At 73.3% G+C, this 114,205-nt stretch carries 101 protein-coding genes and 2 pseudogenes (2 of these 103 running past the window's edge); 51 read left to right on the plus strand and 52 right to left on the minus strand.

Annotated features, from left to right (window positions below; genetic code table 11):
- A protein-coding gene (locus OHA72_RS34310) for a beta-N-acetylhexosaminidase (protein WP_327000190.1) crosses the window boundary here: on the plus strand, positions 1 to 761 show its 3' portion. It extends 697 nt beyond the left edge of the window; the window shows 761 of its 1,458 coding nt (coding positions 698-1,458); its start codon lies off the left edge, out of view; its stop codon occupies positions 759 to 761.
- A 25-nt stretch (positions 762 to 786) separates the two neighbouring features.
- On the opposite strand, the gene OHA72_RS34315 is transcribed toward OHA72_RS34310, so the two are convergent.
- Positions 787 to 1,464, minus strand: coding sequence for a TetR/AcrR family transcriptional regulator C-terminal domain-containing protein (locus tag OHA72_RS34315; RefSeq protein WP_327000191.1), 678 nt, complete (start codon positions 1,462 to 1,464; stop codon positions 787 to 789).
- A gap of 91 nt (positions 1,465 to 1,555) precedes the next feature.
- Here OHA72_RS34315 and OHA72_RS34320 point away from each other — a divergent pair, with 91 nt between their 5' ends.
- The 4 genes from OHA72_RS34320 to OHA72_RS34335 all read left to right on the plus strand — a co-directional run bounded on the left by OHA72_RS34320 (position 1,556) and on the right by OHA72_RS34335 (position 10,775).
- The gene (locus OHA72_RS34320; RefSeq protein WP_327000192.1) at positions 1,556 to 2,026 is read left to right on the plus strand and encodes a hypothetical protein; all 471 of its coding nucleotides are present in this window, start codon (positions 1,556 to 1,558) and stop codon (positions 2,024 to 2,026) included.
- A gap of 117 nt (positions 2,027 to 2,143) precedes the next feature.
- On the plus strand, positions 2,144 to 8,215 hold the full coding sequence (locus OHA72_RS34325) for a hypothetical protein (RefSeq protein ID WP_327000193.1): 6,072 nt from the start codon (positions 2,144 to 2,146) through the stop codon (positions 8,213 to 8,215).
- Entirely contained in the window at positions 8,208 to 10,328 is a 2,121-nt protein-coding gene (locus OHA72_RS34330; RefSeq protein WP_327000194.1) for an MBL fold metallo-hydrolase, read from the plus strand. The genes OHA72_RS34325 and OHA72_RS34330 overlap by 8 nt, the downstream gene beginning before the upstream one ends.
- A 48-nt stretch (positions 10,329 to 10,376) precedes the next feature.
- Entirely contained in the window at positions 10,377 to 10,775 is a 399-nt protein-coding gene (locus OHA72_RS34335; RefSeq protein ID WP_327000195.1) for a hypothetical protein, read from the plus strand.
- A 37-nt stretch (positions 10,776 to 10,812) separates the two neighbouring features.
- Here the strand turns inward: OHA72_RS34335 and OHA72_RS34340 are convergent, their stop codons facing one another.
- From OHA72_RS34340 to OHA72_RS34360, 5 genes are all read right to left on the minus strand, one after another.
- Positions 10,813 to 12,354 carry a DUF7402 domain-containing protein gene (locus OHA72_RS34340; RefSeq protein WP_327000196.1) on the minus strand — a complete coding sequence of 514 codons (1,542 nt, stop codon included), beginning with the start codon at positions 12,352 to 12,354 and terminating at the stop codon, positions 10,813 to 10,815.
- Positions 12,355 to 12,562: 208 nt separating this feature from the next.
- A complete protein-coding gene (locus tag OHA72_RS34345; RefSeq protein ID WP_327000197.1) occupies positions 12,563 to 13,420 on the minus strand; it encodes a S41 family peptidase in 858 nt (285 codons plus the stop codon).
- Between the two features lie 17 nt (positions 13,421 to 13,437).
- Positions 13,438 to 14,178 carry an ABC transporter permease gene (locus OHA72_RS34350; RefSeq protein ID WP_327000198.1) on the minus strand — a complete coding sequence of 247 codons (741 nt, stop codon included), beginning with the start codon at positions 14,176 to 14,178 and terminating at the stop codon, positions 13,438 to 13,440.
- A complete protein-coding gene (locus tag OHA72_RS34355) occupies positions 14,175 to 15,671 on the minus strand; it encodes a DUF1349 domain-containing protein (protein ID WP_327000199.1) in 1,497 nt (498 codons plus the stop codon). Before OHA72_RS34355 ends, OHA72_RS34350 begins: the two co-directional genes overlap by 4 nt.
- Positions 15,671 to 16,597: an ATP-binding cassette domain-containing protein gene (locus OHA72_RS34360; protein ID WP_327000200.1), complete on the minus strand. Its 927-nt coding sequence runs from the start codon at positions 16,595 to 16,597 to the stop codon at positions 15,671 to 15,673. Before OHA72_RS34360 ends, OHA72_RS34355 begins: the two co-directional genes overlap by 1 nt.
- An 89-nt stretch (positions 16,598 to 16,686) precedes the next feature.
- On the opposite strand from OHA72_RS34360, the gene OHA72_RS34365 reads away from it, so the two are divergent.
- From OHA72_RS34365 to OHA72_RS34375, 3 genes are read left to right on the plus strand one after another with little or no spacing between them, the layout of a single operon-like run.
- Positions 16,687 to 17,352 (plus strand): response regulator transcription factor, encoded by a 666-nt coding sequence (locus tag OHA72_RS34365; RefSeq protein WP_327000201.1) that lies wholly within the window; start codon positions 16,687 to 16,689, stop codon positions 17,350 to 17,352.
- Complete coding sequence (locus tag OHA72_RS34370; RefSeq protein WP_327000202.1) at positions 17,349 to 18,452, plus strand: HAMP domain-containing sensor histidine kinase; 1,104 nt, start codon at positions 17,349 to 17,351, stop codon at positions 18,450 to 18,452. Before OHA72_RS34365 ends, OHA72_RS34370 begins: the two co-directional genes overlap by 4 nt.
- Positions 18,449 to 18,682 (plus strand): hypothetical protein, encoded by a 234-nt coding sequence (locus OHA72_RS34375; RefSeq protein ID WP_327000203.1) that lies wholly within the window; start codon positions 18,449 to 18,451, stop codon positions 18,680 to 18,682. Before OHA72_RS34370 ends, OHA72_RS34375 begins: the two co-directional genes overlap by 4 nt.
- A 136-nt stretch (positions 18,683 to 18,818) precedes the next feature.
- On the opposite strand, the gene OHA72_RS34380 is transcribed toward OHA72_RS34375, so the two are convergent.
- Complete coding sequence (locus OHA72_RS34380; protein WP_327000204.1) at positions 18,819 to 19,259, minus strand: universal stress protein; 441 nt, start codon at positions 19,257 to 19,259, stop codon at positions 18,819 to 18,821.
- A 136-nt stretch (positions 19,260 to 19,395) separates the two neighbouring features.
- On the opposite strand from OHA72_RS34380, the gene OHA72_RS34385 reads away from it, so the two are divergent.
- Entirely contained in the window at positions 19,396 to 20,799 is a 1,404-nt protein-coding gene (locus OHA72_RS34385) for an APC family permease (RefSeq protein WP_327000205.1), read from the plus strand.
- A gap of 53 nt (positions 20,800 to 20,852) precedes the next feature.
- On the opposite strand, the gene OHA72_RS34390 is transcribed toward OHA72_RS34385, so the two are convergent.
- Complete coding sequence (locus OHA72_RS34390) at positions 20,853 to 21,830, minus strand: GntR family transcriptional regulator (protein WP_327000206.1); 978 nt, start codon at positions 21,828 to 21,830, stop codon at positions 20,853 to 20,855.
- Between the two features lie 126 nt (positions 21,831 to 21,956).
- On the opposite strand from OHA72_RS34390, the gene OHA72_RS34395 reads away from it, so the two are divergent.
- The gene (locus tag OHA72_RS34395; RefSeq protein WP_327000207.1) at positions 21,957 to 23,066 is read left to right on the plus strand and encodes an FAD-dependent monooxygenase; all 1,110 of its coding nucleotides are present in this window, start codon (positions 21,957 to 21,959) and stop codon (positions 23,064 to 23,066) included.
- A gap of 91 nt (positions 23,067 to 23,157) precedes the next feature.
- On the opposite strand, the gene OHA72_RS34400 is transcribed toward OHA72_RS34395, so the two are convergent.
- Entirely contained in the window at positions 23,158 to 23,280 is a 123-nt protein-coding gene (locus OHA72_RS34400) for a hypothetical protein (RefSeq protein ID WP_327000208.1), read from the minus strand.
- 157 nt (positions 23,281 to 23,437) lie between these two features.
- Here OHA72_RS34400 and OHA72_RS34405 point away from each other — a divergent pair, with 157 nt between their 5' ends.
- Together OHA72_RS34405 and OHA72_RS34410 are read left to right on the plus strand one after the other, a co-directional pair.
- Entirely contained in the window at positions 23,438 to 23,992 is a 555-nt protein-coding gene (locus OHA72_RS34405) for a TIGR03086 family metal-binding protein (RefSeq protein ID WP_327000209.1), read from the plus strand.
- Positions 23,993 to 24,244: 252 nt separating this feature from the next.
- Positions 24,245 to 25,123 (plus strand): hypothetical protein, encoded by an 879-nt coding sequence (locus OHA72_RS34410; protein ID WP_327000210.1) that lies wholly within the window; start codon positions 24,245 to 24,247, stop codon positions 25,121 to 25,123.
- A 274-nt stretch (positions 25,124 to 25,397) separates the two neighbouring features.
- Here OHA72_RS34410 and OHA72_RS34415 read toward each other — a convergent pair whose 3' ends face one another.
- The gene (locus tag OHA72_RS34415) at positions 25,398 to 25,817 is read right to left on the minus strand and encodes a hypothetical protein (RefSeq protein ID WP_327000211.1); all 420 of its coding nucleotides are present in this window, start codon (positions 25,815 to 25,817) and stop codon (positions 25,398 to 25,400) included.
- 16 nt (positions 25,818 to 25,833) lie between these two features.
- Positions 25,834 to 26,088, minus strand: a complete 255-nt coding sequence (locus OHA72_RS34420) for a hypothetical protein (protein WP_327000212.1) — start codon at positions 26,086 to 26,088, stop codon at positions 25,834 to 25,836.
- A gap of 97 nt (positions 26,089 to 26,185) precedes the next feature.
- Between OHA72_RS34420 and OHA72_RS34425 the strand changes: the two genes are divergently transcribed.
- Both OHA72_RS34425 and OHA72_RS34430 read left to right on the plus strand, forming a co-directional pair.
- Complete coding sequence (locus tag OHA72_RS34425; RefSeq protein WP_327000213.1) at positions 26,186 to 27,343, plus strand: endonuclease; 1,158 nt, start codon at positions 26,186 to 26,188, stop codon at positions 27,341 to 27,343.
- Between the two features lie 330 nt (positions 27,344 to 27,673).
- Positions 27,674 to 28,498 carry an alpha/beta fold hydrolase gene (locus OHA72_RS34430; protein ID WP_327000214.1) on the plus strand — a complete coding sequence of 275 codons (825 nt, stop codon included), beginning with the start codon at positions 27,674 to 27,676 and terminating at the stop codon, positions 28,496 to 28,498.
- 6 nt (positions 28,499 to 28,504) lie between these two features.
- On the opposite strand, the gene OHA72_RS34435 is transcribed toward OHA72_RS34430, so the two are convergent.
- Entirely contained in the window at positions 28,505 to 28,852 is a 348-nt protein-coding gene (locus tag OHA72_RS34435) for a DUF6223 family protein (RefSeq protein ID WP_327000215.1), read from the minus strand.
- A 164-nt stretch (positions 28,853 to 29,016) separates the two neighbouring features.
- Here OHA72_RS34435 and def point away from each other — a divergent pair, with 164 nt between their 5' ends.
- On the plus strand, positions 29,017 to 29,538 hold the full coding sequence (def, locus tag OHA72_RS34440) for a peptide deformylase (protein ID WP_327000216.1): 522 nt from the start codon (positions 29,017 to 29,019) through the stop codon (positions 29,536 to 29,538).
- Between the two features lie 13 nt (positions 29,539 to 29,551).
- On the opposite strand, the gene OHA72_RS34445 is transcribed toward def, so the two are convergent.
- From OHA72_RS34445 to OHA72_RS34460, 4 genes are all read right to left on the minus strand, one after another.
- Positions 29,552 to 30,742, minus strand: coding sequence for an MFS transporter (locus tag OHA72_RS34445; protein WP_327000217.1), 1,191 nt, complete (start codon positions 30,740 to 30,742; stop codon positions 29,552 to 29,554).
- Positions 30,739 to 31,422, minus strand: a complete 684-nt coding sequence (locus OHA72_RS34450) for a FadR/GntR family transcriptional regulator (protein ID WP_327000218.1) — start codon at positions 31,420 to 31,422, stop codon at positions 30,739 to 30,741. Before OHA72_RS34450 ends, OHA72_RS34445 begins: the two co-directional genes overlap by 4 nt.
- An 82-nt stretch (positions 31,423 to 31,504) precedes the next feature.
- Positions 31,505 to 31,900: a cupredoxin domain-containing protein gene (locus tag OHA72_RS34455; RefSeq protein ID WP_327000219.1), complete on the minus strand. Its 396-nt coding sequence runs from the start codon at positions 31,898 to 31,900 to the stop codon at positions 31,505 to 31,507.
- A 138-nt stretch (positions 31,901 to 32,038) separates the two neighbouring features.
- Positions 32,039 to 32,755 (minus strand): YcnI family protein, encoded by a 717-nt coding sequence (locus OHA72_RS34460; RefSeq protein WP_327000220.1) that lies wholly within the window; start codon positions 32,753 to 32,755, stop codon positions 32,039 to 32,041.
- Between the two features lie 178 nt (positions 32,756 to 32,933).
- Here OHA72_RS34460 and OHA72_RS34465 point away from each other — a divergent pair, with 178 nt between their 5' ends.
- Positions 32,934 to 34,391, plus strand: coding sequence for a PepSY-associated TM helix domain-containing protein (locus OHA72_RS34465; RefSeq protein WP_327000221.1), 1,458 nt, complete (start codon positions 32,934 to 32,936; stop codon positions 34,389 to 34,391).
- A gap of 74 nt (positions 34,392 to 34,465) precedes the next feature.
- Entirely contained in the window at positions 34,466 to 35,158 is a 693-nt protein-coding gene (locus tag OHA72_RS34470; protein ID WP_327000222.1) for a type 1 glutamine amidotransferase domain-containing protein, read from the plus strand.
- On the opposite strand, the gene OHA72_RS34475 is transcribed toward OHA72_RS34470, so the two are convergent.
- Positions 35,159 to 35,743, minus strand: coding sequence for a copper resistance CopC family protein (locus OHA72_RS34475; RefSeq protein ID WP_327000223.1), 585 nt, complete (start codon positions 35,741 to 35,743; stop codon positions 35,159 to 35,161).
- Positions 35,744 to 35,859: 116 nt separating this feature from the next.
- On the opposite strand from OHA72_RS34475, the gene OHA72_RS34480 reads away from it, so the two are divergent.
- Positions 35,860 to 36,384, plus strand: coding sequence for a copper chaperone PCu(A)C (locus OHA72_RS34480; RefSeq protein ID WP_327000224.1), 525 nt, complete (start codon positions 35,860 to 35,862; stop codon positions 36,382 to 36,384).
- A gap of 1 nt (position 36,385) precedes the next feature.
- The gene (locus tag OHA72_RS34485) at positions 36,386 to 37,612 is read left to right on the plus strand and encodes a Dyp-type peroxidase (RefSeq protein WP_327000225.1); all 1,227 of its coding nucleotides are present in this window, start codon (positions 36,386 to 36,388) and stop codon (positions 37,610 to 37,612) included.
- A 5-nt stretch (positions 37,613 to 37,617) separates the two neighbouring features.
- Here OHA72_RS34485 and OHA72_RS34490 read toward each other — a convergent pair whose 3' ends face one another.
- The gene (locus tag OHA72_RS34490) at positions 37,618 to 37,776 is read right to left on the minus strand and encodes a hypothetical protein (protein WP_327000226.1); all 159 of its coding nucleotides are present in this window, start codon (positions 37,774 to 37,776) and stop codon (positions 37,618 to 37,620) included.
- A 61-nt stretch (positions 37,777 to 37,837) separates the two neighbouring features.
- Entirely contained in the window at positions 37,838 to 39,262 is a 1,425-nt protein-coding gene (locus tag OHA72_RS34495; protein ID WP_327000227.1) for a glycoside hydrolase family 16 protein, read from the minus strand.
- 331 nt (positions 39,263 to 39,593) lie between these two features.
- Here OHA72_RS34495 and OHA72_RS34500 point away from each other — a divergent pair, with 331 nt between their 5' ends.
- Entirely contained in the window at positions 39,594 to 41,723 is a 2,130-nt protein-coding gene (locus tag OHA72_RS34500; protein WP_327000228.1) for a diguanylate cyclase domain-containing protein, read from the plus strand.
- Positions 41,724 to 41,730: 7 nt separating this feature from the next.
- Here the strand turns inward: OHA72_RS34500 and OHA72_RS34505 are convergent, their stop codons facing one another.
- Positions 41,731 to 42,636: an EamA family transporter gene (locus tag OHA72_RS34505; RefSeq protein ID WP_327000229.1), complete on the minus strand. Its 906-nt coding sequence runs from the start codon at positions 42,634 to 42,636 to the stop codon at positions 41,731 to 41,733.
- 73 nt (positions 42,637 to 42,709) lie between these two features.
- Here OHA72_RS34505 and OHA72_RS34510 point away from each other — a divergent pair, with 73 nt between their 5' ends.
- Positions 42,710 to 43,684, plus strand: coding sequence for a LysR family transcriptional regulator (locus OHA72_RS34510; protein ID WP_327000230.1), 975 nt, complete (start codon positions 42,710 to 42,712; stop codon positions 43,682 to 43,684).
- On the opposite strand, the gene OHA72_RS34515 is transcribed toward OHA72_RS34510, so the two are convergent.
- Positions 43,644 to 44,525: a bile acid:sodium symporter family protein gene (locus tag OHA72_RS34515; protein WP_327000231.1), complete on the minus strand. Its 882-nt coding sequence runs from the start codon at positions 44,523 to 44,525 to the stop codon at positions 43,644 to 43,646. The two genes, OHA72_RS34510 and OHA72_RS34515, sit on opposite strands and share 41 nt — an antisense overlap.
- 110 nt (positions 44,526 to 44,635) lie before the next feature.
- Positions 44,636 to 48,103, minus strand: coding sequence for a CHAT domain-containing protein (locus tag OHA72_RS34520; RefSeq protein WP_327000232.1), 3,468 nt, complete (start codon positions 48,101 to 48,103; stop codon positions 44,636 to 44,638).
- Between the two features lie 90 nt (positions 48,104 to 48,193).
- Here OHA72_RS34520 and OHA72_RS34525 point away from each other — a divergent pair, with 90 nt between their 5' ends.
- On the plus strand, positions 48,194 to 49,030 hold the full coding sequence (locus OHA72_RS34525; protein ID WP_327000233.1) for an NAD-binding protein: 837 nt from the start codon (positions 48,194 to 48,196) through the stop codon (positions 49,028 to 49,030).
- On the opposite strand, the gene OHA72_RS34530 is transcribed toward OHA72_RS34525, so the two are convergent.
- Positions 49,008 to 50,441, minus strand: coding sequence for an FAD-dependent oxidoreductase (locus OHA72_RS34530; RefSeq protein ID WP_327000234.1), 1,434 nt, complete (start codon positions 50,439 to 50,441; stop codon positions 49,008 to 49,010). The genes OHA72_RS34525 and OHA72_RS34530 overlap by 23 nt on opposite strands.
- Before the next feature lie 57 nt (positions 50,442 to 50,498).
- Entirely contained in the window at positions 50,499 to 52,862 is a 2,364-nt protein-coding gene (locus tag OHA72_RS34535) for a glycoside hydrolase family 3 C-terminal domain-containing protein (protein ID WP_327000235.1), read from the minus strand.
- 251 nt (positions 52,863 to 53,113) lie between these two features.
- On the opposite strand from OHA72_RS34535, the gene OHA72_RS34540 reads away from it, so the two are divergent.
- The 5 genes from OHA72_RS34540 to OHA72_RS34560 are packed head-to-tail and all read left to right on the plus strand — an operon-like array spanning position 53,114 to position 60,948.
- The gene (locus tag OHA72_RS34540; RefSeq protein ID WP_327000236.1) at positions 53,114 to 54,814 is read left to right on the plus strand and encodes a type 2 periplasmic-binding domain-containing protein; all 1,701 of its coding nucleotides are present in this window, start codon (positions 53,114 to 53,116) and stop codon (positions 54,812 to 54,814) included.
- Positions 54,815 to 54,827: 13 nt separating this feature from the next.
- Entirely contained in the window at positions 54,828 to 55,793 is a 966-nt protein-coding gene (locus tag OHA72_RS34545; RefSeq protein WP_327000237.1) for an ABC transporter permease, read from the plus strand.
- Positions 55,790 to 56,713 carry a carbohydrate ABC transporter permease gene (locus OHA72_RS34550; protein ID WP_327000238.1) on the plus strand — a complete coding sequence of 308 codons (924 nt, stop codon included), beginning with the start codon at positions 55,790 to 55,792 and terminating at the stop codon, positions 56,711 to 56,713. The genes OHA72_RS34545 and OHA72_RS34550 overlap by 4 nt, the downstream gene beginning before the upstream one ends.
- 4 nt (positions 56,714 to 56,717) lie before the next feature.
- Positions 56,718 to 58,646 (plus strand): beta-galactosidase, encoded by a 1,929-nt coding sequence (locus OHA72_RS34555; protein ID WP_327000239.1) that lies wholly within the window; start codon positions 56,718 to 56,720, stop codon positions 58,644 to 58,646.
- Positions 58,627 to 60,948, plus strand: coding sequence for a glycosyl hydrolase family 95 catalytic domain-containing protein (locus OHA72_RS34560; protein WP_327000240.1), 2,322 nt, complete (start codon positions 58,627 to 58,629; stop codon positions 60,946 to 60,948). The genes OHA72_RS34555 and OHA72_RS34560 overlap by 20 nt, the downstream gene beginning before the upstream one ends.
- Positions 60,949 to 60,959: 11 nt before the next feature.
- Here the strand turns inward: OHA72_RS34560 and OHA72_RS34565 are convergent, their stop codons facing one another.
- Entirely contained in the window at positions 60,960 to 61,694 is a 735-nt protein-coding gene (locus tag OHA72_RS34565) for an Rv0361 family membrane protein (protein ID WP_327000241.1), read from the minus strand.
- Between the two features lie 66 nt (positions 61,695 to 61,760).
- Here OHA72_RS34565 and OHA72_RS34570 point away from each other — a divergent pair, with 66 nt between their 5' ends.
- Positions 61,761 to 62,867 (plus strand): sensor histidine kinase, encoded by a 1,107-nt coding sequence (locus OHA72_RS34570; protein ID WP_327000242.1) that lies wholly within the window; start codon positions 61,761 to 61,763, stop codon positions 62,865 to 62,867.
- On the plus strand, positions 62,864 to 63,526 hold the full coding sequence (locus OHA72_RS34575; RefSeq protein ID WP_327000243.1) for a response regulator: 663 nt from the start codon (positions 62,864 to 62,866) through the stop codon (positions 63,524 to 63,526). The genes OHA72_RS34570 and OHA72_RS34575 overlap by 4 nt, the downstream gene beginning before the upstream one ends.
- Here OHA72_RS34575 and OHA72_RS34580 read toward each other — a convergent pair.
- Positions 63,456 to 63,857 carry a hypothetical protein gene (locus OHA72_RS34580; RefSeq protein WP_327000244.1) on the minus strand — a complete coding sequence of 134 codons (402 nt, stop codon included), beginning with the start codon at positions 63,855 to 63,857 and terminating at the stop codon, positions 63,456 to 63,458. The two genes, OHA72_RS34575 and OHA72_RS34580, sit on opposite strands and share 71 nt — an antisense overlap.
- Before the next feature lie 132 nt (positions 63,858 to 63,989).
- Here OHA72_RS34580 and OHA72_RS34585 point away from each other — a divergent pair, with 132 nt between their 5' ends.
- Positions 63,990 to 64,634, plus strand: a complete 645-nt coding sequence (locus OHA72_RS34585) for a DUF2306 domain-containing protein (RefSeq protein ID WP_327000245.1) — start codon at positions 63,990 to 63,992, stop codon at positions 64,632 to 64,634.
- On the opposite strand, the gene OHA72_RS34590 is transcribed toward OHA72_RS34585, so the two are convergent.
- Positions 64,605 to 64,946, minus strand: coding sequence for a hypothetical protein (locus tag OHA72_RS34590; protein ID WP_327000246.1), 342 nt, complete (start codon positions 64,944 to 64,946; stop codon positions 64,605 to 64,607). The two genes, OHA72_RS34585 and OHA72_RS34590, sit on opposite strands and share 30 nt — an antisense overlap.
- Between OHA72_RS34590 and OHA72_RS34595 the strand changes: the two genes are divergently transcribed.
- Complete coding sequence (locus tag OHA72_RS34595; RefSeq protein ID WP_327000247.1) at positions 64,936 to 65,382, plus strand: hypothetical protein; 447 nt, start codon at positions 64,936 to 64,938, stop codon at positions 65,380 to 65,382. The genes OHA72_RS34590 and OHA72_RS34595 overlap by 11 nt on opposite strands.
- 8 nt (positions 65,383 to 65,390) lie before the next feature.
- Here OHA72_RS34595 and OHA72_RS34600 read toward each other — a convergent pair whose 3' ends face one another.
- Genes OHA72_RS34600 through OHA72_RS34620 form a run of 5 tightly spaced genes read right to left on the minus strand, consistent with a single transcriptional unit; the run spans position 65,391 to position 70,210 of the window.
- Complete coding sequence (locus OHA72_RS34600; protein ID WP_327000248.1) at positions 65,391 to 66,359, minus strand: nitroreductase family protein; 969 nt, start codon at positions 66,357 to 66,359, stop codon at positions 65,391 to 65,393.
- Positions 66,356 to 67,423, minus strand: a complete 1,068-nt coding sequence (locus tag OHA72_RS34605) for a GNAT family N-acetyltransferase (protein ID WP_327000249.1) — start codon at positions 67,421 to 67,423, stop codon at positions 66,356 to 66,358. The genes OHA72_RS34600 and OHA72_RS34605 overlap by 4 nt, the downstream gene beginning before the upstream one ends.
- Before the next feature lie 17 nt (positions 67,424 to 67,440).
- Positions 67,441 to 67,893 (minus strand): DUF4188 domain-containing protein, encoded by a 453-nt coding sequence (locus tag OHA72_RS34610; RefSeq protein ID WP_327000250.1) that lies wholly within the window; start codon positions 67,891 to 67,893, stop codon positions 67,441 to 67,443.
- Positions 67,890 to 69,431, minus strand: a complete 1,542-nt coding sequence (locus OHA72_RS34615) for a phenylacetate--CoA ligase family protein (protein ID WP_327000251.1) — start codon at positions 69,429 to 69,431, stop codon at positions 67,890 to 67,892. The genes OHA72_RS34610 and OHA72_RS34615 overlap by 4 nt, the downstream gene beginning before the upstream one ends.
- Positions 69,428 to 70,210, minus strand: a complete 783-nt coding sequence (locus OHA72_RS34620) for a hypothetical protein (RefSeq protein WP_327000252.1) — start codon at positions 70,208 to 70,210, stop codon at positions 69,428 to 69,430. The genes OHA72_RS34615 and OHA72_RS34620 overlap by 4 nt, the downstream gene beginning before the upstream one ends.
- A 169-nt stretch (positions 70,211 to 70,379) precedes the next feature.
- On the opposite strand from OHA72_RS34620, the gene OHA72_RS34625 reads away from it, so the two are divergent.
- The 3 genes from OHA72_RS34625 to OHA72_RS34635 all read left to right on the plus strand — a co-directional run bounded on the left by OHA72_RS34625 (position 70,380) and on the right by OHA72_RS34635 (position 76,165).
- Entirely contained in the window at positions 70,380 to 71,120 is a 741-nt protein-coding gene (locus OHA72_RS34625; protein WP_327000253.1) for an amidohydrolase family protein, read from the plus strand.
- Between the two features lie 834 nt (positions 71,121 to 71,954).
- Entirely contained in the window at positions 71,955 to 72,740 is a 786-nt protein-coding gene (locus OHA72_RS34630; protein ID WP_327000254.1) for a hypothetical protein, read from the plus strand.
- Positions 72,737 to 76,165, plus strand: a complete 3,429-nt coding sequence (locus OHA72_RS34635; protein WP_327000255.1) for a hypothetical protein — start codon at positions 72,737 to 72,739, stop codon at positions 76,163 to 76,165. Before OHA72_RS34630 ends, OHA72_RS34635 begins: the two co-directional genes overlap by 4 nt.
- Before the next feature lie 25 nt (positions 76,166 to 76,190).
- Here the strand turns inward: OHA72_RS34635 and OHA72_RS34640 are convergent, their stop codons facing one another.
- Positions 76,191 to 76,994, minus strand: coding sequence for an SDR family oxidoreductase (locus OHA72_RS34640; RefSeq protein ID WP_327000256.1), 804 nt, complete (start codon positions 76,992 to 76,994; stop codon positions 76,191 to 76,193).
- A 43-nt stretch (positions 76,995 to 77,037) separates the two neighbouring features.
- Positions 77,038 to 77,826 (minus strand): phosphotransferase, encoded by a 789-nt coding sequence (locus OHA72_RS34645; protein ID WP_327000257.1) that lies wholly within the window; start codon positions 77,824 to 77,826, stop codon positions 77,038 to 77,040.
- 33 nt (positions 77,827 to 77,859) lie between these two features.
- On the opposite strand from OHA72_RS34645, the gene OHA72_RS34650 reads away from it, so the two are divergent.
- The gene (locus OHA72_RS34650; RefSeq protein WP_327000258.1) at positions 77,860 to 78,552 is read left to right on the plus strand and encodes a tyrosine-protein phosphatase; all 693 of its coding nucleotides are present in this window, start codon (positions 77,860 to 77,862) and stop codon (positions 78,550 to 78,552) included.
- On the opposite strand, the gene OHA72_RS34655 is transcribed toward OHA72_RS34650, so the two are convergent.
- From OHA72_RS34655 to OHA72_RS34665, 3 genes are all read right to left on the minus strand, one after another.
- A complete protein-coding gene (locus tag OHA72_RS34655) occupies positions 78,456 to 78,752 on the minus strand; it encodes a hypothetical protein (protein ID WP_327000259.1) in 297 nt (98 codons plus the stop codon). The two genes, OHA72_RS34650 and OHA72_RS34655, sit on opposite strands and share 97 nt — an antisense overlap.
- 63 nt (positions 78,753 to 78,815) lie before the next feature.
- Positions 78,816 to 82,571 carry a tetratricopeptide repeat protein gene (locus OHA72_RS34660; protein ID WP_327000260.1) on the minus strand — a complete coding sequence of 1,252 codons (3,756 nt, stop codon included), beginning with the start codon at positions 82,569 to 82,571 and terminating at the stop codon, positions 78,816 to 78,818.
- A gap of 137 nt (positions 82,572 to 82,708) precedes the next feature.
- Positions 82,709 to 83,422: a tyrosine-protein phosphatase gene (locus OHA72_RS34665; RefSeq protein ID WP_327000261.1), complete on the minus strand. Its 714-nt coding sequence runs from the start codon at positions 83,420 to 83,422 to the stop codon at positions 82,709 to 82,711.
- Positions 83,423 to 83,628: 206 nt separating this feature from the next.
- On the opposite strand from OHA72_RS34665, the gene OHA72_RS34670 reads away from it, so the two are divergent.
- Positions 83,629 to 84,081, plus strand: a complete 453-nt coding sequence (locus tag OHA72_RS34670; protein ID WP_327000262.1) for a winged helix DNA-binding protein — start codon at positions 83,629 to 83,631, stop codon at positions 84,079 to 84,081.
- 27 nt (positions 84,082 to 84,108) lie between these two features.
- Positions 84,109 to 84,663: an SUKH-4 family immunity protein gene (locus OHA72_RS34675; RefSeq protein ID WP_327000263.1), complete on the plus strand. Its 555-nt coding sequence runs from the start codon at positions 84,109 to 84,111 to the stop codon at positions 84,661 to 84,663.
- Between the two features lie 12 nt (positions 84,664 to 84,675).
- Here OHA72_RS34675 and OHA72_RS34680 read toward each other — a convergent pair whose 3' ends face one another.
- Positions 84,676 to 85,350: a DUF6518 family protein gene (locus tag OHA72_RS34680; protein ID WP_327000264.1), complete on the minus strand. Its 675-nt coding sequence runs from the start codon at positions 85,348 to 85,350 to the stop codon at positions 84,676 to 84,678.
- Between the two features lie 111 nt (positions 85,351 to 85,461).
- On the opposite strand from OHA72_RS34680, the gene OHA72_RS34685 reads away from it, so the two are divergent.
- Entirely contained in the window at positions 85,462 to 86,421 is a 960-nt protein-coding gene (locus OHA72_RS34685; protein WP_327000265.1) for a hypothetical protein, read from the plus strand.
- Positions 86,422 to 86,475: 54 nt separating this feature from the next.
- Here the strand turns inward: OHA72_RS34685 and OHA72_RS34690 are convergent, their stop codons facing one another.
- From OHA72_RS34690 to OHA72_RS34735, 10 genes and pseudogenes are all read right to left on the minus strand, one after another.
- Complete coding sequence (locus OHA72_RS34690; protein WP_327000266.1) at positions 86,476 to 86,727, minus strand: hypothetical protein; 252 nt, start codon at positions 86,725 to 86,727, stop codon at positions 86,476 to 86,478.
- Between the two features lie 158 nt (positions 86,728 to 86,885).
- Entirely contained in the window at positions 86,886 to 88,715 is a 1,830-nt protein-coding gene (locus tag OHA72_RS34695; RefSeq protein ID WP_327000267.1) for an AMP-dependent synthetase/ligase, read from the minus strand.
- 54 nt (positions 88,716 to 88,769) lie between these two features.
- Positions 88,770 to 89,981 carry a TetR/AcrR family transcriptional regulator gene (locus OHA72_RS34700; protein ID WP_327000268.1) on the minus strand — a complete coding sequence of 404 codons (1,212 nt, stop codon included), beginning with the start codon at positions 89,979 to 89,981 and terminating at the stop codon, positions 88,770 to 88,772.
- A gap of 24 nt (positions 89,982 to 90,005) precedes the next feature.
- Positions 90,006 to 91,952, minus strand: a complete 1,947-nt coding sequence (locus OHA72_RS34705) for a GMC family oxidoreductase N-terminal domain-containing protein (protein ID WP_327000269.1) — start codon at positions 91,950 to 91,952, stop codon at positions 90,006 to 90,008.
- Positions 91,943 to 92,692, minus strand: a complete 750-nt coding sequence (locus tag OHA72_RS34710) for an ABC transporter ATP-binding protein (protein ID WP_327000270.1) — start codon at positions 92,690 to 92,692, stop codon at positions 91,943 to 91,945. Before OHA72_RS34710 ends, OHA72_RS34705 begins: the two co-directional genes overlap by 10 nt.
- The gene (locus tag OHA72_RS34715) at positions 92,689 to 93,432 is read right to left on the minus strand and encodes an ABC transporter ATP-binding protein (RefSeq protein WP_327011725.1); all 744 of its coding nucleotides are present in this window, start codon (positions 93,430 to 93,432) and stop codon (positions 92,689 to 92,691) included. Before OHA72_RS34715 ends, OHA72_RS34710 begins: the two co-directional genes overlap by 4 nt.
- The gene (locus OHA72_RS34720; RefSeq protein ID WP_327000271.1) at positions 93,429 to 94,301 is read right to left on the minus strand and encodes a branched-chain amino acid ABC transporter permease; all 873 of its coding nucleotides are present in this window, start codon (positions 94,299 to 94,301) and stop codon (positions 93,429 to 93,431) included. Before OHA72_RS34720 ends, OHA72_RS34715 begins: the two co-directional genes overlap by 4 nt.
- A 235-nt stretch (positions 94,302 to 94,536) precedes the next feature.
- Positions 94,537 to 95,367, minus strand: a pseudogene (locus tag OHA72_RS34725) (branched-chain amino acid ABC transporter permease); the annotation flags it as partial.
- A gap of 8 nt (positions 95,368 to 95,375) precedes the next feature.
- Complete coding sequence (locus OHA72_RS34730) at positions 95,376 to 96,620, minus strand: ABC transporter substrate-binding protein (protein WP_327000272.1); 1,245 nt, start codon at positions 96,618 to 96,620, stop codon at positions 95,376 to 95,378.
- 339 nt (positions 96,621 to 96,959) lie between these two features.
- Complete coding sequence (locus tag OHA72_RS34735; RefSeq protein ID WP_327000273.1) at positions 96,960 to 98,111, minus strand: acyl-CoA dehydrogenase family protein; 1,152 nt, start codon at positions 98,109 to 98,111, stop codon at positions 96,960 to 96,962.
- A gap of 76 nt (positions 98,112 to 98,187) precedes the next feature.
- On the opposite strand from OHA72_RS34735, the gene OHA72_RS34740 reads away from it, so the two are divergent.
- Complete coding sequence (locus OHA72_RS34740) at positions 98,188 to 99,678, plus strand: aldehyde dehydrogenase family protein (protein ID WP_327000274.1); 1,491 nt, start codon at positions 98,188 to 98,190, stop codon at positions 99,676 to 99,678.
- Between the two features lie 2 nt (positions 99,679 to 99,680).
- Here OHA72_RS34740 and OHA72_RS34745 read toward each other — a convergent pair whose 3' ends face one another.
- Entirely contained in the window at positions 99,681 to 100,361 is a 681-nt protein-coding gene (locus OHA72_RS34745) for a GntR family transcriptional regulator (RefSeq protein WP_327000275.1), read from the minus strand.
- A gap of 66 nt (positions 100,362 to 100,427) precedes the next feature.
- On the opposite strand from OHA72_RS34745, the gene OHA72_RS34750 reads away from it, so the two are divergent.
- The 8 genes from OHA72_RS34750 to OHA72_RS34785 all read left to right on the plus strand — a co-directional run bounded on the left by OHA72_RS34750 (position 100,428) and on the right by OHA72_RS34785 (position 108,304).
- Positions 100,428 to 101,249 carry an enoyl-CoA hydratase-related protein gene (locus tag OHA72_RS34750; RefSeq protein WP_327000276.1) on the plus strand — a complete coding sequence of 274 codons (822 nt, stop codon included), beginning with the start codon at positions 100,428 to 100,430 and terminating at the stop codon, positions 101,247 to 101,249.
- Positions 101,246 to 102,403: a CaiB/BaiF CoA transferase family protein gene (locus OHA72_RS34755; RefSeq protein WP_327000277.1), complete on the plus strand. Its 1,158-nt coding sequence runs from the start codon at positions 101,246 to 101,248 to the stop codon at positions 102,401 to 102,403. The genes OHA72_RS34750 and OHA72_RS34755 overlap by 4 nt, the downstream gene beginning before the upstream one ends.
- Entirely contained in the window at positions 102,403 to 103,431 is a 1,029-nt protein-coding gene (locus OHA72_RS34760; protein ID WP_327000278.1) for an LLM class F420-dependent oxidoreductase, read from the plus strand. The genes OHA72_RS34755 and OHA72_RS34760 overlap by 1 nt, the downstream gene beginning before the upstream one ends.
- Before the next feature lie 14 nt (positions 103,432 to 103,445).
- Positions 103,446 to 104,579, plus strand: coding sequence for an acyl-CoA dehydrogenase family protein (locus OHA72_RS34765; RefSeq protein WP_327000279.1), 1,134 nt, complete (start codon positions 103,446 to 103,448; stop codon positions 104,577 to 104,579).
- 55 nt (positions 104,580 to 104,634) lie between these two features.
- Positions 104,635 to 105,849: an NAD(P)/FAD-dependent oxidoreductase gene (locus OHA72_RS34770; RefSeq protein ID WP_327000280.1), complete on the plus strand. Its 1,215-nt coding sequence runs from the start codon at positions 104,635 to 104,637 to the stop codon at positions 105,847 to 105,849.
- A 10-nt stretch (positions 105,850 to 105,859) separates the two neighbouring features.
- Entirely contained in the window at positions 105,860 to 106,795 is a 936-nt protein-coding gene (locus OHA72_RS34775) for a sigma-70 family RNA polymerase sigma factor (protein ID WP_327000281.1), read from the plus strand.
- 90 nt (positions 106,796 to 106,885) lie between these two features.
- The gene (locus tag OHA72_RS34780) at positions 106,886 to 107,512 is read left to right on the plus strand and encodes a ClpP family protease (RefSeq protein ID WP_327000282.1); all 627 of its coding nucleotides are present in this window, start codon (positions 106,886 to 106,888) and stop codon (positions 107,510 to 107,512) included.
- 174 nt (positions 107,513 to 107,686) lie between these two features.
- The gene (locus tag OHA72_RS34785; protein WP_327000283.1) at positions 107,687 to 108,304 is read left to right on the plus strand and encodes a ClpP family protease; all 618 of its coding nucleotides are present in this window, start codon (positions 107,687 to 107,689) and stop codon (positions 108,302 to 108,304) included.
- Positions 108,305 to 108,421: 117 nt separating this feature from the next.
- On the opposite strand, the pseudogene OHA72_RS34790 reads toward OHA72_RS34785, so the two are convergent.
- Positions 108,422 to 108,685, minus strand: a pseudogene (locus OHA72_RS34790) (helix-turn-helix domain-containing protein); the annotation flags it as partial.
- Positions 108,686 to 108,910: 225 nt separating this feature from the next.
- Between OHA72_RS34790 and OHA72_RS34795 the strand changes: the two are divergent.
- From OHA72_RS34795 to OHA72_RS34805, 3 genes are all read left to right on the plus strand, one after another.
- Positions 108,911 to 111,256 carry a putative bifunctional diguanylate cyclase/phosphodiesterase gene (locus OHA72_RS34795; protein WP_327000284.1) on the plus strand — a complete coding sequence of 782 codons (2,346 nt, stop codon included), beginning with the start codon at positions 108,911 to 108,913 and terminating at the stop codon, positions 111,254 to 111,256.
- Positions 111,257 to 111,331: 75 nt separating this feature from the next.
- Positions 111,332 to 112,216: an NmrA family NAD(P)-binding protein gene (locus tag OHA72_RS34800; RefSeq protein ID WP_327000285.1), complete on the plus strand. Its 885-nt coding sequence runs from the start codon at positions 111,332 to 111,334 to the stop codon at positions 112,214 to 112,216.
- Between the two features lie 201 nt (positions 112,217 to 112,417).
- Positions 112,418 to 113,281 (plus strand): formate/nitrite transporter family protein, encoded by an 864-nt coding sequence (locus tag OHA72_RS34805; RefSeq protein ID WP_327000286.1) that lies wholly within the window; start codon positions 112,418 to 112,420, stop codon positions 113,279 to 113,281.
- Positions 113,282 to 113,330: 49 nt separating this feature from the next.
- On the opposite strand, the gene OHA72_RS34810 is transcribed toward OHA72_RS34805, so the two are convergent.
- The gene (locus OHA72_RS34810; RefSeq protein WP_327000287.1) at positions 113,331 to 113,534 is read right to left on the minus strand and encodes a substrate-binding domain-containing protein; all 204 of its coding nucleotides are present in this window, start codon (positions 113,532 to 113,534) and stop codon (positions 113,331 to 113,333) included.
- On the opposite strand from OHA72_RS34810, the gene OHA72_RS34815 reads away from it, so the two are divergent.
- On the plus strand, positions 113,527 to 113,967 hold the full coding sequence (locus OHA72_RS34815; RefSeq protein WP_327000288.1) for a glycoside hydrolase family 95-like protein: 441 nt from the start codon (positions 113,527 to 113,529) through the stop codon (positions 113,965 to 113,967). The genes OHA72_RS34810 and OHA72_RS34815 overlap by 8 nt on opposite strands.
- A gap of 33 nt (positions 113,968 to 114,000) precedes the next feature.
- On the opposite strand, the gene OHA72_RS34820 is transcribed toward OHA72_RS34815, so the two are convergent.
- Positions 114,001 to 114,205: the final stretch of a DUF1772 domain-containing protein gene (locus tag OHA72_RS34820; protein ID WP_327000289.1), read on the minus strand. Its footprint extends 275 nt past the window's final position; the window shows 205 of its 480 coding nt (coding positions 276-480); the start codon falls outside the window, past its right edge — the gene reads right to left on this strand; it ends in the stop codon at positions 114,001 to 114,003.

Below are 114,205 nucleotides of genomic sequence, written 5' to 3' on the forward strand. Positions count from 1 at the left end.
CGCTCGCGTCGTACCCGGAGCTCAACGCCGACGGGGTGGCACCCGAGCTGTTCACGGCCCGGGGCAACGCGACCGGGTTCAGCTCGCTGGCCACCGGCAAGGAGGTCACCTACCGGTTCGTCGAGGACGTGCTGCGGGAGGTGGCCGCGCTGACCCCGGGGGAGTACCTGCACCTGGGCACCGACGAGACGCACGCGACGCCCGAGGAGGGGCGCCTGGAGTTCATCGACCGGGTGCTGCCGATCGTCGCCCGGCTCGGCAAGTCGGTCATCGGCTGGCACGAGCTCCTCCGCTCGCCCGGGCTGCCGGTGTCCGCGGTCCCGCAGTACTGGGGCCGGGAGTCCAGCGACCCGCTGATGGCCGCCGCCGTCGCCCGCGGCAACCGGGTCCTGCTGTCCCCGGCGCACAAGGTGTACCTCGACATGAAGTACGACCTGAGCACGCCGATCGGCTACAAGTGGGCCGGCTGCATCGACGTCGCCGACATCTACGACTGGGACCCCGGCACCTACATGGACGGCGTGCCCGAGACGGCGGTGCTGGGCGTCGAGGGTCCACTGTGGTCGGAGACGCTCACGTCGTACGCCGACGTCGAATACATGGCGTTCCCGCGGCTCGCGGCCCTCGCCGAGGTGACCTGGTCGCCGTGGTCCACGCACGACTGGCCCGGGTTCGCCGCGCGGCTCGCGGCGCACGGCCCGCGCTGGGAGGCGCAGGAGGTCAACTTCTGCCGGTCGCCGCAGATCGCCTGGAGCACCTGAGCCGCGCGGCGGTGATGCCGGGCCGTCACGCCACCGGGGCGGGCGGCGCCGGGGGCAGGGCGGCGTAGCCGGCGAGCAGGATGTCGATCGCCTCCGTGAAGCGGGTGTCGAAGTCGAGGCCGGCCCTGGTGGCGATGACCTCGGTCAGGTTCGGGAACAGCGCCGGGTCCAGGTCGCCGGCGTGCTCGTCGAGGTCCGGCTCGGTGCCCTCGTGGCCCGGGGTCCGGCCGACCTCGGCGAGGGTGTGCCCGATCGTGAACGTCGCCACCACGTTGACCACGTCCATCGCCCGGCCCAGCGGCAGCCCGGCGGCGCGCATCGAGCCCAGCCAGCGCTCCGACATCTGCAACGCCTCCGGTGAGTTCACCGGGCGGGTCGCCGCGAGGGGCAGCACCCCGGGGTGCGCGCGCAGGGCCGCCCGCAGCGAGTGCGCGAACCGCCGCATCCACGGCACCCAGAGGTCCTGCGGCGGGTCCTGCAGGCCGGCGAACGCGAGCTCCATCACCCTGTCGACGAGCCCGTCGAGCAGCGCGGCCTTGTTCGGCACGTGCCGGTACAGCGACATCGCCTCGACGCCCAGGTGCGTGCCGAGCCTGCGCATCGACAGCGCGGGCAGCCCGTACGCGTCCAGGTACTCCAGCGCGCCGTCGAGGACGCGCTCGCGGCTCAACCCGGCCTTGGCGCCACCGCGGCGATCCGTCACCCGTGCCCCCTTGACCATGCTTACGGCGTAAGCCACGATAGCAGCATCCCCGATGCTTACAGCGTAAGCATCGCTTGTCGTGGAGGCAGACATGCTCGCGCTCGCCCTGACCCTGCTCCTGGCCGCCGTGGCCTACTTCCTGCTCGTCACGCTCGTCGACCTGTACCCGCTGAACAACGTCCGCGACGCCAAACGCTCCGAGCAGCGCACCGAGGTCGCCGTGAACGCGCCGATGATGACGCTGCCCGCCGTGCTGCTGGCCCTCGCGGCCGCGCTGTCATGGCCGGTCCTGGGCTACGTCGCCGGCGCACTGGAGCTGCTCTTTGCCGCCGGCGGTCTCGTGCTGTGGTGGATGCCGTACCTCATCGGCGTCACCGCACCGTGGGCGACCGCCGGCACCGGCACCACCTGGGCCGAGCTGCACGCCCGCACCTACGCGCAGACCCTGATCGTCCTGCCGCGCATCGGTGGGCGCCCCCGCCCGAACGTCGAGCACATGATCCTGCACGGCCTGATGCTGGCCGGCGCCGCCTGCGCCCTCGCCGCGTCCGCCCACCTGTGAGCCCGCGCCGTCCGTCAGGAGATCACGTCAGCCCCGCGTCGTGCTCAGGCCGGCGCGGTGACCGTACGTGACCTACTCCTGGAGGTGGCAATGCGCGGGCGACGCAGCGGATCGCGGGTGCAGGTCGACGACGAGGCACAGGCCTCGACACCGGCGGGCTGGCCGACGGGTGGTGACGTGCTGGCCGTCGTCGACCCGCACGCCATCGCGCAGCAACTGCTGGAGAAGGTGTCGAACGACGACATGCTGGCACTGCTCAAGCGGGTCGGCCCGGAGGTGTCCCGGGTCGTCCTGCACGTCATCAACCTGAACCTGTCGGGCAAGGTCAACGCGGGGATGGCCGGGCAGCTGCTGGTCCGGCTGCGGCACGACAAGGTCACCGCCTCCTCGCACGCGCTGCGGGCGTTGCTGTTCCCGGTGGTCGAGGTGTTCCGGCGGCTGGAGCTCGACGCCGACGAGTGGAGGACGCTCGTCGAGTCGGCGGACCAGCGGATCGACTACGAGTTCGACGAGTACCTGTTCCGGGCCGTCCAGCAGGTCCCGGCGAGCCTGCGCCCGGTCGGCTTCGCCGTCGCGATCGCCCATCGCAGTTCCGCCGCGGCCGCCGCTCTCGGCTTTCTGGCCCGGCAACGCCCGGACCTCGCGGAGCGGTACGCGGCGCTGCGCGCGGCGTACCCGGCGCTGCCGTCCACCTACGGCGTCGACGTGGCCGACGTCGTCGACCCGGCGCGGGGCGCCGCGACGGCCGGCGAGTCACCCGGTCACGACGCCGGCCCGTTCGATCCGGCCGCCGAGCTCGAACGCGTCGAACGTGACTGGGCGCTCGCCCGCAGTGCCGCCGAGCGGGCCGGCAGCGCCCTGACGGCCGGGACCCTGCCGGCGGAGGAGGATCTCGTCGCCATCGTCGACCTCGGACCGCAGGTGCAGCGATCCGCCCGCCGGTTCGCCGCCCAGGTCGGCGGGGACGTGGCACCCGACCTGGACGCGCTACGAGCGGCAGCCACGACGATCGAGCGGACCCGCAGCCGGTCCTGGCTGCGACGACTGTCCGGATTGAGCGTCCCGGAGCAGCTCGGCGATGTGCTGGACGACGTGCGGGCGGCCGTGTCGCGCGCCGCGACGGCCCCGGAGGACGACGCGGAGCTGCGCAATCTGCGCTCCCTCTACGACTTCCTGGTCGCCGCGGCAGTGTCGGCCGAGCACGCCCGCGAGCACGCCGACCGGCTCGCGCTCGACGAGACGCTGCCGGCGCCGCTGTCGACGCTGGTGTTCAAGGAACTGATCAAACCCGGACTGCTGGTGCTGCCGGCCGGCGCGGGCGAGGCCGAGACCTCCGTGGGCCACCCCGCGCCCGCGGAGCCCGCCGATGACGACCGGGACGCCGGCGGTGCGCCGGACGCCGAGCCGGTCGAGCCGGTCGCGACCGCGCCCGCGGACGCGACGGCACCGGCCGGACCTCAAGGCCCGCCGCCGGCGTCCGAGGACCCCATGGACACGCTCGACGCGGAGCTGGGGGAGCTGCTCGACGAGCGGTTCGACCGGTTGCTCACGCCGCCGGCACCGCCGGACACCACCGTCGCCCCCGGCCCCGCCGCGCTCCCGGATCCGTCCGGGAAGGCCGTAGAGCAGCACGCGCATCAGGTGGCCGCGCGATCGGCGGCGGCGCCACCACCGCAGTCCCAGCCGCCCGCACCGGCGATGCCGGCGGCATCCACCCCCGCCGGCGACGGCGAGCGGCACCGGGACGCCCCGCCGGCCGCCATGACGACGATCACCGAGGCGCAGGCGACCCTCATCGAGGCCAGCCGGTTCGGTCTGGCGGCCCGTATCGCGGAGGCCACCGGACGGCCACCGGCCGTCGTCGCGGCCCGGCAGGCCATGGCCTACGCGGCGAACCTGCGCGGGTCTGCCGGCTCGCTCGCCGCCGCGTTCGCCGCGGGCGCCGAACACCTCACCCGCGCCAGCCTCGCCGACGACCGCGCCGGGCAGTTGCTGGGCTGGGGCGCGACGATCAGCGTGGCGGCCTCGGTCCACCTGCCGCAGCTGGCACCGGTGCTGGAGGACCTGCAACCGGCCATCGACGACTACGCGGGGCTGACGGCGCTGGGCCGGGCCCTGTCCGACGCGACCCGCAGCGGCATCGTCGTCGCGCAGGAGACCGGCGCGACCATGGCCGCCACGCTGGACCTGGAGCAGGTGGCGCAGCGGCACGCGGACCGGGCGGCGCACCTGATCGACATCGCGCGGTCGAGAAGCATCAAGTACGCGCCGGCCAACGCGGTGTACCTGGCGTGGATGAGCGAGCGGGGGATGCTGGGGACGCTGCTGCGCCTCGTCCTGCGCAACGACGTGACACGCCTGGCCGAGGTGCGTGGGCAGATCCTGCACGCGCAGGGCCAGGAGGACCGCCGGATCGACGACCAGTACGCCAGGCAGCGTGGACGGCGCAACTCGAGGATCGAGGCCGGGGCCCGGCAGAAGCTGCGGGCGCAGTACCGCGACGCGTTGCAGGTCGCGTCCGACTGGGTCTCCACGGTGGAGCGGCTCCGCCAGCTGCAGGAGCAGCACGCGGACCCGTCCGCCGAACGGGTCGACCGCATCCGCCGGGAGATCCTGCGCTGCCGGGACGACGTGCGCCGCGACATCGAACGGTTGCGGACGGAGGAACGCGCCCGCGGGCGCATCGAGGTGATCGCCGCCGCCGGTGCGGTCGGCGACCTCATCCAGCGCATCTTCGACGGCTTCGGCGGCCAGGCGGCGGAGCTGACGGGGCCGGAGCCGTCGGCGGACTACGTCGCCAACGGCGAGCTCGCCGCGACCGACCTCCTGCTCGACCCGCACCGGCTGCGGTTCGAGCCCCGGCTCGGCGAGGCGCACCTCGATCAGCTGGTGCGGGTCGCGTCGGGCCCGCCGATGGCACTCGACGAGCTCTACACCCACCGGGCGCGGCTCGGCGACCACGACGTCACCCAGCGGCTCATCGACGAGGCCCGGGTGGTCGATCCGCCCCTGGCCGGTGAGCTCGCGGAGCGGCGGGCGGCCGACGAGGCGGAGTGCGGCGCGCACCTCCGCCCGGCGCTCGAGGCGATCAAGCTCAAGGTCGAGCAGGACCGCATGGCCGGCGTCCTCGACGAGCGCCAGTGGTCCTTCTACGCGTTGGACGTGGAACGGCTGGAGGCCCACGGACGCCGCGACTACCGCAGGATCGCGGAAGAGATCGCGACCCTGGACCACGTCCTCGTCGAGACCAGAGCCGCCGTCGTCGACCAGCTGCTGGCCGAGATCGACCGGGAGGCGTTCGACAACGAGAAGGTCGCCGCGCATCAGGAGCGGCTCAAGGCGATGGCGCGTCAAGGTGAGATCGCCGGCGCCGAGGAGTATCTGGAGCAGATCCGCGCCGGTCGTGACCTGCCGGCGCCGGACCGGTCCGCGCGGCATCTGAGCCGGTTCTTCCCGGCGGTGCCCGAGCTGTTCGCGACCTGGCCGGAGCTGCTGGAGTCGCTGCTTGACGGGTTGCGCCGCGACGCGGTCGACGACGGTCTCGACGCCCTGCACCAGGCGACCGAGCTGTCGGTCAGGAACCTCGACGAGCGCCGCCGCCGGGCCGGCGAGCTGTCGGTGAAGTCCTGGCTGGGCCTGTCGGCCCGCAAGCTGCGCGCCCACGGCCTCGACACGCAACGCGCGCTGATCGAGGTGCTGAGCCAGGCGGGTATCGAACTCAAGAGCGCCACCCCCGACTCACCCGAGACGAAGGAGAGCCGCTGGTGGGTGCTCACCGACGTCGGCGTCATCGGCCGCGCGGCGAACCCGGCCCTCGGCTCCCGGATGAGTCCTGACGGCGCGACGCTGCGGGTCCTGATCGTGCACGCGGCACAGTCCGTCACCAGGCTGGTCGAGTCGTTGCGCGACCAGAGCGAGGAACACACCGTGCTCGTCGTGTGGCTGGGTGCGCCGTTGCGGGCGGCGGAGCGGCGCACGCTCATGGAGGCGACCCGCGGCCGCCCCCGCCCGTCCCTGCTGCTCATCGACGCCGCGGTGCTGGCCTACCTGGTGCTGCAGCCGGAGGCGTTGCGTGGCCCGTTCCTCGACGTCGCGGTCCCGTTCAGCGCGGCCAACCCGTATCAGGACAAGGCCGGCGACGCGGCGGAGGAGATGTTCTTCGGGCGGAGCCGGGAGCTGCGCGAGGTCCAGGCGATGGACGGCTCCTCGATCGTCTACGGCGGACGGCAGCTGGGCAAGTCCGCCCTGCTGCGGGCGGCGCAGCGCGAGTTCGTCCGGCGCAACCGGAGCAGCGTCGCCGCCTACCTCAGTATCTTCTCCATCGGCAGCGACGGCCAGGCCGCGAAGATCTGGCCGGAGCTGTGGCACAAGCTCGCCGAGCACGGGATCCTGCCCGACACGCCGCCACAACAGGACCCTGCGCGCGGGGTCTACGACGGCATCCGGGCCTGGCTGCGCAAGGACTCCACCCGGACGCTGCTGGTGCTCCTCGACGAGGCGGACGCGTTCCTCGAGGCCGACTCCAGGCAGCAGTTCGTGGAGATCGACTGGTTCCGCCGGATCATGCAGGACCCCGGCAGCGCGGGCCGGGTCAAGCTCGTCCTCGCGGGCCTGCACCGCACGGCGCGGTTCAGCGCGGTGCCCAACCAGCCGCTGTCGCACTTCGGCCAGCCGATCCTGATCGGGCCGCTGGGCCCACAGCAGGCGTACGACATGATCATCCAGCCGCTGGCGACCCTCGGCCTGCGGTTCGCCAACCCGCAGACGGCACCGGCGCACATCATGGCCTACACCAACAACATCCCGGCGTTGCTGCAGATCCTCGGCCAGGCGCTGGTGACGCAGGCGTTCAGCCGCGTCGTCGGCGACGACGAGCCGCCCGGCGTCATCACCGACGATGACGTGGCCGCGGTCATCCACAACGCCGGCCTGCGCGGGCAGCTGGTCCAGAAGTACAACCTGACCCTGGACCTCGATCACCGGTACCGGGTCATCGCGCTGGTCCTCGCGCTCGCCGCCCACGAGGAGGAGACGGGTTCGTCCGGCCTGTCGGTGGAGGAGATCGCCCTGCGCTGCCGGATGTACTGGCCGGCCGGCTTCCAGGACAGCCCGAGTGACCAGGTGCCGAGTCTCGTCGACGAGTGCGTCGACCTCGGCGTGCTGGCCCGCGACGGCAACCGCTACCGAGTCCGGACGCCAACGGTGCTGCGGCTGCTCGGCGACCACGAGAGCGTCCTGCAGAAGCTCTTCTCCGCACCGGAACAACTCGAGGTGCCCCGCGTGTCCCGCCGCCTGCACTTCCGGCGCGACCTCGGCGAAGGCAAGCCCTGGCGCTCGCCCCTGACGGAGCTGCAGGTCGACCGGATCGCCAAGGCGAGTGGCCCGCTCATCATCGTCGGCACCAGAGCGCACGGCATCCATTTCGTGGTGCGCGCCCTCGAGGCGGTGCGCGGCAGGCTCTCCGTCGACGAGGTCCGCCGGATCCCCAGGACCGGCATCGATCAGGTCCGTCACGCCGTCGCCACGCATCCACGCTCGCTGGTCGTCGTCGACGCCACCAGGTCCACGCCGGACGAACTGGCCGCCCTGTACCACGGGATCGAACCCACCGCCCGCGTGGTCATCCTGGCGTCGCTCGCCACGGCGCCGGCATGGGTCCGCATCGAGCACCGCATGGCCCTGAGCCGCCTGGGTCGCGACGGGCTGCGCCTGTGGTCCGAAGAGGAGAACCTGCCCTTCCACGACGCCGCCGGCCAGCACACGCTCGACTCGAAGGTCGGCGGGTGGCCGTCGCTGCTCGCCCGCGTCACCGAGAAGGCCCACTCCGACGGCAACCTCACCGGTGAACAGCTGCTGGCGTGGTTCGACGAGTGGTGGGCCGAGCGGGGCGCGGCGGCCCTGCTCGCCGACATCGGCCTCGACGACCGGCAGGACCCGGTCGCGCGGCTCGCGGTCGCCGCACTGGACGTCGCGACGACCATCGGGGCGGTGGCGGTGCAGGACCAGGCCGTGCTGGTCCAGATGCTCGGCGAGCACCTGCCGGTCGAGGCGCTGGCCTGCTTCACCGGCCCCGAGGAGCTGTTCGACGTGCTCTGCGTGCTGGGCCTGTTCGACATCGACAAGAACGGCATCCAGCTCGACCCGGTCCATCTGGACGCAATGCGCCGCACCGGCGTGATCGATGGATGATCCGGGCGGCCCGCTGGCGGATCCGGCGGTTGCGGCGGTGCTGTCCACGGCGGTGGACGTCGTCCGCCGCCGCCGCCCGCGGCTCGGCTCCACAGCGTCGGTGCTCGGCAGCCGCTCCGGTGTCGACGTGGTGCTCGACCTGCTGGCCCGCAGCCCGGCGCTGCGATCGGTGACGGCCGCGGCCATCGCCGGCGGCGACCGGTCCGCGACGGTCGCGTCGGCGCCGATCGCGCGGCTGCTGCTGTGCGCCGACCCGGCCCAGGCGACGGCCGGCGTGGCCTGGCTGCGTGAGCGGCTCGACGCGCGTGAGGCGGACCTGCGCCGGCAGGAGCGTGAACGGGTCCGGCGGGAACGTGAGCAGCGCAAGGCCGACGAGCTGCGCCAGAAACGGGACCGGGCCGTCACCAGGGCCGCGACGCTCGGCGCCGAGCTGGCCGAGGTCCAGGCGCGGGCGGCCGAGCTCGGCGACGAGGTCACCAGGCTGCACGGTCAACTCGTCGCGGGTCGCGCCCAGCTCGAACGCGCCCGCGCCGAGGCGGAGCAGCCGCAGTCGCTCGCCGAGCGGCTCCTGCGGCTCATCGCCGCGCCGGCGCGTGACACGCGGGACGTGCAGTCCGGCGAACCGCAGCGGCGGACCGGTGCGCTGTCACCCGCGGCCCTGGCGGCGGCCGGCCGGCAGGTCGGCGTCCCCGACGCCGCCGGATGGCTCCCCGCGCTGCTCGGCGCCCTGGCCCGGCCCCGCCCCGCCGAGGTGCTCGTCGGCGTCGAGCGGACGCTGCAGGTCGAGGTGCTCGGCGGCGGCGACGAGATCGGCGGCTCCTGCGTCCTGGTCACGGCGGGCGGCACCCGCCTGCTGATCGACGCCGGCATCCGGCCCGGCGGCCGCACCGCGCAGGAGTGCGCGCCACCGCGCATCGGTCACGCGCTGCGCCGGCGGATCGACGCCGTCGTGGTCACCCACGCGCACAACGACCATGCGGGCTGGGTGCCGGTGGTGCTGCGGGAGCAGCCCCAGACGCCGGTGTACGCGACCAGCGCCACCATCGACCTGCTCGGTGTGCTGTGGCCGGACTCGCTGCGCACGCAGCACCGTGACCTGGACGCGGCAGGCACCTCCGGGCGCCGGCACTACGAGCCGCGTGACGTGACCGTGGCGCTGGAGGCGCTCACCGCCGTCGAGCACGGCACGACCCGCCGCGTCGGCGAGCTGACGGTCGAGCTGTTCCCGGCCGGGCACATCCTCGGTGCGTCCGGTGTCGTCGTGCACGCGGGCACCCGGCGCGTGGTGGTGTCCGGGGACGTGTCGAAGACCGCCCAGTACACCGTCGGCGGGATCGATCTGCCCGACAGTGCCAAACGCGCCGACCTGCTGCTGATCGAGTCGACCTACGCGGGGCAGGGCCGGAAGCGGCCGAGATCCGTCGCCGTCGGCGAGGTCGTCGAGGCGGCGTCCGCGGTGGCGGCCGTGGGCGGCCGGTTGCTGGTGCCCGCCTTCGCCTTCGGCCGGGCGCAGGAGCTCGCCATGCTGTTCGCCACCGAACTGCCCGGCGTCGACGTGCTCGTCGACGGGCTTGCCCGTGACGTGGCCGAGGTGTACGAGCAGCACCTCAGCCCGTCCGGCACGCCGATACGGATCTTCGGCGCCTCGGTCAGCCCGGTGCCCCGCGGCAGAACCGCCCAGTACATCCAGCAGATGACGAGCGGCATCGTCATCGCCACGTCGGGCATGCTCACCGGCGGACCCGTGGTGAGCTGGGCCCGCACGGTCCTTCCCGACCCGGCCTCGGCCGTCATGCTGGTGGGTTTCCAGCCCCGCGACTCCGTCGGATTCCAGCTCCGCGAGATCGCCGCCGCCGGCGCCGGCAAGATCGATCTTCCGGCGGGCCATGGGAGCAACGGCCCGGTGGAGGTCAACGCCCGCGTCGTGGACCACCAGCTCGGCGCGCACGCCTCCGAGGATGAACTGATCGAGGTGATCCGGGACGTGACCCCGGACGCCGTCATGCCCGTGCACGGGACACGGCAGGCGCAGCGGGCCCTCGCGGAGCGGCTGGCCCGGCGGGGACAGGTCACCGTGTCACCGACGTCCGTCTGGCGTGCCGAGCCCTCCTGAGCCCGCTACGCCGCCCCGGAGCCGGTGGTACGGGCCTAGGGTGGCCGGATGGACGACGACAACGGCTCGGTCATCGGCGGTGACCCTCTCCGCGACGGGATGCACCTGTCGCTGCGATACCGGCGCGACTTCGTGGTCACCGACGCGGCGCGGCTGCTCGCCGCCGCCCGGCGGGTCTTCCTCGAGCTCAACCCGGACGCCGCACCGCAGGACGCCGACGTGGCGGTGACGTGCGCCGCCGACGCCATCTTCACCATCCTGGAGGGCGCCGGCCTCTTCGGCGACGCCCTCGAGTCCCGCCTCGCCGCGCACGAGGCCGACGGCCTGCGGGCCGGCGGCTCCCGCGCCCAGGTCGTCATCGACGAGCCGGACCCGCTGCGCGCCGGCTGGGACTGTTTCCGCACCGGCGACGTGTACGCGCTGCCGCCGTCGGCCGTCGACCCGTGACCTGCGCGCCGGGGGAACGGCGCGCAGGTCGCAGGGGTCAGCTCGCGTAGGCCTTGACCTCCAGCAGGCCGACCGAGCTGGTGCCGTTGGACTGCAGCACGACCCGCAGGCGGGCGGTGCTGACCTGGGTGAACGTGACGGTGATGTACGCGTTGGCGGTCACCGGGTACCCGCTGGCGCCAGGCACGTCGGCGTAGGCGCTGCCGGTCCAGTACTGCAGCTTCCAGCTCGACGGCACGTCGATGCCCTGGTTGTCGTCGAACAGGTACACCTGCGCCCGCTTCAGCGTCTGGTTCGCCGGCCAGGTGAGCTCGGCCCACTGCTGGCCGCTGTTGGGCCAGGTGCCCCAGCGCGGGTTCACGGTGTCGTTGGACGACGGCGGGTCGATGCCGTCGTTGATCGCCGCGACCGACTCCCACGCCGAGGTGTAGGACGCCGACGCGGTCGCCGAGCGGGCGAGGTTGCTGTCGGGCTGCGGGTTGCCGCCGCCGGGACCCTTGATGAGGAACAGGTTGTCCGCGACGTTGTAGTACTGCGACAGGTACGACCCGGCGGGCGGGTTGGTGCTGTAGTAGTCGTCGTGGTTGCAGTCGAGCCGGTCGTCGTGGGACCGGTTGGTGCACACGGTGCGGATGACGACGTCGTCGCCGTCCTTGTAGCACATGACGTCCCACTCGTCGACGCAGTGGCCGTAGCCGGACGCGTTGGGCGCGTTGTTGTTGACGGCGCCGAGCGTGTGCCCGAGCTCGTGCGCGGCGACCCCGGCGGACCAGCAGCCGTTGTCGGCGCGGGCGTACTCGGGGCCGCTGTTGGAGCGGTTCGCGTCGCTCTTGCGGGTGTCGCCGGCCAGGCCGCCGATGCCGCAGTACACATTGGCGTCGACGAACTGCAGGTACTTGCGGTCGGTGCGGGTGTAGCCGGCGGCCTTCACGGCGTTGAGCAGCGGCGCCCAGTCGTTGGCGTTCAACGCCGAGTCGGCGATCTGCACGTTGCGCACGACCGGCCGGCACGCGCCGTTGACGGTCTCGGTGACGTACCGGACGTGCCGCTCGCCGCCGGTCTCCTTCGCGCTCTCGTTGAAGATCGTGTCGACGCTCTCGGCGAGGGTGCGGAACGTCTCCAGGTACTGCGTGTACCGGCTGGTCGAACCATGGATGTACAGGACCTCGACCCGGCGGCCGCTGGTCCCGTCGCCCTCGCAGACCGCCAGTGACTGCGCGGCGGCCGCGCTCGGCGCGGCGGCGGTGAGCGCCGGCACGCTCGACCGCACCGACAGTCCCGCGGGCACGGCGTCCGGCCCGTGCGTGCACATGACCGGGCTGGTGCCCTTGACCTCCAGCAGTCCCGGCCCGCAGGGCCCGCCGGGGCGGCGCTGCAGCCCGTCGTAGACGAGCCCCCTGGCGGCGTCGTTGGCGGGGACGGCGGTCAGGTCGGCGCTGCGGCCCGCCCGGTCGCCGGCGAGCGCCTCACCGGCGAAGGCGTTGACACCGACGAGTCCGAGCGCGGCGATCACCGCGACGGCGATCCGGGTGGTGCTGCCACGGGCGGGTCTGCGCCGGGCCGATACGGATTCGGGCATGGTGCTGGCTCCCTTCATGAGGGGTGTCGGGGAATCGATGCGATCACCGGCAGCGGTGCACGACCCGGGGCGGCGGGCCCGTCACATCGACGAAAACCTTTTCGAACTGTGGCAGGACAAATCGTCGGATGTCAATCATGTGACAACTTGTGCCAAGACTTAAGCAGCACCAAAAGCCAGCACCGGCAACCGAAAACCTTTCGGCGCGTCACCGCTCCCGGCGGACCCAGGCGACGGCCGCGGCCAGGGGGTCGGTGCCGCCGTCCTCGTCGGGTGGCAGCGGGCCGCGGTGGACGGTGCGGTGGCGGTCGGCGAAGTAGGCGACCGTCACGTTCAACCTGGTGCCGCCGCGCAGCGGATGCGTCTCGTTGGCGCTGGTCATGCCCATCGTCGCGGAGCCGAACGTGCGGACCTCGGGCCGGGCCCGGAACGCCACCGCGACCGCCTCGCCGGAGCTTGCGGTCCGGCCGTCGGTGAGGACCGCCACCGGCGCCGGCGGGACCGGGCCGGTCGTGCGCGCCAGTGTCCGGCCGCCGAGCAGGACCCGGCCCCGTCGCAGCTCCCACGTCTGGTCCGGTCCGTCCGGCGGCACGAAGTGGCCCAGGACGCCGTCGGGCAGCAGCGGCGCGACGACGGCCAGCATCGGCCACATGCTGCCGCCCAGGTTGCCGCGCAGGTCCACGACCCACCCGGCGGGCCCGGCGGCGGCGAGGTCCCGCACCAGCCGGTGGCCGGTGTCGCGGTACCGTCGGTTCGCGCCGCCGCAGGCGGGCAGCCGCACGTGGGCGACGCCGTCGACGAGCCCGCCGGTGGGCCGGTCGACGGCGCGCCACGCGCTCGCGCCCGGCGGGCGGAGGCCGCTGTGCGGACCGCCAGCCTGTCGCAGCACGCCGGCGAGGGTCTCGTGGGTGTCGGCGTAGGCGACGGCCCCGGCGCAGGCGAGCAGCGCCGCCGCCCGGACCTCGGGCCAGTCCACCGTGGCGCTGTACAGCGCGCGGGTTTCGATGACGGTGAGCGCGTCCGTCAGGTACCGCCGGACCCGCCGCCGCGCAAGCCTCCGCCACATGCCGCCAAGATAGACGGTCACGTGCCCCGTCGATGGAGCAGGAGCGCGCCGGCGAGCAGCGCGCCGGCCGCCCACGCCGCGAGGACCGCGAGCCCGGACCATCCAGCGTCGGTGGTGGACTGCACGGCGAGCCCGGCGTTCATCGGCGCGGCCCGCTGCAAGAGCCGTTGCCAGTGCGCGTTGCCCACGGACAGGGCGAGGATCGCCGGCAGGTAGAGCAGGCCGAGGACGGCACCCACGGCCGCCGCCGAGTCCCGGACCGCGGCGCCGGCACCGAGGCCGAGCAGCGCGACGAGGACGAGGTACAGCACGGAGCCGGCGTAGGCACGCACGGTCGGCCCGTCGGCGAACGACGGCGGCGGGTACCCGTTGCCGGGCAGGACGGCCCGCGCGACCAGCAGCGAGGCGAGGAACGCGGCACCGCCGGCGGCCGCCACCGCCAGGGCGAGGACGCTCGCCTTGGCGGCGAGGACCACGGCCCGGCGGGGGACGGCGGTCAGGGTGGTGCGGATCAGGCCGCTGCTGTGCTCGCCGCTGATGACGAGGACGGCCAGGATCGCCACCGGCGCCTGGCCGAGGTAGACGCCGGCGAGACTGAGCCGCACGGCGTCCAGGCCGCAGCCGTTGCCCGGGCAGGACATCGCCGCGGTCACCGCGGCACCGAGCGCCACGGTGACGGCGACGCAGGCGAGCAGCAGCCGCGCGGGCCCGGCCGTGGTGCGCAGCTTCGTGAACTCGGCGTGCACCGCATGCCTCATGCGTCCCTCCGCCGCAGCAGGACCGCGGCCAGGCCGAGGGCGACGGCGGCGTATCCGCACAGGACGGCGAGCCCGGGCAGCGGCCCGAGCGGGTAGTAGCCGTTGGCTGGGGTGTAGACGCCGTCGACGTGCGGGTACGCGACGACCGTCTGCTGCACGGCGAAGGCCGCGTCGGGGGTGACGAGCGTCAGCCACCGCTGCACGGCCGCGGGCAGGATCGGGGTGAGCACCAGCAGGTGCGGCAGGACGAGCGCCACGACGACCGTGGTGACGGCGCTCGCGCTGCGTCGCAGGACCGTGCCGACGCCGAGGGCGAACACGGCGGTGAGCGCCAGCAGCGCGGCGAGGCCGACCGCGACGCGCACGGCGGTGGCCGTGGTGACGGGGAACAGGTACAGCCCCTGGGCGCGGGCGATCCGCGCGCCGACCGGCAGGGCGAGCGCGATGGCCGGCAGGCTGGTGAGGAACGTGACGACGCCGAGCACGATGGCCTTGGCGGCCAGGACCGGGGTGCGGTGCGGGAAGGCGGTCAGGGTGGTGCCGATCAGCGCGTGGCGGTACTCGGTGGTGATGAACAGCGCGCCGATGACGCACAGCGCGATCAGGGCCGGGAACGCGCCGAACAGCAGGTCGCCCGCGACGCCGCCGGCGGGGATCTCGGACCGGGTGGCCGGCGCGATGTCACCGGCGCCGGTCACGGTGAAGCCGTCCCCGGTCGGCGTGGACGCGCCGGTCATGCGCGGCCCGTGCACGTCCACGGCACCACCGGTCGGCACCGGCGGGTACCCGCCGAACGTGGCGGTGTCGGCGCCGACCTGCTCGGCGTCCCAGCTGCCCTGCGGCCACTGCCCCCGCAGCTCGGGCCGGCCGAACACGGCGGTGGCGGCCGCGGGCACGGTGCCGTTGCCGTCCACGGCGTTCGGGCAGGCGACGAACAGCCCGGCCTGCACCGTGGCCGGGAGGCCGGCGAGCCGGACGGTGGCCACCGGGGTCCAGCGGGTGCCGTCGGTGGACACCTCGCCGGTGATCGTATCGCCGGAGCGGGTCAGCCGCAGCCGGCGCGGCCCGGCCGCGGAGACCGGCCCGGCGTGGTCGTGGATGTAGTCGTGCTGCATCCGTACCCCGTGCCCGCCGGTGACCATGACCGCCGCGTAGCTGGACCCCGGCCCGGCGCCTGCCCTGATGATCAGCCCTGCCTTCGCCCACGGGACGGTCCCGCCGCGCTCCGCGGCGATCACGGTGGTCAGTGAGGTGACGTCGACGGTGATGCTGCCGTCACCGTCCAGCGGCTGGTGCACGAAGTAGAAGCCGTCGCTGACCGGCCCGCCGTGCGGCCCGACCGGGACCGCCCTGGCACCGTCGGCGGTGGCGCCGGCGCCGGTGAGCACGGCGAACAGCACGATCATCGCCGCGGCGACCGCGGAGCCGCCCAGCCAGCCGCGCACCGACCTGAACTTGGTCCACTCAGCGTGTACCAGCTGCGCGAACGCCATCACAGCGCCTCCCTCGGCGTGACGGCGGGACGGAACTCGACCGCCTCGCGGGTGAGTCGCAGATACGCCTCCTCGAGGGTGGCCCGGTGCGCCGTGACCTCGGAGAACGGCACCGCGCCGGCGGTCAGCGCGGCCACCACGCGTTCGGCCGGCAGCCCGTGCACGGCGAGCGCGCCGTCGCCCGCACCTTCCACGGCGGCACCCGCCCGGGTCAGCACCCGTGCCGCCGCCTCGCCCGCGTGGGTGCGCACGATGAGCCGGTCCCCGGCGACCAGGTCGGCGACGCCGGCGTCGGCGATGACCCGGCCGCGGCCGACGACGACCACGTGGCCGGCGGTGTCCTGCAGCTCGCCCATCAGGTGGCTGGAGACCAGGACGGCGCGGCCCTGACCGGCGAGGTGCCGCAGGAAGCCGCGCATCCACACGATGCCCTCCGGGTCCATGCCGTTGAACGGTTCGTCCAGCAGCAGCACCGGCGGGTCACCGAGCAGCGCCGCCGCGATGCCCAGCCGTTGCAGCATCCCCAGCGAGTAGCCGCCGGCGCCCCGGCCGATCACCGGGCCCAGGCCGACCTGCCCGGCGACCTCGTCGACCCGCCGCCGCCCCAGCCCCTGGGCGCGCGCCAGCCACAGCAGGTGGTCGCGGCCGGACCGGGCCGGGTGCACCGCGGAGGCGTCCAGCAGCGCGCCGACCCGGCTGAGCGGGCGGTGCAGGCGGCGGTACGGCCGGCCGCCGATCAGCGCCCGGCCCGCGTCCGCGGTGTGCAGGCCGAGGACGATCCGCATGGTGGTGGACTTGCCGGCGCCGTTCGGGCCGACGAAACCGGTGACCCTGCCCGGCGCGACGGTGAACGTCATCCCGTCCAGGGCCGTGGCCGACCCGTACCGCTTGCGCAGCCCGGCGACCTCGATGGTGGCTTCACTCATGGCAACGGTTTGTACGCCCCGGCCGGTGACAGCACGGAACGTCGCGCTGTCACCGTGCTGTCACCTGTGATTTGGCAGAGTGGGCCGCCATGACGAGACTGCTGGTGGTCGAGGACCATCCGGTGATGAGCGAGGCGATCGCCGCCGGTCTGCGCCGCGAGGGCATGGCCGTCGACGTGGCCCGCGACGGCCACGCCGCCCTGGAGCACCTGACCGTCACCCGGTACGACGTCGTCGTGCTGGACCGCGACCTGCCCGGCGTGCACGGCGACGAGATCTGCCGGCGGATCGTGGCCGGCGGCTCGGGCAGCCGGGTGCTGATGCTCACCGCGTCCGGCACCGTCCAGGACCGGGTCGAGGGCCTGGACCTCGGCGCCGACGACTACCTGTCCAAGCCCTTCAACTTCGCCGAACTGGCCGCCCGCGTCCGCGCGCTGAACCGCCGCCCCGCGGTCGTGCTCGCACCGGTGCTGGACAACGGCGACCTGCACGTCGACCCCAACCGCCGGGTCGCGTTGCGCGCCGGGCGCCGCCTGGACCTCGGCCCGAAGGAGTTCGCGGTCCTCGCGTACCTGCTCGCCAACGCCGGCCGGGTCGTGCCGGCCGAGGAACTGCTGGACCGCATCTGGGACGAGGCCACCGACCCGTTCACCACCACCGTGAAGACCACGATCGGCCGGCTGCGCGCCAAGCTCGGCGAACCGCCGGCCGTCCACACCGTCCGCGAGGCCGGATACCGCATCGGCGAGCCGTGACCGGCCCGGCACCCCGGCTGGTCACCCGGCTCGCGCTGCTGCACACGGGGCTCTTCCTCGCCTCCGGTGTCGTCCTGCTGGCCGTCGTCGACCTGCCGCTGCTCACCGCCGACCACGTGCGCCCAGCTCCTGGATCCCCACCGTCGGCCGATGTCCATACCAGCAACGTGCCGGAGGTGCTGCGGTACTCGGCGGTCGCGCTGGCCGTCCTCGTCCTGCTGTCCGCGGTGCTCGGCTGGCTGACCGCTCACCGGGCGCTGCGCCCCCTGCGTGCCCTCACCGCCTCGGCCCGGGCCATCTCCGCCAGCAACCTCCCCGGCCGCGTGCCGGTCGACGCCTCCTACCGCGAGTTCACCGAGCTCGCCGCCACCCTCGACGGCCTCACCCGCCGGCTCGCCGCGTCGTTCGCCGCGCAGCGGCACTTCGTCGCCAACGCCTCCCACGAGCTGCGCACCCCGGTCGCCGCACAGCGGACCCTGCTGGAGGTCACCCTCGCCGACCCCGACGCCACGGCCGCCGTCCTGCGCGCCGCGTGCCTGCAGGCGCTGACCCTCGGCGAGGAGCAGGAGCACCTCATCGGCGCGCTGCTGACCCTGGCGCACGGCCAGCGCGGCCTCGACCGCCGGGAACCCGTCGATCTCGCCGACGTCGCCCGCGCCGTGGTACGAGCACGCGCCGCCGCCGAACTCCGCCTGCACACCGCGCTGGCCTCCGCGCCGGTCGCGGGGGACCCGCACCTCATCGCCAGCCTGGTCACCAACCTGGTCGACAACGCCCTGCGGCACAACGTCGCCGGCGGCACCGCCGAGGTCACCACCGCCGCCGACCGCATCTCGGTCGGCAACACCGGCCCCGTGATCCACCCCCAGGAGCTCGCCCGCCTCTTCCAGCCGTTCCAGCGCCACGGCACCGACCGCACCCGGCACACCGGCGGCCACGGCCTGGGCCTGGCCATCGTCGCCGCCATCGCCGACGCCCACGGCGCCACCATCACCGCCCACCCCCGCCCCCACGGCGGCCTCGACATCACGGTCCGCTTCCCACCTGCCCCCGCGGCGGCGTGGGAGGACCGGCCCGAACTGGGTACCACCACGGCATGAGCGACGACGAGCAGTACACGATGGGCACCACCGCCACGCCGTCCACCGCGGGCGCCGACGCCATCGACGACGCCGACACCCCGAACGGCGCGGCCACCGGCGTCACCAACCCGCTGGGCCTCGGCGGCCAGGCCGACGCTCCGGGCCTCCCGTTCGACCGCAAACCGGACTCCGCCGACCCCGTCCACAGCCCCCAGATCGCCACAGAGAACGGCGAAGGCGGCTCCTGAGCCGCGCCCATCACTCCGGCGACGCGACCCGGTACGCGTCGTAAACGTCGTCGATGCCACGGATCGCCGCCAGCAGCCGGTCGAGGCGCGTGACGTTGAGGTCGGCCGACGGGGGGCGTGAGTCCATTGACCGAGGTCATTTGGTGCCCGCTCGTTCGGCTGGGTGCGCCGGGTGGGTGACGACCAGGACCGGGCGCGGGGATCTGGTGATCAGGTCCAGCGGCACGCTGCCCAGCAGCCGCTGCGCCACCGGCGGGCGGGTGCTGGAGCCGACCACGATGAGGTCGGCGGCCTCACGCTCGGCGAACTCCAGGATCCGTTCGAGGGGCCGGCCGGACAGCACCGTCATCGTGGCCTCGATGCCGGCGTCGGCGAGGTGGGTCACGGCGGCGGAGGCGGCCTCCGAGGCACGCTCGACGTAGACGCTGCGGGGCAGGGGCGCGAGGCGTTCGAGCTCGACCTCGTCGACGGCGACCACGGCGATCGTGCCGCCGGTCTGCTTGGCGAGCGCGGCGGCGGTGTCGGCCACCCACGGCTGGTGAGGCGCCTCGGGGTTGGCTGCCAGCACGATGTGCATCGCTGTCCTCCTTGCGGATCCGGCGACCGGTGTGGCTCGCTGCCTCGATCCTGGCGGCCGGTACGGGATTCGACAAGTGGATGCCAAGCCCACTGCCTGGCTATATCGTCGGATGTATATCACCGGGAGGTGCCCGATGGCGGACGAGAGCGCGACCGCGAGCGGCCAGCCCGCCCTGCGCCGGGTGATGGGGCCGTGGCTGCTGCTGCTGTTCGTGGTCGGGGACATCCTCGGCACGGGGGTGTACGCGCTGACCGGCAAGGTCGCGGCCGAGGTGGGCGGGGCGGTCTGGCTGCCGTTCCTGTGCGCGTTCGTGGTCGCGGTGCTCACCGCGTTCAGCTACCTCGAACTGGTCACCAAGTATCCGCGGGCGGCAGGCGCGGCGCTGTACACGCACAAGGCCTTCGGCATCCACTTCCTGACGTTCATGGTCACGTTCACGGTGATGTCGTCCGGGCTCACGTCGGCGTCGAGTGCGTCGAAGGCGTTCGCCGGCAACTTCGTCGAGGCGTTCGACCTGTCGATCGGCGAGGGCATCGGGCTGACGGCGCTCGCGCTGGGGTTCATGACGCTGATCGCGCTGGTCAACTTCCGGGGCGTCGGCGAGAGCGTGAAGATCAACCTGCTGCTCACGTGCGTGGAGCTGACCGGGCTGCTGATCGTCATCTGCATCGGGGCGTGGGCGCTGGGTGGCGGGGAGGGTGATCTCTCGCGGCTGACGGACTTCAAGGCGCCGGAGGGTGAGAGCCCGTTCTTCTCCGTGACCGCGGCGACGGCGCTGGCGTTCTTCGCGATGGTCGGCTTCGAGGACTCGGTGAACATGGCCGAGGAGACCAGGGATCCGGTGCGGATCTTCCCGAAGGTCATGCTCGCCGGGCTGTGCGTCACCGGGCTGATCTACCTGCTGGTGTCGATCTCGTCGGTGGCGCTGGTGTCGCCGGAGGACCTCAGCGAGGGCGACGCGCCGCTGTTGAAGGTGGTGGCGGCCGGCGCGCCGGCGTTCCCGGTCAGCATCTTCGCGTTCATCACCATGTTCGCGGTGGCCAACTCCGCGCTCATCAACATGCTCATGGCCAGTCGCCTGCTGTACGGGATGGCCAACGAGCGCGTGCTGCCGCGCTTCCTGGGGCTGGTGCACCGGGCGCGGCGGACCCCGTGGGCGGGGATCCTGTTCACCACGCTCGTCGCGTTCGGCCTGATCTGGTTCGCCGACCTCACCGCGCTGGGCGGCACGACCGCACTGCTGCTGCTGTGCGTGTTCACGGTCGTCAACGTGGCGGTCCTGGTGCTGCGCCGTGACCGGGTCGAGCACCGGCACTTCCGGGCGCCGACGGTGATCCCGGTCATCGGCGCGGTCGCCTGCGCGTATCTGGCGAGCCCGCTGTCCGGTCGTTCGGGTGAGGACTACCGCATCGCGGGGGTACTGCTGGTGATCGGCGTGGTGCTGTGGGCGGTGACGTACGCGGTGAACCGGTTCGTGCTGCACCAGGACACCCGGCTCGACCCGGAGCACCTCGCCGACGACCCGGCGGACCGGTAGGTGGTGCCCGCCGGCCGGGGCTTCGGTCGGACAGCGACGCCGTTGCCGGGCCGTTATGTGGCAAAGGTCCTGCCGCCGGTCTCGCGTTCGATCAGCCGCTCGAAGCCGTCCAGCAGCGCCCGCAGGCCGGTCTCGAACAGCACGTCGAGGTCGAAGGCGTAGCCGTCGGCGAGGCCGCCAGTGACGCCGGCGAAGTTCGGATACCGGCCGGAGCGCGCGAATGCGTGGAGGTCGGCTGCCTGGGCGTCCACCCACTGCTCGTCCGACAGGCCGGTCTCCGCCTGCGCCCGCGCCTCCCGGTCGAGGTTGACCGCCAGGCCCTGTCCGTGGCTGTACAGCACGATGTACAGGTCGAAGACCCGGGTCGCGGGCAGGCCGAGGCCGCCGAGCGCGCCGAGCATCCACTCGCCGTGCCGCAGCAGGTTGGGCAGCAGCAGCGGCCTGGCAAGCGGGCCCAGGTGCGCCAGCCATGGGTGCCGGACGTACAGCCGCCACAGCGTGCGGGCGCCGAGCTCGAGCCTGGCCCGCCACCCGCCGGTCGGGGCCGCCGGGTAACCGGCCTCGCCGTACGCCGCGTCCGCCATCAGCAGCACCAGCTCGTCCTTGCCGGCGACGTGCCGGTACAGCGACATGGTGCCCACGCCGAGACGCGCCGCGACGGTGCGCATCGACAGCGCCTCCAGGCCCTGGGCGTCGGCGATCGCCACGGCGGCGCGCACCACGCGGTCACGGTCCAGATCCGCCTCCGGCACGTCGACGGTCCGGGGCGGCGCCGGTCGAGGCGTTCGGGCGCCGCGCGCACCCGCCCGTGCCGCCGGCGGCGCCACGACGGTGCCCACCCGCTGCTGGGTGCGCACCACGCCGGACTGCCGCAGCTCGTGCAGCGCCTTCGCGGCGGTGGCCAGCGCCACTCCCCACTGCGTGGCGAGCGCACGGGTGGACGGCAGCCGGTCTCCGGGCCGCAGCTCCCCGGCGGCGATGCGGCGGCTGAGATCGGCGGCGATGCGCTGGTACGGCGGTTGCGCGGGCACCGGGCGCCTCCCGTTCTGTGCTAGGACACGGCCTCACCTGTGCTAGGCCAGTGTCGGCGTGATTCGTTGCTGTGTCAGATGCGTACACCGTACCGTCGAAGCGCGTACAGCGTACAAGGAGGAATCGTGAAAACTGTGCTGATCTCCGGTGCCGGTGTGGCAGGGCCGGCGCTGGCGTACTGGCTGCACCGCCACGGCTTCGCGCCCACGGTGGTGGAGCGGGCGCCCACGCTGCGGGCCGGCGGGCACGCAGTGGACGTGCGGGGCGTGGCGCTCGACGTGATCGAGCGGATGGGGCTGACCGGCCCGCTGCGCCGGGCCCGCACCGAGATGCGCGGCATGTCGATGGTCGACCAGGACGGCACCGAGATCATGCGGTCGACCGAGATGGCGCTGAGCAGCGGCCGGCTCGACAGCGCCGACGTCGAGGCGCTGCGGGAGGATCTGGTCGGCCTGCTGTACGACGCCACCCGGGCCGGCGTGCGGTACTGCTTCGGCGACTCCGTGACCGCACTCGACCAGGACCGCGACGGCGTCCGGGCGACCTTCGACCGGGCCGCGCCGGAGACCTTCGACCTCGTCGTCGGCGCCGACGGCCTGCACTCCACGGTGCGGCGCCTCGCGTTCGGCCCGGAGGAGCCCTATCTGCACCACCTCGGCGCCTACGTCGGCGTGTTCACCGCCCCCAACTTCCTCGACCTGGACCGCTGGCAGGTCTGGCTGCGCGCCGATGGCGTCGGCTACGGGATCTACTCCGCCCGGGACAACACGCAGCTGCGCGTCAACCTCGGCTTCGAGTCCGGCCCCCTGGACTACGACCGCCGCGACGCCGACGCCCAGCGCAAGCTCATCGAGGAGCGGCTGCACGGCGTCGGGTGGGAGACCGAGCGGCTGCTCGCCGCGATGTGGCAGTCCACCGACTTCTACTTCGACGCGATGGCCCAGATCCGTATGGATTCCTGGTCCGCCGGCCGCGTGACGCTGCTCGGCGACGCGGGCTACTGCCCGTCGCCGCTGTCGGGGCAGGGCACGAGCCTCGCGCTGGTCGGCGCGTACGTCCTCGCCGACGCCCTGGCCCGCCACGGCGGCGATTACGTGGCCGGGTTCGAGGACTACGAGCGGCGGATGCGGCAGTTCGTCACGCTCAACCAGGCGCTCGCCACCGAGAACCCGGGCGGCCCGCCGTCGGACGAGTCGGCGGAGCGGGCAAAGTCCGCCATCGACCTGGACGCGTGACAAGACCGGCGCCGCGGTGGCGGCGCCGGTCTCCCGCTCAGCGGATCAGCAGGTGCATCACGGCTCAGCGGGTCGGCAGGTGCATCACGGCTCAGCGGGTCAGCAGGTAGATCACGATGAAGATGATGAGCGCGATGCCGAGAATCGCGCCGACGCCGAGCGGTGACCGGCCGTTGCGCGGCGGCCTGGCATAGTGTCCTCGGACCCAGGGCATGGCGTCTCCTTCGATTCACGTGCGTCGTCATCGGCTCGTCGCCCGGGTTCCAGCGACATCCATTACGCTGCATGGTTTCCCAACCACCCCGCGATCAAACGGCGCCCATTCGGCCAAGGGTCGGCCATCGACCGCCCGCACGCGTTAGCGTGACCGGATGAATCCAGCTGAGGAGCATCGCAACATCGCCGGCACGTTCACCGACCGCGTCCGTGGCGTGCCCGCCGACGGCTGGGACCGTCCCGCCCCGTGCGAGGGCTGGGTCGCCCGCGACGTCGTCGGCCACCTCGTCGAATGGTTCCCGGGTTTCCTGCGCGCCGGCACCGGCATCGAGCTGCCCCAGGGCCCGCCCGTCAGCACCGACCCCGTCGCCGCCTGGCAGGCACACACCGACGCCGTGCAGGCCGTCCTCGACGACCCGTCCTGCGCCGACCGCAAGCTCAGCAACCCGCACATCGGCGAACTCCCGCTCGACACCGCGATCAGCCAGTTCTACACCGCAGACGTCTTCCTGCACACCTGGGACCTGGCCCGCGCCACCGGCCAGGACGAACACCTCGACCCCGACCGCTGCGCCGTCATGCTCGCCGGCATGCTGCCGATGGACGAGATCCTGCGCAGCAGCGGCCACTACGGCCCCCGCGTCGACGTCCCCGAAGACTCCGACGCCCAGACCCGCCTGCTCGCCTTCATCGGCCGCAACCCGTTGTAGGACAACACCATCGGGCGTCCTGTCACGCCGATCGAAACGCCTCGATCGCCCACCGACCCACAGCGGTGACGCGCCCGAATGGGGGACGACTGAACGACGGCGGCAGCGAGACAGCTCCCCCGTTGGCCCGACGACCACGCTGCGGTCGATCCCATGCATAAGCTAGCGGGTAACCGGAAGCCGAATACAAACCTGTACCCGGGCGATCCTGGCTACGATGACTAGGAGCGAGGATTGTCCGGACGATATCGGTTGATCACGGATTTCGACGATGACGTCCTGCCGACTGCCAGCGACGATCTCTACATCGTAATGGACTCGTTGCCGGAGTCGGACAGCTTCACGACGACGATCCAGTCGGTTGACGTAGACGGCCGGTTTATCCAGGTGATTGCGCGTGATCCTGCCGAGGCTCTGGTGATTCGCTACCGGCAGCAGCGGGCCGACGGCATCGGGCAGGTTGCGAAGGTTGACATTCTTGCCGCGTATCAGGCGGTCTTGGAATGCGTCCGCCAGGACGATGTCGACTGGCGGCGGGTGTTCGAGGCCGTCGACGGCGGCCGCGACTCGGCTGCCGTCGAGTGGGCGCAGCGCAGTGTGGACTACGAGCCGACGGGGCTGTCGGTCGCCATGGCGATGCTCGACCTCGCCAAGCGGCGGCAGCGGGCGGGATTGCCGGGGTTGGTGCCGTTGCCGATGCGGTGGGGGCACCACGAGGTCATCACGGGTGACACCATCCGGGGGATTCCGGCCGAGGGACGGCTGCTGCTGCGAGCCTTGACCATCGACCGCCGGCATCGCCACGGCGTGGAGATCCGGCTGCCGGAGGGTGCGGTGCTCGAGGGCAGCGAGTGGCTGCCGACCGGAGGCTACTTCTGGCCCGACGCGGCTGGCGAGGAGCTCGATCTGACGTACCGGTCCCCGCGAGGACTCCTGCAGCTCAGCAACGTCTACACCCAGGTCGCCGGCAACGGGCAGGAGCGGGTGGTCCGGTGGGACGGGTACGCCGGCATGTGGTCGGAGCGGGCGGACGAGGTGACCCGCGTCTACCACTGCAATCACTCCTCCACCGTGCCGCCGACGTTTGATGATCTGGTGTTCTCCGTGCACGTGGGGGGTCAGTTGCATTGAGCGTTCCCTGGTGGGGTCATGCCCGGGGTGCGGCGACGATCTTCGGTGAGATCGGCGTGACCCGGCTGGCGTGCCGGGCGCCCCGTACCGGGCGCCCTGGTCGCCGAACCTGTACCCGGCCGACGCCGTGTTGAGCCTGCCTGCGGAGAAGTACTCGTTCGGGCTGCGCAGGCCGGCAGCGCTGGAGGCCGACACCGCGACCCCGACCCCGCCCGCCCCGCCGCGCCGTCGACGCCGCTCGTTCCTCGCCCGGGTGGGCGTGGCCCCGGCGGCGTCAGGCGATGTCGATGAGCAGTGCGTGGTCCTCGGTGAGGGCGGCGACCTGGTCGCGCAGCACGGTCAGCGTCTCCTCGGCCGCGATCGGGGCCTCGTCGAAGTCGTCCCAGCCCATCCCGGACAGGTACTCGTCGAACGCCGCCTGGTCGAAGGTTGCCGGGTCCAGCTGTGGCAGGTAGGGCTGATGTTCCGTGGTGAGCAGGAAGTACGTGGCCTCCACGTCCGTGAGGGTCGTGTCGTGCCGTGACTGTGACACCGGCACGCCCTGCTCGTCCAGGAACAGCAGCAGGTACATCCAGAAGTAGCCGGACCAGAAGACGGTGTCCTGCAGCCGGAGGTGGTCCGGCGCGCGACCCGAGGTGGCGAAGGCCTGGATGTCCGGCCCGCGGAGCAGGTACAGCGAAGCAATCGATGACACGCCCGTAGCCTATGCGTCAGCGGGTGTCGCGGAAACGGCGCAGCAGGCCGCCCAGGAGGCGGCGTTCGGCGCGCGGGGCCGGGATCGCGGCGGGTGCGACGATCTGGTCGCGGACGGCGGCGAGGGTGTCGGCGACGCGGAAGATGATGTCGGTGTCGACGTCGAGCTTCCACAGCAGGCCGATCCGCTGACCTGGGCGGGGCGCGAGGGGTACCGGTGAAGAACAGCCGAACGGACGAGCCGCCCGTCCGGCGACCGGCGTCTCACGCACCGTGGCAAGTTAAGTGAAATTCACGCGCTGGGAGCGAACGTATAGGCGATCTACGATATTCGCAGGTTGTGATGCACGGCTGAGGCGAGGATCGACCATGTGGAGAACCCGGCGGATCGCGGTGGCGCTCGCCCTGACCCTGACCACGGCGGGCGCCGCGGTCGTGATGACCTCGACGGCGGCGGTGGCCGCCGACCTGTCGGTGAGCCAGGCGCTCGCGGCGCAGGACGGCCGGTCCGCATCCGTCGTCGGATACGTGGTCGGGCAGCCGACCGCCACGAGCACCGTGCTGCGGTCCGGGTTCACCGGTGACACCGCCCTGGCGCTGGCGGACTCCGCGAGCGAGACCGGCACGACGCGGATGCTGTACGTGCAGATCACCGCCTCCTATCGGGCCTCGTTCGGGTTGCAGTCCAACCCGTCGCTGATGGGCCGGCGCCTCGTCGTGGCAGGGCAGCTGACGGCGTACTTCTCCCACGGCGGCCTGAAGTCACCGACCTCGATGAGCCTGGCCGGCACCACGCCGACCACCACGCCGACGGGCGGCCCGACCCCGACCGGCCCGGTCGAGACCTACTACGCCGCGGCGGCCGGCAAGACCGGCACCGCGCTGCGCACGGCGCTGCACACCATCATCAAGGTGCAGTCCAAGATCACGTACGACCAGGTGTGGGACGCGCTGAAGGACACCGATCAGGACCCGAACAACAGCAGCAACGTCATCCTGTTGTACTCCGGCCGTTCGCAGAGCAAGACGACGAACGGCGGCGGCGCCAACGACTGGAACCGCGAGCACGTCTGGGCGAAGTCGCACGGCGACTTCGGCACCGCGACCGGCCCGGGCACCGACGTACACCATCTGCGCCCGGAGGACGTCTCGGTGAACGCCGCCCGCGGCAACAAGGACTTCGACCTCGGCGGCTCCGCCGTCAGCGAGGCGCCCGGCTGCCTCACCGACAGCGACTCCTTCGAGCCGCGCGCCGCCGTGAAGGGCGACGTCGCCCGCATGATCATGTACATGGCCATCCGGTACGAGGGCGACGACGGCTGGGCCGACCTGGAAATCAACAACTCGGTCGGCAACGGATCCGCCCCGCGCATCGGCAAGCTGTCGGTGCTGCTGCAGTGGCACCAGCAGGACCCGCCGGACGCCTTCGAGAAGCGCCGCAACGAGCGGATCTACGCCGCCTGGCAGCACAACCGTAACCCCTTCATCGACCACCCTGAGTGGGCCGCCGCCATCTGGGGCTCCTGAGCACGACAGCGACGGCGCCGGGTCGAGACGGGCGCCGTCGCCGGGGGACGGGCCGCGATGGTGGCGGTCTTCGGGATGCCGGCGGTGGGAAGACCGGCGGCTGGGGGCCGCGGGTCTGGGCCCGGCGCCGACGGCGGTGCTGGTGTCCCCGGAACGGTCACCGACGTCGGTCACCGAATCGCGCTCGCCGGCGGTTGCGTGGCTGTCCCCGGTGCTCATCGTGATGCTGTGCGCGCCGGCGATCTGCCGCCGGCAGCCGCACCGACCGCGGCGCACCACGGATGGGTAGGCTGCCGTGATGCAAGCGGAGTGCAGAAGGCGGGGCGGCTCGTGCCGTTCGTGAATGTCGGTGCCGTGCGGCTGCACTACGAGGAGTCCGGCAGCGGTGAGGCCGTGGTGCTGGTGGCCGGCACCGGCGCCGCGGGGCGGACCTGGCGGCTGCATCAGGTGCCGGCGCTGGTGGCGGCCGGATACCGGGCGATCACCGTCGACAACCGCGGCGTGGCGCCCAGCGACCCGGCGAAGCCCGGGCTGACCGTCGCGGACCTGGTCGCCGACACCGCCGGGCTCATCGAGCGGCTGGCCGGCGGGGCGTGCCGGCTCGTCGGCTCCTCGATGGGAGCGCAGGTCGTGCAGGAGCTGCTGCTGGCCCGGCCCGACCTGGCGACCCAGGCGGTGCTGATGGCGGGCAGGGGCCGGCCAGACGCGTTCTCCAGGGCCCTCGCCGCCGCCGAACGGTCGCTGTACGACGAGCGCGTCCGGCTCCCGTCCGCCTACGACGCCGCCGTGCGCGCGCTGCAGAACCTGTCGCCGCGCACGCTGCAGGACGAGCAGGCGGTGCAGGACTGGCTCGACATCTTCGAGATGTCCGCGCCGGACGTGACCGACACCGGCGTCCGCCCGCAGCTCGACGTCGACGTGGACACCGACCGGCTCGGCGCGTACCGGCGGATCAGCACCCCGACGCTCGTGATCGCGTTCGCCGACGACCTGGTCGCGCCGCCCGCCCGGGGGCGGGAGCTCGCCGCGGCGATCCCGGGCGCGCGCTACACCGAGATCCGCGACGCCGGCCACTACGGCTACCTGGAGCAGCCCGAGGCGGTCAACGCCGCGATGCTCGAGTTCTTCGTGGACGGTGCTGAGAGCAATCAGTAAGGCGGGCTACGCGTGGCGGCGGGCGCGGGCCATTGCCACCAGGGCCAGCGCCACGGCGACCAGCCCGAGGACCACCGCCACGACGGCCCCGGCGAGCCCGTTGCCGGTGCCGACACCGCCACCGGCGTTGGCCGCGTGCAGGCCACCGACGACGGCGCTGATCAGACCCGCCACCAGCGCCGCGACCGCCAGGGTCTGGACGGCGGCGCCACGGGCGGAGCGGGCGAGCGCGAGCCCGCCGATCACCACGCCGGCCAGGCCGATCACGGCGGCGACGGTCGGCACGAGCCGCCCGGAGCCGAGCTCGTACCCGGCGGCCTGAACGGGCCCGGCAAGCAACTGCAGTGCGGACATGAGCGTTCCCTTCGGTTGCGTCGACGCGGTCCATCGTCGCGTTCCCGGGGTGGCGATGTCCTCTGCCGGCGGGCGGCAGCGGATACGCGGTTCGGCGTGGAAGGGCCGTGCGGAACCGCGCCGCTCGACGTAGGAGCGGTGCGGCAGGCCGATACAGTGCAACGATGCCGATCACCAAGGGCGCGGCCCGACCGATCACGTATTACGGCGAGCCGGTCCTGCACCGCCGCTGCGCCGACGTCACCGCCTTCGACCAGGCGCTCAGCGACCTGATCGACGACATGTTCGCCTCGATGTACGCGGCGGAGGGCGTCGGCCTGGCCGCCAACCAGATCGGCGTGGACCTGCGGGTGTTCGTCTATGACTGCCCGGGCGAGGACGGCACCCGGTACCGCGGCCACGTCGTCAACCCGCAGCTGCAGGCCGCGTCCGCGCTCGCCGGGACCGTCACCGACACCGAGGGCTGCCTGTCGGTGCCCGGTCCGCGCGCCGAGGTGCCCCGCGCCGCGCTCGCCACGGTCACCGGGTTCGACCTGACCGGCGCGCCGATCACCGTGACCGGCACCGGCTACTTCGCCCGCTGCCTGCAGCACGAGTGCGACCACCTCGACGGCACCGTCTACGTCGACCGGCTCCCCGCGCAGCGCCGCGAGGAGCTGCTGCGCGAGGCCGGCCTGCGGGTCTGAGCAACGGTGCGGGTCAGCCGATCACCCGGTCCCGGCCGGACTGGACGGCGAAGGCGCCCATCACCGCGATCACGACGCACAGCACCGTCAGCGGCAGCGTCCACCCGCCGCTGGCGTCGTGCAGCGCGCCGATGAGGACGGGCCCGCAGGCCGCCAGCAGGTAGCCGACGGACTGCGCCATCCCGGACAGTGACGCGGCCTGGCGGTGGTCGACGGCGCGGAGGCTGAACAGGGACAGGCACAGCACCAGCGACATGCCTGCCCCGAAGCCGGCGCTGACGAGCCACACCAGCACGGCGCCGGGAGCCAGGAGCAGGCCGCCGACGCCGAGCAGGATCAGCGCGGCGCACAGCAGGCCGACGAGGCGCTGGTCCGGCAGGCGGCGCATGAGGTGCGGCGCGACCAGGTTGGCCACGACCGCGGAGATCAGGTAGACGAACAGGTGCCAGCCGGCGGTGGCCGCGGCGATGCCGTGGTCCTGCTCGATGGTGGGCAGCCACGCGATCATCACGTAGAAGACCAGTGACTGCAGGCCCATGAACAGGGTGACCTGCCAGCCGATGGCGCTGCGCCACGGCGAACGGTGGGTGGCCGCACCGGCGGCGGCGCCCGGCCCGGCCGCGGGCGTGCGCAGCTGCGGCAGCCAGAACGCCGCGGCGATGACCGTCAGCCCGACCCAGCAGCCCAGCGCGATCCGCCAGCCCGCGGGGTCGTCGCCGGCGATCGGCACCGCTACGCCGGAGGCGATGGCCGCCACGACGCTCTGCGTGGCGGAGTACGCCCCGGACAGCTGCGCCACCCGGTCCGGGAAGTCGCGCTTGACCACGCCGGGCAGGAGCACGTTGAAGAACGCGATCGACGCGCCGATCGCGACGGTGCCGGCCCAGATCACGCCGGTGACCGGCAGGGACCGCAGCACGATGCCCGCGGCGAGCACGGCGAGCGCGACGCCGATGGTGCGCTCCAGCCCGAGCCGCCGCGCGACCATCGGCGCGACCGGTGAGAAGCCGGCGAACGCGAGCAGCGGCAGGGCGGTGAGCACGCCCGCCGCGGTGGCCGTGAGGCCGAGGTCGGCCCGCACGTCGTCGAGGACCGGGCCGACCGAGGTCAGCGCCGCCCGCAGGTTCGTGGCGATGAGCAGGATGCCGACCACCAGCAGGCCGGAGCGCCGGATGACGGCGGGGTGCGGCGCGGTGGTGGTCATGCGCCACCGCGCAGGATGTCGCGGCCCTCGTCGACCAGCGCGACGCTGCACGCCTCGGCGGCGGCGGGGTCTCCGGCGGCGATCGCGTCCACCAGGCGGTGGTGCAGGTCGTGGACGGCGCGGTCCTCGTGCAGCGCGGCGGTGTCGGTGATGGTCTGCGTGATGACCGGCCCCAGGTGCTGATACAGCTCGGCGAGCAGCGGGTTGCCGCCGGCGATGACGACCGCGCGGTGGAACGCGAAGTCGGCCTCCACGAAGGCGGGCAGGTCGCCGGCGGCGCGGAAGGCGTCGCGCTGCTCCAGCAGCTCGCGCAGCCGGGTGACGTCCTCGGCGGTGGCGTGCGTCGCGGCCCGGCGGGAGCCGTGGTGCTCCAGCAGCGCACGGACCTCGAACGCGTCCTCGGGATCCGCGACGGCGACGCGACGGCTCAGCGACACCTGCAGCTCGCTGTCGGCACGCACGTAGGTGCCGTCACCGGGTCGTGCCTCAAGCAGGCCGAGGTGTACCAGCGCGCTCAAGGCCTCACGGACGGTGTTGCGGCTGACGCCGAGCTCCTCGGTGAGCCGGTGCTCGGGTGGGATGCGGGTGCCGACCGGCCAGTCACCGGCGGCGATCAGCGCCCTGAACTGATCGGCGACCTGTGTGGCGAGCGGCGCACCCCGGCGGGGGGTCGACAGCATGCGGGACCTCCAAATGTTGGACATTTGGATTGTAGGACATTTGCGGGACCTGTCCAGGGCCCTGATGCGCGCCGGGCCGGGCTCAGCGCACGACGAGCTGGACCAGCAGCAGGTGGTTGCCGTGGGTCTCGATCTCGAACATGCCGGTGACGTCGGCGCGGAACTCCAGCGTCGCCGCGCGGCCCGGCTCCAGGGCGAGGCGGCGGTCGTAGCCGTGGACGTGCAGCTCGTCCGGCACGTCGGAGGTGACGGTCAGCCGGATCGTGCTGCCCTTGCCGACCTCGACCCGGCCGACCGGCGGGTCGACCCTGCCGCCCGCGATCGAGACACTGATCGATCTGTCCTGGACCGCTGCGCCGCCGGTACCCCCGCGGAACAGGAACGCGACGAGCACGCCGGCGGCGACGAGGATGGCGACGGCGACCAGCCGGTAGACGGCGTCGCGGGACCGGGCGGGGGCGGCGGTGGTGGAGGGCACGGCGGTTTCCTAACGCGAGCACGACAAGGGCGCAGGCCCCGGTGCGCCGCACACCGAACGCCGATCGTCCACCCCGGCCGCCGTGCCGGGAACGCGGACGGGCACAGCCTAACGGCCCGTCCGCACCGGAGCGAGGGGTCAGCCGGTACGACCGGCGCGCCGGTACGCGAGCACCCCGGCGACCAGTCCGGCGAGGCCCAGCAGCAGCCCGAGGGTCGCGAGGGTGATGGTGAGGCCGTCGCCGTCCCCGTCGTCGTTCATGGCGGCGGCGGCGTCCAGCGCGGCCGTGGCGCTCGCGGGCGCGCTCGCCGCGGCGCCGGCCTTCGTCAGCTTCAGCACCGGCGCCGGGTGCTCGGCCTCCACGCCCGCGGCCGGCTCGTCGATCCAGCGGACCACCTCGCCGTCGGAATACGTCTGCAGCGCCTTGAACACGATCTGGTCCGTGGCCGGCAGCGGGCCCAGGGAGACGTCGAACTCCTGGAACTGGTGCGGCTTGATCACCGAGGCGGCGTCGGACGTCCAGGTGATCTTCGAGACGCCCTCGGTGATCTCGCCGTCGTCGGTCTTGACCGGGGTGGCGAGCTTGCTGGTCTCCGTCACCGCGGTCCACCCGGGGACCGGTTTGATCGACACCGACGCGATCGGCTTGTCGGTCGGGATGGCGATCTCCAGCTTGACGGTGTTCGCGTCGTCCTTCTCGTTCGGCACGCGGAAGCTGACCTTCGTGTAGCCGCCCTGCGTGGCGGTGCCGGGGTTGACGGTGACGTGGGCTGACGCGGCCGCGGGCAGTGCCAGGGCCGCGACCGAGGCGGCGACGAGGGCCGTGGCGGCACGGGTGGCGAGGGTGAGACGCATCGGTGAGGTCCTCTCGGGAACTTCGGCGGCGCTGCCAACGACCAACAGAGTGAGCTACAAACTAGACCATACGAAATCACGATTTTTCATGACGTAGCGCTGGAACTTTCCGGGCGTGCGCGACGACAACCGGTGTCGAACCCCCAGTCGTCCGCCCACACCGCCCGGAGGTCCCGCCGTGTCCGTCGACACCGACGTCTCACCCCCCGCCGAGGACGAGGCCCACAGACCAGGACCGGCCGCCGGCCGGTCCTGGTCGATCGTGCCGCTGCTCACCCGGCTGCACTTCTACGCCGGCGTCCTCGTCGCCCCGCTGCTCGTCCTCGCCGCGGTCACCGGCCTGCTGTTCGTGCTCACCCCGCAGCTCGACGGCATCGTCTACGACAAGGAGCTGCACGTCGCGAAGGTCGGGCCCGGCCTGCCGAAACCGCTGTCGGAGCAGGTCGCCGCCGCGGTCGCCGCGCACCCGGCCGGCACGCTGTCGGTCGTGCAGCCGGCGGCGGCGCGGGACGCGACCACAAAGGTCGTGTTCAGCGTGCCGGAGCTGGGGGAGAAGCAGCACACGGTCTACGTCGACCCGTACACCGGCGAGATCCGCGGGCAGCTGACCACCTGGTGGAGCTCGACGCCGCTGACGACGTGGCTGGACGACCTGCACCGCAACCTGCACCTCGGCGACGTGGGCCGCGCCTACTCCGAGACCGCCGCCAGCTGGCTGTGGGTCCTGGTGCTCGGCGGGCTGATCCTGTGGTGCAACCGGCAGTGGCGCCGCCGCGCCGAGACCCGCCGCGCCCGCGGCCGGACCGAGGCGACCCTGCTCTACGACCTCGGCGCCGCGAAGGGCGTGCGCCGCACGCGCAGCATGCACGCCGCCACCGGCATCTGGCTCGTCGTCGGGCTGCTGTTCCTGTCCGCGACCGGCCTGACCTGGTCGCGCTGGGCGGGTGAGCACTTCGGGCTGGCGCTGGACGGCCTGGACTCCCGTACCCCATCGGTGAATACGACGGGCGCGGCACCGGTTCCGGCCGGCCACCACAGCGAAGCCTCGGCAGGCGCGGGCGACCCGGCGCAGATCGACGCGGTCCTGCACATCGCCCGCGACGCCGGGCTGACCGGCCCGACCGAGATCGCCCTGCCGGCCGAGGAGGGCGCGGCGTGGACGGTGAGCCAGATCGACTACGTGTGGCCGGTCCGCCTCAACCGGATCGCCGTCGAGCCGGTCGCAGGCACCGTCACCGACCGGTCCGACTTCGCGGACTGGCCTGTGCTCGCGCAGCTCACCAAGCTCGGCGTCCAGGCCCACATGGGCAAGCTGTTCGGCCCGGCCAACCAGCTCCTGCTCGCGGCGCTCGCCGTCGGGCTGCTCTGCGTCATCGTGTGGGGCTACCGGATGTGGTGGCAGCGGCGCCCCACCCGTGCGGCCCGCCGCGCCGTCGCCGGCCCGCCGCCCGCCCGCGGTGCCTGGCCTGCTGCGGCTGCCGCTGCTGGTCGCCGGGGTCGTGGTGGTCGCCGCGATCGGCTGGGCGCTGCCCGCGTTCGGCGTCACCCTGGTCGCGTTCCTGCTCCTCGACGCCGCGGCGGGGGCGGTGCAGCGGTCGCGCCGGAAGGCCGCTCCGGCAGGTTCCTGACCGGGTGACCCGGGCCGTGGCGGCGGCCCGGGTCACCCTCGCCGGATCTGGCGGCCGGCCCGCCAGCGGGGACGCTTTGCTCATGGCGAAGATCCTGTTCGTGGTTACCGGTGCCAGCTACTGGACGCTCAAGGACGGCACCAGGCACCCGACCGGCTACTGGGCCGAGGAGTTCGCGGCGCCGTACAGCACGCTCGTGCGCACCGGTCACGAGGTGGTGGTGGCGACCCCGGGCGGGGTGGTGCCGCACGTCGACGTCATGAGCCTGCGCCCGTCGATGGCGGGCAGCGAGCAGGCGGCCCTGGAGCTGGAGGGCGTCCTGCGCTCCGCCGACGAGCTGCGCAGGCCGATCGTGCTGGCGGGCGCCCGCCTGGAGGACTACGACGCGGTCTACTACCCCGGCGGTCACGGGCCGATGGAGGACCTGTCGGCCGACGCCGACTCGGGGCGGCTGCTGACCGCCGCCCTCGACTCGGGCATGCCCCTGGCGGTCGTCTGCCATGCGCCGGCGGCCATGCTCGCCACCCGGCGCAAGGGTGTCTCACCCTTCGTGGGGTACCGGGTCACGGCCTTCACGAACGACGAGGAGGAGGCCGTCGGGCTGGCCGCCGGGGCACGGTGGCTGCTGGAGGACGAGCTGAACAGGCTGGGCGTCCAGTTCACCCGCGGCGAGGTCTGGAAGCCGTACACGGTCGTGGATCGCAACCTGTACACCGGGCAGAACCCCGCGTCCGCCGGCCCGCTGGCGCAGCAGCTCCTGGAGGTGCTCAAGTAGCTACGGGGTGCGGCGGCGCCACCAGAGGGTGCCGCCCGCCAGGGCCAGCACGACCGCGATGCCGCCGAGGGCAAGCCACAGCACCGTGCGGTCGTCGCCGTCGTCCACGGTCGGGTCGGCGGCGGCGGTCAGCGCGGTGCTCGACGGCGCCGCCGGCGCGGTGCTCGTCGCGGGCGGAGGGCTGGACGGGGCCGCGCTCGTCGGTGCCGGGGCCGCATTGGTGAACGTGAACTGGCCCTCGATCGGGTGACCGTCGACGGAGACGGTCCGCCACACCACCTTGATCGCCCCGCCGGGCAGCGGCTTCACCGGCTGGGTGAGGGTCTTGTCGACCGATTTCGGCGTGCCGTCGCTGTAGGACGCGCCGTCGGCACCCGTGACGACGACGGTGCTGAACTGCTGCTTCACCATCTCGTTGAAGGTGAACGTCACCGCCGTGAGCGGGGCGCTGACGGTGGCGCCGCCGGCGGGGTCGCTCTTGACCAGCTTCGCGTGCGCCCAGGCGGGCTGGGCCGGCAGCAGCATCACCAGGAGGGCGGCCGCGGTGGCGGCGAGGGGCGCGCGGAGCGTCACGTGCAGTCGCATGGGCCAATCCTGAACCCTGTGCCGCACCGGCCGTCGCACGGGGTCCGCCCGGGAACTTTTCCACTGCCTCCCTCGACTATCCCGTGGCAGGATCTCCGTCGAGGTGAGGATCGCTGATGTCGTTGCGCAACCATGGACTGCTCGCCGCCGGAGCGCTGCTGGTGCTTGCCCTGGCCGCGTGCGGGTCGAAGGAGTCGCCGACCGCCCCGGCGTCCGGCGCGGCCCAGGCCTCGCTGGTGGTGAAGGACCCGTGGGTGAAGACGGCGAAGTCGGGCATGTCCGCCGCGTACGGCACGGTGGTGAATCCGACCGGCAAGGACGTCGTGGTCGTGTCGGCGGCGTCGGCGGTGTCGGCGATGATCGAGCTGCACGAGACCACGACCGTCGATGGCAAGATGGCGATGCGGCCCAAGGAGGGCGGTTTCGTCATCCCCGCCAACGGCTCCAACGAGTTCAAGCCCGGCGGCGACCACTTCATGCTGATGGACGTCACGACCGAGGTGAAGGCGGGCGACCAGGTGACGTTCACGCTGACGTTGCAGGACGGCGGCACGGTGCGGTTCACCGCGCTGGGCAAGGACTTCGCCGGCGGCAACGAGTCCTACCGGCCGGGCGCGCCGAGCTCGATGACGATGGGCTGACATGTCCGATCGTGTCCTGGGTCCGTTCAGCAGGCGGACGTTGCTGGCCGGCGGCGCGGTGACGGTGGCCGGTGCGGTCGCCGTCGGCGCCACCGTCCGCGGCGACGACGGCACCGTCGTGCTGCCGCAGTCCACAGTGGACTTCGGCGGGCTGATGGTGCCGTTCCACGGCCCGCACCAGGCGGGGATCGCGACCCCCGCGCAGGCGCACGGCGTGTTCGTCGCCCTCGACCTCGCCGCCGGCGTCGACCGGGCCGCGCTGCGCCGGCTCATGCTGCTGCTGTCCGACGACGCGGCCCGCCTCACCCAGGGCCGCGCGCCGCTCGCCGACGCGCAGCCCGAACTGGCGCACGTGCCCGCCCGGCTGACCGTGACGTTCGGGTTCGGGCCGCGGCTGTTCGACGTCGCCGGCCTGGCCGACCAGCGGCCGGCGACGCTGCAGCAATTGCCGGCGTTCCCGATCGACAAGCTGCAGCCACGGTGGTGCGGCGGGGACCTGCTGCTGCAGATCTGCGCCGACGACCCGCTCACCGTCGCGCACGCCCAGCGGATGCTGGTCAAGGACAGCCGGTCGTTCGCCACCGTACGGTGGGTGCAGCGCGGCTTCCGCCGCGGCCGCGGCATGCAGGACGACGGGGTGACCCAGCGCAACGTCCTGGGCCAGCTCGACGGCACCGGCAACCCGGCACCGGGCGGCGCCGTGTTCGACGGTGCGGTGTGGCGTTCCGCGACCGACGGCGGGCCGCAGTGGCTGCACGGCGGGACGACGCTGGTGCTGCGCCGCATCCGCGCCGAACTGGAGACGTGGGACGCCGCCGACACCACCGGCAAGGAGTTCGCGGTCGGCCGCCGCCTGTCCGACGGCGCGCCGCTGACCGGCCGGCACGAGCAGGACCCGCCGGACTTCGCCGCGAAGAACGCCCTCGGGCTGCCCGTCATCTCCGAGTTCTCGCACGTCGCCCGGGCACACGTGGCCGGCGACCGGCAGCGGATCTTCCGCCGCCCGTACAACTACGACGAGGCACCCGGCCCGGACGGCACCGCCGACTGCGGTCTGATCTTCGCCGCGTACCAGCGCGACGTCGGCGGCCAGTTCCTGCCGATCCAGCGCAATCTCGCCGAGGCCGACCTGCTCAACGAGTGGGTCACCCCGATCGGCTCGGCGGTCTTCGCGATCCCGCCGGGCTGCGGGTCCGGCGGCTGGATCGGCGAGGGCCTGCTCGGCTGAGCGGGTCAGCGAACGGCGGCGACGGCGGCGTCCGGGCCGCCGCGCCAGACCGTGCCGACCTCGGCGAAGCCGGCGCCGCGCAACGCGTCCAGGTGCCAGGCGATCGCCAGCAGCCACTCCGCGGCGTGGCCGTTGAGACTACTTACGCATCCATCGATGGGCAAGATGGAAACCGGTGGTCACAGCGGGCCGCATCCACTGTGACCACCGGTGCTCGTGGCGGTGTTACCGGCGGAAGACGAACCAGTCGACGTTGACGAAGTCGGCCGGCTGGCCGCTGCTGAAGCGCAGGTACACGGTGTGCCTGCCGGTGACCTGTGCGGTCAGGTTGCCGGGGATCTCGCGGAAGCTGGCCCAGCCGCCGGTGTTGGCGAGGGAGAAACTGGCGACCGGGGCGTTGCCGACGCTGTCGACGCGGACCTCGACGGTGCCGCTGACGCCGCCGGCGGCGCCGGAGGAGACGCGGGCGAGGAAGTCCCTCGGCGAGGTGCTGCCGAAGTCGACGTCGTTGTACTGGGCCCAGTCGCCGTTGGCGAGGTAGCCGATCTGGTCGCTGCCGGGCACGACGCCGGACTGCGCGTTGTAGGACTCGGCCTGGATGGTGCTGTAGGCGCTGCGGGTGCCGCCGGTGGCGGTCGGCGTCGGGTTGCCCGTGGTGGTCGTGGCGGTCGGGGTGGAGCCGCCGCCCTTGGTGTAGACGGCGACGTAGTCCACCAGCATCGGCACGCCGGAGGCGGTGCTGCCGGTCGGGGTGGAGTATCCAGCCACGCCGTTCGGGAACGAACCACCCATGGCCAGGTTGAGCAGGATGAAGTAGCCCTCGTGGCTGGTCATGTTCGACCAGTACGAGCCGACCTGGTTCTGGTTGACGGAGAAGAACTGCACGCCGTCGACGTACCAGCGCAGCACCGGGGGGGTGACGCTCGTGTCCCACTCGATCGCGTAGGTGTGGAAGTTGCCCTGGCAGTTGCTGTTCGGGCAGGCTCGGGTCGAGCCGAGGCCGGTGGTCTCGTTGCAGGGGCCGCCGGGGTTGACGCCGCAGTGCAGGGTGCCCCAGACCTGGTTCACGCCGTTGACGTTCTCCATGATGTCCAGCTCGCCGATGCCGGGCCAGTTCCAGTAGTTGCCCCGGTAGGGCGAGCCGAGGGCCCAGAACGCCGGCCAGTAGCCCGCGGCCGCGGCGCCGGTCACGTTGGGCATCTGCAGCCGGCCCTCGATGCGCAGCACGCCACCGGACGGCGGCTTGAAGTTGGTCCGTTTGGTCTCGATGCGGCCCGAGGTCCACTGCCCGGAGCCGTTTCTGATCGGGGTGATCTTCAGGTTGCCCGAGCCGTCCAGGCTGATGTTCTGGGTGCTGGTGGTGTAACTCTGGATCTCACCGGTGCCGAAGTTGGCCGGCCCGTTCGGGTACTGGGTGCCGGTGGTGAAGATCCAGTTGTTCGAGGACGGCAGCGTGTTCGCCGACCCGGTGAAGTCGTCACTCCATTGCAGCGACCAGCCCGACGGCGTCGAGGGGATGGAGGCGTACGCGTTGACGGTGACCGCCGCGGTGCCGGCGAGCACGGTGGCGGCGGCGGTGGCGAGGATGAGGCGGCGGCGCTGCCGTGGGCGGGTCGGCGCGGTGTCGCGCGTGGTGTCGGTGGGGGTCATCGGGGGAACCTCCAAGAGCGGACTGCGATCCGAGGCGACCAGGCGGGGCCGCGCCGTGAGAGCGCTCTCAAGTTTCTAGCGAGTTACAAAATCTCTGTCAATCGTTGGCAGAGGAGTATTTTTACTGGTCAGAGTGTTAACAGGTTCAAGTCGCCCATGGCGGAGCCTTCGAGCGAGAGAGCGCTCTCTCTACTGGTCGGCGACCCGTGGGGGTTTGATCATCTTCATGGCGCAACCGGTACCGCAACCGGTTCCGGAGCACGGCGACGGCGACCGCGCGGAACACGAATCCGGCCGTGATTCGTGCCGATACGACAGGCTGGAGGTGCGCATGGGCAACGGTCCGGTGGTGGGTGTGCTGTCACCGTTCGTCGGCGGCGCCTACTACGGCACGATCCTCGCGGGGATCAGCGCCGCCGCTGCGGCGGCCGGCAGCCGGACCGTCGCGGTGCAGACCCTCGACGCGGCCGCGGACATGGCGGTCAACGGCGGCACGCCGACGTTCACCGCCCCGGTCGCGTGGGAGCACATCGACGGCTTCGTGGTGCTCGCCGACGCGATCACCGATGCGTACCTCGACCGCCTGCGCGCCGCCGGGAAGCCCGTGGTGCTCCTCGGGCACAACGCCGGCCGCCCCGACCTCCCGGCCGTCGTCGCCGACAACGGCGCCGGGACCCGCGCGACGGTCGAGCACCTGATCGGGCACGGGCACCGCAGGATCGCCTTCACCGGGTACGTCGCCGTCTCCGACGTGGCCGAGCGGCACCGCGCCTACACCGCGACCCTGCGCGCCCACGGCATCGAACCGGAGCCCGCGCTGTTCCTGCCCGCGGTGGACAACCTGGAGAGCGGCGTCGCCTGGGCCACCCCGGACGCGCTGCGCGACCTGGACGCGACCGCGATCGTCGCGGCCACCGACCGCAACGCCATCGGGCTGCTGCGCGCCATGGCCGCGGCCGGGCTGAGCTGCCCGGGCGACGTCGCGCTCACCGGCTTCGACGACATGGAGGTCGCCACGTACCTCGCCCCGAGCCTCGCCAGCGTCCGGCAACCCCTCGAGGTGATGGCGGCGAAGGCGGTGGAACTGTTGCTGCAGGCCGTCGCCGGCGTCCCGGTCCCGCCCGGCGACCGCCGCGTCCCCACGGTCTTCGTCGCGCGTGGCTCGTGCGGCTGCTCCGAAGCGGCGCTGCGGCTGCCGCCGGCCCTGGCCGCCGCCGGGCCGGACCTGCTCACCGAACGCCTCGCCGGGCTGCTGCCGCCCGGCGCGGCGCGCACCGGCGAGCACCTGGCGCTCCTGGCCAAGGCGGTCGACGCCGTGGTCGACGTCGCCGAGGCCGCCGTCGCCGGCCGCACCCCGGACCACAGCGGGGCGACCGCGGCCCTGCTGACCCTGTACGCCCTGCAGGCGCAGCCGGAGGGCCTGCGGATCGTGGCCCGCGCCGTGCAGGAGTACACCCAGCAGATCCCGGCCGGCGACGTCGCGGCCGCCCGGCGCCTCGACGGTTGCGTGCAGGAGCTCATCCTCGCCGTCGTGCGGGTCCGTCAGGTGGCCAACTTCGGCGACCGGTGGCGGCTGCGCTCCACCATCAGCGCGCACTACGACCTGTCGATGGCGCTGCTGTACAACCGGCGCTCCGACCCGCGGGACCTCAGCTGGCTCGCGGTCACCCCGGCCAACGCCGGGTCGCTCGGACTGTGGACCGGCGACGGCTGCCGCCTCGAGGTCCCCGCCGGGTGGCGACGCCTGCCGGGGCCACCGATCGCCGCCGGTGACCTGGCGGTGAGCGCCTTCCCGCCGCCCGAGCTCATCGCCGCCGTCGGGCCGGGGGAGACGGCGTTCGTGGTGCCGGCGAAGGTCAACCTCAGCGACCGCGGGCTGCTCGCTGTCGTCGGCGTCGTGGAGAGCCAGGTCGAGGACGGCCGGGAACTGGTCAACCAGTGCGCGGCGCTGCTCACCGTCGGCCTCGACCTGCGCGAGCAGGAGGAGCGGCTGCGCCGGGCGGCGCTGTCGGACACCCTGACCGGCCTGCCCAACCGTGCCGCGCTGGTGGAGACCCTGGAGCGGGCCGTGCGCGCCCCGGATCGCCGCTTCGCCGTGCTGTTCCTGGACCTCGACGGCTTCAAACAGGTCAACGACCGCCTCGGCCACGCCGCCGGCGACGACCTGCTCGTGTACGTGGCGGAACGGATCCGCCGCTCGCTGCGCGCCGGTGACATGGCGGCCCGCTTCGGCGGCGACGAGTTCGTGGTGTTCCTCGCCGAGGCCGGCCCGCCCGAGCAGGTGACCCGGATCGCGGAGCGGCTGAAGGCGTCGATCGTCGCGCCGTACACGGTGGGCGGGACCGTCGTGCGGGTCGGGGTCAGCATCGGCTGCACCCCGTGCGGCGACTGCACCAGCGCCGACGAGATCCTGTCCGCCGCCGACGCCGCCATGTACCGGGAGAAGATCGGCAGCCGGTAGGCGACGCTCACGACGCGGTCGCGGCCGCGGTCACCGGGCGGGCCGGGCGCAGCTGCACGACCGCGGCGGAGGACAGCACGAGCAGGCCGCCGGCCAGTTGCACGGGGGTGAGGAACTCGTTGAGGGTGAGCGCCGCCAGCACGGTGGTGACGACCGGCTCGAAGGTCGAGAGGATCGCCGCGGTCGACGGGCCGGTGCGGCGCAGGCCGGCGAAGAAGGTCAGCATCGCCACGACGGTGGACACGACCGCGATGCACGCGAGCCAGAACCAGCCCCGCGGCGCGAAGCCGAGGTCGATCCCGCCCGTCGCGAGCGCCCGGACGGCCAGCGTGACCGCCGCACCCGTCATCACCAGCGCCGCCAGCAGCACCGGCGACAGCCGGTGGACGACGGTGTCGGCGACCAGGATGTACGCGGTGTAGGTCGCCGCGGAGCCGAACGCCAGGACCGCCGCGGCCGGATGGAAGTCCACGCCGCCGGTGCCGAGCAGGACCAGCAGCGTGCCGCCGGAGGCGGCCCCGAGCGCGGCGCCCCGGCCCAGGGTCAGCCGGTCCCGGCCCAGCAGCACCGCGGCGACGGTGACCAGGAGCGGGTACGTGTAGAGGATCAGGGACAGCAGCGATGCGTCCATGCGTTGCAGGGCGGCGAAGTACAGGCCGGCCTGGGTGGCGTATCCGACGGCGCCGAGGCCGAGGGCCGTCACGATCAGACCCGGCGTCCACCGGGCGGGGCCGGCGGCGGTGTGCCGCAGCCCCGGCCGCAGGAGCAGCAGCGCGGCCAGGACGGCGGCGGCGAGCGCGAAGCGCACCAGGAGCAGCGTTGCGGGCTGGACGCCCGCGGCGTACGCGAACTTCCCGAAGATCGCCATGGCGCCGAAGCACGCGGCGGACAGCAGGCACAGAGCGGGACCCATGCCGTCCAGCATCGGTACCCGTACCCGTCAAATCCAGCGACGATTCATGGATCTGATTCGTTAGGATTTATGCATGGTCACGATGGATCTCCGCCGGCTCCGGCTGCTGCGCGAGCTGGAGGAGCGAGGCACCCTGGGCGCGGTGGCCACGGCGCTGGGCTACAGCCCGTCCTCGGTGTCGCAGCAGCTGAGCGTGCTGGAGAAGGAGGTCGGCGCGCGGCTGCTGGAGAAGGCCGGTCGTGGGGTGCGGCTCACGGACGCCGGGCGGCTGCTCGCGTTGCACGCCCGGACGTTGCTGACCGCGGCCGAGGCGGCGACGGCGGACCTCGCCGCGCTCGCCGGCGCCGTGCGGGGCACGGTCCGCGCCGGCGGCCTGCAGTCGGCGGCGCGCCGGCTGCTGGTCCCCGCGGTGGCCCGGATGATGGCCGAGCACCCGCAGGTGCGCACCGAGATCTCCGAGCTGGAGCTCGAGCAGGCGCTGCCCGGGCTCCGGCTCGGCGCGGTCGACCTGGTGGTCAGCGACGATTACGACGGCCATCCGCGTCCCCGGCCGGGCGGGCTGCGGTTCGAGGTCCTGCACGAGGAGCCGGTGCGGCTGGTCCTGCCCGCCCGGCATCCGCTGGCCGGGCCCGGCGGCCCGGTCGCGCTGTCCGCGCTGCGGCATGACGTGTGGGTGGCCTCCGACGTCGGCACCGGCCACCACGACATGGTGGTGGGCAGCTGCCGGTCGATCGGCGGCTACGAGCCGGACGTGCGGCACCACTCCAACGACGCCGACGTCCAGCTCGGGCTCGTGCGGGCCGCCGGTGCGGTCGCGCTGCTTCCGGCGCTGGCGATGCCCGCGGTGGACCCGGCCGTGGCGGTCCGCGACGTCGCCGGCCAGCGGTTCGGCCGCCGGCTGGTCGTGGTGTCCCGCGACGGGCCGATGCCGCCGGCCGTCGCGGCCTTCCTGGCCGTCGTGACGGACCTCGCCCGCGGCCTCGACGCGACGTCACCCCGTGACCCTGTCACCCGACCGGGGCCTCGGCGGCGGCGCGGCGGCGGTTGACGAGGTAGCCGAACGCGGCGGCCGTGAAGAACATGGTGATGCCGTACACCGCGGCCGGGACGGCCATGCGGGTGTTGTCCAGCAGCGCCGGACTGATCGCGATGGCGATCGCCAGGGTGCTGTTGTGGATGCCGATCTCCATGCCCGCCGCGGTCGCCTCGCGCCGGCCGACACCGGCGAGGCGCGGCAGGCCGTAGCAGGCCGCGAGGCTCAGCGCGTTGAACACCAGGACGATCGCGCCGACGGCGAGGAAGTAGTCGCCGATGTTGTCGCGCTCCTTGAGCACGGCGCCGGCGACGACCGCGACGAGCACGACGACCGAGACGAGCTTGACCGGGCCGGCGAGCCGGACGGCGAGGTCCGGGAATCGCGACCGCAGCAGCATGCCGACCGCCACCGGGATCAGCACGATCGCGAAGACCTGCAGCACCTTGTCGAACTGCAGGCCGATCGACGCCGCGTCGCCGAGGAAGTGCGCCGCCGACAGGTTCACCACGATCGGCAGCGTCACCACGGCCAGCACGGAGTTGACCGCGGTGAGTGTCACGTTGAGCGCCACATGGCCGCCGAAGAGATGGCTGTACAGGTTGGCGGTGGTGCCACCGGGCGACGCCGCGAGCAGCATCATGCCGACGGCCAGCTCGGGCTCCAGGCCGAACGCGACGACCAGCCCGAAGCAGACGGCGGGCAGGAGCAGCAGCTGGCAGCCGAGCGCGATGAGGACGAGCTTCGGGTACGTCAGCACGCGCCGGAAGTCGTCGATCGTCAGCCCGAGCCCCAGCCCCAGCATCACGATGGCGAGCGCGACCGGCAGCCCCACGGTGGTCAACCACGAATCCATCCATGGATTGTGGGGCCGGTACCCCGCCGGCGTCACCGCTGCGGGCGGGGCGATCCCGGATCGGCATGCCGCCGGTGCGTGGACGTGCGTGCTCGGGCGGTGCCCGCCGGTCAGCGTGCCGGTGGCCGTCCCATGACGATGAACGGCGCCCAGATCCTCGCCGAGCCGGGCTCGTAGTGGTGGTGCGGCATCGCGAGGTCGCGGATCGCCGAGCCGGGTTGCTGCCCGGCGTCCGGGGCCGCCCACGCCGACAGGAGCGCGGCCCGGTCCAGGTGCCGGATCTCCCGCTGGGCCAGGGCGAGCGCAGCCGCGGGACCGCTGCCGGCGAGCCGTTCGTAGAAGCGCCGCATCAGGACGCTGGTGGCAAGGTCGTCGGCGGCCCACAACGCACCGACAACGGTGCCGACCCCGGCGCCGAGCAGCGTCCTGGCCAGACCGAGGACCTCGTTGCCGGCGGTGCGCCGCCCTACGCCGGAGTGGCAGCTGCTGAGCACGGCCAGCCCGGCGCGCAGGCCGGTGCCGATCAGCTCCTCCACGGTGAGCTCCTCGCCGCCGGCCAGCAGGATCACGGACCTGGCGGGATCGTCGCCGTCGAGCATGGTGTGCGTCGCGAGGTGGATGATCGGCGCCGCGGCCAGACCCGCCAGCACCGCGGCGCGGGTCGGCGCGGCACCGATGAGCGGCACGACGCCGAGACGGGCGGCGACCGCCCCCGCCTCGAGCTCGGCGAAGCGCAGTGGCTGCGCGCCGTGCGCCATGCCGGCCGGGTTCCCGACGACGAGCGCGGGACCGGTGCCGTCCGGCCCCGGCTCGTCGGCCAGCAGGTTGACCGCCGGCAGGTAGGTGACCGCGAACGTGTCGATCAGCGGGGCGCCCCGCCACGGCAGGACGTGCAGCGGCGCCTGCAACCCGGCGCCGTCCGGCACGAGCAGCAGGTGCCCGGCGCCGTCGAGCAGGCCGGCGAACGGCGCGAGCAACAGCTCGGACAGCCGCGCGCCGGCGGTCCGGTCCGTTGCCGGGTCGTCGCCGTTCCACCGGGCCAGGAGCCCGGCCACCTCGTCCCAGCCGACCGGCGGGCAGGCGTAGTCCACCGGGCCGTCCGGGCCACCCCGCGCCGCCAGCACGAGGAGTTCGTCGCCGGCCGAGCAGTAGGTCAGCAGCACCGTGTCCTCCGGGATGCTGCGCTGCAGCTCGGCGACCGGCCGGAGGGCGGCGAACGGATGCGACTGTGCCGCGAACCCCGGCCACGCGGCCTGCAACCGGCGTTCGACCGCGGCGCAGGCCTCGGCGGCCGCGTCCTGCCGGCCGCCCGTGCTTGCGGCCCACCGACTGCGGGCCGCCCGCCACTCGCGCACCAGCGCCGCGAGGCCGGCCGGTGCGTCGGCGAGGCGCCGGCTGGACCGGCGCAGGTCGAGCAGTGCCCGGCCGCGGCCGCGTTCGAGCACGTCGAACGCGCGCAGCGCCCGCTCCCGCCGTCCGGCTGTGCCGTGCGCGGCGCCGTCGCCAGGGCCGTCGCCAGGGTCGTCGCCGGCGTCGAACGCGGCGTCGCCGGGGGCGTGGCCGGGGTCGCCGGGGTCGTGCACGGCGTCGAACGCGGCGTCGCGGAAGATGCCGCCGGTGCCGGGGTCGTCGGCGATCGAGGTTCGCTCGACGTCGTCGACGGCCCGCCCGCGCCCGCGTTCCCAGGCGTCGAACGCTTCGGCGTACCGCCGCCGGGCGTCGTGCTGCCGGCCGCCGGTGCGCCGCGCCTCGATCCGCGCGCACAGGGCCCGCGCGGTCCACGGCTCGTCCTCCTCCCGCCACCAATCGGGGCCGTACGCGGTCTGCAGGCCGTCGAGGTGCGCGGCGGCGTCGTCGAAGAGGCCGGCGGCCTGCAGCGCGATCACCGCCTCGATCCGCAGCCGCCGCCGCATCGGTGCGCGGACGCGCTCCTGGTCGCCCGGGGTCAGCTGCGGGGCGGGCGGGAGCGGATCCCAGTCGTCGATCGGCACCCGCACGAACGCCCGGGTCCGCTCGACCAGCTCCGGGAAGCGGCGCAGCGCGTGCAGCAGGGTCAGCTCCAGCAGCCGTTCCTGATAGGTGACCGGGTCCCCGAGGACGTCGAGGGCGCGGGTGAAGGCGGCTCGGGCGGCGGCGACGTCGCCGGTACCCAGCGACCGGCGGCCGGCGACGAAGCTGTCCTGTGCCGCGGCGACCGCGCCGGCGAGGCCCGGTGCCTCGGGTGCCACCCGGACCGTCCGGTCGACGGCGACGAGGTCCGCCGCGACCCGGTCGCGGTGCTGCCTGGCATCCATCCTCGTGAACAGCGCGTGCGCCCAACCGAACGCCTGACGCGCCCGGTACAGGTCGTCGCGGCGCAGCTGCCAGTGCTGGCCGAGCCGGGTGAGCAGCAGCCCCAGGCCGAGCCCGAACGCGTAGCTCCCGCCGCCGGCCGCCCAGGCGCCGATCTCGTCGGCCTCGGCCTCGCCGACGCGTGCCGCACCCGCGCCGATGGCGGCGATCACCGTGTGCGCCTGCGCGAGGTGCCGGCCGTACTCGTCGCCGGCGCGGTCGAATGCGGTCAGTGCGGCGGACGCCGCCGCGGACTGCGCGACGTGATCGCCGGTGCGGAAGGCCAGCCACGACCGGTGCAGCGCGATCGTCGCCGGGCACGTGCCGCGGGCCCGCTCGGCGGCGCCGGCGAGCAGTCGTTCGGCCTCGTCGAGCAGCTCGACCGCACGCGCGTCGCTGTCGGCCGCCTTCGTCAGCTCGAACGGCGACGCCGTCGTGAGGGTATGCAGCGCCATCGGCCCGCTGTCGCCGATGCCCATGTCGAGGTACTCGGCCCGGCCGAGCGGGGCGAGCCGCCACGACGCCTCGCGCAGCAGCGCGCCCACCGCGCCGATCGTGTCGCCGCCGGCGACGGCCCGCGTCCGGGCCTCGTGCAGCAGGTCCCAGGCCCGCGGATCGCCGGACCGGAAACGCATCTGGGCATCGGCCATCCGGAGGTGGTGCCGGATCGCCGGTTCGCTGGCCGTGCCGAGCGGCGCGTCCCGGGCCAGCCGCTGCCGCACGAGCGTCACCGGGTCCTCGTCGTCGCCGAGCGCCGCGGCGCGCTCGCGGGCCATCGCGTAGGTCAGCCCGCCGGCGACCAGCGACGCGTCGAAGTCGCGCAGCAGCTGCAGCGGCCCGGCGATCAGCAGGTACTGCGGCAGGAACGGCGAGTCCTCGGAAAGCTGCCCGCGCAGGGCGGCGTTGTTGAGGACCCGGGCGTCGCGCACGAAGGCCCGCCGCTCGGCGACGTCCGGCTGCTCGGGCGACAGCAGGTGCCCCCCGGCAAGTGCCTGCCATGCCAGCACGCTCGCATACGCGCGCAGGGCCGCCGCGACGGCCCGGCCCTCGCCGGTCAGCGCCTCGAACAGCCGGTCGAGCTCGGACAGCGCGGCGTTCGGCCGGCCGTACCGGATCGAGACGAGCGCCCGGGCGAGTTCGCCGTCCCACCCGTCGCCGCCGGCGGCGACCCGCTCGGCCAGCCGCCGGTCGCCCCGCAGCTCGTCGGGCAGGACGGTGCCGCCGAGCGCGTCCAGTGTCCGAATCATCGTGTCCATGTCTGTCCCTCCGGCGCCTACCTGACGGACACCGGTGCCCCATAGTATGGATACACTGTTTCCATTTTACGGGAGTCGCTCATGCGGTACGTCGTCGTCGGATGTGGCAACGTCGGGATGGAACTGGCCAGGCGCTGGTCGGCGGCCGGGCACCACGTGCTCGGCACCACCACGTCGCCCGAGCGGGTCGCGGAGGTCGGCGCGGTCTGCGCCGACGTCGTGGTGCTGCGCGGCAGCGACCGGGCCGCGGTCGAGCGCGCGACCCGGGACGCGGACGCGGTCGTGCTGACCGTCAGCCCCAGGATCAGCCGTGCGTTCGACGCCCGCGCCCGGGTCCGCGAATACGCCGACACGCTCACCGCCTCGGCGGCCACGGCGGCCCTGGTGCATCCCCGGGTGGTGTTCACCAGCTCCGTGTCGGTCTACGGGGCCGGCACCGGTCCCGTGATCGACGAGTCGAGCGACCTGACCGACGACACCGACGCGTCGCCGCGCAACTTCATCGCCGCCGAGCGCGCCGTGCTGCCCGCCGGTGCCGTGATCCGCATTCCCGACGTGTACGGCCACCCGCGCGACCTCGACTACCCGTCCCGCGTGAAGCTGGCCCACGAGTTGCTGGGCGGGAGCGTGCCGTTCGCGCCCGACGCGCTGCTGTACCGCATCGACTACCGCGACGCGGCCGCCGCCCTGGCGCTGGTGGTGGAGGCGGGCCTGGTCGGGGTGTACAACGCGGTGCCGGACGCGGTCGTCCCGCGCACCAACCGCGAGGCGTTCGGCGCGATCTGCGCGGCGCAGGGCTGGCCCGACCTGACCTACCGCGCCGAGATCAGGACCCCGGTCGTCCCGGTGTCCTCGGCGAAGCTGCGCGCCGAGGGCTACGCGTTCACACACTCCCTCATCGGTTCCCGGTCCCGGTGAGCTGCCGGGCGACCAGGCGGCCGAAGGCCAGCGCGGGCGTCAGGCACATGCCGGAGCAGAACGCGTTGCCGTTGACCGCGGCCGAGCCGATGACCTCGCCGATCGCGTACAGTCCGGGGACCGTCCGGCCGTCGGCGCGGCGGACCCGCAGGTCGGTGTCGACGTCGACGCCGGCGAACGTGATGAGCGTGACGGGGTGGTTCTCGATCGCGTAGAACGGCGGCTCGCCGATCGGCGCCGGCAGGTGGGTGCGGCCGAAGTCCGCGTCGCGCCCCCGGGCCACCGCGTCGTTGTAGCGGTCCACGGTGGCGCGCAGCCCGTCCGGGTCGATCCCGGCGCGGCCGGCGAGCACCATGAGATCCGCTCCACTGTGGACACCGCGACGGCGCCCGCATGCGGCGGCGAGGTCCTCGGGGCTCCAGCCGTGGACCATCGGCCGCGACTCGCGCAGCGCCCGCGCGTCGAACACCATCCAGAACGTCATCCGCTCGATCGTGGCGAGCAGTCGTTCCTTCCGGTCGATGCTGGGCTCGTCCTCCGCGACCCACCGCCGGCCGGCCCGGTCGACGTAAATCTCCCACGGCGGCCGCTCCGGCGCCACGAGCTGCGGCCGATGGGTCCAGTCCACCCGCAGGTCGCCGTCGACCGGTGGCAGGCCACCGAACGTCGGAATGTACCGGCCGAGCCCCTGCACGCCGGCGCCGATCGCCCGCGCCATCTCCAGCCCGTCGCCGGTCGCGGTCGGCGCCGCCGAGGTGGTCAGCGGCGCACCCTCGAGCTCGGCGAAGAGCTCCGGCGCGCAGCCGAAGCCGCCGGTGGCCAGGACCACCGCCGGCGCGTGGAAGCGCTGACCGTCCGACGTGGACACGCCGGTGACCGCGCCGCCCGCGGTCAGCAGGTCGCGGACGCGGACCCCGCACCGCAGGTCCACCCGGCCGGCGGCCCGCTGCGCCTGCAGGAGCGGCCGGAGCACCGCCAGGATCGCCGGTCCGCCCGGGGAGTCGGCGGCGTGCACGGTCCGCGGGGTCAGATACGGCTCGTGCCCGTACACGATGCGCGGCGTGCCGGGGTCGGGCGTGAATCCGTGGTCGAACAGCCATTCCAGGACGGCGGGCTGCTCGCGCAGCGAGCGGCGGGTGAGGTCCTCTCGCCCGGCAGCGCGGCTGATGCGCTGGACGTCGGCGAAATGGCGGTCCGGGTCGTCGTCGATGCCCCGGGCCCGCTGCAGCGTGAAGCCGCCCGCGGACAGGTGGCCGCCGGAGTACGGCAGGGCGCCGCCCACGTCGGCCGCCTTCTCCAGCAGCAGCACCCGCGCCCCGGCGTCGGCGGCGGTGATCGCACACGCCAGCCCCGCCGGCCCGGCGCCCACCACGATGATCGTCCACACGTGCGTTCCCTGCGTTTCGTTCAAGGAAACAGTGTTTCGCTCAATCGGGTGGGCGTCAAGACGCGCGATCACCCGGCAGCGTCAGCCGCCGAGCGTGACCGTGCAGGTGGCGTCGCCGGCGGCGTGGAACGTGTACTTCCCCGGGGGTGCCACGAGCCGGCCGTCGCCGGTCGACCAGTACGCCAGGGCGGCGACCGGGACGTCGAAGCGCACCTCGCGCGACTCCCCGGCGGGCACCGCCACCCGCTCGAACCCGGCCAGTCGCCGCGCCGGAGCCGGCACCGGCCAGCACTGCGGGGTGACGTACAGCTGCACGACCTCGTCGCCGTCGCGGGGGCCGGTGTTGGTGACGGTGACCTGGGCGGCGTAGCCGGACGCCGTGGCCGTCACTGACAGGGGACCGTAGCCGAACGTGGTGTAGGACAGGCCGTGGCCGAAGGGGTAGAGCGGCTCGCCGCGGTGGTACTGGTACGTCCAGCCGGAGCCGATGATGTCGTAGTCGTCCGCGTCGGGCAGGGCGGCGTCCGAGCGGTACCAGGTCTGCGGCAGCCGGCCGCCCGGGTTCGCGTCGCCCAGCAGCGCGGCCGCGACCGCTGTGCCGAGTTCCTGGCCCGCGTGCGAGCTCCACAGGATCGCCGGCACGTGCTGCTGCGCCCAGTCGATCGCGTACGGATAGCTCGACACCAGCGCCAGCACGGTGGCCGGGTTGGCCTCGAGGACCGCGCGCAGCAGCGCCTCCTGCTGCGCCGGCAGCGTCAGCGAGGAACGGTCGACGGTCTCCCGGCCGTTGACGTGCGGGTCGTTGCCCAGCACCACCACGACCCGGTCGGCGGCGCGGGCGGCGGCGACGGCCGTGGCCAGGCCGGAGGAGACCTGCTGCCGGACGAACCGCAGGGCGCCGTCGGAGGGCCCCGCCGTCAGCCGTCCGTCCGGGCCTTCCGTCACGTACCGGCCGAGCGCGTTGGAGTACAGCAGGAACTCGCCGGGCGAGGCGGGGTGCAGCTCCCACAGCTCGCGCACCACCCACCCGTCCGGCGTGGCCGCCGAAGCGGCGAGCACGCCGTCGTCGTCGACGGTGACGTACCGCCCGGAGCCGGTGTCCTGCAACGTGTGCACCGGCACCGGGCACTGGACGCTGGTGCCCCAGTCCTGGTGGGCGAACACGGCGCCCGGCCCGTCATGGAGCCTGAGACCGTCGTCGTCGACCCGCAGCTCCCGTCCGTCCGGCGTCGCCAGGCCGATGCGGTCCAGACCATCCACAGTGGACACGTCGAGCCGTGGGCGCAGCGCGCCGGCGACGGTCACCGCGTACGGCAGGGTGCCGCTGTACCAGTCGGTCATCACCCGGTCGCCGAGGTGCCCGATGACCGCGACGCTGCCGCCCGCGCTCCACGGCAGGGCGCCGGGGGAGTTCTTGAGCAGCACGACCCCCGCGTGAGCGGCGCGGGCGGCCAGCCGGGCGTGCGCGTCGCAGGCGATCGCATCGCGCCGGATCCCGGTGTACGGGTCGTCCTCGGGCGTGAACTCGCCGGTGCGCGCCCGCATCCGCAGGAGGCGCCCGAGCGCGGCATCGATGTCCGCCTCGGTGATGAGGCCGCGGTCGAGGGCCTCGGTGAACCGGGCGATGGTCGGCCCCGAGTCGGGACCGTTGTCGGTGTAGCTGTCCACCCCGGCGCGCAGCGCCGCCGCGTGCGAGGCGGCGTGCTCGTCGAAGTACCGTTCGGTCACCACGAGGTTGGACGGTGCCTGCGCGTCGGAGCACACCACCAGGTCGGGTGCGGCGGCGCGCAGCACCGAGGCGAGCAACGGGTGCACGTGGTTCGGCACGCCGTTGACGAGGTTGTAGGCGGGCATGACCCCGGCCGCCACGCCGGCCCGCAGCGGCTCGAGGAAGCCGGGCAGCTCGTACTCGTGCAGCACCCGCTCCGGCACGGCGATGTCGACGACGTCGCGGCGGGTCTCCATGTTGTAGGCCAGGAAGTGCTTGAGCACCGGCGTGGTCCGCCACACCGCGGGATGGTCGCCGCGCAGCCCGGTGCAGAACGCGACGGCCAGCTGCGCGGTCGCGTACGGGTCCTCGCTGTACCCCTCCTCGTTGCGCCCCCACCGCGGGTCGCGCAGCGGGTTCACCACCGGCGCCCACACGTTCAGCGAGACCCGCGCGGCGCCGTCGGGCGGGTCGTGGCGGAACGCGCGGACCTCGGTCGCGGCGGCCTCGCCGACGGCCCGCAGCAGCGCCCGGTCCCAGCTCGCGCCGAGCCCGACGGCCTGCGGGAACACGGTCGCCCGGCCGAGCCAGGCGACGCCGTGCAGCACCTCGCAGCCGGTGTGGAACTCCGCCAGGCCGAGCCGGGGCACGGCCGGCTGTTTCTGGTGCAGCATCGCGATCTTCTCGGCGGTGGTGAGCCGCCGCAGGAGGTCTTCGACCAGGTCCGACGTCGTCATGGGCCCCTACTCTGCACGAGATGAGCACTGTCGAAGCGCTTCGATGATCGACGGTGGTCGGGTGGCTGTCAAACGACGCGAAACTTTCACGTCCGGTGGCACGGGTCACGCGGTCGGACGGCGGCCTTCGTCGATGTCCTTGTCGAGTGTCCATCGATGCCCTACGGTCTGGCAGTCGAAGCGCCGTCGAAGCGCTTCGATACTTCGCGCACCGCATCGTGCACCTCGATCACCCGAAGGGTGGAACCACCATGCAAAGCGGAGCGACCCCAGACGCCGGCGGGTTGAGCCGGCGCGGACTGCTCACCTCCATCGCCGTCATCGCCGCCGTGCCGCTGCTGGACGCCTGCGGCAGCCCGAAGGAGAAGAACTCGGGCACGACCTCGGAGAACGAGCTGTCCAAGGCCCTGCCCGCCTACGCGCCCAGCGACCTGGTCAAGCCCGACATCCCGGTCGTCGCCGGCGCCAACGGCGCGTCCACCGACCCGGCGTTCCTGGCGTACCCCGCCAACCCGCCCCGCACGGTCACCGGCGCGGTCGGCGCCGGCGGCACGTATGTGACGATGACCCCGCTGTGGGGTGCGATCCCGCCGTCGAGCGGCAACGCCTACTACGACGCGGTCAACAAGGGACTCGGCGCGACCCTGAAGATGCAGCCCGCCGACGGCAACACCTACGCCGACCTGCTGCCGCCGCTGTTCGCCGCCGACAAGCTGCCGGACTGGATCAACATCCCGAGCTGGACGATCACGAAGCTCAACTTCGGCGAGGCGGTCCGCACGAAGTTCGCCGACCTCACCCCGTACCTGGCCGGCGACAAGGTCAAGCAGTACCCGAACCTGGCGGCGCTGTCCACCAACGCCTGGGTGGCCGGGGTCTGGAACGGCAAGCTCTACGGGCTGCCGATCTACTCCTCCAACGCCGTCATCGCCGGCATGTACTACTACCGCAAGGACCTGCTGGACAAGGCCGGCGTCTCGGCGGACGTCAAGAGCGTCGCCGACCTGGAGGCGATCGGGAAGGCACTGACCAACGCCGCCGCCGGTCAGTGGGCGTTCGACGACCTGTTCGGCAAGGACGCCGCCTACATCTACCAGATCTTCGGGTTCCCGGGCACTGGCTACCCGTGGGCGCAGGACTCCAGCGGCAAGCTCGTGCACCGGTACGAGTCCGAAGGCATCGTCGAGGCGCTCAACTGGCACGCGAAGATGGTCAAGGCCGGCTACATGCACCCCGACGCCGTGGCCGACAACAGCCAGAACGCCAAGCAGCGGTTCTGGAGCGGCAAGGTCGCGGTGTGCGCCGACGGCACCGGCGCCTGGAACGGCGACGACGCCAAGTCCGGCGCGGCGGCCGCCCCGACCTACAACCGGCAGGCGTTCAAACTGTTCAGCGCCAACGGTGACAAGCCCACGGTCCAGCTGGGCAACGGCGCGTCGATGTACAGCTACCTGAACAAGAAGCTCAGCGACGCCCAGATCAAGGAGCTGCTGTCCATCGCCAACTACCTGGCCGCGCCCTACGGCTCGGCGGAGTGGCTGACGGTCAACTTCGGCACGCCCGGCACGCACCACAACATGACCGCCGGCAACCCGCTGCTGACCGAGCAGGGCAGCAAGGAGATCGCCACCACGTACCAGTTCCTGGCGTGCCCCGCGTCGGCGAGCACCGTGCAGTCCGGCGCCGTGCAGGTGGTCAAGGACGCCGCGGCCTGGCAGGCGGACATGGTCAAGTACGCGGTGAAGCCGCTGTTCTACGGCATGAACGTGACCGAGCCGTCGCAGTTCGGCTCGCTCGGCCTGCCGATGATCGACACGATGACCGACGTGAAGCTCGGCCGCAAGCCGATCTCCGCGTGGACCGACGCGGTCACCAACTGGCGCAAGCAGGGCGGCGACGACCTGCGCAAGTTCTACGACGGCATCCGCGAGAAGTTCGGCACCGGCAAGTGAACGTAGGCACGCCATGACGGCGACGAAGCCGGACGCGCCACCGCGTCCGGCTCCGGCCGTCGCCCCGAGCGAGTCGCGGTGGCGGATCCGGCTGCGCCGCGACCGCTCGCTGCTGCTCATGACGCTGCCGGCGGTCGTGCTGCTCGCCGTGTTCGCCTACGTGCCGATGCTCGGTCTCATCACGGCGTTCCAGAGCTACGACATCTACTCCGGCTTCTGGTACAGCCCGCTGGTCGGCATCGACAACTTCGAGCGGCTGTTCGACGACTCGATCTTCTGGCACGCGCTGTCCAACACCCTCGTCATCAGCGCGGTCCAGCTGGTGCTGTACTTCCCGGTGCCGATCGCGCTGGCACTGGTGTTCAACGAGATCGTCAACACCCGCATCCGCTCGTTCGTGCAGTCCGTGGTGTACCTGCCGCACTTCTTCTCCTGGGTCCTCGTGGTGACCGTGTTCCAGGAGATGCTCGGCGGCGCCGGCGCGCTCAACACGATGCTGCGCCGGCACGGCTGGGCGACGTGGGACATCATGACCGACCCGGAGGCGTTCAAGTACCTGGTCACCGCGCAGGCGGTGTGGAAGGAAGCCGGCTGGGGCGTCATCGTCTTCCTGGCCGCGCTCGCCGCGATCGACCAGAGCCTCTACGAGGCGGCCGCCGCCGACGGGGCCGGCCGGTGGCGCCGGCTGTGGCACATCACGCTGCCCGGCATGCGCGGTGTCATCGTGCTCATGCTGGTGCTGCGGCTGGGCAACGCGCTCACCGTCGGCTTCGAACAGATGCTCATCCAGCGGCAGGCGGTCGGGCGGGACGCCTCCGAGGTGCTCGACACGTTCGCCTACTACTACGGCGTGGTCAACAACAACTTCAGTTACGGCGCCGCCGCCGGCCTGTTCAAGGGTGTGCTGTCACTGATCCTGGTGCTGGCCGCGAACAAGCTCGCGCACGCCTTCGGCGAGGACGGACTGTACCGGAAATGACCGTCGAGACCAGACCCCCGCACAGCGGGCCCGTGTGGGAGGAACCCCTCGGGCCGGCCGGCAAGGCAGGCAAGGGCATCACGCTGTTCATCGTGGTGGCGGTGATCCTGGTGCCGCTGTACTCCATCGTGCTGACCAGCTTCTCCACCCAGGCGGCCATCAACCGGGCCGGCGGGCTCGTCACCGTGCCGACGGAGCTGACGGTCGAGGCGTACCGGCAGATCTTCACCAACCAGCTCGTCACGCACTCGCTGCTGGTGAGTCTCGCCATCACCCTCGTCGGCACGGTGCTGTCGATGGTGGTGACGATCCTGTGCGCCTACGGGCTGTCGCGGCACGGCTCCCTCGGGCACCGCGGCATCCTGCTGTTCCTGGTCGTCACGATGTTCTTCAGCGGCGGGCTGATCCCGTCGTTCCTCGTCGTCACCGCGCTCGGCGGCTACGGCGAGTACTGGACGATGATCCTGCCCAGCGCGGTGTCGGTGTTCAACATCCTGGTGATGCGGAGCTTCTTCAGCAGCACCGCGCCGGAGCTCATCGACGCGGCCCGCATGGACGGCGCGGGGGAGTGGCGCATCCTGTGGTCGGTGGTGCTGCCGACCTCCCGCGCGGTCACGGCCGTCATCACCCTGTTCTACGCGGTCGGCTACTGGAACTCGTTCTTCAACGCGCTGCTGTACCTGCCCGACAACGGCAAGTGGCCGCTGCAGATGATCCTCTACACGTACACGTACCAGGGCGCCGCCATGCCCGGCGGCGGGGTCACCGGCACCGGCCAGTACGCCGGCCACCAGCAGATCGCCCAGCTGTCGCTGCAGATGGCGGTCGTCACCCTCACCCTGATCCCGATCGTGGTGGCGTACCCGTTCGTGCAGCGGCACTTCACCAAGGGCATGCTCACCGGCGCGATCAAGGGCTGAAACGGTGCCGGGACTGCAGGACGTGACGCGTGGGCGGCTGCTGTACGGCGGCGACTACAACCCCGAGCAGTGGCCGCCGCACGTCTGGCCCGACGACGTGCGGCTCATGCGCGAGGCCGGCGTCAACCTCGTCACGGTGGGCGTGTTCTCATGGGCGGCCCTGCAGCCGGCGCCGGACCGCTTCACCTTCGACTGGCTCGACACCGTCCTCGGGCTCCTGCACGACGGCGGCATCGGCGTCGCCCTCGCCACGCCCACCGCGTCGCCGCCGCCGTGGCTCGGCCACCGCCACCCCGACACCCTGCCGGAGGGCCCCGACGGGATCCGGCGCCTGTACGGCTCGCGCAACCAGTACTGCCCGTGCGCGCCGGCGTACCGGCGGGCCGCGCTGGCGATCACCGAAGCCGTCGCGGCCCGCTACGCCCACCACCCGGCGCTGCGGCTGTGGCACATCGGCAACGAGTACGGCACCGCCTGCCACTGCGGACACTGCGCCGAGCGGTTCCGCGGCTGGCTGCGCGGCCGCTACGGCGACCTCGACGGCCTCAACGCCGCCTGGGGCACCGCCGTGTGGTCGCAGCGCTACGGCGACTGGGCCGAGGTGCTGCCGCCCCGGCGCGTCCAGTACGTCATCAACCCGTCGCAGGACCTGGACTACCAACGCTTCTGCGACGCGATGCTGCTGGAGTGCTTCACCGCCGAACGCGACGCCGTGCGCGCCCACAACCCGGCCGTGCCGGTCACCACGAACTTCATGGACTTCTACCGGCACACCGACGGCTGGCGGTGGGCGGCCGCCGAGGACCTGGTGTCCCTGGACACCTATCCGGACCCGAACGACCCCCTCGCCGCGATGCGGGCCGCCATGTCGAAGGACCTCATGCGGTCCCTCGGCGGCGGCCGGCCGTGGCTGCTCGCCGAGCAGTCACCCGGCGCGGCGAGCTGGCGGCCCGTGGCGACGCCGATACGGCCGGGCCTGAACCGGCTGTGGTCCATGCAGGCCGTCGCCCGCGGCGCCGACGGCGTCCTGCACTTCCAGTGGCGCGCCTCCCGGCAGGGCGCCGAACGCGGGCACGGCGCGATGCTGCCGCACGCCGGAGCCGACTCCCGCGTGCACCGCGAGATCCGCGCGCTCGGCGCCGAGCTCGCCGGACTGTCCGAAGTGGTCGGTGCCACGGTGCCGTCCGACGTGGCGTTCGTCCTGGACTGGGACGCGTGGCGGGCCGTCGAGCTGGAGCACCAGCCGCACGACGGGTTCCGCTACACCGACCGGGTGCTGGAGTACTACGCGCCGCTGTGGCGGGACAACGTCACCTGCGACTTCGCCCCCGCCGACGGCCCGCTGTCGCGCTACCGGCTGGTCGTGGTGCCCAACCTGTACCAGGTGGGCCCGGCCGCCGCGGCGAACCTCGCCGGCTACGTCACGGCCGGCGGCACCCTGGTCGTCGGCCCGTTCAGCGGCGTCACCGACCCGGACGAGCGGGTCTACACCGGCGGCTGGCCCGGGCCGTGGCAGGACCTGCTCGGCGTGCGGGTCGAGGAGCACTGGCCGCTGCCCGACGGTGAACTGCTCGACGTCGTCTCGGACACGCTGGGCGACTTCACCGCGACGATGTGGGCCGAGTGGACGGTGTCCCGCGGCGCGGACCCGGTCGCCACCGTGCGCGGCGGACCCCTGCACGACCGGCCCGTGGTGCTGCGCAACGGCCACGGCGCCGGCACCGCCTGGTACGTCGCCACCCTGCCGTCACCGGACGCGATGCGGCGGCTGCTGCGCCGGATCTGCGCCGAGGCCGGCGTGGCGCCGGTGCTGCCGGACCTGCCGCCGGACGTGGAGGCGGTGCGCCGCGGCGGCCTGCTGTTCCTGCTGCACCACGACACCGGGAAGGTCGAGATCCGGCGGGAGGGCAACCGTGACCCGGCACCGGATTGAGCGCACGTCGCCGGCCGGTGAGTTCCACGACGGGTTCCCGCTCGGCAACGGCAGGCTCGGCGCCATGCTGTACGGGCGGCCCGGCCGCGAATGGTTCGACCTCAACGCCGACACCCTCTGGTCCGGCGGCCCGCTGCCATCGTCCCCTGTGGACGGTCCGTTGCCGGCGCGGCTCCTGCCGCGACTGCGTGAGGCCGTCGCCGCCGGCGACCACCACACCGCCGAGGAGCTCGCCCGGCTGCTGCAGGGCGGCGCATACACCCAGTCGTATCAGCCGCTCGGCCGGCTCGAGTGGTGCTACGCCTCCTGCCAGGAGGTCGCCGGGTACGCGCGCAGCCTCGACCTCGCGGACGCCGTCGCCGGCAACGGATACGACAGCGAGTGCGGCCCGGTGCGGCTGGAGGCCTTCATGTCCGCGCCCGACGGTGTCCTCGTCGTCTCCGTGACCGGCGCCGGCAGTCTCGCCGACACCGTCCTGCCCCGGCTGCGCACGCCGCACCCGGTCACCACCGGCGTGGTCGACGCCGGCGCCGGACCCTGCCTGGTCTGGACCGGCCGCGCCCCCGCGCACGTGCTGCCGAACTACGTCGAGGCGGATCCCGCAGTCACGTACGCCTCCGACGAACCCGCCGGGGACGGCACCGTGGCCGCCGGGATGGGGTTCGCCGTCGTCGCCGCCGTGCGGCACACCGACGACGAGTCCCGCCTCGTCGTCGCCGCGGCCACCGGGTTCCGCGGCCCGCACCTGCGGCCCAGCGCCGACCTCGCCGCCATCGCGGGCGAGGCCCTCGACGTGGTCGCCCGCGCCCTCGCCGCGCCGACCGGTGCGCTGCGGCGGCGGCACGTCGCGGACCACCGGCGGTACTTCGACCGCGCCGACCTGGAACTGCCCGGGGACGCCGACGCGGAGCTGCTGTTCCACCTCGGCCGGTACCTGCTGGTCGCCGGCTCCCGGCCCGGCACCCAGCCGGTGAACCTGCAGGGCATCTGGAACGCCGACGTGCGCCCCGGCTGGTCCTGCAACTGGACCACGAACATCAACGCCCAGATGAACTACTGGGCCGCGGAGAGCACCGGCCTGGCCGACCTGCACGAGCCGCTGCTCACGCTGACCGGCGACCTCGCCGTCGCTGGCGCCCGCACCGCGGAGCTGTACTACGGCGCCCGCGGCGCGGCCGCGCACCACAACACCGACCTGTGGCGCCTCACCGCGCCGGTGCCGGGGGACCCGCAGTGGGCGAACTGGCCGTCCGCGCTGCCCTGGCTGGCCGCGCACGTGTGGGACCACCTCGACCACGGCGCCGGCGCTCGGTTCGCCCGCACGGTGGCGCTGCCGGTGCTGCGGGCCGCGGCCCGGTTCACCCTCGACATGCTCGTCCCCGACGCTGCCGGTGCCCTGGTCGTCAGCCCTTCCACCTCGCCCGAGCACCACTTCCTGACCGGCGACGGCGGGCACGCCGCCACGTCCTGGGGCTGCGCGCTGGACCAGGAGCTCGCGCGGGAGGTGCTGACCCGCCTCGCCGCGCTGCTGCGGCGGTTCCCGGATCCTGCCTTGACCGATGAGGTCGCCGCCGCGCTCGCCGCGTTGCGCCCGGTGCAGATCGGCGCCGACGGGGCCCTGCTGGAGTGGTACGACGAGCGCCCACCACGCGAACCCGGCCACCGGCACCTGTCGCACCTGTACGGGCTGTACCCCGGCACCCGCATCACGGAGACCGGCACGCCCGCGGACTTCGCCGCCGCCCGCGCCGCGTTGCGGGCCAGGCTCGCGCACGGCACCGGCCACACCGGCTGGAGCCGTGCCTGGGTCGTGTGCCTCGCCGCCCGCCTCCGCGACGCCGACCTCGCCGCGGCGTCCGTCACCGCCCTGGCCGGCGAGCTGTGCTCCGCGTCGCTGCTGACCCTGCACCCGGACGCGGCCCGCCCCAGCGGCTGGATCTTCCAGATCGACGGCAACCTCGGCGTGCCCGCGGGCATCACCGAACTGCTCGTGCAGAGCCACGCCGGCGCGGTCAGCCTCCTGCCGGCGCTGCCGCCGGCCTGGGACACCGGCCGGGTCCGGGGCGTGCGATGCCGCGGCGGCCACCGCGTCGAGGTGTCCTGGGCCGCCGGGCGGCTGTCGGCGGCGCGGGTCGTCGCCGGGGCGACCGGGCCGCTGCTGCTGGAGTTGCCGTCAGCACCGGCCAAGGTCCTGGACGACGACGGCGCGACCGTTGACGCGAGCGCCGTGGCGGGTGCGCCCGCGGGCCGGTGCCGGGTGCGCTGGCCGGCCCGCGCGGGCGTGGGGTACCGGATCGGCTGAGCCGGCGCGGATCAGTCGTCGAACTCGCAGATCTTCCAGTCGCCGTCTTCCTTGACCAGCTTCGCGGTGACGTTGTTGGTGGAGGTGCGGCCGGTGCCGGACTTGATCGTGAAGGTGGCGAAGACGCTCGCGGTGTCGCCGATGATCGACTCGCTGGTCACCCTCCAGTCGGCGACGGTGGTGCGGGACTCGGTGTCGCCGGTGTTGGTGAAGTCCTTCTTCATCTCCTCGACCTCCGCCGCGCACACGTAGCGCGCGAGCACGTCCGGGTCGGGGCTGGACTTCGTGGCCTCGGTGAAGAAGGCCTCGACCACCTCGGTCGGGGTCTGCACGAACACCTTCTGATAGGTGAAGTAGCCGCCGACGACCGCGAGGATCAGCGCCAGGACCCCGGCGCCGACGATGAGCGCCCACTTGCCGCCCCGCTGGCCGCCTTCGGCGGGCGGGACGGGCAGCGCACCGGTCGGCGGGCCGTATCCGTAGCCGGGCTGCGCGTACTGGCCGGGCTGGGCGTAGGGCTGACCCGAGATCGGCTGCTGGTACGTCTGGTCGTATGGCTGCTGGTACTGCTGCGGCTGGCCGTACGGCTGCTGATACTGCTGCGGTTGCTGGTACGGCTGCTGCCCGTACGGCGGTGGCTGCTCATAAGGCTGCGGCTGGCCGTACGGCTGCGGCTGCCCCGGCGGCGGAGCATACGGCTGCTGATGTGGCTGCTGCGGATCTGGCTGTGCCCCCGGGTACGTCACCGCCCCATCGTATATACGGGGTTCACTGGTGCAACCCGCTTCCGGTGGCGCCGGATACGCTGTGGTGTGGCATCGGTGAGGCTGGCGGCCGGTCGCGATGTCGGGGCGGCGATCGCGGCGGTGGTCGTGGCGGTCCTGCTCGCCGTGCAGACCGGCACATCGCAGGGCGACGCCCGGCCCCTCGACGTCTGGGGCGTCGCACTGGTCGTGGTGGCCGCGGGCGCCCTGGCCTGGCGCCGGGCCGCACCCGCCGTCGCGCTCGCGGTCAGCGCGGCCGCCAGCGCCGCGAGCCTGCTCGCCGGTTACCCGTACGGGCCGGGCCTGCTCTGCGCGGCGTGGGCGATGTTCGAGCTCGCGTGGCGCCGCCCGCTGCGGCTGTCCGCGCCGCTCGCCGCGGCCGCCGCGGTGACGTCGGTGGCCGCCGTGCTGCCCCGGCTCGTCGGCGTGCTGGACGTGCCGGCGCTGGGTCTGGTGCTGTGGGCGGCGTGCTGGCTGGCGGCGCCGTGGTCGCTGGGCGCGCTCCTGCAGGTGCGCGCCGTCGCCGAACGCCGGGCACGCGACGACCTGATGGCACGGGCCGCGCTGGAGGAACGCATCCGCATCTCCCGCGAGGTCCACGACGTGGCGGGGCACGGGTTCGCGGTGATCGCCATGCAGGCCGGCGTGGCACTGGTGGTGCTCGACGAGCAGCCGGAGCAGGTCCGCGCGTCCCTGGAAGGCATCCGGGCCGCGGCGACGGCCGCGCTCGGCGACCTGCGCCGGGTCCTCGACGAGCGTGAGCACCGGCCGCGGCCGACCGCGACGCCCGAACTGGCGGCGCTGGTCGCGCGGGCCCGGACGGCCGGGCTCCCGGTGGAGCTGACCGGCGACGCGGGGGACCTGCCGGCGGCGGCGGGTGACATCGTCTACCAGGTGGTGCGCGAGTCGCTGACGAACGTGATCCGGCACGCCGGCCCGACCGGCGCCGTCGTGGACGTCGCCCGCGAACCCGGCGGGGTGCTCGTCACGGTCACCGACCGGGGCACCGGGGCGCCGCAGGCCGGGGACGGGCGAGGGCTGGCGGGACTGCGGGAGCGCGTGGAGGCGGCCGGTGGCACGTTCGAGGCGGCCGGACGCGACGGCGGCGGCTTCCAGGTGCGGGCCCGTCTCCCGCTGCCCGGGCAGACCGCATGATCAGGGTCGTGCTCGCCGACGACCAGGCGCTGGTGCGGATGGGCCTGCGGGTGCTCATCGAGCGTGAAACGGACCTGACCCTGGTCGGCGAGGCGTCCGACGGGTACGAGGCCCTGGCCGTGGTCCGCCGGACGAGACCGGACGTGGTGCTGCTCGACATCCGGATGCCCGGACCCGACGGGCTCCAGGTCCTGCGCGGGATCAGCGGCGACCCGGACCTCGCCGCCACCCGGGTCGTCATCGTGACGACGTTCGAGACCGACGAGTACGTCCTCGATGCCGTCCGGGTCGGCGCCAGCGGCTTCGTGCTGAAGGACGCCGAACCGGCCGACCTGATCCGTGCGGTGCGGGCCGCGGCGGCCGGCGACGCGCTGCTGTCGCCGTCGGTGACCCGCCGCCTGGTCGAGCTGGTCGGCCGCCGCGTCCCCGGGACCAGCGCGGACGCGCCGCCGATGGACACGCTGACCGAGCGGGAACGGCAGATCGTGGCCTGGGTGGCGACCGGTCGCTCCAACGACGAGATCGCCGCCGAACTGTTCATCAGTCCGGCGACGGTCCGTACCCACGTCGGCAGGGCGATGCTCAAGCTCAACGCGCGGGATCGTGCCCAGCTGGTGGTGTTCGCGGTGCGGGCCGGCCTGACGATCCCGCGCGCCTGAGCGCCACCAGGCCGGCCACGACGGCTGTCAGCACCCCGATGAGCTGGATCGCCTGGCCGGCGGCGACGGTCGGCCCGTGCCGCCCGGTGAGGTTCGGCCAGCCGGTCGGGCTGATCGCCCAGCCGACGGCGACGAACAGCCCGAGCACCACCCCCGCCGCGGGCGCCCACCGCCATCGCGCCACACCCACGAAGATCGCGCCGGCCAGCAGGATCACGATCCCCGGCGGCACGGCGACCGGGAACTGCACCCCCGCCGCCCACAGCACCGCGATCCCGGCCGCCCCGAGCACCAGCCCGCCGATCGTCACCTTGTGCGAAGTCATCTGCATGCCGACAGCGTCGCCGCCGGCCCGCCCCCGCCGCGTCGGCGCCGGCGCGGATCAGCACTACGAAGATCTTCGTACGCCGGAGCCGTCCCGAGGCGGATGCCGCCGCAACCCGCGTCCGTGAGGCTTGAGGGCATGCGCGGACGGGCGACCTGGCTGATGTTCATCGTGGCGATCGTGTTCGGACTGGTGCTCAGCCACCCGTACACCAGCTTCGACGCCGACGACAGCAGGCTGGGCGTGCACGGGGGGACCTACTACGCCGTGCTGGTCGTGCACATCTTCACCGCGGCCGTGGCGTTGACGGCCGGACCGTTGCAGTTCATCGCGGCGGTCCGGGCGCGGCGGCGGGTGCATCGCGCGCTCGGCCGGACCTATCTGCTCGCCGGCGTGCTGCCCTCCGCGGTGACCGCGATCCCGGTGGCGCTGTGGTCGGGGCGCCCGCTGACCCAGATCGGCCTCACCACGGCGGCCGTCCTGTGGCTGCTCACCGGCGGCCTCGCGTACCGGGCGGCGCGCCGCCGCGACTTCGTCGCCCACCAGCAGTGGATGACGCGCAACTACGCGCTGACGTTCCTCGCGGTGACCTCACGCATCCTCGTCCCGCTGCTCCTGCTGGCCTGGATTCCCTTCGGCGGGCCGGACGCCGGGTCGATCGGTGAGCAGGCGCCCACGATGATTCCCGTCGGGCAGACCGTCGGCTGGATCGTCAACCTCGCCGTGGCCGAGGTCCTCATCAGGCGCCGCGGCTCAGGCCGACGGCCAGCCCGGCTGCGGTGACTGCGCCGGCACGACGACACCGGTCGGCGCCATGGGCCGCGGCGGGTACGGGGGCTGGCCGGGCATCGCGTACGGCACCGGCGGGACGGCCGCGTCGCGCCGCCCACCGATGGCGACCGCGGCCGCGGCGATCTCCAGCGCGATGCCGGCCAGGAGGAACTGGTCGGCGACGTGGCCGCTGCCGGCGTTGCTGGACCCGACGCACCGCTGCTGCGGCGAGGACTGGGTGGGCACGCTGCACGTCCATTCGCCGACGGTCTTCGCGTCGCTGTCGGCCATGGAGCCGAGCATTCCGAACGCGATGCTGAACATCCCGGCGATGATGAACAGAATCTGCATGACCTTTGCACCAGTCGACATTCCCGCGACCCTAGAGCAACCGCCCCGCTCCCGCTGTCTCGCCCAGGCTCGGGTGCGAAGCATCACCGATGTTTTCGCGGCCACGGCTCCAGCTCGACGCGCAACGCGCCGCCGTGCGGCCACCACCACCGGGCCGGGCCGGGGAGACGAACAGGTCGAACCAGTTTGTACGTCCGCGCCGCGCAGCATCTGCCCGATCACCGTTGACGGCCGGACGCTCCTCGCCTCCGCCAGCGCCGATGAAACCGTGCGGATCTGGGATCCCGCGACCGGCAGCAGTTTGTGGACGATACCGGTGCACGACCGCGCGGTCGCATGCGGCGTGATCGCCGGCACGCTGGTGGTCGCCATGAACGTCGGGATCATCGCGATCGAACTCACCGGCTGACGGCAGGCCTAGACCTGGGAGGCCGGGATGCGGGCGGAGCGGATCGGTTCCTTGAGAGGGCGGCCGGTGCGGAAGACCGCGAGGGGTGACTCGTCCGGGGCGAGGTCGAGCTTCTCGGTGAGCTGACCGGCCGTCGCCGCGCAGTCCAGGAGCTGGCTCAGCGGATGGACGTTCAGGCCGCGTTCCGACAGTGCCAGCCACACCCTGACCAGCGCCCGGCCGTGTTCGATGACCGACTCCGGGGTGACGGCGCTGCCGACGAGGATCAGGACGCTGCCGTCGTACCGCAGCAGGCCCTTCGACGCGGCGGCGAGCAGGGCCGGGCCGCCCAGGCGGCGGGTGAGCGGGTAGGCGCGGGGGCCGATCATCGCGGCCAGGCCGGTGGCCTCGATCCGGGACAGGGCCATGGCCTGGTCGGTGAGGCCGTCGAGCTGGTAGCGGGGGTGCTTCGGTGACAGCCGCATCCACGCACGCAGCTCGCCGACGACCTCCGGCGTGCCGAACATCCACCGGTCGGCGGCCGCGAGCGGGGCGACGAGCGTGCGGGTGGGCACCTGGCGCAGGTCGGCGCCGAGGGCGGTCAGCGCGGCGAGGACGGCCGGGTCGAGCGTGCCGGGGGCGTAGCCGCCACGGGCGCAGCGCCGCTGTTGCACGGAGGTGAGGGTGAACGGGGTGTCGTACACCGACGGGGACGGCAGGAGGCGGGCGGCCCGTTGCGAAGAATGGTCGACGGCAATGTCGGCGCGGACGGGCAGGCCGGCGGAGGCGGCGACGACGAGGCAGGTCTCGATGAAGGCGCCCAGCGACAGGAACAGGTCGCGGCGGGTGGGGTCCGAGTCGGGCAGGGCGCGCGACGGGTCCCAGTGCACGTCGACGGCGTCGTCGGTGTACCGCAGCGCCCACGGCTGGGTGTTGTGGGCGCTCGGCGCGCGGCGGCAGTCGTCCTCGTGGGAACGGAAGGCAGCGATCCAGGTCATGCGACGCCCCGCTCGTAGAAGGTGTAGCCGTGCAGCGGGCGGCCGCCCATCCGGCGGTACTGCGCGGCCGACGCCGTGTTGGAGCGTTCCACGTACGTGCTGCGCAGGGTGCGGTAGCCGCCGGCGCGCAGGTTGCGGTGCAGCTCGCGGGACAGCAGCGTCAGGTAGCCCCGGCCCTGCTCGCCGGGGACGGTGCCCTTGATGATGAGCACGGCGTCGCGTCGGTAGCGGCGGCGGGTGAGCAGCAGCCGCAGCTGGTTGCGCACGCTGAGGCGACCGCGGACGCGCATGAAGAACTCCGACACGTCGGGCACGGTGACGACGAACGCGACCGGCCGGCCGTTCTTCTCCAGCCACAGCAGCAGCGACTCGTCGAGCAGGTAGGCGAGGCCGTCGGTCTGCGCGGCGAGCTCATCGGCGTCGATCTCGGTGTAGTAGCCCAGTTGCGCGAAGGAGGCGTTGAGCATCTCCCGCAGGATCGGCAGCTGCGCCTTGAAGTGGCGCCGGGAGCCGTGGCGCAGGACGAGACCTTCCGCGCCCAGGCGCGTGTCGTCGAAGGGGAACAACGCGTCGGCGTCGGCGTCGAACTGCGGGCACAGCCACGTGTCGGCCTCGAAGCGGCGGGTGAAGCCGTGCCGCTCGTAGGCCGCGGGGTAGTGGGCGGGGTTCCAGGCGGAGTCGATGAAGCCGCGCTCGTCGAAGCCGGAGGTGATGACGCCGCCGGTCTGGTTGGGCAGCAGGCCGACGGGGCCGAACAGGGCCCCGGTGTCGCGGCCGCGGTCCGCGACGAGGCCGAACAGCGCGGCGGCGGTCTCGTCGTCGCGGAACTCGGTGAGCCCGAACAGCTGGTGGCGGCGGCCGAGCTTGGCGTCGAACTTGGCGCTGCGGTGCAGGATGGTGCGGCCGGTGGCGGCGCCCGACGCGTCGCGGGCCAGGAACAGCTCCGCCGCGCCGGAGCGGTGCCAGCCGGCGATGACCGAGTCGGCGAGCGGCACGTACCGGTCGGAGGGGTGCAGCCGCAGCGGCACGTCGCAGAAGGCGCGCAGCCCGGCGCGGTCCGTCACGGGTGAGACGTGGATGCTCAAGCGGGCCGCCGGTGCACGCTCGGGCCGTCGGTCTCGCCCGACAGCGGTGTGTACGTCTCGATATGGGACATGGTGTTGCCCTCGGCCCGCCAGACGCCGTTGGTGTAGCCGCTCTCCTCGGCGTTGTAGAGCCGGATGTAGCCGCCGCTGGCGTTGCGGGTGCCGTTGTCGGTGATCCAGCACATGAGGTCGCGGTGGTGCTTGGTCCGGGCGAACTTCAGCAGCGCGTCGCGGTCCCGGAAGAATGCGATGGTGCCGAGCGTGAACGGCCACTGCCAGTAGACGGTGTGCCAGCAGTACCCGGGCAGCCGCTTCATCTGGCGCACCATTTTGAACCACGTGAAGGTGAGGATGAAGATGGAGTGCGGTCCCCGGTACCGGGTGGCGCCGACGAACATGGCCGTTGCCTGGCCGACGGGCGGCACCTTCGAGAAGTCGGTGGTCCTCATGCGGCGGTGCTCCTCGCCAGATAGACGTTCTTGATCTTGCCGGAGGTGCCGGTGAACGGGCCCGTCCCGTGTCCGTGGACGCGGATGCGCAGGTCGGCGGCGGTCGGGTCCTCGGCGAGGGACTCGGCGAAGTCGCGGCTCACCTCGGCGAGGTAGCGCACCAGGCCGCGGCGGCAGACGTCGGCGAGCCGCTCCAGTTCGGCCTCGGACAGTTCGACGCCGTCGCGCAGCTGGACGTGGACGACCGGGCGGCTCTCCAGGTCGGTGTGCTCCTCCAGGGTCAGGCAGAAGCTCTCGATCTGGTGTGCCAGGGGGTTGTCCTGGTACAGCCCGTTCTCGACGTCCTGCGGGTAGATGTTGGCGCCCATGTAGGAGATCGTGCTGTCCTTGCGGCCGTACAGGAACAGCAGCGGCAGCCGCATCCGGTCCACCGCGAACGCCTGCCGCGCCTGCGCCCACGCGGCCGGGTCGGTCTTCAGGATCGCGGCCAGCTCGTCGTAGGACATCAGCTTGCCCTCGTCGCCGATGTTGTAGCGCACCTTCGGGTTCAGCACGGCGGTGGTGTTGATGGTGCACAGGATCTCGTTGTCGGCGGTGGTCTCCAGGTACGTCTCGAGGGGGTTGTACTGGAAGACCATCGGCAGCCGGTGCTCGTCCGGGCCGAGCAGCGCGGCCCGCAGCCGCTGGTCGGTGCGCAGCCGGCGGCGCAGCCACACGCTGAGGTCGGTCTCGCCGCCCATACCGATGGTGAGGTCGCTGGCGCCGTAGCCGGAGCGGACCTTCGTGAACCGCTGCTCCAGGTAGTCCCGCAGCGCCTCGGTCATGCCCTCGCCGCCGACCAGCGCCGACAGCTTGTACGGCGCCCAGTCGAAGCCGATCGCGTCCATCTTGTCCAGCAGGTGCTTCAGGAACGGCGGGTACGCGGTGATGACGTAGTCGAAGCCGGGCCCGAAGTGCCGCAGCGTGTCGATGATCTTGTCCAGGTCGGGGCCGGTGTTCTTCACCATCGCGACGCGGGCCATGGCGATGCCGGTGTTGGTGCCGGTCGCCCACGCGCCCATCGAGTAGGCGTTGATGACGAACCGCCGCTTCGACGGGAACACCAGGGTCGTGTACCCGGCGAGGTTCTTGTGCACCGTGTTGAGCTCGCGGCGGCTGCGGACCCAGTTGTACGGCTGGCCCGAGGAGCCCGACGACTCGTCCACGACGCTGCCGGCGATCTCGAACCGGCCGTGCCAGCAGCGCTGCTCCTGCGAGTACGCCTTCACGTAGGTCAGCTTGCCGGTCGGCGGGTAGGCGGTCAGGTCGAACCAGCGGAACTGCCAGCCGTTGCGGCGCAGGAAGTCACCGTAGGCGGGCACGTCGATCGCGGCGAACTGGCACGTCATCCACGCGTGCAACCGGGCGAACCGGGCCATCCACGGCCGGTAGTTGCGGGCCATCAGCCGCCACACCGCCGGATGGACCCGGTAGATCGCGTACAACCAGGTCAAACCGAAGCTGCTGACCCGAAGCACCCATTGGCGCACGAACGTCACGACCGGCTCCCTTTCTCCTCGACCGGTACCATCCTCGGTTCGCGGCGATCCGAGCGCCTGAGCCGTCCTACTCGCATCCGGGTAAGTATTGTTCTCACATGGCCGGGACACTCATGACCGGAGCGACGATCTGGGCCGGCCCGACCTGCACCCCGCAGCCTGGCTGGCTGCTGGTCACCGGCGACAGCATCACCGCCACCGGTGGGCAGGACACGCCGGCACCGCCGGCGACCACCATGATCGACCTCGCAGGTTGCCACATCCTGCCCGGGTTCGTCGACACGCACCTGCACGCCAGTGTTGTCGGGTGGCAGACGCTCGGCGTGGACGGCACGGCCTGGACCGACCTGCGGGAGGCGCTCGCCGCGATCGGCGCCGCGGCCGCGGCCGCCCCGCAGGCGCCCTGGCTGCTGTGCTGGAACGCCCGGCCGTTCCGGTGGCCGCAGCGCCGCCTGCCGACCGCCGCCGAGCTCGACGCGGTCGCCCCGGGCCGTCAGATACTGGTCAGCGGCGTCGACGTGCACCGCGGCGCCGTCTCCACCGAGGCGATGCGCACCCTCGGCCTCACCACCCTGCGGGCACAGGCCGGCGACGTCAGCCGCGACCGGCGCGGCCGGCCCACCGGCGAGATCTGGGAGCAGGCGTACGGTGAGGCGCTCGCCCGCGCCCTCGCCGACGCGCCCGGCGACCCCGAGCAGCTGACCCGCCTCGCCCTGGACCGGTGCCTGTCGCTGGGCATCACCCACGCCCACGAGGCGTACGTCGCGCCGCAGCACCACGAGCGGATGCTGCGCCTCGCGGCCGCCGCGTCGCCGCGGCTGTCCTGGGCAGTCGGCGCCGGCGCGGGCCTGCTGCCCCGCCGACGGCCCGGACGCCGCACCCGGCGGCGCGTACGGGGCGAGCGACCGCGAGGCGAAACTGTTCCTCGACGGCGGCGACCGGTGCGCCGTGTGCCTGCCGGCCCGGGCGCTGGGCCGCCTCACCTTCCAGGCCGTCCGCGAGAGCGTCGCCGCCCGCCACCCTGGCCCGCTGCGGGACGCACTGCGCCGGCGCAGCGCCGTACACGGGCGGCAGCTGCACCTGGAGTACCTGCGCTACTCCGACGCCGAGCTCACCGCCCTGCTCGCCCGTTACCTCGAGGCCGGCATCCGGCCGCGGTTGCACGCCCTGGGCAACCTCGCGGTCCGGCAGGCCGCCACGGCCCTGCGCGCCGCGGGCGCCGGTGCGGGCGCGGCCGTCATCGACCACCTGGTGCTGCTCGACCCGGCCGCCGTCGACCTGGTCGCCGCGAGCGGCGCGTGGGCCACGTTCCAGCCGGGGTTCCTCACCTCGTTCGGCCCGCAGATCGTCGACGGCGGCACCGACCGGTTCCTGACCGTGCTCGGCGGCCGGCAGCTGCTCGACGCGGGCGTGCCGCTGACCCTGGCCTCCGACTACCCGGCCGGGCCGCTGGACCCGCTGGGCAACCTCCGCCTCGCCGTGCATCGCACCATCCAGCCCGCGCAGGCGCTCACCCCGGTGGAGGCCGTCCGCGCGCTGACGGTGACCGCCGCCGCGTCGCTCGGCGCCCCCGGTGGCCTCGTCGCTGGGCACCCCGCCGACCTGGCGATCTGCGACGGCGACCCGTTCACGCCGTCGACCCGCGTCACGCAGACCTGGGTCGCCGGCCGCCGCGTCTGGCCGGCCTGAACCGGTCGCCCGGGCCGCCGGTCGCGGCGTTGCGCCATGATGGGGGCAGCTTTGAAGATCCTGCAGCGAGGGGGAGCAGCGGCGTGTTGAGCGAGCCGGCCGACATCCAGGGCGCGGGCAACGGCCGCGCCGCCGCCTGGTGGACCGCGCTGACCGGGCGGGGTCGCTACGTGCACGTCGCGGTCGTCGGCCCGCGCAGGTCCGGCAAGACGACCTGGTTCCGGTCCCTGGCCGAGGCGTCCGGCGGCGACGTCGTCGTCTGGGACGTGCGCCGGGTGGCGCGGGCGCGCACCGCCGCCGACGCGTGGGCCGACCTGTTCCGGGTGCTGGGCGTGGACGCGTCCGGCGACGCCGACCCGGTGGGCGCCCTGGAGGATCACCTCGACGGCCTGGAACGCGGCAGGGTGCTGGTCGTCGACGACTGGGACGCCGCCGTCGACGGCCGTGGCGGCCACGTGCCGGACGCCTGCTACGAGGTGCTGGACGAGGTGACCAGGTTCTGCCTCGGCCAGGCCACCGGCCGCGACGGGGCGTCGTGCCTCGGGCTGGTCCTGCTCACGTCGCTGCCGGACGTCACCGACCTGGAGTATTTCGCCCGCGCGGTGCAGCGGCCGACGTTCGAGCGGCTGTCCGCGCTGGTGACCCGCTCGCTCGGCGCCGAACGGTTCCCGATGCTCGACCGCGCCGACAGCGAGCGCCTTCTCGTTGCGCAGCTGGTACCGCCGGCAGCCGTGCCGGCCGTCGCCGCGGCCTGCGGCGGGTGGCCGTGGCTGCTGGCCGAGGCCGGCCGCCGCCCGCGAGCACGGCGGGTGGACGGAGCCGGCGATCGCGGAGATGCGCGAGCGGCGGCTGCCCGTCCTGCTGGAGGCCAGCCTGCTGCCGTGGCTCACCGCCCGGCCGGAGGTGCGGGCCCGCGGCGGCGACCCGCTGGACTACCTCGCGCAGGAGCTCGCCCGGGGCCGGGAGCCGGCCGCGTTCGGCCTGCCGCACGACTTCGGCGACCCGTCGCGCCCGGCGCCGCTGATCCGGCAGATGCTCACCCGCACCGTCCTCGTGGTGGACACCGAGAACCTGCGCATCCCGTTCCAGCGGCACGCCGAGGTGCACCCCGGCCGGTATCCGCGCGGCGTCGACGCGTTCCTCCAGCAGCACATGGCGGCGTGGCTCGGCCGGCTGCGCGGCGACTACGACGTGGCCGACGACGACGTGTGGCTGATCGGCCGGTCCCGCGAGCGGATCGACGCCACCGTCGGCGCCGCCACCGCGGGGCAGCGGTTCTTCCTGTCGAAGGAGCTGCGCGACAAGGCGAAGCGGACCGGGGACAGCAGCGACGACAACCTGATGACGGCGAAGGTCGTCAAGCAGGCGGCCGACAACCCGCTCGCCCGGTTCGTGCTGGCCTCCAGCGACGCCGACGCGCCGCTGATCCTGCACCTGGTCGGCGCGCTGCAGCGGGTGACGGTCTGCACGCCGTGGCGGGCGTCGCCGAAGCTGAGCCAGCACCTGCCCGGCAGCGGACGGCTGCGGGAGAACACGTTTCCGGTGCCGCGCCCGCGCGAGGTGTCGCCGGCCGAGCTCGCCACCGCGCGCCGCGACCGGCAGCGCGGGACGGCGTCGTGACGGTCGTCCTCGCGCTCATCATGCCCGGCGGGCACCACTGCCGGAAACTCCCGCGCAACGTCATGCCGCACCTGGTGTCGGCACTGGCGATGGACCACTCCGGCGGCCGGCTGACCATTGTGGACGCCGGCCACCCGCGGCTGCGGGCGCTGCTGACCGCGACGGAGACGGTGTCGCGCGAGGACGTCGCGGCGCTGCTGCAAGGGCTGTCGGACGGCCGTGCGGCGGACTGGGCCGTCGACACCGCCGACGGTGTGCAGCGCGTCGACTACGTGACCGCGGACCCGGCGCCCGCAGCCGGCGGGGTCCGGGCGATGCTGCCGATCCTGGCGCTGCTCACCGCGGTGGCACCTACGGCGCGGGCCGTCGTCCGGCAGCTCCTGCACGACCAGCCCCTCGCGGTCGTCCGGTTCGTCGACGGGGCGCCCCTCTACCGGTACCTCGGGCAGCCGGCGCCCATCTCGTCGGTGCTGGTGGACGACGGGCACGCGTTCGTCTGGGACCGGCGCGGAGCGGGCGGCGACGTCGTGGTCCTCGACACCACCGCCGCGCGGTTCACCGGCGCCAGGTGCCGCCGGGCCGACGGCGGCGAGGTGCTGCCGCTCGGCGTGCTGCTGTCCGATGTGGACGTCGCCTGGGAACGGCCCGACCCCGGCGACGGCGGGCCGGTGCTGGCAGTGCAGAAGGCGGGAGGGCACGGCTGGGAGCCGGTGCCGGGTGCGTTCGTCGCTCACAGCGGCGCCGAACGCGGCTGGCACGTCGTGCTGGATCCCGGCGAGGCAACCCGCGGCGCCGGTGTCCCCGTGTCCGGCATCATGCTGCGCGGCGACGGGCACACGCTCGTCTACGAGCCCGGCCCCGACCTCGACCTGACCGGCGGGCTGGCGAAGCTGTCGGCGATCACGGCGGGCCTTGCGGGGCAGGCGGTCAGCTTCGGCGTCCCGGAGACCGAGCTGCGCTCCACATTGGACGCGGCGGCGGCGACCCGGCAGCGCGCCGTGGGGTGGCTCGGCCGTCGCCGGCAGCCGGTCGACCGGGACGCCCTCGACCAGGTGTTCGGGTCGCTGCTGCGCTTCCGGTCGGACGTCTCGGTCCGTGCCGGGCTCGCCGAGGCCGCGACCCGGGTCGGCGTCGAAGACATCGAGGAGCGCACCTTCGGCGCCCAGGTGGTGACGCTGCTGGTGATCGAGCGGGAGCTGGCGCAGCGGTGCCGCAGCGAGGCCGGCAGCGACCCCGACACGTTCGCGGACGCCCTGACGGCCTACCTGGCCGCGGTGAACCAGTCCTCCAGCGAGCTCCAGCCGTGGGCCCGGCAGCGCATCGTCCGGTACGTCACCGAGTTCCTCACCCGGCGCAGGCTGCCGCAGGGACGACAGCTGACCCTGACGACCGCCGCACCGGACCCGGCCGTCTGGGACCGGCTCACGCGGCGCGCGCCATGGCTGTGGTGGTTCGCCGAACCCGCGCTCGCCCCCGCGCGCGGCATCCACCTCACCGCCGCCGCCGTCGTCGACCTCCTGGTCATCCTGCGGCCCAGACAGGTCCCGGTGCAGGGCACCCCGGACATCCAGGTCCAGCTCCAGCCGCTCACGACCCGGTTCCTCAACCTGTACCGGCCGGCGGTGGCCGGCGCCACGGCGGCACTGCTGGACGCGCTGGCGGAGGCGCTGGGCCCGCTGCAGTACGACCCGGCGCACAGCGCACGGATGGTGCAGGCCCTGGACCACACCCTGCAGCTGGCGCCGGAGCTGGCCGCGGCGGTGCGTGAACGGGTCGCCGCCGAGGTCGAGCACGGGACGTCCGCCGAGCACCTGCTGGTGGTCCGGGTCGACGACCGCGAGTCGGCACGGGTGCTGCTGGTCAACCTGTCCCCGCGGCACGGCCTGGACGTGCGGGTCGCGGGCGACGCGCTGCGGCTGCCGCCGTTCGCGGTCGAACAGAGCGGCGCCGCGGGCTACTGCGCCGGTCCGCTGCCCGTGCCGCCGGAGTCCACTGTGGAGGTCGGCGACCGGGCCGTGCCGCTGGACGTGCCGCGGGCACCGCTCGCCGAGGGCACCAACGTGACCCTGCCGGCGCTGCCGGCGGACCTGTTCCGCGGGCGCGAGGAGCAGCTGGCGCGGCTGCGTCGCGCCGTCGGCGGGTCCGGGCCGCGCGCCGGCAACCTCGTCTTCGGCACCCGGAGGGCCGGGAAGTCGACGCTGGCCTACCAGGCGGCGCAGGACCCGCGGCTGCGCGGGCACCTGTGGATCGACCTGTCCAACACCCCGTCGTCGGTGCGCGACTTCGCCGCGTGGAACCGCGCGGTCTGCCGGGCGCTGGCCCGGCAGGTGCGGCGCCGGCTCGGCGTGACCCTGGATGAGACCGACGACTTCGTCGACGCCCTGCTGGACCTCGACGACGCCCTCGACGGCGGTGCGCCGGTCGCCGTCGTCCTCGACGAGCTCGACGTCCTGCTGCTGCCCGAGCAGGGCAGCGACGGGCGGCGGGCCGCCGGCCGGCTCGGCAACGCGCACTGGCAGAACCTGGTCCTCATCGGCACCGTGCAGCGCTTCCACCGCTCGGTGCACGAGTTCAAGACGTGGCAGTCGATCGAGGTCCCGGCCGACCTCGCCTGGGCCGACGGGGCCACCTACTTCCTCGGCCCGCTCGCCGACCGCGCCGCGGGTCCCAGGGTCGAGTGGCTGCGCCGGGCCGGGGTGACCCCACAGCAGTTCGGCGCCGAGATCGTGCCCCGCATCGGGCTGCGCCCGTACTTCTGGGCCCGGCTCCGCGACACCCTCGAAGGGCACGTCTACGACGACCGGGCCGGCTCACGCCTCGTCGACACGGACGCGCTGCGCCGGTACCTGCGGATGCTGGTGGTCGAGGACCCGCACCTGAACGCGGTCCTGGACGACGGCACGGACCTCGACCCGGCCGAACGGCGCCGGCGCGACCTGTTCGGCGCCGACGAGCGGCGGATCCTGGCGCGGTTCGCCGTGATGACCGAGACCGGGCAGCAGCTGAAGGTGTCCGACGCGGTCCGGTCCGGCGGCGAGGAGGCGCTCGGCGAGCTGATCGACCGCGAATACCTCTGCTACTCCCGCGACCGCACCCACGTGATGACCGCGGTGCCGATCTACCACGAGTTCCTGCGGACCCGCGTCACGGACCTGTTCGCGGTCACGTCGGCCGGTGACGGCGAAGCGGTGCCGCTGCTCGTGGAGGACATCGACACGGTGCGCGGCGTCGTGCACCGGGCGCTGGACGGCCGCAGGCGGCAGCCGCTGGCGATGATGGGGCAGATCCTCGCCGACGAGCTGCCCGGGCTGTACGCGTCCGGGTGGGCCGGGCAGCGCACCCTGACGAAGTTCCTGGCCGCGCACCTGCCCGAGTTCCCGGTGGTCAACGACGCCGGCGGCCAGTGGATCGAGGCGCCGCACTGACCCGCCGCCCACCGGCGGTCGCCGGTCAGCGGCGCAGGTCGTGGCGGCGGTGCGTGGCCTTGGCCACCAGCCCCGACGGCATGAGCCGGCGCAGCGGGAACACCAGCGGCGCGTTGCTGCCGACCGCGTAGTGCGCCTTCGGCCGGGACGCCTCGATCGCCTTGACGATGGTCGCGGCGACCCGCTCGGCCGGCACGCCGGACCGCTCGTTGCGGTCGAGGGCGGCCAGCATCCGCTCGAAGTCCGCGCGGTGCGGCGAGTCCTCCGAGACGTACTTCGTGCGGCGCTCACTGATCCCGGTGTTGATCGATCCTGGTTCGACGGTCGTGAGCCACACGCCGAACGGGGAGTACTCGTGCCGGGCGCCGTCGCTGAACCCCTTCAGGGCCGCCTTCGACGCGACGTACGACGAGCGGTACGCGAGCGGGAACGACGCCAGCATCGACCCGACCATGACCACCCTGCCCTGGCGGCGCTCCCGCATGCCGGGCAGGAGCAGCTGGGTGAGCCGGACCGGCCCGAGCACGTTGACCTGGAACAGCCGGCGCAGCGCGTCGGCAGGCAGCTCCTCGAACGGCCCCGACTGGCTCTCCCCGGCGTTGTTGACCAGCACGTCGACCCGGCCGGCGGCGGCCGCGAGCGCCTCGATCGACGCGTCGTCGCTCAGGTCGAGCGGCAGGAACTCGACCCCGTCCGGCCGCTGCGCGCCGGTGAGGGTCTCCGGCCGGCGGCTGGTGCCCACGACCCGGTAACCCCGCCCGACCAGCGCGGCGGCGGTCGCCTTCCCGATCCCGGACGAGGCCCCGGTCACCAGCGCGGTGCGATCCATTGCTGCACCATACCGGGCGTCCCCGGCGACCTGTTTGCTGCGGTCACGACGGGAACAGCCAGCCGAGGCTGCGCTCGGCGGCGCGGGTGTACTCGTCCCCGTAGGCCAGGTCCTCCAGCGCGGCGCAGCGGGCGAAGAACACGATCCGCCGGCCGAGGTCGTCGTCGGGCGGGCCGCCGTACGCCCGCAACGTCTGCGCGAGGACATCCGGGCCGAAGTCGCGGTACAGCCGGGCGAAGTCCAGCGCAGGGTCGGTGACGGCCGCGTCGGACCAGTCGATCACCCCCGTGACCTCGCCGTCGTGTTCGAGGATGTGTTCGGCGCCGAGGTCGGCGTGGGCGAGGACCTTCCGCGCGGCCGGGGGCGGCACGGTGCCATGCAGGATACGCAGCAGATCGGCGGGTCCGTCGAGGTCCTCCAGCCATTCGCCCGGTTCGGCGTCCTCGACCGGCACGAGACCGCCGGCCGCCGCCACGTCGACGGCGTGCAGTTCGCTCAGGAACCGTCCCAGCCGGTGGGCGAGACCGGCGGGTGCCGGGCGGCCCAGCAGCGGCCGGCCGGGCAACAGCGGATACGCCAGCACGCCGGTGTCCTCCGCGGCGAAGCGGACGACCGGCACCGGCACGGAGACCTTCTGCGCCACCACCGTCAGCAGGCGGGCCTCCCGCAGCACGCTGTGCCCGTCCTCGGCGACCCGCAGCACCAGGTCGCCGGCGAGGAAGGCGGTGTTGTCCAGGCCGTGCCCCAGCTCCCTGACGGTGCCGGCCGGCCCGGGCACGTGTGCCGCCAGCGCCCGCACGGCACGCTCGCGAGCCGTCCCACGTCCGTCCATACCGTGCAGCGTATCCAGCTCTACCCTTGACGCATGACGCTCACCCCGCTGGCGTGGCCCGGCCTGCGCAACGCCCGCGACCTCGGCGGACTGCCCACAATGGACGGCGGCGAGGTGCGCCACGGCGCCGTGGTCCGCGCGGACTCCCCGCACGCGCTCACCGCCGACGGCATCGCCGCGCTGCGCGCCCACGGCGTCACCCGCATCATCGACCTGCGCAGCGCCGACGAGGCACAGCTGCGGCCGAACGTGCTCGCCGCCGACCCGATGTACCGCCTGGTCCCGTTCACCGACCCGGACGACGACCCCGCCGACCAGCTGTCGGACCTGGCCGGGATCGACGAGCTGTACCGCTGCCGCATCGCCGGCGACGCCACCCGGATCACCGCCGCGGTCGCCGCCGTCGCCGACGCCCCACCCGGCGCGGTCCTCGTGCACTGCCAGGCCGGCCAGGACCGCACCGGCATGCTCGCAGCCCTGCTGCTGCGCATCGCCGGCGTCGCCGACGACGTCATCGTCGAGGACTACACCTTCTCGTCGATCTGCTGGGAGTCCCCGGGCGAGTGCGAGCCGGAGTCGATCCAGGCCGTGCTCACCCTCCTCGACACCCGCTGGGGCGGCGCCGGGGCCTACCTGCTCGCCCACGGCCTGTCCCCGTCCCAGCTGTCCACCCTCCGGGCCAGGTCCACGATCTCGGCGATGCCCGCCTCGCGGAACGGCGCGTAACCGCTCGCCCAGCACACGGTCAGGTAGCCGGCGAACCGGCCGCCGACGGTCGCGACGAGCACCGCCCGCGCGCCGCCGGCCTGCTCGTCGAGATGGCGATCGTGCTGCTCGACGCTCTTGCCCGGCCACCCGACCGCGGCGAACGCCTCCGCGATCGGCCCGGGATCGACGGCCGCCAGCGCACGGATCTCTGCAGACACGACCCCATCCTGGCAGAGTCCGATGCCGGCCGTTCAGCATCGAGCTGTGGCGTTGGTCCACCGCTACGGGATCTGCGGTGACCCAGGGGTGGGAGCGTCGAGAAGCGCGATGAGGTTGGTGTAGTTCTCGTTGTCGAGGACCTGGGTGGCGGCATCGGCGAATGCGGTGGTGCCGAGGGCGGCACGGAGTTCGGCGAGCTTGCTGAGGTCGATGACGGCTTGGGGCGTGCCGATGGCGAGCCGGATGGAGGCCGCCCGGATGTGCAGTTGGACGGCTTCGACGGGTCGGGCGTTTTCTGTTCGTAGAAGGGCGAGTTGGCTGATCGTACTGGCCAAGTTGGCTTGGTTGCCGATTTGCTCGAAGGTGGTCAGGGCCTGCTGGTAGCAGAGTTCGGCCTCGGAGCGGTCGCCGCGGTTTTGGGCGAGCATGCCGAGTTGGTGGTAGGTGCTGGCGACACCGACCTGGTCGCCGATCTGTTCGAAGGTGGTGCGGGCGCGCTGGTAGCGGCGTTCGGCCTCAGGGTGGTCGCCGCGGTTTTGGGCGAGCATGCCGAGTTGGTGGTAGGTGCTGGCGACACCGACCTGGTCGCCGATTTGCTCGGAGGTGGCGAGGGCCTGTTGGTAGTGGCGTTCGGCATCGGAGTAGGCGCCCCGCAGGTAGGCGGCGTTGCCGAGTTGGTGGTGAGTGCTGGCGACACTGGCCTGCTCGCCGAGTTGTTCGAAGGTGGTGAGCGCCTGGTGGTAGTGGTGTTCGGCCTCGGGGTAGTTGCCGCGGTTTTGGGCGAGGACGCCGAGCTGGTAGTAGGTGCTGGCGACACCGGCTTGCTCGCCGAGTTGTTGGAAGGTGGTGAGGGCCCGCTGATAGTGGCGTTCGGCCTCGGGGTAGTTGCCGCGCCCTTGGGCGAGCATGCCGAGTTGGTGGTAGGTGCTGGCGACACCTGCCTGGTCGTCGAGTTGCTCCAAGGTGGTGAGGGCCTGCTGATACCGGCGGTCGGCCTCGGAATAGGCGCTGCGTAGGTAGGCGACATTGCCGAGTTGGTGGTAGGTCTTGGCGATGTTGAGCTGCTCGTCGAGTTGCTCGAAGGTGGTGAGCGCCTGGTGGTAGTGGCGTTCGGCTTCGGGGTAGTCGCCGCGGTTCTGGGCGAGGATGCCAAGGGTGTAGATGTAGGCGGGATAGCGCGTCGAGCCAGTTGGTAGCCAGCGCAGGGTGTCGTAGATGAGCCCAGTGGCCCGGTCCCAGGCGCCGGTCGCCTCCAACTGGACGCAGATGTTTCCGGTGACGATGGTGGCGGCATCCAGATCGCCGGCGGCCAGCAGGTGATAGCGGGCCTCCAACCCGTCGTGCAGATCCGCTGCCCGGTCTTGCGGCCACGCTTCGACCCGCCATTGCCAGTACGCGGCGGCGGTTCGGTGGGCGCGCAGCAGCGGGTCCTTGCCCGGGTCGAGTGCGAGGGTGCGTTGCCACTGGCTGTGAAGCTCAGTGGCGGTCCAACGGTGCATGAACACCACGCCGAGACCAGGCTCGTGGCCCGGGTCGTGATGGATCAGGCTGCTCGCGGCCAGCACGTGCAGCAGATCGGCAAGACCAGCCGGTTCGGTGTACGGCGGATCTGGCGGCCCGCTGTCGGTCCTGATGTCGTCGGAGGTCCGGCGGGCGCCGGTGTGGAAGGTAAGGGCGACGGCCGGGACGGGCTCACGGTAGACGCTGATTGCCGTCAGTAGATCGACCGCGCCTGGGATGGCGACGAGGCGGGTGAGGTGGTCGGTGAGCAGCACGTCGTCGGCGGCCAGGGTAACCGTGTCGGCCAGGGCGGCGTCCAGGGTCCGGTCCTGCGCCAGCCACGTCGCCGCGTCCGTGCCCAGACGGGTGGTCACCGCGGCCGTGAGCCGGTCGGTGATGTCGTCGAAGCGGCCCTGCCCCTGGCCGAGGAGCGCGTCGAGGTACTCCAGCGACCTGGGATGCCCGCCCACGACCCGCCACACCTGTTCGGCCGCGGCGTCGGAGCCTGCGTGACGGTCGACGTGCGGTAGCGACCACAGCAGCTTCCCCGCCTCCGCCGCGGACAACGGCCCGACCGGTACGGCCGCCAGCTGCGGCAGGGCGACCGGGTGGCGGGATGTGATCAGCAGGCGGCTGCGGGCCGGTGCCAGGGCCCACGTGGCAAGCAGCCCGGCGAGACCGTCGTCGGCGACGGTGCGGCCGTCAGGTGCGAGGTTGTCCTCGAAGTTGTCCAGGACCAGCAGGATCGGCACCTCGTCCAGGACGTGGTCGTGCAGGAGCGCGAGGCGGTCCGCCCACGGCACGTCGACCCGGCCGGCGACCTGCACCGCCGCCGTCTGTGGCCCGGCCACCGTGTCGCGGACCAGCAGTTCCAGTCGCGCCGTCGAAGCCACCGCCGCGAGGACCGAATCGACGGTCACCGGGCCGAACAGCGCGGCGACCCGCCAGGACGGGTCGGCGGCGAGGGTGCGGCGGAGCACCTCGGCGGCCAGGGTGGTCTTGCCGATGCCGCCGATGCCGTGCAGGACCAGGCCCGCGTACTCGTCGCCGCTGAGCAGTGCCGGCAGGGTGCGTTGCAAGGGACGGCGGCCGACGAACTGCCCGACGGGGCGGGCGGACACCCGGCCCCACGCCGCCGTGCGTTCCGCGGGCGCCGACACCCGCGGCTGCCGATGGTCGATGACGGGCACCTGCGGTGCGTTGGCCAGCAGCGTGACGACGCCCCACTCGTCCATGCCCGCGAGCAGCTGCGCCGACCGGTCGGTGCCGGTCACCAGGTCCTGCTGGACGAGGCGCCGCGCGTCGGCCACCGCGCGCACCACGTCCGGGTCGGTGCTCTCCGCCAGTTCCGCGTACACCCTGGCGAAGAACAGCGTCGCGTACCGGTCGGTCACACTGGTCTGGGTGCCGATCACCGCGCACGCGCCGCGCCCGGCCAGTTGCGCGGCGAACGAGGAGCCCTGCGCCTCGCCGTCGGCGTCGGTGTAGCAGGCCGCTAGGGAGATCACCGGCGGCATGCGGCCCGGCGGAATCGCCTCCGTCACCAGCTGTTCCGCGGTCACCTCCCGGGCCCGGCCGTCGGGATGCTCCAGGACCAGTGCCCCGGGTTTGCCGTGCGCGGAGATGTGCAGCACGTGGATGCCGCCGGGCACGTCCAGCGCGGCTCGGATCGCGGCCGTCGAGGCGAACGGCACCACGTCCACGCGTGCCTGACTTCGCCGCGCCTGGCGTACCGCCGACAGCACCGCCCGTAGCTCGTGCTCGTAGTCCAGCAGGGCGCCGCCGGCGTCCGGTGACGCGATGGCCACAACGATCCGCAGCGGGCCCGCCAGCAGGGCCGGTGCCGTTGCGGTGCTGCGCCGGTACACCACGACCTGCGGATGTAACGCGAGCGGGCGGCCCGACAGCGGGTCGGGCAGCGCCTCCCACGGCAGGGCGGCCAAGCCAGGCGCCTCCACGCCCACCCGCAACGCCACGTGGTCGTGGACCGCGCGCCGGAGCAGGTCGCCCAGCGCCCGCGCCACCGGGGCGGGCAGGAATGACTCGGCGAGCAGCTCCCCGACGCGTCGCAACGACACCAGTCCGGGGAGCTCGTCGACGTCGAGTGCGAGGTCCCTGACCGCCGTCTGCCCGTCCCGCGGTCGCGACACCATCGAACTGCGGCGGGTCCGTTCCAGCCGCACGTCGTGCAACGCGTTGCGCAGGCCCGGCCGTACACCACCGTGCGCCGCCGACACGTCCACGCCCGCGCCGGTCAGTCGCACCACGTCACCGGACACGACGAACGTCACGTCCAGCGGCACTCCTCGCGACGTCATGTCCTGTCCTGACGGACAGATCGGATCCGGCGGGACATCGATGACCGGCGGCATGGGGCCGCTCGGCGCGCTCGGCGACCTTGCCCGCCGTGCCCTTGCCGTCGGCAACCGGGTCGACGCCTGGGTCGGCGCCTGCGTCAGGCTGCGATGAGCCGGGCGCGCACCGCGTGCAGGTCCCCGGCCGTGAGGCCGGATGCGCGCAGGTGCGTCGCGACGTCCAGGCCGTTGAGCACGGCGTGCAGCGCCTCGGCGATCGTGAGGCCTTGCAACGCCAGGCGGGCGGCGATCGGGTCGGTGTCGGCGGCCCGGGTGAAACGCTGTCGCAGGCGTTCGCCGCTGAGCGTGTAGTCGGCGACGATCGCGTCGCGGGTCGCGCCGGCGAGGGCGAGCAGCAGCAGCGACACCAGCCCCGTGCGGTCACGCCCGAGGCCGCAGTGCACGACCACGCCACCCGGCTGCGCCCGCGCGACCGCGGTGACCGCCGCGACGCACCGCTCCGCCTTGCGCTCGATGAACGGCCGGTAGTACAGCGGCGTCGCGTCGTCGACGTCCTCGTCGACCAGGCTCGACCAGAACCCGGCGTCCGCGTTGTCGTCCAGCGGCACGTGGACCACGGCGATGCCGGCGGGCCGGGTGACCGTGGTCGAGCGTTCGTCGTCCTCGCGCAGGTCCACGACGGTCCGCACGCCGTGCGCGGCCAGCGCCGCCCAGCCCTGCGGGGTGAGCCGGTCGAGGTTGTCGGCGCGCACGACGGCGCCCCAGCGGGTGGTCCGGCCGTCGCCGGTCGGCAGGCCACCGAGGTCGCGCGCGTTGACGCAGCCGGCCCAGTCGAGATGGCGCTCGGTCTCCACCGGTCCCAGCGTACGAGGTCCCGGCCGCACCGAGGAGCCACCGATCCGGGGGTTCGGCAGGTGGCGCCGGACCTCGGTCTCGTCGAGCGTCTCGTCCGACGCCTTCAGCCAAGGCAAAATCGTTGGCGCGACCATCAATCGGGTGTAGCGTGGTGACAGATCGTTGGTCCGGCCAACGAACTCGATCTCTCGTACCGGAGGCTGCCATGACCGAACCTGCCACGCCCCGCCCCAGCTTCGGGCTCGCCCTCGGCGGGGCGGCGAGAACGCTGGGCAAGCTGCACCGGCGTGCCCTCGCGGACCTCGACGCCGACTTTCCGGGCTGGATGCTGCTGACACTCCTTGCGCAGCAGACCTCGCCGATGCCCGTCGAGGAGGTGATCGTCGAGCTGGACCGGCGCATGGAACTTGCCCGTCCGGACGCCGTCGACCTGCTCGGGCGCACCGCCACCGCCGGCCTGATCACCGACGTTCCCGGGGAGCCGGCGCCCGCCGTGGCGTTGACCGACTCGGGATCCGCGTTCTACGCGAGGCTGTACGCCCATGCCCGCAAGCGCACCGACGCCGCCTCGGCCGGCATCGATCCCGCGACGCTCGACGCGGCCGTCACCGTGCTCCTGGCGGTCGACGCGCGGGCGGCGTCACTGCTCGGCGCGTAGCCGGCGGCGCACGCTACCCTCGGCGGCGTGACCGGCGAGCGTCTTCCGACCCCTCCCGCGTTCCAGGAGTTCGAGGCCTGGGCCGGCGTCGGACGAGTCCGGCGCGCGACCGGGCTGGACGTGGCGGGATGGCGGCTGCCCGAGCCCCAGAAGGCCGCGCTGATCGCCAGCGGCGTGCCCTTGATCGCAGACCTCGTCCATGGCGTCGCATTCGGCGCGACGCCGGCGATGTACCGGCTGGCCTACTACGACGACCAGGACGAGCGGCACCGCGTCGTCTGGGACTACGGTGCCGTGCCGGAGACCGGCGAGGTGCGGGAGCGGCCGCCGGGCGAACCGGGCACCCGCTTCGTGAACTCCACGGTCAACCACTGGCTGTGCTCGCTGCACCTGGTCGGCAGCTGGTTCAGGCACTCGGCCGTCATCGGCCGGTGGGACGAGGACGAGGAGGCCGAGGAGCAGACCCTCGCGGAGATCGACGACCTGCTCGACCGGATCGGCGCCGTCGACGCGGCCGCCATCGGTGACGGCAGCCATGAGACCCAGTTCTGGCCCGCGGTCCTCGGCCGCTGGCTCTACTGACCCCGGCGGCGCTCAGAAGCCGATCACCTGTACGGACTCCACCGCGCTCCAGGCCAGGGTGCTGGCCGCGCACGCCGCGACGGCGGTGGCGGCGAAGCGCAGCCACGGTTGCGGGCCGCGGCGCCGGCCGAACAGCCAGGTGGTGACAGCGACGCTGGCGACGACCTGCAGGATGCCGTCGGCGAGGCGGGCGGGCCCGTGGTCCCCGGCGGCGAGCAGGGCGATGACGATGTCGGCCCCGGCGCCGGCCAGCAGGCCGCACGCCAGGCCGGCGGCGACCGCGGCGGACGGCGGTCGGTCGGTGCGGACCATGTGCGCCAGGACGCCGAGCGCGGCACCCCCGGCGACCGACGGCAGCAGCCAGTACGCCAGCGCCAGCAGCACCGGCACGAGCGCGTCGCCGCGGACGTTGAGCGCGTAGTAGCAGACGGTCGCCGTGCACAGGACCGCGACGGCGGCGGTGACGGCGCCGGCGCGCGTGCGGGCCGGGAACGCGGCGATGAACGCGGCGCATCCCCACGCGAAGCCGGTGCTGGCGACGAACTGCAGCAGGAGCCGCGGCATCCCGTCGATCCGGTCGGCGCAGAACGAGGCGGCACCGAGCCCGGCGCCGAGCCCGACGCCGGCCGCGGCCGCCCAGCCGAGCCGGACGCCACGCGGCGGCAGTCCACGATCGAGTTCCAGCATGGCAGCCATCATCCAGGCGATCCGGCCGTCGCGCAGACCCGTCGCCCGGGATGAGGAGGCCTACCATGGGGATCGTCGAGCTGTGTATCGAGGAAGCCCGGGACGATGGTCATGGATGAGACGCTGGGCGTGCCGGCGCATCGTGGCGGCCTGGTGGTCGAGCATCCCGAGCTGAGCGTCGGCATCGTGCGCGCGGTGGCCCGGCCCGTCGGGTTGGAGCTCGAACTGGTCGCGCGCCGCCCGCTGGACCGGCGCAGCGCCTCCGAGCGGCAGGCGGACATCCGCGCGAGGCGCGGCACGCTGCCGGCGGCGCCGCGCCGGCTGCTGCCCGCGTTCGACGAGGGCGTCGACCTGCGGGTCGGGTGGCTCGATCGGGGCGGGCGGGCGCATTGGGAGTTCGCGTCGTCGTGGTCGTCGAGCAGCGGTGACCACTACGAAGGCGCCCACGGCCCGAGCCTGCAGGCCGTGCTGCACCTCCCGCCGCTGTTCGACCAGGCGTCGCTGGTGCTGGCGTGGCCGGAGATCGGGTTCCCGGAGACCGTCGTCGAGCTGGCGCTGCCGGACCGGGCGACGGTCGAGCGCGGCACCGTCTCGATCTGGGACGCGCCGCTGCACGCCCGGCCCGCACCGGGCCCGCTGCATCAACGCATCGGCGGTTTCCCGTTCGAGGAGCTGGCCGTCGAGGCCGGGCGGCTGGTCGCCGGGCCGCAGCTGCTGAGCCGCGGCGTGGACGCCGCGGTCGTGCTCACGCGGCTCACCGCGATCGGGGCGGCCCTGTCGATGGAGATCGTCAGCGTCGCCAAGGGGGACCGGGCGCAGGATGCCGGCGCCGCCGACCCCGGGCAGCTGCGCATGCACGGATCCGGCGCGTCCGTCGCGGTGGTGCAGGACCGCGACGCCATCTGGGTCCCGTCGCAGGGCGGCTCGTCCAGCGGTGGTGGCCGCACGTTCCGCTCCACAATGGAGTTCGTCGTGCGCCGCCCCGGCGGCGGCGTCCTGGACCTGCTGGTGGCGTGGCCGGCGGCGGGACTTCCCGACATGTGCGTGACGATCCCGGTCCCCGAGCAGTAGTCCAGGGCGCAACGTCCGGTCGATTTCCGGCACATCTGGCATATCGCAGCGTGATCACGTGGTGTCCTTGGGTGAGGAGGCGTCGACGGCGACGCCGGACACGGGGGACGTCATGGGACGCAACATCGCACGCAACGGCATCGTGACACTGCTTGCGGTCTGTGGTTTCGCAGCGGTCACACCCGCCACACCCGCGGCCGCCACGCCGGTGCCGTTCGGCTCGGCGACCAGGATCGTGCTGGATCGTTCGGGTGGCTTCGCGGGGCAGAAGGACTCGTTCGTGGTGGACCGCACGACGGTCGGCATGGCGCACGGTGTCCTACCGCGGCGGCCACCGCAAGACGGTGAGGACGGTCCAGGGTGCCTGGGCACCCCGGATCCTGTGGGACGTCATCGGTGAGGCGGAGCGGGTCGGCGTCCGCCCGTTCTCGCCCGCGCCCGCCGTGTAGCTCAGGCGGGGTGGTTCAGGCCGGGTACATGTCGTCGATGAGCGATGCGTGCTTCTCGACGATGACGCGCCGGCGCAGCTTGAGCGACGGCGTCAGCTCTCCCGTCTCGGGCGTCCAGGCGTCGGGCATGATGCGGAACGTCTTGATCTGCTCGGGGCGGGACAGCCGCTCGTTGACGGTGTCGACCACCGAGGCGATCGCGGCCTGGACCGCAGGGGCCTGTGCGAGGGCCGGCAGGGACCGCTCCGGCAGGCCCTGCGCGGCCGCCCAGATCGGCGCGATCTCCTCGTCGAGGACGATCAGCGCGGTGATGTACGGCCGCCGGTCCCCGATCGTCACCGCCTGCCCGATCAGTGGGCTGACCCGCAGGAGGTTCTCGATCTGCGCCGGCGAGATGTTCTTGCCGCTGGAGGTGATGATGAGTTCCTTCTTGCGGTCGGTGATGGTGAGGAAGCCGTCCCCGTCCAGCACGCCCACGTCGCCGGTGGACAGCCAGCCGTCGGCGTCCACGACCGGTTCGGTGCCGCCGTCGGCGCGCAGGTAGCCCAGGCACACCAGCGGCCCGCGCACCTGGATCTCGCCGTCGTCGAGCAGCCGCAGCTCCATGCCCGCGTTGGTGCGCCCGACCGAGCCGGGCCGGAACGTCGCCGGGGTGTTGATGGTCGCGGTGCCGGTGGTCTCGGTCATGCCCCAGACCTCGAGGACGTCGACGCCGAGGCCGGCCAGGAACAGCAGCACGTCGACGGGGATCGGCGCCGCGCCGCTGCCCGCCCATCGCATCTCGTCCAGGCCGAGCATCGCGCGCATCGGGCGCAGTACCGCAGCGTCCACTTCGGACAATCGGGCCGCCTGTTCGTCGGTGCAGGGCTTGCCGTCGGCGCGGGCCTGGAAGCTGTCGCGGGCCAGTGCGCTCGCGGCCTCGAACGCCGCGCGCACGGCGGGCTCGGCGCCGGCCAGCTGGGCCTGGACGCCGGCGGCCATCTTCTCCCACACGCGGGGCACGCCGAAGAACGAGTGCGGCCGCACCGCGCGCAGCGCCGCCACCAGATGCTTCGGGTCGGCGACGATCGTGGCGTGGCCGGTGCGGTAGACGAGGTTGTAGATGCCCAGCACCCGCTCGGCGATGTGCGCCAGCGGCAGGTAGGCCAGGGTGCGCGGGTGGTCGGGCACCGCCACGGTCGCCTCCAGCACGGCGCACTGGTAGACCACGTTGCGGTGGGTGAGCAGGACGCCCTTGGGATCGCCGGTGGTGCCCGAGGTGTACAGCAGTGTCACGGGCTGGTCGGTGCGCACCTGCCGCCAGGCCGTCTCGAACGCGTCGGGGTCGGCGGCGTGCAGCGCGGCGCCGTCGGCGGCGGCGGTGGCCAGCGAGGTCATGCCGGGCTCGACCGCGTCCTCATCGGCCACGATCACGTGGCGCAGGTCGGGCAGGTCGCCCAGCGCGCCCCGCCACCGCTCCAGCTCCGCCCGCCCGGCCAGCACCAGCACCTTCGCGGCGCTGTGCTGGGCGACGTAGCGCAGCTGGGTCGTGCTCAGCGTCGCGTACGCCGTGCACGGGATCGCGCCCAGGTGCACGGCGGCCAGGTCGGTCACCCAGTGCTCGACCCGGCTGGGCATCATCATGATCATGCGGTCGCCGGGGCCGAGACCCAGTGCGGCCAGTCCCCGGGCCATGGCGGCGACCCGGTCGCGCAGCTGCCGCCAGGTGACGGCGCCGTCGACGCCGAAGGTGCTCAGCGCCGCCCGGTCGGGGTCGTCGACGGCGTTGCGGTGCAGCAGTGCGGGGATGCTCGTGGTGGCGGCGATCTGCGCGCAGCGCTTCGCGAGGTCCACATCGGCGGTCACGGGAAACGGCCTCCTCGGCGGAAGGATCAGCTCTGGAGGGACTGTAACTCGCGGTTAACTTATTGGGAAGGGTGCGCTGCCGCGCGAGCGGATCGGCGTGCGGTCAGGCGCGGCGCGCAGGACCGCCAGGGCGAGGCCGGCGGTCTGGGCCTCGTAGCCCGGCGTGCGGTCGAACCCGCCGAGACGCCCGATGTCGGTGACGACGTTGAGCGCGGCGTGCACGAGGACGCGGGCGTCGGCGGCCGGCAGGTCCGGCCGGACCGTGCCGACCAGGCGCACCCACTCCTCGACGTGCACGCGCTGCGCGCCGCGCAGCCGGTGCCGGTCGGCGCCGGGCAGGTTGGTGTTCTCGGCCAGGTAGACCGCGACGAGGTCGCTCTGGCCGAACGCGAAGGCGGTGTAGGCCCGCACGACCCGGCGCAGCGCGTCGGCGGGGTCGCTCGCCTCGGCGACCGCGGAGGTCGTCGCGCCGGCGAGGCGGTCCGTGGCGCGGTGGTAGGCGGCCGCGAGCAGGTCGGCCTTGCCGGGGAAGTACCGGTAGACGCTGGAAGCCTGCATGCCGGCCGCGCGGCCGATGTCCTCGACGGCGACGGCATGGAAACCGTGGCGGTGAAACAGCCGGATCGCCTCGCGCAGCAGCAGCTCACGCCGCGACGCCGGACCGGCCGCGGCCGTCGTGGCGGCGTCGCGCGACGGCGCCGGCAGCTGGGGCGGCGGCGCGCGCAGCAGGGTCCAGGCGACGCGGGTGAGCAGCTGCGCGGTGCCGGCGCCGGTGGCGGTACCGCGGTGCGTGGTCACGCTGCCGAAGGCGCTCAGCGCGGCGTCGACCAGCAGCTCCGCCTGGCCGTCGCGCAGCCGCGGCCGCAGTGCCCGCAGGGGACCCGCGAGGCGGCCGACCAGCTCGCCCAGGCCGGCGCCGAACTCGCGCCGGTGCTCCCGGGTGAGGTAGCGGCCCTCCCACTGGTACAGGCCGGCGACGCGCCGCCTGCCCACGGCGACCGCCGCGACGGCGGCGAGCAGCTCGTCGAGCGTGCCCTGGGAGGTGGTCGCGGCCAGCAGCGCACCGACGATGTCCCGGGTGGCGTGCACCAGGATGGCGTACTTGTTCGGGAAGTGCCGGTAGACCGCCGGGCCGCTGATGCCGACGGCGGCGGCGATCTCGTCGACGGAGACCCCGTGGTAGCCGCGTTGGCAGAACAGCTCGGCGCCGGCCAGTGCGATGCGGTCCTTGCGGTCCTTCGGCCGCTTCGCCGGCTCGGAGACCACGCTGTTCACCGCCGGCCGCGACGGTCACAGGGCGGCGGCGAGGCGTTGCGCGTTCATGTGGGCGATCGCCTCGATGGAGATCATCGGGTTGACGCCCGAGGACGTCGGGAACGTGGAGGCGTCGGCGATGACGAGGTTGGGGACCTCCCACGTCGCGCCGTCCGGGTCGGCGGCGGAGGTCGCGCTGCTGCCGCCCATCCGGGCCGATCCCATGATGTGCAGCGCGGCCATCGCGATCTGCCCGGGTGCGGTGCCCAGGCCGTTCGCGTAGTCGATGAAGTCCTCGACGGAGCCCTTGCCGCGCCGCCAGGCCATGCCGCGCTGGTGGCCGGAGAAGATCTCGTCGGCGCCGGCGGCCTCGACGATGTGGGCGGCGCCGGCGATCCCGGCCCGCATGTGCGCGGCGTCGTACGGGGACAGGCGGTAGTGCACCACGGGCTCGCCGTCGCCGCCGACCTTCACCTGACCGCCGTCGCGGTCCCGGGTGATGACGCCGACGCCGCTGAGGTGCGGCAGCGACCGCATCCGGTCCAGGTGGGCCCGCGCGCCGGTCCAGCTCATGAAGGACACCGCGATGGCCGGGTTGGTGGCGGCGGTCTCGTAGATGACGCCGTATCCGCGGCCGTCGAGGTCGGCGTGCTCGGTGGAGTACCGGGTCTGCATGCCGCCCTCCCACGGGCGGACCTCCTCGGCGAAGACGCCCCAGACGCCGGTGGCCGGATGCAGGCGCAGGTGCCGGCCGATGTTCGGGTTGGTGAGGCCGGAGCGGCGCAGCAGCGCCGGGGTCTGCACGCTGCCGGCCGCGGCGACCACGGCACGGGCGCGGATGGTCACCGGATGCCCGCCGGCCGCGACGCCGGCCACGCCGGTCGCCCTGCCGGCCGCGACGGTGACGGTCCGCACGTCGACGCCGACGAGCAGGCGGGCGCCGGCGTGCTGCGCGTCCACCAGCCAGGTCTTGGCCACGGACTGCTTGGCGCCGATGCGGCACCCCAGGCCGCACCGCCCGCACTCGACGCCGGTGTCGCAGCCGACGACGTTGCGCGGCATCTCGTCGACGTGCCAGCCGAGCTTCTCCAGCCCGCGCTGCATCAGCGCGTCGCGGGAGGAGATCCTGCCGTGGTCGAGGTTGACGCCGAGCCGCGACCACACGGCGTCGAGACTGCGCTCGTACTCGTCGGTGGCGAACTGCGCGACGCCGTGCGCCGCCCACTCGTCGCGGACGCGGGGCGGGGTGCGAAACGACGTGGAGTAGTTCACGACGGTGCCGCCGCCGACGCACTGGCCCTGCAGCAGGCTCAGCTGGCCCTCCGCGCTGACGGCGGGCCCCGGCGCGTAGAGCCGCGACAGCCCGGACAGCTCCCCGCCGTCGAAGTCCTTGTCGTCGTGGTACTCGCCCTTCTCCACGACGACGACGTCCAGCCCGGCGGCGGCGAGCACGGCCGCCGCGGTGCCGCCGCCGGCGCCCGACCCGACGATGACGACGTCACAGTCCAGGGTGGTATCCCCCGACGGGCGGATCGGGCGCAGCGGCGGCTCGGCGGCGCCGGCCCTGGTGCCGAGCGGGCCCGGGTAGCCGATGGCGTCCCACAGCGGTGAGTGCCCGGTCGGCCCGGGCGTCATGTAGTAGGCGAGCGTGGCGGCGCCCTTCAACGCCTGGAACAGCGCCCGCTTGCGGGTGACGCCGGACTCGGCGAGCGCGAGCAGCATCTGCTCGCGGCGCTGCTGCGGCTGGCCGGAGAACCGCCGCGCGCCGCCGCCGAGCAGCAGCCGCACGACGGGGGAGTCCCACACGTCCAGCAGCTGCAGGAACTGCCTGACCTCGGCGGTGCGCGGGTTGTGCAGGACCAGCGCGGCCACCACGTCGACGGCGCCGAGCCCGCTGGCCGACGGGATGCCTGCGCCGTCGCCCGGCGCGAAGGTGTCGCAGATGCTCGCCAGCGCGGTGCGCTGCTTGGCGGTCAGTTCCATACGTGCCTCCTTGTTGCGGTGTCGGTGCCGGTGCCGGCGTCGGTGCCGGTTCGGGTGCCGAAGTAGGCCTCCGTGACGGCGTGCCGGTCGGCGCGCAGGTCGGCGGCCGGGCCGGTGAGCGCGACGCGACCGTGGTGCAGCACGATCGCGCGGTCGGCGATGGACAGCGCGAGGTCGATGTGCTGCTCGACGAGCACGACGCCGACGCCGTACCGGTCGGCGAGGGACCGGATCGCGGGCAGGAGGGCCTGCACCGCGATCGGGGCCAGGCCCATGCTCATCTCGTCGATGAGCAGCACCCGCGGCTCGCAGACCAGGGCCTTGGCGATGGCGAGCATCTGCTGCTCGCCGCCGGACAGCAGGCCGCACCGCCGGCCCATCAGGGCCTCGAGGGCGGGGAACAGCTCCAGGGCGCGGCCGGTGCCGGAGCGCCGGCGCAGGGTGAGGTTCTCGCGGACCGTCAGCGCGTGGAACACGCCGCGCGTGTCGGGCACCAGGATCAGCCCGGCGCGCGCGTTGCGCTCCAGCCGCCGGTGCAGCGGCCGGCCGAACGCGGTGACGGTGCCGTGCATCGGCTGGATCGCCCCGGCCGCGGTCAGCAGCGTGGTGGTCTTCCCCGCGCCGTTGGGGCCCAGCAGGGCCAGGATCTCGCCCGGTGCGAGGGTGAGCTCGAGCCCCCGGACGGCGGGGACCCCGGCGTAGCCGGCGGTGATCCCGCGCAGGCTCAGGACGTCGGTCACGGTGTTGTCTCCGATCCGAGGTACGCGGTGTGCACGGCCGGATCGGCGAGCACGTCCTGCGGCGTCCCGGAGGCGATGACGGCGCCGTAGTCCATGACGTACACCCGGTCGCAGACGTCGGCGACGAGGTTGATGTCGTGGTCGATGAGGAGCACCGCCAGCCCCAACGCGGCGATGGCGCGGACGTGGCCGCCGAACTCGGCGCTCTCGTCGGTGTCGAGCCCGGCGGCCGGCTCGTCGAGCAGCACCACCCGGGTGGCGCCGAGCAGGGCCCGGGCCACACCGACGATCTTCTGCCGCCCCAGGCTCAGCTCGCCGGGCCGGCGGTCCGCGACGAAGTGCAGACCCATCATCTCCAGCACGGCGTCGACGCCGTCGCCGGTCGTACGCCGGCCGGCGAGATCGCTCCAGAGGTTGTGCAGCGGCCCCCGGCCGGTCGCGACGGCCACGTTCTGCCGGACCGTCAGGTCGGTGAACAGCTCGCCGGCCTGCCAGGTGCGGGCCAGGCCGGCGATGCGGCGCCGGTGCGGCGGCAGCCGGTCGATGCGCCGCCCGGCCAGGCTGACGGTGCCGGCGGCGGGGGTGAACCCGGTGACGGCGTCGACGAAGGTGGTCTTGCCGGCGCCGTTCGGCCCGATCAGGCCGACGACCTCACCCTCGCCGACGTGCAGGCTGACCGCGTCGTTGGCCAGCACGCCGCCGTAGCGGACGGTGAGCCCGGTGGTGGCCAGCGCGTTCATGCGGCGGCCTCCGGTCGGGCGGGCCGGCGCAGCAGGTCCATGACGCTCCCGGCGATGCCGGACGGATTGAGCACCGCGGTCAGCACCAGCGCGCACGCCGCGATGAGGGTGTAGTACCGGCCGAGGCCGAGCGTGGTGCTCAGCAGCGTGTACAGCACGCCGAGCGGAGCGATCAGGCCGGCGATCAGCGCGCCGCTGATGCGGGTGATGCCGCCGACGTAGGCCATGCACAGCACGCTGAGCCCGACGATGACGTTGAACGATTCGACCGACAGCTGGGAGCGGCTGTAGCCGATCAGGCACCCGCCGACGCCGGCGAGGAACGCCGACAGGGCGAAGCCGGCCAGCTTGGTGCGGGCCACGTCGATGCCGGCGCTGGCCGCGGCCCGCTCGTTGGACCGGATCGCCAGGAACGACCGGCCGGTCGCGCCGGCGAGCAGCCGGGTGACGACGGCGACGAGCACGCCGACGATGACGAGCACGGTGGCGGCGAACGCCGAGGTGGTCAGGTCGGTGCCCCGGCGCACCGTCAGGTCCCAGCCGAACAGCGCCGGGCCGTCGATCAGGTTGCCCTCGAACGGTGTCAGCGCCGGGTTGGCGAAGACCAGCTGCTGCAGCGCGACGGCACCGGCGAGGGTCACCACCGCGAGCTGCGCCCCGCGGATCCGCAGCGCCGGCAGGCCGACGGCGACGCCGACGAGCGTCGCGACACCCGCCGACACCAGGATCGACAGGGGGAACGGCACTCCCCAGGACATGGTTGCCCGGGACAGGACGAATCCGCCGGCGCCGGCGAAGGCCATCGAGGCGAGGGAGATCTGACCCAGGTAGCCGGTCAGCACGACCAGCGACAGGGCGATGAGACCCATGATGACGGAGGTGACGACGCCGAACCGCCAGCTGCCGGAGGTGAGCGCGACGGCGACGACGGCCGCCCCCGCCAGCCCGGCGGCGGCCCGCCACGGCCGGCTGGGCAGCGCCGGCGGGCATGCGCATGGTGCCCAGCGCGCCGCGGGCCGGCAGCTGCCGGCCGAACACGACCAGCGCGACGACCACGAGCACGAACGGCACGGCGTCGCCGAAGCCGGCCTGCGCCCACACCGGCCAGCCGTCGTTGGTGCTCGCCAGCAGCAGTACCGCCTGGAAGCAGCCGATGCCCAGCCCCGCGGCGCAGGCGGTGAGGACCGAGGTCAGGCGGGCCAGGAGCGCGGCGGCGAGCCCGGGCAGGACGTAGAACGTGTAGCCGATCGGGTCGAGGCCGACGGTCGGCGCGGCGAGGACCGCCACCAGCGCGGTCGCCGCGCCGGTGATGACCCACATGACGCCGGCGAGCCGGTCCGGCGACAGGCCGGTCAACCGGGCCGCGCGCTCGTCCTCGGCGCCGGCCCGGGTGGCCACGCCCCACCGGGTCAGCCGGAAGTACGCCGCCAGGGCCGCCGCGACCGTCAGCGCCACGCCCAGCAGGATCAGGTCGCTGACGTTGATGAACGTGCCGGCCACGGGCAGCGTCCGTTCGGTGAGCAGCGGCGCGGCGAGGGCGCCGTTGGTCGGGAACCGCAGCGGCACCAGGGAGGTGATCGCCAGCATCAGCCCGACCGACGCCACCACCTGCGACAGTGGTGGCGCCGAGCGCAGCGGGCGGAACACCAGCCAGTGCGCGGCGAGCGCCAGCGCGGCGGTGCTCAGTACCCCCAGAGCGACGGCACCCCACGCCGGCAACGGTTGCGCGCTGAGCGGCACCGACCCGGCGGGGAGCACGAGCGTGCCGCTGCGCCGCAGCTCGGCGACCACCCACACGCCCCACAGCGCCAGGGAGCCCTGGGCGAAGTTGAGGACGCCGGTGGCGGCGTGCAGGGACACGATCGACGCGGCGATCACCGCGTAGACCGAGCCGGCGGCGAAGCCCAGCGTGACGAACAGCATGACCTGGTCCATGGTTGCGGTTACACCGCTCCTGGAATGGCGGCGAGCACCTGCGGCACCGGCGTGATCCAGGTGTCGGTGACCGGCTTGGCCGTGCCGTCGGGCTGCACGACGAAGAGCAGCATCTGGGTCGTGCAGTTCGGTGAGGTGGCGCTGCCGCAGGTGATCTTGGGGCCGAGGAAGCTCGGGAAGTCCTTGAGCGCCTTGAGGGTCTTCAGGACGCCGGCGCCCGTCAGGTCGGCCTCGGGTGCGGTGGACAAGGCCTTGGCGAGGTTGACGAAGAGCGCGAACTCGCCGTAGGCGTAGTAGCCGGCGGTGCCTCCGGAGACGGCCGAGATGTACTTCTGCGCGAGGGTCAGCTCGGCCTGCGCGTCGGCGGGCGCGTACTTCGCCGCGGCAGGGAGCCAGTTCGAGGAGTACAGCGCGCCGCCGGCCGCCTGCTCAGGGGAGCTCTTGATGTAGTCGGTGCACGCCGCGGTGAAGATCTCACCCTTGAACTGCAGCTGCCGCAGCCCCTTGACCAGCGCCGAGCAGACCGCCTCGCTCGGCGAGGCGACCAGACCGCCGACGTCGGGCTTGTCCTGGGCGATCGAGGAGGCCACGGCGGTGAAGTTCGGGTTGGTGGGGGAGAAGTAGATGCCCTTGGCGTTGATCCCGAGCGTCTTGGCCAGGACGGGCAGGAGACCGTCGATGGTCTGGTGCGACGACGGGGTGTCGACCAGCGCGAGGGTCACCGACGTCTTGCCCGCGGCCTTGAACGCCTGCAGTGCGCCGATGAGGAACGAGGCCTGCGGCGCGGCGAAGAACACCCGGTTCTCCGCCTTGGAGCCGGTCACCGAGTCGAACGGGATCATGCCGACGAGCGGGATCTGCGCGGCGGTCAGCGCCGGCAGCGCCGCGCTGGAGGACAGGTTGTAGCCGTCCATGACGGCCACCACCTTCTTCTCCACGAACGTGTTGGCGCACGACTGGGCCCTCTCCGGCGTCGTGTCGGTGTCGCACGACACGACCTCGAGCGGGTGGCCGTTGATGCCGCCGAACTCGCCGTTGATGTAGCTCAGCGCGGCCTTGACGCCGGTGTCGGTGCCCGGCTGCGGCACCGGCCCGCCGGACGGGTTGAGGAAGCCGACGAGGATCGGCGGCTTGGTCAGGGTGGCGGACGTCGTGCTCTGCGGGTCGGGTGTGTCCGACGCGCAGCCGGCCGTGGCCACCATGGCGGCGACGAGGACGGACGAGGCGCGGAGGACAGCGGGATACCGGAGCATGAGCTCCCTCATTTCGGTGACGTGGTCGCCGCCGTGCGATGGGGTGTCGACGGTCGACCGATCGGCTCGCCGCGGTGCGGACGGGTCCGTCCACTGAGGACGGTCCGTTGGACGTCGCCGTGCCCGCCGACGCCCGTGGTGCGCATGGAGTGGGGCACCGCGGGACCCGATGTGCGGCCGGTCCGCGGATGCCGGAACGGGACAGGCCGCCCGCGCCGCGGGGCGCGGGCGCCTTCGTCGTTCTGCGCGAAACTGTAAACCGCCGCTAACTTCTTGGGAAGAGTCACATGGTTGAACGTGGACTAGCTTCTGTATTCGATGCGAAGTGGAAGTAACAAATCAGCGCGGCTGGTCGGTCAGGCCGAAGGTCTTGGCGATGATGTCGCGCTGGATCTCGCTGGTGCCGCCGTAGACGGTGGACACGATCGAGGAGCGGACCAGGCGCTCCATGTCGAACTCGGTCGCGTAGCCGTAGCCACCCATCATCTGCATCGCGTCGAGGGTGACGCGGCGGGCGGTCTCGGTCGCCTTCAGCTTCGCCATCGAGCTCTCCCGCGGCAGCACGGTGCCGGGGTCCCGGTCGACCTGGGCGGCGGTGGCGTAGACCAGCAGCCGGGCGCACTCGATCTCGGTGGCGAGGTCGGCCAAGCGGTGCCGGAGCACCTGGAACGAGCCGATCGGCCGGCCGAACTGCCGCCGTTGCTTGACGTAGTCGACGACGTCGTCGAACGCCCGCTGGGCGGTGCCGAGCATGAGGCTGGCGAGGATCAGCCGCTCCAGGTTGAGCCCGGCCATCAGCTGCCGCCAGCCGTGGTCGAGCTGCCCGACCACGGCGTCCGCGGGCAGGACGCAGTCGGTGAAGTACAGGTCGTTGACCTCGCGGCCGCCCATGGTGTCGATCCCGGAGATGCTCAGCCCGGCCGCCGTGGCCGGCACCTCGAACATGGTCAGGCCGGCGTGCTCGCCGGCCCGGCCCGAGGTGCGGGCGACGAGCAGGATGTGCTCGGCCAGGTGGGCGTTGGAGCACCAGGTCTTCTGCCCGTTGACGACGAAGCCGTCGCCGCGGCGCTCGGCACGGCAGCTCAGGTTGGCCACGTCGGAGCCGGCCTCGGGCTCGGACATGGCGATCGCCTCGATCGCGCCGCGGGCGACGCCGCTGAGGATGCGCTTCTTCTGCTCCGGCGAGCCGAACCGCTCGTACGCGGCCGCGACGATGATCGACGTGGTGAAGCCGCCGATCGGTGCCATCGCCCGCGCGGTCGTCTCGAGGAACAGGCACAGATCGGTCATGCCCGCGCCGCCGCCGCCGAACTCCTCCGGCAGTGCCAGGCCCAGCCAGCCGAGGTCGGCCATCCTGCGGTACAGCTCGGGGCTGTGGTTGTCCCGCCCGCCGTCGGTGAGCGCGAGGCGCTGCGCGCGGGTGCCCGCCTCGCGGCTGCAGAAGTCCTGCACTGCCTCCAGAAAGGATCGTTGTTCGTCGGTCAGGTGCACGGCAGGTCCTCCAAGGTCACAACGGGGATTGACACCAAGGCTAGGCTATCGAATATCAAATGTCAGGAGGCGATGCATGACATCCACCGTTGAGCAGCCCCGCCGGCTGCGCGTCGTCGACCCCGCCACCGGCGAGCCGATCACCGACTACGACATCGCCGACGAGGCCGCGGTGCAGGCCGCCGTGCGCCGCGCGCGCGACGCCGCGGGCTGGTGGGCCGGGCTCGAGGCCGGGCAGCGCCGGCGGCACCTGCTGGCGTTCAAGACGCGGGTCGCCGGCAGGATCGAGCAGCTGGCCGAGCTCATCCGCGCCGAGACCGGCAAGCCGGCGGCCGGGGCGCTGCTGGAGGTGATGCTGACCGTCGAGCACCTGGACTGGGCCGCCCGGCACGCCCGCCGCGTGCTCAGGCGACGCTCGGTGTCCTCCGGCATGCTGGCGTTCAACCAGGCAAGCAGCGTGGAATACGTGCCGTACGGCGTGGTCGGCGTGATCGGCCCGTGGAACTATCCGTTCTACACGCCGATGGGGTCCATCTCGCACGCGCTGGCCGCCGGCAACGCGGTGGTGTTCAAGCCGAGCGAGTTCACCCCCGGCGTCGGCGTCTGGCTGGGGCAGCAGTGGTCCGAGCTGCTGCCGGAGCATCCGGTGCTGCAGGTCGTGACCGGCGACGGCACGACCGGGGCGGCGCTGTGCCGTTCGGAGGTCGACAAGATCGCGTTCACCGGATCGGCGGCGACGGCGCGCGCGGTCATGGCCGCCTGCGCCGAGCGTCTCACCCCGGTCGTGATCGAGGGCGGCGGCAAGGACGCGCTCATCGTCACGGCCGACGCCGACCTCGACGCGGCGGCCCGCGCGGCGGTCTTCGGCGGCCTGGGCAACGCGGGCCAGACGTGCGCCGGGGTCGAGCGGATCTACGTGGAGGACGCCGTCCACGAGGCGTTCGTGGCCCGCCTGGCCGACCTGATGCGGCAGGTGAAGCCGGGCGCCGAGCCGGGCGCGGCGTACGGTCCGATGAGCACACCGGCGCAGGCCGGCACCGTGCTGCGGCACATCACCGACGCGATCGGCGCCGGCGGCCGCGCGGTGGTCGGCGATGCCGGATCCGTGCGCCCGCCGTTCGTCGAGCCCGTCCTGCTGGCCGACGTGCCCGAGCACAGCACCGCCGTCACCGAGGAGACGTTCGGCCCGGTGATCGTGGTGAACCGGGTGGCCGACGCCGAGGACGCGCTGCGCCGCGCGAACGCCACCCGCTACGGGCTGGCCGGCTCGATCTTCACCAGGCGCCGCCGCCGCGGACAGCAGCTGGCCGCGCAGCTGCGGGCGGGCGCGGTGTCGGTCAACTCGGTGCTCGGCTACGCCGGCGTGCCGGCCCTGCCGTTCGGCGGCGTCGGTGACTCCGGATTCGGGCGGGTGCACGGCGCCGACGGCCTGCGCGAGTTCAGCCGGCCCAGGGCCGTGACGTGGCAACGCTTCCGCGCGCCGATCGACGTGATGACGCTGCAGCCGACCGCGTCGGCGCTGCGGATCTCGCTGCAGATGTTCAAGCTCCGCCACGGCCGCCGGTGAGCTCAGCCGCTCCAGACGCCGAGGCCGTCCAGGTGCTTGACGAGCCGCTCCGCGCCGTCGGTGAAGTGGCGGGCCATGGCCGGGCGGACGGCGTCCGCGTCATGGGCCTCGAGGGCCGCCAGCAGCGCCTCGTGATCCGCGGCCATGGCGGCCCGCCACTCCGGGCTGGCAGCGTAGAACCGGGTCGGGGTGTAGCGGGTCGCGGCCCGCAGCAGCCAGGACAGCTTCCGTGCGTCGGCGAGCCGGTTGATGCTGCGGTGGAACTCGAACTCCAGCTGCTCGATGCGCGTGACCTGCCTGGCCTGCGCGGCGCGGCGCAGCCGCTCGTGCTGCTGCCGCAGGTCGTCGAGCTGGGCCGGGGTGATGGTGACGGCGACGCGGGCCGCCAGCTCACCGGCGATGTCGCCCTGCAGGCCGAACACGTCGATGATGTCCTGCCGGGACAGCGGGGCGACCACGTGCCCGCGGCGCGGCTGCAGCTCGACCATGTCCTCCGCGCGCAGCATCAGCAGCGCCTCGCGCACCGGGGTGATGCTCAGCCCGGTCTCGTCGGCGATCTGCTCGAGCCGGATCCGCTCGCCCGGACGCAGCTGGCCGGACATGATCCGGTCACGCAGCAGGCCGGCCACCGTCTCGGACAGCTGAGGACGGGAGACCTCGTGGGCCTTGCTTCGCTCCGGCATCGGGCCACACTATCAAATGTCAAAGGTTGAGCATGCCTGCCAGCATCTGATCAGGGGAGCGCATAGATGAGTTCGTCCGTTGCCGAGGCAGAACCCGCCGGGCCGGGCCTGCGGGCCGCCACCCGTGACGGGGTCCGCACGATCTGGTTCGACCGGCCCGACCGGCGAAACGCCATGACGCTGGACATGTTCCGCGGCTACTACGCCGCACTGCAGGCGGCCGACGCCGACGCCGCGGTGCGCGCGATCGTGGTGACCGGCACCGGGGACTGGTTCTGCTCCGGCGCCGACCCGGACGCCCTGCAGGCGCTGCTCACCGGGGCGGGCCGCGAGGAGCTGGTGCAGCAGCTGGGCTTCGAGCCGCACCTGCCGATGACCCTGGGCACGCCGATCGTCGCGGCCGTCAACGGCGGCGCGGCCGGCCTCGGCCTGGTCCACGCCCTCTACGCCGACGTGCGGTTCCTGGCCGCGGAGGCGCGCCTGGCCACCGCGTTCAGCCGCCTGGGCCTCGTCGCGGAGTACGGCAGCGCCTGGCTGCTGCCCCGGCTCGTCGGCGTGGCCGGCGCGCTGGACCTGCTGGTGTCCGGCCGCAAGATCGACGCGGCCGAGGCGCTGCGGATGGGGCTGGTGCAACGCGTGCTCCCGCGCGTCGAGGTGCTGTCCGAGGCGCAAGCGTACGCCGCCGACCTCGCCGCGCACTGCTCACCGGCGTCCATGGCGGTGATCCGGCAGCAGATCTGGTCGGGCCTGGAGACCGGGATCTCGCAGGCGGCCGCCGATGCCGTCCGCTTGATGGCCACATCGCTCGCCTCGCCGGACTTCAGCGAGGCCCTGCACAGCGTGGCGCAGCGGCGCGCGCCCCGCTTCGCACCGCGGGGCGACGCGTGAGCGGGCCCCTGGCGGGAATCCGGGTCCTGGAGCTCGCCGGGATCGGGCCGGGGCCGTTCGCCGCGATGCTGCTGGCCGACCTGGGCGCCGACGTCGTCCGCGTCGACCGCGCCGGACCTGGCTCGCCGCTGACCGGCGACCCTGGCCGGGACCTGCTCAACCGCGGCAAACGCTCGATCGTCGTGGACCTCAAGCACCCCGACGGGCCCGAGGTGGTCCTCGGGCTGGCCGAACGCGCCGCGATCGTGATCGAAGGCTGGCGGCCGGGCGTCGCCGAACGGCTCGGCATCGGGCCGGAGGCGGCGCTGGCCCGTAACCCGGCTTTGGTTTACGGGCGGATGACCGGCTGGGGGCAGCACGGGCCGCTGGCCCGCACCGCCGGTCACGACATCGGCTACATCGCCGTGGCCGGCGCGCTGCACCCGATCGGCCCGGCCGGCGGCCCGCCGCAGATCCCGCTGAACCTGGTCGGCGACTTCGGCGGCGGCTCGCTGTACCTGGTCGTCGGCTGCCTCGCGGCGCTGCACGTGGCCCGGACCACCGGCCGCGGGCAGGTCGTCGACGCGGCCATCGTCGACGGCACGGCCCACCTGACCACGATGTTCGCCGGGATGCTCGCCGGTGGCGCCTGGCAGGCGGAGCGCGGCAGCAACCTGCTGGACGGCGGCGCCCCGTTCTACGACGTCTACGCCACCGCCGACGGCGGGCACATGGCGGTCGGTGCGCTGGAGCCGCAGTTCTACGCCGAGCTGGTGCGGCTGCTCGGCCTCGCCGACGCGGACCTGCCCGCCCAGCACGACGTCGCGGGGTGGCCGGTGCTGCGGGCCCGCTTCGCGGAGACCTTCGCCGGCCGGACCCGCGACGAGTGGACCAAGGTGTTCGACGGCACCGACGCCTGCGTCGCGCCGGTGCTGTCGCTGGCGGAGGCCCGGCACCACCCGCACCTGGCGGCCCGCGGGACGTTCGAGGACCGCTTCGGCGTCCCGCAGCCCGCGGTGGCGCCCCGCCTGTCCCACACGCCCGGCGCGATCGGCGGCCCGCCGCCCGAGCCGGGCACGCACACCGAGGCCGTGCTCGCCGAATGGGGCCTGGGCACACACATCCAGGGGTGGCTCGACAGCGCCGCCGTACGCCGTACACGAGGAGACCGCTGATGCGCATCGCAACGCCGCTCGCCTATGCCACCGACCCCAGAGCCGGCGCGGACGCCGTGGCCGCGTGGGAGGACGACGGCCTGGACGTGGTGTGGGTGTCGGAGGCGTACGGCTTCGACGCCCCGAGCATCATGGGCTACCTCGCCGCGAAGACGACCCGGATGCAGATCGGCTCGGCCATCCTGCCGATCTACTCCCGCACCCCGGCGCTGCTGGCGCAGACGGCCGCCGGCCTGGACGCGGTCTCGGGCGGCCGGGCGATCCTCGGCCTGGGCGCGTCCGGCCCACAGGTGATCGAGGGATGGCACGGCGTCGCCTACGACCGGCCCCTCGCCCGCACCCGGGAGGTGATCGGGATCTGCCGGCAGGTGTGGCGCCGCGAGACGCTCACCAACGACGGCGTCTACCGGCTGCCGCTGCCGGCCGGGGAGGGCACCGGCCTGGGCAAGCCGCTGAAGCTGCTCACCCGGCCGGTCCGCGACAGCATCCCGATCTACGTGGCCAGCCTCGGCGACCGCAACGTGCGCATGACCGCGGAGCTCGCCGACGGGTGGCTGCCGTTCCTGTACGACCCGTCGCGAGCGGCCGACGTGTGGGGCGACGCCCTCGCCGCCGGCCGGAGCAAGCGGCCCGGCGACCTCGCCCCGCTCGAGGTCGTCGCCGGCGGGCCGCTGGCCATCGGACCGGACGTGACCGGGCTGCGCGACCTGGCCCGGCCCCTGATCGCGCTGTACGTCGGCGGCATGGGCGCCAAGGGCCGCAACTTCTACCACGACCTGCTGTGCCGCTACGGCTTCGACGCCGAGGCCGACCGCATCCAGGACCTGTTCCTCGCCGGTCGCCGCGCCGAGGCCGAGGCCGCGGTGCCCGCCGAGCTGCTGGAGCGCACCAGCCTGATCGGGCCGGAGAGCTACGTGCGCGACCGGGTCCAGGCGTACCGCGACGCCGGCGTCACGATCCTCAACGTCACGCCGCTGGGACCCGACCCGCGGCGCCAGATCGCGGCCGTGAAAGCCATGGCGCAGTAAGGAGCCGAGCAGCGATGGAACGCACGATCTTCACCGCGGACCACCGGGCCTTCATCGAGCTGGTGCGGGCCTTCATCGACAAGGAGATCACCCCGCACCACGATCGGTGGGAGCAGGACGGGGTGGTCGACCGCGCCGTGTGGCGGGCCGCCGGGGCCGCCGGCCTGCTGGGCTTCTTCGTCGACGAACGCTACGGCGGCGGTGGCGTGACCGACCGGCGCTTCAACGCCGCCCTCACCGAGGAACTGGCGCGGGCCGGCGCGAGCGGACCGGCGTTCGGCCTGCACAACGACATCGTCGGGCCGTACCTGACCGACCTGACGACCGACGAGCAGAAGCAGCGGTGGCTGCCGGGGTTCTGCTCCGGCGAGCTCATCACCGCGATCGCGATGTCCGAGCCGGGCGCCGGCAGCGACCTGCAGGGCATCGGCACCACCGCGGTCCGCGACGGCGACGGCTACGTCCTCAACGGGCAGAAGACGTTCATCAGCAACGGCATCCTGTCCGACCTCGTCATCGTGGTGGCCCGCACCGACCCGTCCGCGGGGCACCGGGGGATCAGCCTGCTGGTGGTCGAGCGCGGCATGGCCGGCTTCGAACGCGGGCGCAATCTCGACAAAATCGGGCAGAAGGCGCAGGACACGGCGGAGCTGTTCTTCTCCGACGTGCGGGTGCCGGCGGCCAACCTGCTGGGCGTGGAGGGTCAGGGTTTCGCGTACCTGATGCGCAACCTGGCCTTCGAGCGGCTGTCCATCGCGGTCGCGGCGCTCGCGGCGGCCGAGACGGTGTTCGAGCAGACCCTGGCGTACTGCAAGCAGCGCACCGCCTTCGGCACCGCGATCGGCAGCTTCCAGCACAACCGGTTCGTGCTGGCGGAGCTCGCCACGGAGCTGCGGCTCGGCCGAGTGTTCGTGGACCACTGCCTCGTCGAGCCGACGCTGACGGCGGAGTCCGCCGCGATGGCCAAGTGGTGGTGCACCGAACTCCAGCAACGCACGGTCGACCGGTGCCTGCAACTGCACGGCGGCTACGGGTACATGCGCGAATACCCGGTAGCGAGGGCCTACCTGGACGCCCGGGTGCAGACCATCTACGGCGGCACCACCGAGATCATGAAGGAGCTGATCGGCCGGTCACTTGGCCTGTGACCCACGTCACAGGCGGACCCTGTCAGGAATCGCGGTGCTGTCTCGTTCGGGTGACATGCGAACAGACGGGAGCACGACCGAGCGGCACCGCATCGCCGTCCTCGGAGCCGGATACGCCGGCGCGTCCGCGGCCGGATACCTCGCCCGCCATCTGCACCCCGGCGACGTCGAGATCACCGTCGTCAACGCCGAACCCGACTTCGTCGAGCGGATACGCCTGCACCAGGTGGCCGCCGGCCGGCAGCTGCGCCGCCACACCCTGGCGGAGATGTTCGCCGGCACGGGCATCCGGCTGCGGGTGGCGCGCGTCGTCGCCGTCGACGCGTGGCAGCGGACCGTCACCGTCGCCGACGGCGAGCACACCGAGGCGATCGGGTACGACACCCTCCTGTACACGCTCGGCAGCACCATCGCCGACCTCGGCGTGCCGGGCGTGGGCGAGCACGCCTTCCACGTCGCCGGGCGGCCGGCGGCCCTGCGCCTGCGACGGCGCCTGGACGAGCTGGGCGCGGGCGGGACGGTGCTGGTCGTCGGCGGGAACCTGACCGCGATCGAGACCGCGACCGAGATTGCCGAGTCCCGGCCGGGGCTGCGGGTCACCCTCGTCACCAGCGGCGAGCTCGGCGGCTGGCTGGGCCCGAAGGGCCGCCGGCACCTGCTGCGCGCCTTCGACCGGTTCGGGATCGCCGTCCACGAGCACACCACGATCGGACGCGTCGAGCCGACCGGGGCCGTCGCCGCCGACGGCAGCACCTTCGCCTCCGACGCGACCGTGTGGGCCGCCGGTTTCGCGGTGCACCCCATCGCCGCCGCCAGCGGTCTGGCGGTCGGAGACGACGGCCGGATCGCGGTCGACCGCATGATGCGGTCCGTCTCGCATCCGCAGGTGTACGCCGCCGGCGACAGCGCCTGTGCCATCGACGGGCACGGCCGGCCGCTGCCGATGTCGTGCGCCTCGGCGGGGTTCACCAGGATGCAGGCGACGGCCGCGATCATCGGCGACCTCACCGGCCGGAGGATCCCGGAGACCTCGCTCAGTTACCTCGGCAACTGCATCGGCCTGGGCGACCGGGACGCGATCTTCCAGGCGGTCGACGGCGACGCCCGGTCGAGGGCCTGGTCCCTGCGCGGCCGTCCGGCCGCCCGCTTCAAGGCGTTCGTCCTTCGCGGCACCGTCTGGAACATGCGCCACCCGACCTACGGCCTGCCGACCCGCAGGCGCCGCCTGGCGGCCGAGCCGCACCGCGCTCCCGCGGCGGTCGCCGGTTAGCGTGGCCGGTATGGACTCCGCCACCGTGGAGCGTTTCGAGGCCAACCGCGCCCGGTTGGCCTCGCTGGCGTACCGGCTGCTCGGCTCGGCCGTCGACGCCGAGGACGCGGTGCAGGACACATTCCTGCGCTGGCACGCCGCCGACCGGCGGCACATCGAGGTGCCCGAGGCGTGGCTGACCAAGGTCGTCACCAACGTGTCCCTCGACCGGCTCCGCTCGGCGCAGCTGCGCCGGGAACGCGCGGCCGGCGACTGGCTGCCCGAGCCGCTGCTGGACGGCGACCCGATGCTCGGCCCGGCCGACACCGCCGAGCAGCGCGAGTCGGTGACCATGGCGGTGCTGACGCTCATGGAACGCCTCCAGCCGGTCGAGCGGGCCGTCTACGTCCTGCGGGAGGCGTTCGCGTACAGCCACGCCGAGATCGCCGCGATCCTCGACATCAGCGAGTCCGCCAGCCAGCAGCACGCGCACCGGGCCCGGCGCCGCGTCGCGGACGGTCAGGCCGCCGCCGACATCGACCGCGCCGCCGCCCGCCGCATCGTCGAGGCGTTCGTCGACGCCGCCTCCTCCGGTCGCACCGAACGCCTCGTCGCGCTGCTCACCGACGACGTGACCGCCATCTCCGACGGCGCCGGGCAGGCGAGGATCTGGCTGCGGCTGTCGGCCCCTGCGCGGATCGCGGCCGCCGTGCGGGCGAGCTTCAAGCCGACGCCGGCGAAGCGGCGACTGGTCGGCGGCTCTCCCGCGATGCACGCCGGCCTGATCAACGGCGCCCCCGCCCTCATCGCCGCGCTCGACGACCGGGTGGTGGGCGTCGTGGTCCTGGACGTCCGCGGCGACAAGGTCTCGATGCTGCGCGGCATCTCCGACCCGGACCGGCTCGCCCGCCTCACCCGGCAGTGGCGGCGCGCCGACCCCGGCGAACCGCTGAGCCGGCTGTGGTGATGCGGCTCTGCTGACAGCAGATCGGTTTGGTACCCGGTGCGCGGCGAACCCATGGTGGATGCAGAAGTTCGGTTCCAGCGAGGAGAAGCCATGTATTTCGCCGCCGGGGTGAGCCCACTGACCGGGGGGACGCTCGACGACCAGGTCGCCGCCCAACTGCTCCACCAACGCATCATCGTGCTCGGCACCGAGGTTGACGACGCCGTCGCCAACCGGCTGTGCGGTCAGCTGCTGCTGCTGTCCGCCGAGGACCCACGCGGCGACATCAGCCTGTACATCAACTCGCCCGGCGGCTCCGTCAGCGCCGGCCTGGCCATCTACGACGCGATGCGGCTCATCCCCAACGACGTGAGCACGCTGGCGATGGGGCTGGCCGGCAGCATGGGCCAGTTCCTGCTCTCCGCGGGCACCGCCGGCAAGCGGTTCAGCCTGCCGCACGCGCAGATCCTGATGCACCAGGGCTCGGCCGGCTTCGGCGGCACGGCGGCCGACGTCGAGATCTACGCCGAGCAGCTCGAGCGGGTCGGCACGACGCTGGTACGGCTGATCGCCGAGCACAGCGGGCAGCCGGTGGAGACGATCGAGCGGGACAGCCGGCGCGACCGCTGGTTCACCGCGGACGAGGCCCTCGCCTACGGCCTCATCGACCACATCCTGGAGAAGGTGGACGACGTGCGCCCCGTGGTCGCACAGCGCATGGCGGGACTGGGCGCATGAGCGGCCCGGAGCGAAGCGGAGGGGCCGCGAGTCAGCATTGCAGGTCGAGCTCGGGCCGACGCCGGAGCGCAGCGGAGGCGGTGGCATGAGCGGCCCGGAGCGAAGCGGAGGGGTCGCGAGTCAGCATTGCAGGTCGAGCTCGGGCCGACGCCGGAGCGCAGCGGAGGCGGCGGCATGAGCCAGTACACGATTCCCACGGTGGTGGAGAAGACCCCGAACGGCGAACGCGCCTATGACATCTACTCTCGGCTGCTGTCGGAGCGGATCATCTTCATCGGCACCGAGATCGACGACGGCGTCGCCAACGTGGTGATCGCCCAGCTGATCCACCTGGAATCGGACAACGAGCAGGAGATCGGCCTGTACATCAACTCGCCGGGCGGCTCGTTCAGCGCCTTGACGGCCATCTACGACACGATGCGCTTCGTGCGGTGCGACATCGCGACGATCTGCGTGGGGCAGGCGGCGTCGGCCGCGGCGGTCCTGCTCGCGGCCGGCACGCCGGGCCGGCGCTCCGTGCTGCGGCACGCGAAGGTGACGCTGCACCAGCCGTCGAGCCAGGCCCGCGGCACCCTGCCGGACCTGGCGGTCCAGGCGAAGGAGGTGGCCAAGGTCCGGGCCGAGATGGAGGAGATCCTCAGCGAACACACCGGCCAGTCGACGGCACGGATCCGGGCCGACACCGACCGGAGCATGACGCTGTCGGCGCAGCAGGCCGTCGCCTACGGCATCGCCGACCAGGTCATCGTCGAGCGGCCCGCACGCGCGCCGCAGCTGGCGCACGCGACCTGATCAGGCCGCCAGCAGCGCGAAGCCGTCATAGCGCTGCGCTGCGCGGTGCACCGGCGGTGCGACGCCGTGCAGCGGCCGCACGGCCTGCAGCCGGACGACGGGGGCGTGGTCTCCCAGCAGATCGCGCCCCACCTCGGCCAGCAGGCCCGCCAGCTCGATGCCCAGGGCGTCGCACACCGCGGCGAGCACCTCGGAGCTGGCCTCCTTGCGGCCGCGCTCGACCTCCGACAGATACGGCATCGAGACGCACGCGTCGCGGGCCACGTCGGCCAGCGTGCGGCCCTGCCGCAGCCGGTTGCGGCGCAGCACGTCGCCGACCAGCGCGCGCAGCAGCGGCCGGGGCTGCCGCCCGCCGGGACCGAGGTGCGCCAGATCCGACATCGGCCCACCATACCGACCGCCGTCCGGCCGCCGACACCCCGCGGACAGCCGTTCCGCCGACAGCGGAACGTCACCGCCGCCGACAGCGGAACACCGCCGCCGCCGACAGCGGACGCCGCCGGCGGCGCGGCGGTTTCCGGCGGGCCCGGTTGCGGTTGCGTGGCAGTGCGGTGGCGGGCGGGCAATCGCGTCAGGTGCCCGTCGCGGCGGCCGATGCTGCACCTCGTGACCGCCGACCGTCGTGCCCCGCTGCGCCACGCCGTGGCCACCGCCGGCATCGTGGTGGCCGGCACGCTGTGGTACGCCGTCTGGGTGGCCACCGGTGCCGGCCCGGCCGCCGTGGCGTACCTGGGGATGCCGCTCGGCGCCGCGGTCGCCGTGGCTGCCGTCCTGGACCTGCTGCGGCGGGCCCCGCTCACGGGTCAGGGCCGCCGGTTCTGGCGGTTGATGCTGGTCGCGCTCGGCTGCATCAGCGTCGGCTACGCCGTGCTGGCCGCCGCGGCGTTCCGTGCCACGCCGGCGCTGCCGGTGATGCCGACGGCGTCGGCCGCGCCGGCCGGGATCGGGTTCCTGACCGCCATGTGGGCGATGGCGCGGGTCCCGCTCGGCATCGCCGGCGCGGGCGAACGCTGGCGGCAGTGGCTGGACCGCGCGATCGCCTTCCTCGGCTGCGGCACGGTCCTGTTCCACTTCGGCCTGGCCCCGATGATCACCGCGACGGGGGTCTGGAGCACCCAGACGATCGTCCTGCTCGGCCTGTCGTTCGGGCTCGCCGTCGGCGGCATCACCAAGGTCGCGTACGTCCGTGGCGGCCCGATCGACCGGTCCGCGCTGCGCCTCATCGGCATGGCCGGCCTGGTCGGCGCCGGCGTGGCGCTGCTGCTGGTGCTCGCCGGCGACGCCGGCACGGTGCCGGCCCAGGCCGTCGTCATGCCGGTCGCGCCGGTGCTTGGCGCGCTCGCGGTCCGGCGGCAGTGGACCCACGCGGCCGCCCGCCCCGGCCGGGCCGGCAGCTGGCTGCCCTACCTCGCGGTCGCGGCCGTCGACGTGCCGCTCATCGCCGTCATCCCGGGCGCGCTGACCTGGACCGACAAGCTCGTCATCGTGGCGTCCGTGCTCGTGACGGGGCTGGTCACGGTCCGGCAGTTCGTCGCGTTCCGGGAGAACGCCCGGCTGCTCGCCGACAAGCGCGCCACGCAGGAGCGGCTGGAGCACGACGCGACCCACGACGGCCTGACCGGGCTGGCGAACCGGGCGCTGTTCCGGCGGCGACTCGGCGCGCAGCTGGAGCTCGGCGACGCGACGGTCCTGCTGGTCGACCTCGACGACTTCAAGACGATCAACGACTCGCTCGGCCACGACGTCGGCGACCACCTGCTCATCGCCGTCGCCGGCGTGCTGCGGGCCGCGAGCGGCACCGACGTGCTGCTGCGGGACAAGAGCGGCACCGACGGACTGCCGGCCGGGGGCGGCGCCGACGGTCTGGCGGTCCGGCTCGGTGGCGACGAGTTCGCGGTCCTGGTGACCGAGGCGACCACGCTCGGCGAGACGATCGCGCAGCGGATCCTGGACGCGTTCGAGCACCCGCTCAGCGAGCACCGGCTGCTGGTGCACGCCAGCATCGGCATCGCCACCGCGCCGGCCGGCACCCCGCTCGACCGCCTGCTGCGCGACGCCGACGTGGCCATGTACGCGGCGAAGCAGCGTGGCAAGGCGAACTGGGTGCGGTACCACGGCGGCATGGCGCAACACGTCGCCGGCCATGCCCAGCTCGGCGGCGAGCTGCGCCGGGCCCTGGACGCAGGCGAGTTCACCGTCCACTACCAGCCCATCATGGCGCTGCACACCGGCCGGATCGTCGGCGTCGAGGCGCTCGCCCGCTGGCAGCACCCGACCCGCGGGATGATCTCACCGGCGGAGTTCATCCCGGCCGCCGAGAGCACGGGACTGATCGTGCCGCTCGGCCGGTGGGTGCTGCGCGAGACGTGCCGGCAGGCGGCGCTGTGGCTCGCGGAGTTCGGGCCCGACGCGATGGAGACGTTCGGCCCCAACGTCTCCGCCCGCCAGCTGCACGACCCCGACTTCGTGGCAGACGTCCAGGCCGCTCTCGCGGACTCCGGCCTGCCCGCCGACCGGCTGGTGCTGGAGCTGACCGAGTCGGCGGTGCTGCGCGGGCAGCAGGTGTCCCGCGCGCTGTACCAGCTGCACGGCCTCGGCGTCCGGCTGGCGCTGGACGACTTCGGCACCGGCGAGTCGTCGCTGAGCCTGTTGCGCTCGTTCCCGGCCGCGATCATCAAGCTCGACAAGTCGTTCGTCGACGGCATCGAGCTCGACGCGCCGGGCTCCCCGGAGGCCGACGCCCGCCAGGCGGTGGCCCGCGCCGTCATGCAGCTCGCCCGCGCCCTCGGCCTGGACACCGTCGCCGAGGGTATCGAGAACCGCGGGCAGGCCAACCGCCTGATCGAGCTGGGCTACACCCTCGGCCAGGGCTACCACCTGGCCCGCCCGATGCCCGCCGAGGGGATGACCCGCCTCCTCGCCGCCCAGCGGCAGCTCGCCACCCCGGCGTGAACGCCACGGCCGGGCGGGTCGTGGGATCACCCGGCGGGGACGTTTGCGGGCATCCATCGCGGTCAGAGTGCGGCAATGGCAGAGCGGTTCCTGGTCACCGGCGCCACCGGCAAGACCGGCGTGTACGTCGTGCGTCAGCTGCTGGAGCGCGGCGCGCCGGTGCGGGCGCTGGTGCACCGCGCCGATGCCCGGTCCTCGGAGCTTGCGGCGGCCGGGGCGGAGGTCGTCGTGGCGGACATGCTGGACCTGGCGGCGGTCGGCGCCGCGGCCCGCGACGTGACCGCCGCGTACTTCACCTACCCGATCATCCCGGGGCTGCTGGGGGCCACCGCGATCTTCGCCCAGGCGGCGGCGGAGTCCGGCGTCGGCGCGGTCGTGAACATGTCGCAGATCTCCGCGCGCAGGGACGCGGCCAGCAACGCCGCGCGGCAGCACTGGCTGGCGGAGCGGGTCCTGGACTGGTCGCCGGTCGCGGTGACGCACCTGCGCCCGACGTTCTTCGCCGAGTGGCTGATCACCTTCTACCAGGCCGACGGGACGCTGCCGCTGCCCTTCGGCGACGGGCGGCACGCCCCGATCGCCGCCGAGGACCAGGCGCGCGTGATCACCGCGATCCTGCGCGATCCGGTGCCGCACGCCGGCAAGGTGTACCGGTTGTTCGGTCCGCAGGAGATGAACCACCACGAGATCGCGGCGGAGATGTCGGCCGCGCTCGGCCGGGAGGTCCGCTACGTGCCGGTCAGCCTCGACACGTTCAGTGAGCAGCTGCGTGACCGTGGCTTCGGCGAGCACATCATCCAGCACCTGCGTGCCGTCGCGGTCGACTATCGCAACGGGGTGTTCGCCGGCACCAACGACGTCGTGCGCACCATCGGCGGGAGCGAGCCGCTGAGCGTGCGGGAGTTCGTCACCCGCAACATGCAGCACTACGACGACCGGTCCACCGTCGACGTGCGGTGATCGGCGCAACCCGGGCGGACGCGGTGATGTTTCGTCCTGGGTACCAAGTGATGACGATCGCGTTTCCCGGCCGGTGAGGCCGACGTGACGGGAGACTTTCGGCGGTGCAACACGTCGGAAACGTGTGCTGCGCAGACTCGAGCCGAGTTTGTCCCAGCTGTCCCGTCTGCGGCGCCCGCACGCCGCCGGAGGAGCGACGTCGTGTCCTATGTGAGCCCATCCGAACTCGCCACCAAGATGATCGACGCCGGTGAGGCGAAGGTCTTCATGTCCACCCGGGACACCCTGATCCGGGCGTACATGGCCGGTGCGATCCTCTGCCTGGCCGCGGCCTTCGCGGTCACCGTCACCGTGCAGACCGGCCAGCCGATCATCGGCGCCCTGTTGTTCCCGGTCGGGTTCTGCCTGCTGTACCTGCTCGGCTTCGACCTGCTCACGGGGGTGTTCACGCTGGTACCCCTCGCGCTGATCGACAAGCGCCCGGGCGTGTCGCTGCGTGGGGTCCTGCGCAACTGGGGCCTGGTGTTCGTCGGCAACTTCGCCGGCGCGCTGACCGTCGCGGTGATGATGGCGATCACGTTCACCTTCGCCTTCACGGTCGAACCGAACGCGGTCGGCAAGGCCCTCGGCAAGATCGGCGAGAGCCGGACGCTCGGCTACGCCGACCACGGTGCCGCCGGCATGCTGACCCTGTTCATCCGTGGCGTCCTGTGCAACTGGATGGTCTCGACCGGCGTCGTCGCCGCGATGATCTCCAGCAGCGTGTCCGGCAAGGTGATCGGCATGTGGATGCCCATCCTGGTCTTCTTCTACATGGGCTTCGAGCACTCGATCGTGAACATGTTCCTCTTCCCGTCCGGCCTGATGCTCGGCGGCGACTTCTCGATCGCCGACTACTTCCTCTGGAACGAGATCCCGACCGTGATCGGCAACCTGGTCGGCGGCATCACGTTCGTGGGGCTCACGGTGTACGCCACCCACGCCCGCACCGGCGCCTCCCGCCGGCGCCCCACCACCCCCGCGCCGGTCGTCGAGGAGACCCCGGTCGGCGTCCTGGTCAAGTAGCGCGCGAACGGCAGGCCCGGGCCGGCACCGCGGTCCGGGCCTGCCGTGTCTACCCGGCCGGTGACCGCTCGCCGGAGCCGCGGATGAGCAGCTCCACGCCGATCGTGACGGTCTGCACCGGGCGGGTGTGGTCGGTCATGCGGTGCCGGAGCAGGTCGATGGCGGTGCGGCCGATGGTGTCGCTGTCCTGGGCGACGACGGTGATGGCGGGCCGGAGCAGGTCGGCGAGTGCGAAGTCGTTCTCCGTGTCCAAGGGCAACTTCTGGGCCGGTAACCCGAACCCGTCGTTCGTCGCCCTCGGCGGTGTCACCATCGCGCCCGCCACCAGCGCGCCGGCGGGCAACCTGGCGCTCGGCGCGGTCGAGGCCGTCGACGACCTGCTGCTGCAGAGCGACAACGGCGTCATCCGGGTCTTCCCCGTCTGGCCGACGTCCCGCAACGCCCAGTTCGTCAACCTGCGGGAGAAGGGCGCATTCCTGGTCTCCAGCCAGCTCACCGGCGGCCAGGTCACCTACGTCGACATTGCCAGCCAGGCCGGCCGGCCGGTCGCCCTGCTGAACCCGTGGGGCAACCGGGCCGTGACCGTCACCCGGGTCGGCGCCGGCACGGTCGCGCACACCACGCCCAACGGCACCATCTCGTTCCCGACCCAGGCCGGCGCGACCTATCAGATCGTGCCGAACTGAGCCACCGCCGCCCGCCCTCGCCGGACGCGTACGTCAGCGTCCGGCGAGGGCGATCACCAGGCAGAAGGCGACGAGCGCGGTGCCCTGCAGGATCGTCCGGGCGATGATGACCGAGTCCCAGCGCGCCTGCAGCGACCGGGCGTCATCGAGGGTCCCGCCGGCCCCGCTCGCGGCGATGAACACCTTGTTGATCGGCAGCGAGACGCGGTTGAAGATGACCACCCAGACCAGCAGCAGG

Source organism: Dactylosporangium sp. NBC_01737 (genome assembly GCF_035963215.1).
GTDB lineage: Bacteria > Actinomycetota > Actinomycetes > Mycobacteriales > Micromonosporaceae > Dactylosporangium.

Coding starts and splice junctions, on each gene's coding strand:
- OHA72_RS34320 (WP_327000192.1), top strand. CDS start 1,556: ATGCTCGCGCTCGCCCTGACCCTGCTCCTGGCCGCCGTGGCCTACTTC.
- OHA72_RS34330 (WP_327000194.1), top strand. CDS start 8,208: ATGGATGATCCGGGCGGCCCGCTGGCGGATCCGGCGGTTGCGGCGGTG.
- OHA72_RS34335 (WP_327000195.1), top strand. CDS start 10,377: ATGGACGACGACAACGGCTCGGTCATCGGCGGTGACCCTCTCCGCGAC.
- OHA72_RS34340 (WP_327000196.1), bottom strand. CDS start 12,354: ATGCCCGAATCCGTATCGGCCCGGCGCAGACCCGCCCGTGGCAGCACC.
- OHA72_RS34345 (WP_327000197.1), bottom strand. CDS start 13,420: ATGTGGCGGAGGCTTGCGCGGCGGCGGGTCCGGCGGTACCTGACGGAC.
- OHA72_RS34350 (WP_327000198.1), bottom strand. CDS start 14,178: ATGAGGCATGCGGTGCACGCCGAGTTCACGAAGCTGCGCACCACGGCC.
- OHA72_RS34355 (WP_327000199.1), bottom strand. CDS start 15,671: ATGGCGTTCGCGCAGCTGGTACACGCTGAGTGGACCAAGTTCAGGTCG.
- OHA72_RS34360 (WP_327000200.1), bottom strand. CDS start 16,597: ATGAGTGAAGCCACCATCGAGGTCGCCGGGCTGCGCAAGCGGTACGGG.
- OHA72_RS34365 (WP_327000201.1), top strand. CDS start 16,687: ATGACGAGACTGCTGGTGGTCGAGGACCATCCGGTGATGAGCGAGGCG.
- OHA72_RS34375 (WP_327000203.1), top strand. CDS start 18,449: ATGAGCGACGACGAGCAGTACACGATGGGCACCACCGCCACGCCGTCC.
- OHA72_RS34380 (WP_327000204.1), bottom strand. CDS start 19,259: ATGCACATCGTGCTGGCAGCCAACCCCGAGGCGCCTCACCAGCCGTGG.
- OHA72_RS34385 (WP_327000205.1), top strand. CDS start 19,396: ATGGCGGACGAGAGCGCGACCGCGAGCGGCCAGCCCGCCCTGCGCCGG.
- OHA72_RS34400 (WP_327000208.1), bottom strand. CDS start 23,280: ATGCCCTGGGTCCGAGGACACTATGCCAGGCCGCCGCGCAACGGCCGG.
- OHA72_RS34405 (WP_327000209.1), top strand. CDS start 23,438: ATGAATCCAGCTGAGGAGCATCGCAACATCGCCGGCACGTTCACCGAC.
- OHA72_RS34425 (WP_327000213.1), top strand. CDS start 26,186: ATGTGGAGAACCCGGCGGATCGCGGTGGCGCTCGCCCTGACCCTGACC.
- OHA72_RS34435 (WP_327000215.1), bottom strand. CDS start 28,852: ATGTCCGCACTGCAGTTGCTTGCCGGGCCCGTTCAGGCCGCCGGGTAC.
- def (WP_327000216.1), top strand. CDS start 29,017: ATGCCGATCACCAAGGGCGCGGCCCGACCGATCACGTATTACGGCGAG.
- OHA72_RS34445 (WP_327000217.1), bottom strand. CDS start 30,742: ATGACCACCACCGCGCCGCACCCCGCCGTCATCCGGCGCTCCGGCCTG.
- OHA72_RS34450 (WP_327000218.1), bottom strand. CDS start 31,422: ATGCTGTCGACCCCCCGCCGGGGTGCGCCGCTCGCCACACAGGTCGCC.
- OHA72_RS34460 (WP_327000220.1), bottom strand. CDS start 32,755: ATGCGTCTCACCCTCGCCACCCGTGCCGCCACGGCCCTCGTCGCCGCC.
- OHA72_RS34470 (WP_327000222.1), top strand. CDS start 34,466: ATGGCGAAGATCCTGTTCGTGGTTACCGGTGCCAGCTACTGGACGCTC.
- OHA72_RS34475 (WP_327000223.1), bottom strand. CDS start 35,743: ATGCGACTGCACGTGACGCTCCGCGCGCCCCTCGCCGCCACCGCGGCC.
- OHA72_RS34480 (WP_327000224.1), top strand. CDS start 35,860: ATGTCGTTGCGCAACCATGGACTGCTCGCCGCCGGAGCGCTGCTGGTG.
- OHA72_RS34485 (WP_327000225.1), top strand. CDS start 36,386: ATGTCCGATCGTGTCCTGGGTCCGTTCAGCAGGCGGACGTTGCTGGCC.
- OHA72_RS34495 (WP_327000227.1), bottom strand. CDS start 39,262: ATGACCCCCACCGACACCACGCGCGACACCGCGCCGACCCGCCCACGG.
- OHA72_RS34500 (WP_327000228.1), top strand. CDS start 39,594: ATGGGCAACGGTCCGGTGGTGGGTGTGCTGTCACCGTTCGTCGGCGGC.
- OHA72_RS34505 (WP_327000229.1), bottom strand. CDS start 42,636: ATGGGTCCCGCTCTGTGCCTGCTGTCCGCCGCGTGCTTCGGCGCCATG.
- OHA72_RS34510 (WP_327000230.1), top strand. CDS start 42,710: ATGGTCACGATGGATCTCCGCCGGCTCCGGCTGCTGCGCGAGCTGGAG.
- OHA72_RS34515 (WP_327000231.1), bottom strand. CDS start 44,525: ATGGATTCGTGGTTGACCACCGTGGGGCTGCCGGTCGCGCTCGCCATC.
- OHA72_RS34520 (WP_327000232.1), bottom strand. CDS start 48,103: ATGATTCGGACACTGGACGCGCTCGGCGGCACCGTCCTGCCCGACGAG.
- OHA72_RS34525 (WP_327000233.1), top strand. CDS start 48,194: ATGCGGTACGTCGTCGTCGGATGTGGCAACGTCGGGATGGAACTGGCC.
- OHA72_RS34535 (WP_327000235.1), bottom strand. CDS start 52,862: ATGACGACGTCGGACCTGGTCGAAGACCTCCTGCGGCGGCTCACCACC.
- OHA72_RS34540 (WP_327000236.1), top strand. CDS start 53,114: ATGCAAAGCGGAGCGACCCCAGACGCCGGCGGGTTGAGCCGGCGCGGA.
- OHA72_RS34545 (WP_327000237.1), top strand. CDS start 54,828: ATGACGGCGACGAAGCCGGACGCGCCACCGCGTCCGGCTCCGGCCGTC.
- OHA72_RS34550 (WP_327000238.1), top strand. CDS start 55,790: ATGACCGTCGAGACCAGACCCCCGCACAGCGGGCCCGTGTGGGAGGAA.
- OHA72_RS34575 (WP_327000243.1), top strand. CDS start 62,864: ATGATCAGGGTCGTGCTCGCCGACGACCAGGCGCTGGTGCGGATGGGC.
- OHA72_RS34580 (WP_327000244.1), bottom strand. CDS start 63,857: ATGCAGATGACTTCGCACAAGGTGACGATCGGCGGGCTGGTGCTCGGG.
- OHA72_RS34585 (WP_327000245.1), top strand. CDS start 63,990: ATGCGCGGACGGGCGACCTGGCTGATGTTCATCGTGGCGATCGTGTTC.
- OHA72_RS34595 (WP_327000247.1), top strand. CDS start 64,936: ATGCTGAACATCCCGGCGATGATGAACAGAATCTGCATGACCTTTGCA.
- OHA72_RS34590 (WP_327000246.1), bottom strand. CDS start 64,946: ATGTTCAGCATCGCGTTCGGAATGCTCGGCTCCATGGCCGACAGCGAC.
- OHA72_RS34600 (WP_327000248.1), bottom strand. CDS start 66,359: ATGACCTGGATCGCTGCCTTCCGTTCCCACGAGGACGACTGCCGCCGC.
- OHA72_RS34610 (WP_327000250.1), bottom strand. CDS start 67,893: ATGAGGACCACCGACTTCTCGAAGGTGCCGCCCGTCGGCCAGGCAACG.
- OHA72_RS34630 (WP_327000254.1), top strand. CDS start 71,955: ATGCGCGAGCGGCGGCTGCCCGTCCTGCTGGAGGCCAGCCTGCTGCCG.
- OHA72_RS34640 (WP_327000256.1), bottom strand. CDS start 76,994: ATGGATCGCACCGCGCTGGTGACCGGGGCCTCGTCCGGGATCGGGAAG.
- OHA72_RS34645 (WP_327000257.1), bottom strand. CDS start 77,826: ATGGACGGACGTGGGACGGCTCGCGAGCGTGCCGTGCGGGCGCTGGCG.
- OHA72_RS34650 (WP_327000258.1), top strand. CDS start 77,860: ATGACGCTCACCCCGCTGGCGTGGCCCGGCCTGCGCAACGCCCGCGAC.
- OHA72_RS34660 (WP_327000260.1), bottom strand. CDS start 82,571: ATGACGTCGCGAGGAGTGCCGCTGGACGTGACGTTCGTCGTGTCCGGT.
- OHA72_RS34670 (WP_327000262.1), top strand. CDS start 83,629: ATGACCGAACCTGCCACGCCCCGCCCCAGCTTCGGGCTCGCCCTCGGC.
- OHA72_RS34680 (WP_327000264.1), bottom strand. CDS start 85,350: ATGCTGGAACTCGATCGTGGACTGCCGCCGCGTGGCGTCCGGCTCGGC.
- OHA72_RS34685 (WP_327000265.1), top strand. CDS start 85,462: ATGGATGAGACGCTGGGCGTGCCGGCGCATCGTGGCGGCCTGGTGGTC.
- OHA72_RS34690 (WP_327000266.1), bottom strand. CDS start 86,727: ATGCCGACCGTCGTGCGGTCCACCACGAACGAGTCCTTCTGCCCCGCG.
- OHA72_RS34705 (WP_327000269.1), bottom strand. CDS start 91,952: ATGGAACTGACCGCCAAGCAGCGCACCGCGCTGGCGAGCATCTGCGAC.
- OHA72_RS34715 (WP_327011725.1), bottom strand. CDS start 93,432: ATGAACGCGCTGGCCACCACCGGGCTCACCGTCCGCTACGGCGGCGTG.
- OHA72_RS34720 (WP_327000271.1), bottom strand. CDS start 94,301: ATGGGTCTCATCGCCCTGTCGCTGGTCGTGCTGACCGGCTACCTGGGT.
- OHA72_RS34730 (WP_327000272.1), bottom strand. CDS start 96,620: ATGCTCCGGTATCCCGCTGTCCTCCGCGCCTCGTCCGTCCTCGTCGCC.
- OHA72_RS34740 (WP_327000274.1), top strand. CDS start 98,188: ATGACATCCACCGTTGAGCAGCCCCGCCGGCTGCGCGTCGTCGACCCC.
- OHA72_RS34745 (WP_327000275.1), bottom strand. CDS start 100,361: ATGCCGGAGCGAAGCAAGGCCCACGAGGTCTCCCGTCCTCAGCTGTCC.
- OHA72_RS34750 (WP_327000276.1), top strand. CDS start 100,428: ATGAGTTCGTCCGTTGCCGAGGCAGAACCCGCCGGGCCGGGCCTGCGG.
- OHA72_RS34760 (WP_327000278.1), top strand. CDS start 102,403: ATGCGCATCGCAACGCCGCTCGCCTATGCCACCGACCCCAGAGCCGGC.
- OHA72_RS34765 (WP_327000279.1), top strand. CDS start 103,446: ATGGAACGCACGATCTTCACCGCGGACCACCGGGCCTTCATCGAGCTG.
- OHA72_RS34770 (WP_327000280.1), top strand. CDS start 104,635: ATGCGAACAGACGGGAGCACGACCGAGCGGCACCGCATCGCCGTCCTC.
- OHA72_RS34775 (WP_327000281.1), top strand. CDS start 105,860: ATGGACTCCGCCACCGTGGAGCGTTTCGAGGCCAACCGCGCCCGGTTG.
- OHA72_RS34780 (WP_327000282.1), top strand. CDS start 106,886: ATGTATTTCGCCGCCGGGGTGAGCCCACTGACCGGGGGGACGCTCGAC.
- OHA72_RS34785 (WP_327000283.1), top strand. CDS start 107,687: ATGAGCCAGTACACGATTCCCACGGTGGTGGAGAAGACCCCGAACGGC.
- OHA72_RS34800 (WP_327000285.1), top strand. CDS start 111,332: ATGGCAGAGCGGTTCCTGGTCACCGGCGCCACCGGCAAGACCGGCGTG.